Below are 115,343 nucleotides of genomic sequence, written 5' to 3'. Positions count from 1 at the left end.
TATTGCACCAGAATTGGCAGAGATGTTAGCAATGTCTTGAGAGTCTGTACTTACAAGAACCAGATCAAAAAGTTGGCTTTCAAGAGCGGCCTCTATAGTCCAGGTTATTAACGGTTTTCCTGCTAATGGTAATTTATTTTTATTCGGAAGGCGTTTACTCCCTCCCCGCGCAGGTATAATCGCAATATTTAGATTCATTATTAAAGGTCCTTGATATCTATTTGTGCTTTATTAAAATCATCAATTCTGCCGATGTCAAGCCAATATTCATTGATTGGAAACATTAATACATCTGCTTGCTTTGCTATTTGTTGCTCAAGTAGCGTTGGCATATCAATACGCTCATTTTTAGGCATGTTCATAAACAAATCAGGGCTTACTACATAGATTCCAGCATTTACTAGGTATCGTAGAATTGGTTTTTCTTGCATATTTATAATATGATGTCCATCACCATTGATAACACCATATGGGATTTGATAGTCATATTCACGGACACACATTGTAGCAGTTGGTTGATATTTATTATGAAAGTCGAGTAGTCGATTAAAATCTACAGTTGTCAGCACATCACCATTAATCATGATAAGTGGTAAGGGGGGGGTGTCTGCCGGAAGTAGACCCAATGCTCCGCCTGTTCCTAGTGGCGTATCTTCATGTATATATTGGATATTAGCTCCCCAAGATGATCCATCGCCAAAATAACTAGTGATCTGCTCAGGCATGTAATGGGTAGATATATAAATATTTATGAAGCCAGCTTTGAGAAACTGATTAATCAATATTTCTAGAAGTGGTTTTCCTCCCACTTTCAACATCGGCTTTGGGCAGAGATTGGTGAGAGGCCTCAATCTAGTTCCAAGTCCTCCTGCCATAATAAAAATCGGATTATCGTATGTTGGTTTGCTTAATAAGCCTTGGATTGTTTCCAAACCGACAACTAGACCATTGTCAATCAATGGAATGGATAAAATACATTTTGATTCCATGAGCGAGATGAGCTCTTCACGCTGGAGACCGACCTCTGCTGTTGTTGGACTTGTATTCATAATTTTAATGACAGTATCATGTAGCGATAGGCCATTTAGCAAACCACGACGAACGTCACCGTCGGTTACAACACCAACAAGATGGCCGTTTGTATCAACAACTAATGCAACCTTTAGGGCTTCTTTATTAATAACACCTAGAGCTTCTAAGATCGTTGAAGTCGGTGTGATTAATACATTTTTCCAGTTATGGCTCATGGTTGTCACCATCAGATGTTACATATGTTGAAAATGAAATACTTTGAATAAAGAATATATTAACAAGAGCGTTGACATACGCAAGTCAATTATATGTTTTTTTTTAAAAGTATACTTAATATTTGCGTAAGTAGATCCAAAGTATTTATGTAAAACCTAGTGCAAACTTTCCAGCGTTAGGTTTGGCATTGTTGAACTGTTATATTTTGCTGCACAGGATTAGAAATTCAGAGACTGTGTATTTCATGTTGTTTTCAGTTCTAGTTATTTTTTCAATGGAGTCGACATTATAGTTTTTTACTAATTCAAATACATCCTCTAATGAGGTAAATCTACTTTGACCTTTACCTGTTAGTGGTCCTTCTGTACAAACCCAGCGATTATAACCAGTATGTTCACCACAACCATCCCCCCAAGAACCTGATGAAAATGTTCTTGAGTATAGTCTCCCACTGTATTTTGTTACCCGCCATGCTTCATTATAAATATGTTTCGCAGTTTCATAATCAGCACAATAAATACATTCATTATCAATAACAGCATCAAATGACTCACTAGCATATGGTAGGTCATCTGCATTTCCAACAATTAATTCACCGTGTTGTCGCCAGTTTGGAAATTCTTTATCAAGGCGCAAGCTTGCCTGTTCAATGGCAATGCTTGAACGATCAATGCCACAAAAAGAAAATCCCTCCCTAGCAAGAAACCATATATTAGCGCCAGGGCCACATCCAATCTCGAGAACTTTAACATCTAGCCTGTTTTTAATCGAGTAAAAATTTCTTGCAATAAATCTGATTAAGTCCTCACTGGGATACTTTCCCCATTCTTGGTTTTTGAATACAGAATTCCAAATGTTATCATTTGACATAAACCCCTCTCCTTTTACTAGATGTTTTTCTTTTATTGATACTCTAACTTTACATCAAGGTCACCTAAGTGGCGTTTATGTAAAGTAAATTCTTCATGGATCTTTAAATTAACAAAAAGCAATTAAATTTTAATGTGACTGCTGGTTTTATATCTTTTCAAATGATCATGGTTCATAAGTTGCATTCCTTTATGGTGAAAATATTTACTTTAATATTAAAATTATTTTTGTGGCGCTATGTTCATCTCTACGTGGATGATTGTTACTAGAAATGAACATTAAAAATTTTAATAATAAATGTTACATGGTATCACTGAAATATCAGCATTTCAGAACTAAAACAAAGAAACCCTTCAAAGTACAAGATTTTTTAGCTGAGAAATTAGTGCATTGCTCTTCATCTTTCAACTCTATTTATTATATTACATATACGCTCAATGTCTTCTTTAGTATATCTGGAATCTAAAGGTAGTGACAATAGTTTGTCAGATAGATTATTTTCTGATTGTTCAATTGCGGGCCAATGAATAGCTAGATAAATAGAGTCTCTCATCAGCTCATGCCTTACTTCATCTCGTTTATTTAAAAGCAAAGGCAAAAAACTAGGAAAGGTAGGGGTGATATTAATGAAATTAATGTCACTCAATATAGTTTTAGAGAAAGTTAAGTTTTGCAGACGAACTTTTAAGTCCTCTTTTAAACAAGAATAAAAACACCCCATCAAATAAATACTTCTATCCTCTGGTTCAAAAATGTTTTTATTTTCATCGATTATAGACTCTGCATTTGAAAAATATTTCAAGTACGTTACTTCATGACCTTGTGATAAGTGTAAGAATTTGTATTTAGTTTCTTTTGCTTGATATTTTTTTTTCGAAAAAGAAGATATTCTTAATTTATTTACTATCAACAAAGGCTTATTAGAAATAATCTGACTAAAATCAGCTATTACAGTTATTTTTCGCAAGCTATTAAAATAGCACCAATGAGCCTTTGTATTGATCTCAGGCAGCTGAACATCGAATACACAATCTATAATTAAAGGTAATGAAGAATTATTTACTACGCTTTTAAATGTTGCTGATTCATGTCCAAAATACTTCACTACATATAGTGCATCGTAATCGTCCAAACAATCCGGTAGAGAAAACTCAAAGCTTTCTTTTACACTGTAAAAATCTACATGAATATCATATTCATGTAGGACATCAACAACGACTTGGCAAACAAAGTCAGGTACCAGAACTCGCTTGCCTTGCAACTCCATAGAGAGTAATACCCATCTTAAAGATGAGCGACCACTGTTTGTTGTCCCGTAAAACAGACCATCTTGAGCAATTTCTTGTTCGCCACCTATCGGTTTGCGGTTAGAATTTAACATCATAGAAACACTTTATCTTTAAGCTGTCCAAATCCACCAGCCTCAATGTATTTAATACCTTTTGAGAGCTATTACCCTGCCCATATGGGTTAGTGGTGTTTTCCAGAATATTTTTAAATTCTGATGTGTAAATATGTTGTATCGAGTCAAATATTTTTTTTGTATCCACATCAACATCTAAAACACTAGTAGCTTTAACACGTCCTTTTTGACGGTTACCTATATTAATAGTAGCAAGTTTGAATGAGGGGGCTTCTACAATTCCGCTAGAAGAGTTACCCACAATGGCATCTACATATTGTAACGCAGATAAATATCTTAGCTGTCCTAATGAAGTAAATGCGATCGCCTTGTATTTATTTTGAGCAGCGTAATCATCAATCATTTTATTTATCAATCGGCCGCCTACATCAGCATTGGCTTTAGTGAATATTAATAATGTATCCTCTAGTTTATCTAAGCTTCGTAAAATATTAGAGAAATCAATTGCTATCTCAGAAATATCTTTAGTTGTTTCTGGGTGATAAGTAAAGAGGATATTTCGTGCTTTAAGATTACACCCAATTGACTTTTCAAACTCTGAGCGAGACATCAGTTTCATTCGCATTAAGTTGTCCAAGCCAACTTCACCAACTGTAAACACTCTGCTTGGCTGTTCACCCATCTGTATCACTCGGTGGGTGTACTCATCCATAGCTGTAAAGTGAAGTTGTGACAACTTAGTAATAGCATGGCGAATCGTTTCATCTATGGTCCCTTCAGTTAGCTCACCCCCACTCAAGTGTGCAACAGGAATACGAGCAATATTGGCAGCCGAGACTATAGGGATAAGCTCATAGCGATCCCCTAATACTACAACAATATCTGGCTTTAACTCATCAAATGCTTCAGCAAAACTAATTTGAGCTAGTCCCATACTTTTACTGACACCTATAGGTGTGTCTGACGATAAGAGTATTTCAATTTTTTTGTTAACAGCAAAACCATCTTCTTCAATTTGCTGATTTGTCAAACCAAACTCTGGAGAAAGGTGGGCGCCGGTAGATATGATTTGTAATTCAAGGTTACTATCAGCTTGGATATCCTCTAGTAGGCACTTAAGTAACCCGTATTCCGCCCGAGTGGCAGTTACTACACAGATCTTACGCACTAGATCAGCTCCCCCTCACGATAATTTTTTTGCGCTACCGACCCTACAACTTCATCCCAACGAGTTGGTGAGATACCATTACCTGGGCGTTTTATTTTCAATATATCTGGTGAAAGCAGTGTGCCAACTGGAATATCTCGTCCTGCGACAATGCTTTTTCTAACAATATCACGGTTTAATTTCTCCGCATCAGTTGGCATTTTCCAACCATGACCCAAGGCCTGATCAATATTTCGAATTGCTTCTACCATTTTTTTCAGCTCCTCTGGTGTCAAACTTGCTTTATGGTCAGGGCCCGCCATCGTTTTATCTAAAGTAAAATGTTTTTCAATAATTCTTGCACCAAGGGCGACTGCTGCAATAGATACCTCGATACCTAATGTATGATCAGAATAACCTATCGCAACTCCAGGGAATGCATGCGATATTGTAGTCATTGCCCGCAGATTCACATCACAAGGCGCAGTAGGGTAATCTGTTGTTGCATGAAGTACTGTAATATCGGATAGGTTCATACCTGCTTTAGTCAGAGTAAATAATGCATGCTCTATTTCAGATAGATTCCCCATACCAGTAGAGAGAATTATGGGTTTGCCAAAACTAGCAATATGTCGAAGATATGGAGTATTAGTGAGCTCACCTGAGCCAATTTTAAAAATACTTTGTAAGTTATTTAGAAATGTTGCACTTTGCTCTTCATCTGGTGTAGACATAAAAATAATATTTTTTTCATCACAATATGCTTTTAGCAAAATGAAGTCGGAGTAACTCAACTCCAACCGTTTCAGCATTTGAAACTGAGTTTCCTCTCTCTGGGTATTATCAATCTGATAGTTCGCCATTCTTGCGTCTTTAGTTACCAGTAGTTCAGTTTTCCATGTTTGAAATTTTACAGCATTAACGCCGGCATCAAAGGCTACATCGATCAATTTTTTTGCTAAGTTGATGTCACCATTATGGTTCACTCCAGCCTCTGCAATAATAAAAGTATTGCTCATCATGTGTTCCTCTCAGCTCTGTATAGCTGGAATAATTTTGGAGGTTGCACTCCTTGATTTTGTTCACACCAAATTTGGTTCAACATCTGGCGTTTTTTTGGCATAAAATCCAAACCTGCAATATAAAAAGGGGAGATTAATGGCGAGAACTTAGACTTAAATAGAAATAAGCTATCATCTGGAGACGATGTCCGTCCTCCTCCTAACATCATATATTTGCATCCCTGCTTTTTCGCAAACTCGAATGCAGCATCAAGCAGCAGATAATTACCATTCTCTTTAACAAAATCAGGGTTATTGGCTGAAAGATGATAATGAGCAAGTTCTTTACTACACATAAAAAAACCAATAGATGCGTAAATATTTTCCTTTTTAATAGCGAGGAGGGATACTCCCGTTAAATTCATCAACTCTTTGAAGTAATCTTCTTTAAAGTAGAAAAAATTGCTTGCGGCATTTTTTTTCATAGTCAGATAATACATACCAATGAAGTCATTAAGGTTTACACCTTCAGTTTCGACTAACAAGTTTTTTTCTGCTTTTCTAACAATGTTTCTCGTCGTTTTTGAATAAAGATTGCGACGTTCTGTTATCGTTTTTTTTAAATCAACAATAACTACTTGTCGCTCAGGAAAGTGCATGTCAAACAACATGCTTTTATCAGCCATACTGTTAAAGGGATGAAATCGGATAAATTCACATATAATGTGATGCTGTTTACAGTATTCTCTGTATGCAGTGAAGGCATTTTGTAAAAATTGCTCATCCATACAGTTAGAGATAGGACCACCATACCCATAAGGCGTTTCTAAATCATATAGCTCCTCATCTATTTTTATTCCCGCAACATTCATTATTCGGCGTTTCAAAGCACTAAATTTTACGTAGTGACATCCTTCTTCATAGAAAAAGTGAAAGTAAGTACTGGCGCTCTCATACAAGGCCGAATAAGCTCGCTGGTAGTAGATATCTGACGATAGATCTGCAACCATTGTCTTATCCTCGGAGTACAGGTGTACTTGGTAAGTTTATCAGATGAGCTTCAATGAATTCTGATTGAGTTAGGTCTCCCCGCAGGGCATGGGAGAACATCGGCAAGCGATGCATCAGCTTCCATACTGGCCGGGTCATGACGCCGGCCTTGTTCAGCTCGGTCAGCAATGTATCCCGCTGGGTTTGATCTTCACAGACGATCGCATTGAGCCAGTAGTTGGAGCGTCCATAGGAAGGCTCGGTCACAAACAGGCATGCCTGATCCTTGAAGAACTCGGCATAGTGCATAGCCAGAGCCCGCTTTTGCGCCAGGAAGTGCGGTAGGGATTCCATCTGGGCACATCCAAGGGCCGCATTCAGATTGGGCATGCGGTAGTTAAAGCCGGGTTCATCATGATAGAACTCGAACGGATGGGGCACCTTGGCCGTGGTGGTGATGTGTTTGGTACGCGCCCCCTGTTCGGCATTCTGGCAAAGCACCATGCCACCGCCACCCGTGGTGATGATCTTGTTGCCATTGAAGCTCAGGGCGGAAAATGCACTCAGCGTCCCCGTATGTTTACCTTTGTAATAAGAGCCGAGGCTTTCGGCTGCATCTTCAACCAGCGCTATGCCCCAGGCCTGACACACGGCCTGCAACTCGTCTAGTTCGACCGGATGACCAAAGGTATGCATGGGCACGACGGCTTTCAGGCGGCGCCCGCTTGCCTTGTGGATAGCGCCGGTCTCGGTGCGAGAGGCGTGCTCTTCCAGCCAGTTGGCCAGGGCAATAGGGCACAGACCCAGGCTCTGGCGTGACACATCCACGAACACGGGCTCTGCGCCCATGTGATGCAAGGCGTTGCAGGTCGCCACGAAGGTCAGGGGTTGGGTGATCACCAGATCGCCGGCCTGAACCCCTGCCATGTAGAGCGCGATGTGCAGCGCTGCCGTGCCGTTCATGGTGGCAACGGCACGGGCAGAACCGGTAAAAGCCGCTATTTGCTGCTCGAACTGTTCAACATAGGCGCCCACGCTGGAAACGAAGGTACTTTCCAGGGTATCGAGCACATATTGGCGCTCATTGCCGGCAAAGGTCGGGGCGTGAAGAGGGATGAAGTCATCGGTTTTGTAGGTATCACGAATAAAACGTATCAATTGGGTATGCATACCGACTCCTCACATCTTTCCGTCTAGATATTTGCCAGTTTCTTTATGGCCAAAGTCCGGGATCATGGTGAAGAACAGCTCGACGAGCTCTTTCTTGTCCCAGGCGCGTTTGGTTTTCATGGCTGCGATGGTCTGTTCGAAATGGTTGAGCAGATCATTCTGATATGAGGGCTCATTCTTGATGATGCCCAGGTTCTCGAACCGGGCCATATCCAGGACTTCCTTGTCGGTGAAAAACTCTTCGAAGTCTTTTTCACCCGTGGTGTCGCTCTCGGTGAAGAGGCAAGGCCACATCCCCTGCTCAGGCAGGCTCGCCATCAGGGTTCTGGCCTCATCCTCGTCCTTGCACAGATACGGCTTGTAACCGTGCTGATCCAGATACTTCACGGCGATCTCGGCGAAGGTAATGAGGTGCAGGGATTCGCTGAGCTTGGGGAAGAAGATATCCCTGTTCTCACCGAAGATGCAGGACATCAGGCAAAGTTCCCCGGACTCCTGAGGTGTCACGAAGTAACGTTTGATGTCGTTGGGGGCGACGATGGGCTGACGCTTTTGCAAGCGCTGGTTAAATCCGTGCAGCAGGGAACCATCGGAGAAGGCCACGTTGGCAAAGCGCGCGGTTGAAATGGCAATCTGCTCGCTGCGACGCATCAGGAACATCTCCATGATGCGCTTGGAAGCCCCCATCATGTTGACCGGATTGGCCGCCTTGTCCGTCGAGACGCAGAAATACTTTTTCACCCCCATGTCGATGGAGTGCTGGATGGTTTTGTCCGTGTTGAACACATTGACGTCGATCATGCGCATCAGAGTGAAGGGGTCCTTCTCACTGCGCACATGCTTGAGGGCAGAGAGATTGAGCACATAATCATAGGCGCCATCGGCCTTGATAAAGGCGTCATATTCAATGGAACCGATATCCAGGGCGAACGTCTGAAAATCACCATCGATATAACCAAACGAGCTGCGGATATCGCGCACCAGCTCGACCATATTGTTCTCGCTGATATCGACAACATGCAACTTGCGTGGATTTCTCTTGAAGATCTCTTTGGTCACCGCTTGACCAATGGAACCGGCACCCCCCAATACCAAAAATCGGGAGTTGGTCACGGTTTGCCAGAGATGTGCATCTGCTTGTTGGACATCCCGAGCAAATAAATAAATGTTGCGACCAATAAGTGCAAGTATTTCGTCATTCATTTTGTATCACCAGAGTAAGGCAAGAGAATGAAGGTCATTAGTATGTAATATCATTAAATTGATTACTGCATAATAGACTAAGGGTCATAATTCACTCACCTTGGATTAATGCAATTTTGGGGCCAAAATTGTATTGCGATAAAAAGTATTATCTCGGTTCAAGGGGTTCTGGTGTGATCGCACGGCATATCTGCTCCACGGCGTTGAGCGCTCTTGGGGTGAAACGGTGCAGTTCATCCGAGTTGATGAGGCGCAGGCGCTGATGGCGGACGGCGTCCAGATTGGACCATTGTTGCCAGTGGCGTAGGGCGTCGGGATCTTGACTCCCTGCCAGGATCAGCGCCGGATTGGCCTTGATCACCTGCTCCAGGCTGACCTGAGGGTAGGGCGTGCGGGCAGCTGCCATCACGTTTTCCCCGCCGCACAACTCGATGGCCTGAGCGGGCCAAGCATTGCCGCTAACGCTGGTGAGCGGTGGATACCAGAGCTGATAAAACACCTTGATATGTTTTGGCTTGCCGTAGCGCTGCCCAAGTGCGGCCAGGCGGGCGAGATAGGCATCGGCCTCGGCATTGGCGGTTTGTTCCACCCCCAATGTTTTTCCCAGCGCCCGCATCTCGGTGGCGAGGGAGGCAAAGTCGGTCGGTTCTGAATAGAACACCGGGATCCCCAACTGCTCGACAGGGGCCAACATGCGGGATTGGGCGGATCGCCAGGCGACGATCAAGTCGGGCTTTTGGGCCAGCAGGGCTTCCAGATTGATGCTGCGGTAATTGGCCACCTGGGGCAGGCGTTTGATCTCGGGTGGATAATCGGAGGCATCGTCGGTGGCGACGATGCGATCGCCAGCACCGATGGCAAACAGCAGTTCGGTCAGATGAGGAGTGAGGCTGACGATGCGTGCAGGCGTCCCGGCCAGCAGGGCGGGCGACATGCACAACAGGCAGAGCAGAGTGAGCCATCTAGCCATGCAGCTGCTCCAGCACAGTGAGCAGCAATGCCAGCGCCAGCCAGCCCCAACCAGCTTGCTGCAGACGGTTGAGCAGGCGCAGGGCTGTACTGGCCTCCGGCTCGGCGGCGGCGTCAAACACGGGGAAACGGATCAAGCTGCCCTGATAGTAACGGGGGCCACCGAGCTTGCAGCCCAGCGAGCCGGACAGCAGTGCCAGCAGTATTCCCATGGCGGGGTAGGGCCAGCGTATCGCCATGCGCAGCCGGTTTGCCAGCTGGCGCAGCTGGGTCAGGCACAAGGGCAGGGCCAGCAACAAGATGGCAGGGGTACACAGGGCCTGATAGAGCACGGCGGCGGCCCGGCCAAAGTGGGCAAAGGCTGGCAGTTTCGGACTCCAGCCCTGATTCATCAACTGGGCGAGGCGCCACAGCAGGGCGCCTTGCACACCTGCTAGGGCAAATCCCAGCAGAGGGCCGGCCCACTGTCCTATCAGGCGCAGGGCGCAGCTTTCGCTGACCGCCTTGGCAAGCCCCATCAGGGATAGCTTGCCGGTATCGCGCCTGAGCCAGGGGGCGGCCTGCAACCTGGCCACCACCAGCGTATCCTGGTCTGTCAGCGAGCGAGTGGCACGGGCCAGCTCCCGCAGCGGACGCGATTCCAGCATCAGCAGCAGAAACAGCAGATCGAACAGCGGCTCCGAGAGCGAGAGATTGCGCACCGCCCAGAGTCCGGCGGCGCAAGGCAGCCAGACAATCAGCATGGCCAACAGACCTGCCTGCAATTGCTGCCCGGGGGCGCCATCGGGGCGACACACCTTGTGACCCAGCCGGGTCAGCAGCGGCACGACGGCGGAGAGCCGATAGTGGGCCGGCCAAGGCACGATGGCCTCCAGCAGGGCGGCACCGAGCAAGATGGCCGCCGGAGTGGCGGCCATCTGTTCCAGCGTGGTGAGTGGGATCACAGCTTGCCGAGCATCTTGATGATCACCTCGGCGGAGTGCTTGCCGGCCACCTCGATGAAGGCATCGAAGGATTCAACCTGTTCCTTGCCGGCGATGTCGGACATGGCACGCACCACCAGATAGGGCACCTTGAACATGTGGCACACCTGACCGATGGCGGCACCTTCCATCTCGACCGCCAGCATCTGCGGGAAGTCGGCACGGGCTTTGGCGATGGCGTCCGGCTTGCACATGAACTGATCGCCGGTGCAGATGAGGCCGACTTTGGTCTGATGCTTGCCCTGCTCGGCGATGCAATCCTGAGCGACAGCGATGAGCGTCTCGTCGCAGGGGAAGGCGGCAGGTTGCTGCGCCATCTGGCCCATCTCGTAGCCAAAAGCGGTGACATCCACATCGTGGAAGCGCATCTCGTTGGCGATCACCACGTCACCGATGTGCAGGTCCTGGGCAAAGCCGCCGGCAGAGCCGGTATTGATGACATAGTCGGGAGCGAATTTTTCCAGCAGCAGGCTGGTGGCGACGCTGGCGGCGACTTTACCGATGCCGGAGCGGGTCAGGATCACTTCTTTGCCTGCCAGGGTGCCCTGATAGAACTCGCAGCCGCCCAGTTGCAGGGTGGTCGGGTTGCTCATCTGGCTGCGCAGCAGGGCCACTTCCTGTTCCATGGCGCCGATAATACCTACTTTCATCACTCACCTCGTCTTGATGGCCATGCGGCCGAATAAGTTGTTGTGGATCATAACAAAAGTTGGCGATGGCGCCGAGCATTCCGATACTGCGTGATGTGAAGGGGCGCTTAAGGGTAGTGCTTGGCCAGGTCAGCCAGCTCGCCACTGTCCGCCAGCCGTTGCAGGGCATTGGCGAACAGGGCCAGCCGGGCAGGGGAGGTGCGCTGGTAAAACATGATGTAGAAGGGAATGGTCTCCATGGCGGTGGGGAGGATGCGGATCTGGCCGCTCAGATGGTGGCGCAGCAGGTCGGCCTCGAAGCCGGGTGAACGGTAGTAGACGAAGCGCCCTCGTTTCATCAGCAGCTTGTCGTAATTGGCGGCACTGCTGATCCCGCCGCTGTCGATGATGAGCCCCTGCAGGGCCTGCAGCCGTTCGATGGCGCCGCTGCCGTGATTGATGAGGATGATGCCCTCTTCGCCAAGGGCCCTGACGTCATCCCACTGGCGGATCTCGACCGGATCATCGCTGCGAACCGCCAGGTGGTAACGCACGGTGAAGATGGGGGGCTGCAGATAGAGAAAGTGGTTGCGACGGTCCGGGTTGTCGCCCACGCCGCAGATGAAGTCGAGCTGGCCGAAACGCACCTGTTTCTCCAGTCGCTTGAGGGGCACAAAGCGCTGATCGCCCTGGATGCGCAGGGCGGGCTCCTGGCGCTCCAGCAGTCGAAACAGCTCGACGCAGAATCCTCCGATGCCGCCATCCGCCATCTGGGTGTATTTGGGGGCGGACTCGGGCTGCGCCGCCGTGCGATAGATTTCGGTGGCAGAGACGGCCCGGTGAGCGACTGCCAGCAGACAACCCAGCATCATCACTCGGAATATCATGTCATGCTGGCCCTCGATGCGTGGGGAAATGCGACGTTAGCCGCCGATGTCACGGCGCTAGTGCTGAAACATTACGCCATATATCAGAATCTTATCAACCAAGCGCCGTATCGAGGGTCATCATCAAGGCAAACCCGGCCATCAGACCCAGGGTGGCGTGGGTCTGGTGGCCGTTGTGGTGAGTCTCGGGGATCACCTCGTGGGAAACCACGAACAGCATGGCTCCGGCGGCCAGCCCGAGGCCGATGGGATAGGCGATGGCCAGCCCGCTGGAGAGGCCGACGCCGAGTAGCGCTCCAAGCGGCTCAAGCAGGCCGCTGCCGATGGCGACCAGCACGGCTTTGCCGGGGCGAAAACCGGCGGCGCACATGGCAAGCGCCACCGCCAGCCCTTCCGGTATGTCCTGCAACGCGATGGCGGTGGTGAGCGGCAGACCCACCGACATGTCGCCCTGCGAGAAGCTCACCCCGATGGCCATCCCTTCCGGCAGGTTGTGCAGGGCGATGGCAAACACGAACAGCCAGACCCGGGAGCAGCTCTCGTGACCGGGACCACAGGGGCCGGTCTTGTCATGCTCATGGGGGGTGAATTGATCGAGCCCCAGCATCAGCAGCACCCCGAGGGTCATGCCTGCCACCACCACGGCGGCGGCGATAAAGCCGTTGCCGGTGAGCCCCTCTGCCGCCTCGAGCCCCGGCAGCAGCAGGGAGAAGGCGCTGGCCGCCAGCATCATGCCGGCGGCAAAGCCCAGCATGCTGTCCTCCACCCGCTGGGGGACCGAACGCAGAAAGAGGGCAGGCAAGGCCCCGAGCGCGGTGGCGGCAAAGCCGGCCAGGCCGCCGAGCAGGCCGTAGCGAACGCCGGGGCTGATGTCGCCGGCGGCCAGCATCACCAGGCTCTGCAGCAGCAACAGCACGACGGCCGCCAGTGCAACGAGCAGGCCGATGGCGATCACCGGGCGTGCCCGCAGTTGCTCGCGCAGCTGGGCAGACCAGGAGGAAAGGGGCAGGGCCGACGCGTTATCCATGAAGATCACCTCTCTTGCTTGATGGCGGGGACGGCGAGGCGCCATCCGGGGACTCTTGCATTACAGCGAGCCGGGCCTGACTTGTCCATGCCGGCGCATCGATTGTATTCATCGGCTAACTATTTGAAATGATTTGGTCGCCTTGAATAGTTTGTGATGAAGATCGGGTTGTACGGAAAAACAACTTGCTTTGTTGCGGCGAAAGCTGGTGAAGGAGTAGGCAGGTTTGTGGTAAAGTGCCGCCCTCGCGAAACCCACCCTTCCCTTGGTATTTCGCTACGTCCCATCTCCCGCCAGGAAAGCCCGGGTTACCAGTTCATACGGATGTGATCGCCACTGTGCACCTGCTTGTCAGCAGTCGAGGATCACCAGCCACCATGTTTTACAAAAATCTGTCTATCGGCAAAAAGATTGCCGTGGTCTTTGCGGTCATTGCCGCCGTCAACGTGATATTCGGTATTTTTCTCTCCAGCGAGCTGCGCGGCGTGCGCGATCGCGTGCTGAATTTTACCGACTCCACCCTGCCGAGCGTGCTCTCGGTCGAGAACCTGCTCTACGACGTATCCTACGTGCGCCGTGCCCAGTTTGCCCTGCTGATGGTGGATGACGCCACCGATCTGCAGGCCCGTCGCGGCCGGATCCAGGCCAGCGTCCAGAAAGTCGAGCAGGCCTTTCGTGCCTATGAGGCCACGGTCGGTGCCGACCATGAGCGCCAGGTGTTCAACCGCGCCAAGCAGGAGTGGCAACGCTATCTGAACTCGGTCAATGTGGTGGATCAACTGCTGGTGCAGGGTCAGCTGGCCCAGGCCAAGGATCAGCTGTTCCAGTCCAACCCCATTTATGGCGAGCTGGAGCAGGCGGTCAACGGTCTGGTGGAAGTGAACCTCGGCTTTGTGAAAGAGAACCGTGGCAGCCTGCTTGGCAGCGTCAACATGGTGACCAGTTTTGCCATGGTGAGCATCGGCAGCCTGCTGCTGTTCATGGTGGCCATGACCTGGTTCCTGACCCGCCAGATCTGCCTGCCGCTGCAGGCCGTGGTGGCGCAGGCCAACGCCATCGCTGCCGGCGATCTGACCCATCAGCTGGACCGCCAGCACATCGGTCGCGACGAGCTGGGCATGCTGGCCAAGGCTTCCCTCAAGATGCAGGACAACCTACGTGGCCTGATTGAAGAAGTGGTGGCGGCTGTGACTCAGCTGGGTGCCGCCATTGAAGAGGTGAGCGCCGTCTCCGAGCAGTCGGCACAGGGGATCCAGAGCCAGCAGCAGGAAATCTCGCTGGTCGCCACCGCCATGGCCCAGATGAAGGCCACTGTGGCCGATGTGGCAGGCAACACCGAGACCGCGTCCGAGTCGGCCAGCTCCGCCAATGCCTTGGCACGCCGTGGCAATCAGGATGTGCAGAGCTCGCTGATGTCCATTACCCGGGTTGCCGAAGAGATTGAACAGGCGGGCACCCTGGTCACCGAACTGGAACGCGAATCCGCCCAGATCAACGTGGTAGTGGATGTGATCCGCGGCATTGCCGATCAGACCAACCTGCTGGCACTCAACGCCGCCATCGAGGCTGCCCGTGCCGGCGAGCAGGGCCGCGGCTTTGCGGTTGTGGCCGATGAGGTGCGCACCCTGGCGGGTCGTACCCAGGCTTCTACCGGCGAGATCGTTGCCATCATCGAAACCCTGCAGGCCCGTGCCAACCAGGCCAAAGAGGTGACTGGCCAGAGCTGCGAGATGATCCGCCAGTGCGTGGAGCAGAGCGAGCAGACCAGCAACGGCATCCAGCAGATTGAAGAGGCGGTGGCCCAGATCGCCGACATGGCCATTCAGATCGCCAGCGCTTGCGGCGAACAGGATGCGGTCTCCGATGAGCTGGGTCGCAACGTGGAGCGGATCAACGAATCCTCCAACGAGGTCGCCGTTGGGGCCGATCATACCGCCCGCGCCTGCCTGGAGCTGAGCCAGCTGGCCGCCGGTCTGCGTCAGACCATCGGCCGTTTCCGTCTGGCATAATGCTGCTGCGTGCCAGGGAGGGCGATGCAACCGCTGCCTGCATTGGCAGGCGCCCAAACAACCCGGCTCAGGCCGGGTTGTTTGTTATTGGCTGGTGGCTACTGGACTAGTCATGTGGTTTGCAAGGAAGGGAGAGCAAAGCGAGTTAGGTGAACGGCGTGGCAAGTCTGCGATGGCAGAAGCCAGCAGCCGGGGTGGTCTGAGAGCTGCCTGAGGGGGGAGGCAGGGTGGTAGTGCTGCGCCGGTTCGAAGGGGGGCGCATCCTCTTGCCGCGTTGACGAGACATCTACAAAGGCCGCCTTGGCTGGGCAACGAATGCAGTCACCCCGATGGGATAGGTAGGGCAATTACGTGTGGGGATATGACGCAGGCTTGCACGCTTTCCTTGCTGGCGGCCATAAAAAAACCCGGCCTAGGCCGGGTTTGTGGTACGTGTGCTGCGCGAGGCTGGCTTATTTGGCCAGGGACTCCGGCAGGTTCTCACGGATCTTGCCGAGCATCTCTTTCAGAACGCGCGGGTTGGCAACCACGATGTTGCCGGAGTTTTCATAGTTGTGACCCCCGACGAAGTCGGTGACGATGGCGCCGGCCTCTTTGGCCAGCAGCTCACCGGCTGCGGTATCCCAGGGCTTCAAGCCGATTTCCCAGAAGCCGTCGACACGACCGGCAGCCACGTAGGCCAGATCCAGTGCGGCAGAGCCGGCACGACGGATGTCGGCACACTCGATGAACATGTTCTGGAACATCTTCAGGTACGGCTCGATGTGGTGCTTCTGCTTGAACGGGAAACCGGTGGCCAGGATGGTGCCGGCCAGTTCTTTGGCCTTGCCGACACGGATGCGATAACCGTTCAGCTGGGCGCCGCTACCACGGGTAGCAGTAAACAGCTCGTCACGGATCGGATCGTAAACAACGGCTTGTTCAGTCTTGCCCTTCACGCGCAGGGCGATGGAGACAGCAAAGTGCGGAATGCCTTTGACCAGGTTGGTCGTGCCATCCAGTGGGTCAATGATCCATTGGTAGTCCGGATTGGTACCGGTAATCTCACCAGACTCTTCAGCCACGATGCTGTGTTCCGGGTAAGATTTTTTGATGGTGTGAATGATGGCCGCTTCGGCTTCACGGTCAACGTTGGTCACGAAGTCATTGCTGCCTTTCTGGATAACCTCGATGTTCTCGGGTTGAGAGAAGGCTTTTACTACTACTTGACCGGCGTTGCGCGCAGCGCGCACGGCGATATTCAGCATCGGATGCATAGGTTCACCACTGGATGTTAAAGAACGGGGAATAAAAGGACGCGGTATCATACCAGTCTTCGCGAGAATGGCAACCGTTATACGCCATCCCCCCAGCCTTGGCGACTGCCAGATCTGACGGCTCCAATATAGGCTCCTTTTGGTCTAGTCTTATGGGCAGCAGCCGAATAACAGGCTGCATTGAGCATAGGGACGTGGATCATGAATTTGTCATTAGTCAGTCAAAAACCGTCGGCAATCACTACCCAGGGGCTGCTGGCTGCCTTGCGCGCATCGACCGGATATGGCGACTACTTCAACGAGGTGAGCATTGCCCAGCCTTGCCAATGGCAGCCAGGCAAGGAAGAGGCGGCGATCTTGCTGCTCGATGGCGACGCGGCTTGGCCGGAATTTGCCTGGCAGCGTAACAGCGATACATTCGGCTTACCGGTGTTGCCGCTGCTGATGCGCAAAGGCGATGCCACTCTCACCATTCAGGGGCCGGACGTGCGGGACCCGCGCTTCTACTTCGTCTCAAACGGCATCGTGCTGGAAGAGTCGGAACTCGCCGATCCCGCCTGCAGCCGGGTGCTGCTGAGCAAACTGGAGTCCTACTTCCCGCTCTTGTCCCGCCTGATCCTGCTGCGCCAGCGCCAACCCATGGGGCTGTGCAACTAGTCACGCTCCTCCCTGCGTCCGGGCTGTTCAAGCGGCACAATATTTGTCATAAGGAGCAGGGAAGCGTTTTAAGACACTGGCTGACATCCTGAATCCCCTGTTAGGGCTCAACTCACAGGGGATTTTTCATTCATATGGATGCAGGTTAGGTCTGTATTTGTGTGGTTCTATGACAATAACCGCCGCTTGAAAATCGGTCATAGATTGACGTTGGTCAGCCTCTGTTCATGGTCTCGATTGGTGCATTGATGATAAAGTGCCTGTTTTAGTCAGGCTAACATCAAGCACGAGGAGGCGTAGTTTTGAGCAAAAAAGCCGCGAAAGTAGGAGACATTGGGACAGATCATGACGGGTTTCATCCCACGGCAATCATCTCTGGTTCTCCTGATGTTTTCATAGATGGAATCCCAGCCGCCCGTGTTGGTGATCCCCTTGCCCCTCATGACAAGCCAAACAATCCCCCTCATCCAAGATCAATAGCCTCTGGTTCATCTACTGTTTTCGTCAATGGTAAGCCTTTGGCTATCACTGGTGGTGCTGTTGATTGCGGCGGGGTGATCATCGGGTCTGGAACTGTAATTGTCGGCGACCAAGCACCAGCGGCCCGATCTGCCGCAATACCTCAACCATCTACACCTGTAGAAGTTCCGGCTAAGAGTGCCTATTGGCCTCCGTATGATTTTGCTCAAGGAAAACACTTAGAAGTCGTATATGTGACTCCACCGAATGACTTTGCTGTGTTGACTCTAGAGGAAGCAAACGAGCTACTACACAATCTATACAATGAGACTGGTGGTAAAGACACTATAGGTAAGATCAACTCTTATCATGGTTTATATGATGGCCTAAAAACCTCGGTTGAGACTGCAAGGGGTCTTGGTGGTATGGGTGTCATGGCCTATACGAAGAATATTAAAGGCATTGATTATGTGATAATCAGAAATTATCGCCGTCATGCTCAAACACTGATGAAAGGTAATAAATGGAAGGCCAGTAATCCTAAAGTTGTCCAAGCGGGCATCGGTATCAATGATGTGAAAGGGGCCGTTCGATATGCAAGAGTTAATGTTGGTGTCGAGATTGTGTTTGCAACTGCGGTAAATGCTGTCGATTTCATAATGCGTGATGATGCTACTTTAGCGGAATTTGTAGGGAATACATCAGGAGATATTACAAAAGGTTTGATTAGCCTTGGGGTTGCTGGTCTCGCTGTTGTAATGGTTCCTGCTACGGCAGGTGTTATAGCTACTGGCTTTGTATTTGCATTCTCTTCATTCCTAACAGGCCAGCTTTTAGACTATCTTGATGACCAGTATGGATATACAAAGACCCTGAATGGAAAAATCAAAGAGGTTTTAGAGTGAATTATATAAGGATACTTTTCTTCGGTATCATGGCTTCTGTCTGTGTGTTCTTTGGCTGGAATATGCTAGAGCAAGCTTTGGGCGAGCAACGAGAGGTCTATGTTATAGATGGAATTCTAAATTACTGGGCTGTTTTTGCTGGATTTCTATCAAGTTTAGTTATTGTCGGTTATTGCGTTACTGAGATAGTAAAGAAAAAATCAGCAATATCATTTTTGCGTAAAGGTATAATCATAAGTTGTATGATAATTTCACCGGTAATATCAATTGCTTTGAGAGAGGCAGTCTTTCATAGAGCAAATGATTATGTGAAGTGTGAGCGACTAAGTAAACTTAGCACCCGTTATTCAAGTCAAACATATGCTGTTAATAATTCGAAATGTGTAGAGTTGGAAGAAAAATAAAGGTTGGTTGAATGATCCATATCATAAGATTAATTATTTCTTTTTCTTTCATTTGGTTTGGTGTCGGTCAGGTATCAGATACTCTATCTGTTGCATTAGCAAGTGATTTAGATTCATTCCGAGTTAGCGGGATTGTAAACATCTGGGCATCATTTTGTGCCCCTCTGTTTGGCCTTGCTCTAATAATCCATGTAGTAATGTCAGTATGTAAGATCGGAAAACCTGATAAGTTCTTCAATCGCGGATTTATTGCTTTTATTCTGGTAGCAGCTACAATTCTAACTGTAGTTACTAAGATTCAGTTAAATTCCAAGGTTGATGGTTATGTTGAGTGCCAAGACTTGAAACGAATCTCTCGATGGAATTCATATCAAGTTTTTGCACTATCAGATGAAACATGTAAGTTTCTAAAGGAAGTCAAAGATAAATGATTTCGTAGATACTTATCTGACAAACGAAAAAAGGGATATCATCAACGCTATCCATTTTTTTAGTTCTTTTTGTTGCCTAGTGAATCGCCCATGGTTTTCTAGACACTCTGTTGCTGAAAAATAAACTGCCTTTCAAACTCTACCGGCGACAGCCCATCATTGGAACCATGGCGCCTGATTGGGTTGTAAAACATCTCGATATAATCAAACACATCGCTGCGGGCTTCGTCTCTTGTCGCGTAAATCCGAAGCTTGATCCGCTCCCGTTTGAGCAACTGAAAGAAGCTCTCGGCGACCGCGTTGTCGTGACAATTGCCACGTCGGCTCATGCTGCAACTCAGGTTGTGGGTCTTCAGAAAATCCTGCCATTCACCACCGGTAAACTGGCTGCCCTGATCCGAATGCACCAGTACCGGCTGCTTGGGCTTGCGTCGCCAGACGGCCATCAATAACGCATCAACCGCCAAGTCTGCCGTCATGCGTGACTTCATCGCCCAGCCGACGATCTGGCGCGAGAACAGGTTGAGCACCACCGCCAGGTACAGCCACCCTTCTTGAGTGCGGATGTAGGTAATGTCAGTTATCCAAGAGATGTTGGGGGCTGGCACCTTAAACTGACGTGCCAGCGTGTTTGGGGCAGCCTGCGGGCTCTTGCCTCCATAATGCCCCTTGCGGCGTTGATAGCCCGTTTGCGAACCCAGCCCCTCCCGCTTCATTAATCTGGCCACACGGTGCTTGCCGCAGGCTTCCCCCCGTCACGAAGGTCGCGATGGCTCTTGCGATAACCGTAGACAGCACCACTTTCCAGCCAGGATTGCTTGACCAATCCGCTCAGTCGTTCGTCCTCCTGCTGGCGTGGCGATGTAGGCTGTTTCAGCCACGCGTAGAAGCCACTTCGGTGAACCCCCAGGGTCTGGCACAGGGTAACGACACGGTACCGGTCGAGTCGGGAGGTTATGAACGCGTACCTTTCCTTGACTCGCTGGCAAAGTACGCTGCGGCCTCCTTTAAAATGTTGCGCTCCTCGGTGACCTGGCGCAGTTCGGCTTTCAGGCGGCGGATCTCGGCTTGCAAGGCAGACTCTTCGAGCTGCTGGTCAGCAGGCTTACCGTACTGCTTGAGCCAGGCATACAGACTGTGGCTGGATACCCCAAGGGCTCGTGCAACATCAGCCACCGGCCGCCCGCGCTCGGTGATTTGTTTAACCGCTTCGATTTTGAATGTTTCTGGATAACGCGGACGGGTCATAACACCTCCAATAGTTGCCTCATTTTAAGGCTGTGAGGTGTCTAGGAAACTGGGGGGCGATTCAGTTTCAACAATGGGCTATCGCCAGTAGAGTGTGAAAAGCAATATTTCGAACGGCTCAAAAGTGTCTAGAGAAGCAGGGGCGATTCAGTTACAACTGACCAGTATTGTGCCGCTTTGCCATGCAGGCGCCGGAGCAAATGCCGGTGCGGCATCCGCTCTGTGTCCGTTGTCATCTCGCATGAGCGAGGCTGTGGCCGTCTCTGCACCAATGTGTGAATCACAAGGAGTTCATGATGATCGACTTTTATACCGCCGCTACGCCCAACGGCTTCAAGGTGGCGATTGCCCTGGAAGAGCTGGGTTTGCCCTATCGGGTGATCCCGCTCGAGCTGTCGGCGCTGGATCAGAAGAAGCCCGAGTTTCTGGCCATCAACCCCAACGGCCGTATTCCGGCCATCGTCGATCGGGATAATGGTGACTTCGCCGTGTTCGAGTCCGGTGCCATCCTGCTTTATCTGGCGGAGAAGGCGGGCAAGCTGCTGCCGGCAGATCCCAAACGCCGCTCCCAGGCCATCCAGTGGCTGATGTTCCAGATGGGCGGGGTCGGGCCCATGATGGGGCAGGCCAACGTCTTCTATCGCTACTTCCCGGAGAAGATCCCGGCCGCCATCGAGCGCTACCAGAAGGAGGGACGCCGTCTGTTCGAGGTGCTCGACAGCCACCTGGCCCATCACGAATATCTGGCCGATGAATACAGCATCGCCGACATCGCCACCTGGCCCTGGGTGCGCATTTATGACTGGAGTGGCATCTCCATCGAGGGGTTGCCACACCTGCAAGCCTGGATGGACCGGATGGCAGAGAAGCCAGCCTGTCAGAAGGGGATCACCATACCGCCGCGCAACGAGAAGCCGGAGGATCTGGTCAAACAGGCCCAGCAGATGGTAACGCGTTGATTTTTATTGCTGACGGGGCTAAAAACCCCGTCACATTAGAAAAACTAGGGAAAGCTGATTATAAAGATTCGTTCGTTTTTCGTGATCTGAATCACTAAGATCACCGCAAGCCTAGGGAGTGTCCTGCTCCCGGCCGGTGCGGGTTCTCCGCCTTGTATTTTCACCTTTGATTGACTCTGTGTTTTTGGATCCCCTCTGCAGGTTTCTGCCAGGGGTGCGGCAGCTTTTTGATGATTTTCGGGACTGAGATATGTATCGGCACAGTTTTTATCCGCTGTTTTTTCTGACCATTCTGATGGTCGCTGTGGGCCAGATGACCCAGACCCTGTATGTGCCCTCCATTCCCATGATGGCGGGGGACTTCAACGTGGCCTCCGGCCAGTTGCAGGCGGTGATGGCCTGTTACCTGATCCCGTACGGGCTCTCCCAGTTTGTTTACGGCCCGCTGTCGGATCGTATCGGCCGTCGCCCCATCCTGCTTATCGGCATGATGGTGTTTCTGGTGGGCACCCTGACCATTCAGTTGATCCCAAGCTTCATGGCACTGCTGGTGGGCAGCTTCATTCAGGGGCTGGGCACCGGGGCGGGCGGGGCCATGAGCCGGACCGTGATGCGGGATCGCTACAGCGGCGCCGAGCTCAACCGGGCCAACAGCCTGGTGAGCATGGGGGTGATCTTCTCCCCGCTGCTGGCGCCGGTGCTGGGTGGCTGGTTGACCGAGCTGTTCAACTGGCGTGCCGGGTACTGGTTCCTGTTTGGCTTCGGTGCGGTGACGACTCTGGCGCTGCTGGCCTGGTTTGCTGAAACGCTGCCGGCGACCGCACGCCAACAGCCGCTGCGAGTCGGTGCCGCCTATCGCCATGTGCTCGGCAATCCGCGCTTTCAGGGCAACCTGCTCTGCCTGATGGCGACTTTTGCCGGTCTGGCGGTGTTCGAGGCGGCGGCTGGCGTGCTGCTCGGCGATGTGCTCAAGTTGAGTGCCCGCACCGTCAGCGTGCTGTTCGTGCTGCCGCTGCCCGGTTATCTGTTTGGTGCCTGGCTCTCTGCCAAGCTCAGTTTTCGCCTGAGTCAGGGTAAGCTGATGCGCCTTGGCATCGTCTTCCTGGCGCTGGGGTCGCTGATCATCCTGCTGCCGGGTCTGTTCGGGGTTGTGAGTGCGGCCTCCTTGGTCGGTGGCGCCGCCGTCTACTTCATCGGCAGCGGCATCCTCTATCCGACCGCTACCTCCTGCGCCATCGAACCCTTCCCGGGTCAGGCGGGCACCGCCGGTGCCATCCTCGGCGGTATGCAGAACCTGGGGGCCGGTATCGTGACGCTGCTGGCAGCCTGCTTCCCGATGGAAGGGCAGGTGACCCTGGGAGCCATCATGACACTGATGGTGCTGATCGTGGCGCTGAGCTTCCTCTGGCTGCGCCACCATGGCTCACCCCATCAACAGATGGCTGTCTGAGCCGAGTGCATAGAAAAGACCCGCCCAAGCCGGCGGGTTTTTTATGGGCCGCTTCTGGTGTGACTGGTGCCGCGGGCAGTGTCGAAGGGGGGCAGAGGCAGGGGAGAGGGATGGTGCAGGAGATAAAGAAAAAGCCCGTCACGTTGGTGACGGGCTTTTTGCTGTTGGTACCCCGGAGATGCCGTTGCCGGTTTGGGCCCTTGAACCGTCGGTTCAAGGCGGGGATCGGATCTGACCGCAGGCTTCTCGGTCGTGCCGAGCATGCGCAATAGCCAGAAGGCAGATCCCCTGTTTGGTATGAATATCGGCTCGGGGACTTGAACCGGCTGACAAACACCCCAGGGAATTTTAAAACGGTGGACGATTAGGGCTGCAGGCCTTCGTCGCTGGATTCGCCATATTGTCCGTGCTCGATCAAGGCCGCTTCGATGGTGCGTTGCAGCATCTTGATCCGCTTGTCCATGGTCTCAGAGTATTGGTGATTTTTCTCTTTTTCAAGGCAGAGCTCATGGCAAAAATTGAGCGCTGCCATCACCGCCAGCTGTTCGTTGCTGGAGACCTTGGAGCGTTGACGCAGCTCGATGAGTTTATCAGTCAGCTGGTCGGCGGCCTGGCGCAGGGCATCCTGCTGTCCCAGGGGACAGGATACCTTGTAGGGACGTCCCAAAATGACGATTTCTACGGCCTCTGTGCTCATGCCTTCCTCAATACGGCGGAGCTGATTTCCGCCTTTATCCACGTGGACAACTGGGCGGGACTATATAGCGCAGATGCAGAAGTTTCAAGGCCTTGCTGGCTCTGGAAGGGGGAGAATGCTAGGATCCTGACCATTAATTCTGCATATTTGCCTGAACTTTGAGCGGATCTTCGATGAGCAAAACGAACCCCCTGAAATACGCGGCCGTGGCCGACCTGATGGAGCAGCATGAGCTGATGGCGACGGCTGTAGAGGCCCATGGCGTGATCTGCGGTCTGGTGTGCGGTGGTGTGGCACTGGACGACAAGAGCTGGCTCCCCCATTTCAATGATCTGGTCAACGACGGTTTCGGTCTGCCGGCCCCGGTGCGCCAGGTGATGACCGATCTCTATCACCAGGTGATCGAGAGCCTGATGGCCCAGAAAGGGGTCGAGCTGCTGCTGCCAAGCGACGAAGCGCCGCTTGACGAGCGTATCGACTCGCTGGTGGATTGGTCCCAGGCCTTCCTGGCCGGTTTCGGCGTGGTGCAGCAGGAGCTCTCCAAGGCTTCCGAAGAGCTGCAGGAGATGATCCAGGATATCGCCAGCATCACCCAGGTCTCCGCCGAGTTCGATCAGGAAGATGAAGAGAACGAAGCCTCCTTCCTGGTGCTCTACGAGCACGTGCGCCTCGGGGTGATGATGAGCTTCGAGGAGTTTGGCAAGCGGCCGGATGCCCCGAGCACGCCGCCGACCCTGCACTGAGTCGGCCGAACTTGATAAAGAGCGCCTGGTGGCGCTCTTTTTACATCTGGATGTTGCCCGCACCAGACCGCCGTGATGAGGCAAGTGATGACAGAGACTGCGCTTTTTTGCCCGTGGCTTCGCATCCCGACCCCATGCTTTGTGTTAGCATGACCCCACGTTTTCAGTCTTTCCCCTCATCTCATGTCTCAATCTGATCTGAACCACGTCGATGTGGCCATCGTCGGTGGTGGAATGAGCGGCGCCGTGCTGGCGCTCTCCCTCGCGGCCCTGCCAGGGCCCAAGCCCCTGCAGATCCTGCTGCTGGAGGCGAGCGCCCCCGAGCTCAATGCGCATCCCGGCTTCGATGCCCGCGCCATCGCGCTCTCCGCCGGCACCTGCGAAGCGCTGGCCCGGCACGGGCTCTGGTCCCGTTTTGCTCCCCATTGCAGCCCCATCACCCAGATTCATGTGTCGGATCGGGGCCACTTCGGCCAGGCCGGCTTGACGGCGGCGGAGTATGGCCTGGCAGCCCTTGGTCAGGTGATCGAGCTGTCGGCGGCGGGCATTGCGTTGCAGCAGGCGATTGCCGCCTGCCCGCAGATCCGCATGCTGTGTCCGGCCCAGCTCGAGCGCGTTGAGCCATTGACGGAAGGGGTGAACCTGACCCTGGCCAGCGGCGAGCGTTATCAGACCCGCCTGCTGGTGGCGGCCGATGGCGGCAACTCCTTCGTGCGCCAGCAGTGCAAGCTGGCGGTGAGCCGTCACGACTATGGTCAGAGCGCCATCATCGCCACCGTCAAGACGGCCGAAGATCCGGCCGGACGGGCTTTCGAGCGTTTCACCCAAGGAGGGCCGCTGGCCCTGCTGCCGATGCAGGACGGGCTATCTTCCCTGGTCTGGAGCGTGGCGAGGGATGAGGCGCCGGCCTTGATGGCGCTCGATGACGCCGCGTTTCTGGCCCGCCTGCAGCAGGCCTTTGGCTGGCGCCTCGGCCGCTTCTTGCAAACCGGCCAGCGCCACGTTTATCCGCTGGTGCTGACGGTGGCCGACTACCCGCTGGCCCAGCGCACCGTGCTGGTGGGCAATGCCGCCCATCTGCTGCATCCCATCGCCGGTCAGGGCTTCAACCTCGGCATGCGCGATCTGGACCTGCTAACCCGGGCGGTGGGCCGGGCGCTGACGGCGGGGGAGGATATCGGCAGCTTTGAGGTGCTCAGCGGCTACTGGCAGCAGCGCAAGGGGGATCAGGCCCAGACGGTCTGGCTCACCTCTTCGCTGGCCCAGCTCTTCTCCAATGATCATGACCCGCTGGTGGCAGGCCGCAACCTGGCGCTCTCCCTGATGGGGCGGCTGAGCTGCCTCAAGGCGCCGCTGGCCTCCCGCACCCTGGGCTTTGTCGCCGATGTGTGCCGCCTCTGAGGCGAGGTGATGTCATGGGTATTGAACGGGTGCGCTTTGGGGTGTGCCCTCGCTGATCCCGGCGATCAGCCCTGAAAGGATATAGAACGATGCAGATGCAAAACGTGGATGTGGTGATTGTGGGGGGCGGCATGGTGGGCCTGGGGCTCGCCGCCGCGCTCAAGGGAAGTGCGCTCAAGGTCGCAGTGATCGAGGGCCAGCTGCCGGAGCCCGCGCTTGACGAGGCGCCGGACAACCGGGTCAGTGCCTTGAGTCTGGCCAGTCAGCGCATCCTGCAGCAGGTGGGCGCCTGGCGCGGGATCGAGGCGCGCCGCCTGCAGCCCTATGGGCAGATGGAGGTGTGGGAGCAGGACAGCTTTGGCCGGATCGCCTTTGATGCCGCCAGCCTGCGCCAGCCCGAGCTCGGCCACATCGTCGAGAACCGGGTCATCCAGCTGGCGCTGCTGGAGGCGATCCTCGATGGCGACAACATCCAGCTGCTGAGCCCGGCCCGGGCGAGCAGCCTGCAAAGCGGCGAGGCGGGCTCCCTGCTGCTGCTGGAAGATGGCCGCGCGCTGTCGGCCAAGCTGGTGGTGGCGGCCGATGGCGCTCACTCCTGGGTGCGCCGGCAGGCTGACATCCCGCTCACCAGCTGGGATTACGGCCACCACGCGCTGGTGGCGACGGTGCGCTGTGCCGAGCCCCACGAGGCGGTGGCGCGTCAGATCTTCACCCCCGAGGGGCCGCTCGCCTTCCTGCCCCTGTGGCAACCGGATCTCTGCTCCATCGTCTGGTCGGTGCCAGCGACCCGGGCCGAGGCGCTCTGTCAGTGCGATGAAGAGCAGTTCAACCGCCAGCTCACCACCGCGTTCGACGGCCGGCTGGGTCTGTGCAAGGTGGAAGGCGTGCGCAGCGCCATCCCGCTCACCGCCCGCTATGCCCGCGACTTTGCCCGCGAGCGGCTGGTGCTGGTGGGGGATGCCGCTCACACCATCCACCCGCTGGCGGGGCAGGGGGTCAACCTGGGGCTGCTGGATGCCGCCGCCCTGGCCGAGCAGATCCTGCGCAATCAGGCGGCGGGCAAGGACATCGGCCGGCTCGCCAACCTGCGCGGCTATGAGCGCTGGCGCAAGAGCGAGGCGGCCAGCATGCTGGCGGCGATGGAGGGGCTCAAGCGGCTGTTCGCCGGTGCCAATCCGCTCAAGAAGCTGGTGCGTGGGGCCGGGCTGTGCGCCTTCGATCTGCTGACGCCGCTCAAGCAAAGCGTGATCCGGGCCGCCATGGGGCTGGAAGGCGAGCTGCCTGCCCTGGCCAAGGGTGAAAAAATCTAATAATACCCGGCTGTTTTCACAACAAAACTAATGTGATGAGGCTGATGACCCTGTTTGGGCATCAGCCTTTAATCTGGGCGGTCGGCGAAACGTTTTTCTCCAAATTGTGACGAAACGGTAAAAATCGAAATTTAATATCGCCATTACCGGGTTTGGTCTGTTTTTATCACTGTTTTTACCTTAGTGTCTGGGGTCTGTTTACTGGCGGTGGATTAGTTTTTTTTGAGCGGCATGCGCGTCCGCTTGGCTTATAATCCGCTGCGTTCAAGGAATCACTCTTGCCCTGCGGGGCCGGAACGAGCACAGACTCAGGCACGTCGCTTGCTGCCACCCAAGTAGATAGCTGGATGGTGGCTGCCGGGCGAGCGATGCGTGAGTGTTGTCGCGAACGCTTAAGGAAACACAGCGATGATCCAGACTACAGTACTGCATCCCAAGCACCTGGAAGCCGGCGCCAAGATGGTGGACTTCCACGGTTGGGAAATGCCCATCAACTACGGCTCACAGCTGGAAGAGCACCATCAGGTGCGCACCGATGCCGGCATGTTCGACGTCTCCCATATGACCATCGTCGATTTGACCGGCGAGCGGGTCAAAGCCTTCCTGCAACACCTGCTGGCCAACGACGTGGCCAAGCTCACAGTCCCGGGTAAGGCCCTCTACAGCGGCATGCTGACCCCGGAAGGCGGTGTCATCGATGACCTCATCACCTATTACCTTGGCGAGACCTTCTACCGCCTGGTGGTCAACTCCGCCACCCGCGAGAAGGATCTGGCCTGGATCCGCCACCACGCCCAGGATTTCGGGGTGACCGTGACCGAGCGCCCCGAGCTCGCCATGATCGCGGTGCAGGGCCCCAACGCCAAGGCCAAGGCGGCCAAGGTGTTCAGCGCCGAGCAAAATGCCGCAGTGGAAGGCATGAAGCCCTTCTTCGGCGTACAGGCCGGCGAGCTCTTCATCGCCACCACCGGCTACACCGGTGAAGACGGCTACGAGATCGTGGTGCCGCAAGCGCAGGCGTGCGATCTGTGGCAGGCGCTGCTGGACAACGGCGTGGCCCCCTGCGGCCTGGGTGCCCGTGACACCCTGCGCCTCGAGGCCGGCATGAACCTCTACGGCCAGGACATGGACGAAACCGTCTCTCCCCTTGCCGCCAACATGGCCTGGACCATCGCCTGGGAACCGAGCGATCGCCAGTTCATCGGCCGCGCCGCGCTGGAAGCCCAGAAAGCCGCCGCCAGCCAGCCCAAGCTGGTGGGTCTGGTGATGGAAGAGAAGGGCGTGCTGCGTAGCGGCATGCCGGTCACCTTCACCACCGCCGCTGGAGAAGAGCGGGAAGGTGTGATCACCTCCGGCTCTTTCTCGCCCACCCTGGGGTACAGTATTGCCCTGGCGCGGGTGCCCCGTGATATCGGCGAACAGGCCTCGGTGGAGATCCGCAAGAAGCTGGTCACTGTCAAAGTGACCAAGCCGGCTTTCGTGCGCAACGGCCAGAAGCTGGTGTAACGACCCTATTGCGGCGAAGGGGCTGCCCTTCGCCAGACCCCCTTGCCCCGGCAACGCCTGTCGAACGCGCCGGGACAAGTGATCCAAGTGAATAAAGGAAGCACAAATGAGCCATATCCCGAGCGAACTGAAATATGCCACCTCCCACGAGTGGATCCGTGTCGAAGCCAACGGCGAGGCCGTGGTCGGCATCACCGAGCACGCCCAGGAGCTGCTGGGTGACATGGTGTTCGTCGATCTGCCGGAAGTGGGCAAACAGGTCGGTGCCGGTGATGACTGCGCCGTGGCCGAGTCGGTCAAGGCCGCCTCTGACATCTACAGCCCGGTGAGCGGCGAGATCCTGGCCGTCAACGAAGAGCTGGAAGGCAGCCCCGAGCTGGTCAACTCCGATCCCTACGGTGCCGGCTGGCTGTTCCGCATCAAGCTGGACGACGCGGGCGAGCTCGCCAACCTGCTGGATGCCGAAGGCTACCAGAACGTGGTGGACGAAGAGTAATGCCCCCGGGCCCTGCCAATGCGCAGGGCCCGCTTGTATAGGTGCCCGTCGGCCAGGAGGCCGACCGGCGAGGGTGAAGTCGTCCGCACCGGTTTGCCCGCGGCAAACCGGTCAGCCGCAAGACGACCCCCTGTCGCTATGAGCGACATCCGGTGCCGGCAGGGGCCACCCTGCCAGCCGAACATGAGTGAAGCCGGCCGAGGCTGGCTGTCAGGCACTTAGTTATCAGGACTTTTTATCAGGAATAGGGAAATGACCCAGTCACTGTTTGAACTCGAGCAAAAAACCGATTTCATCCGCCGTCACATCGGGCCGGGTGAGGAAGATCTGCGCGCCCTGCTGGCCGTGGTGGGCGCTGAGAGCCTGGATGATCTGATTGAGCAGACCGTCCCCGCCGCCATTCGCCGGCCGGGCCCGCTCGGCATCGGCGCCTCCATGACCGAGGTGGAAGCGCTGGCCAAGCTCAAGAGCTATGCCGCCCAGAACAAGGTCGCCAAGAGCTACATCGGCATGGGCTATCACGATACCCATGTACCCCACGTCATCTTGCGCAACGTGCTGGAAAACCCGGGCTGGTATACCGCCTACACCCCGTACCAGCCCGAGCTGGCGCAGGGCCGTCTCGAAGCCCTGCTCAACTTCCAGCAGCTGACCCTGGACTTGACCGGCATGGATCTGGCCAGTGCCTCCCTGCTGGATGAAGCGACCGCCGCCGCCGAGGCGATGGCGCTGGCCAAGCGGATGGCCAAGTCCAAAGCCAACCTCTTCTTCGTGGCCGACGACGTGCACCCGCAGGTGATCGACGTGGTCAAGGAGCGGGCGGTCCACTTCGGTTTTGACGTGGCCGTCGGCCCGGCCGCACAGGCCTGCGCCGAAGAGGTGTTCGGCGCCCTGTTCCAGTACCCCACCACCACGGGTGAAGTGAAAGACTTGCGGGCCCTGATTGCTGCCGTACAAGCCCAGAAAGGGCTGGCCTGTGTCAGCGCCGACCTGCTCTCCCTGCTGCTGCTCAAATCCCCGGGCGAGCTGGGTGCCGACGTGGTGCTGGGCTCGGCCCAGCGCTTCGGCGTACCCATGGGCTACGGTGGCCCGCACGCCGCCTTCTTCGCCACTCGCGATGCCTACAAGCGCTCCATGCCGGGCCGCATCATCGGTGTCTCCAAGGATGCCCGCGGCAAGGCCGCCCTGCGCATGGCGATGCAGACCCGCGAGCAGCACATCCGCCGCGAGAAGGCCAACTCCAACATCTGTACCGCTCAGGTGCTGCTGGCCAATATGGCGAGCTTCTACGCCGTCTACCACGGCCCGGTGGGACTGAAAACCATCGCCTCCCGCGTGCACCGTCTGACCACCATTCTGGCGCTCGGCCTCAAGGCCAAGGGTGTGGCCCTCAAGCATGCCAGCTGGTTCGATACCCTGACCGTGCTGACCACGGGCAAATCAGAGCTGATCGCCAAGGCCGAGGGGCTCGGCATCAACCTGCGTGCGGATCTGGACGGCGCGGTGGGCGTGTCTCTGTCTGAAACCACCACCCGTGGCGATGTGGCCGAGCTGTTTGAACTGTTCCTGGGCGCAGGTCACGGCCTGGACATCGAGGCTCTCGACCAGGCGGCGCAGGCCCATCACGCCATCCCGCAGGATCTGCTGCGCACCGACGCCGTGCTGACCCACGAGGTGTTCAACAAGTACCACTCCGAGACCGAGATGCTGCGCTACATCCACCGTCTCGAAGCCAAGGATCTGGCCCTCAACTACGCCATGATCTCCCTGGGCTCCTGCACCATGAAGCTCAATGCCACCGCCGAGATGATCCCGGTGACCTGGCCCGAGTTTGGCAAGCTGCACCCGTTCGCCCCGCTGGCCCAGGCCAAGGGTTATCAGCTGCTGCTGGCCGACCTTGAAAACTGGCTGGTGAAGGTGACCGGTTACGATGCGGTCTGCATGCAGCCCAACTCCGGTGCCCAGGGCGAATACGCTGGCCTGCTCGCCATCAAGAAATACCACGAGTCCCGCGGCGAGGGGCATCGCGACATCTGCCTCATTCCTGCGTCCGCTCACGGTACCAACCCGGCTTCCGCCCAGATGGCGGGCCTGCGGGTCATCGTCACCGCCTGTGACAAATCGGGCAACGTGGATCTGGACGATCTGCGCGCCAAGGCCGCCGAGGTGGGGGATCAGCTCTCCTGTCTGATGGTGACCTACCCCTCCACCCACGGGGTGTACGAGGAGACCATCAAGGAGGTGTGCGACATTGTTCACCAGCACGGTGGTCAGGTCTATCTGGACGGCGCCAACATGAACGCCCAGGTGGGCCTCACGGCGCCGGGCTTTATCGGGGCGGACGTGTCCCACCTCAACCTGCACAAGACCTTCGCCATTCCTCACGGCGGTGGCGGCCCGGGCATGGGCCCCATCGGCGTGAAGAAACACCTGGCGCCGTTCGTGGCCGGTCACGCCGTGGTCAAGACCGACAAGGAGAGCCGCAACAACGGCGCCGTGTCGGCGGCACCGTTTGGCTCGGCCAGCATCCTGCCCATCAGCTGGATGTACATCGCCATGCTGGGGGACGAGGGGCTGAAGAAATCCACTCAGGTGGCCATCCTCAACGCCAACTACCTGGCCAAGAAGCTGGGTGAATCCTTCCCGGTGCTCTATTCCGGCCGCAACGGTCGGGTGGCCCACGAGTGCATCCTGGATATCCGCCCGCTCAAAGAGGCGTCCGGCATCAGCGAGATGGACGTGGCCAAGCGGCTGATGGACTACGGCTTCCACGCGCCGACCATGAGCTTCCCGGTAGCGGGTACCCTGATGGTCGAGCCGACCGAGTCGGAATCCAAGCGCGAGCTGGACCGCTTCGTTGAGGCGATGACCGCCATTCGCGCCGAGATTGCCAAGGTGCAGGATGGGCAGTGGAGCCTGACCGACAACCCGCTGGTGCATGCGCCGCACACCCAGGATGACGTGATGGACGCTGAGTGGTCCCGTGGCTACAGCCGCGCCGAGGCGGTGTTCCCGTCGGAGGCCGTGCGCGCCGCCAAGCTGTGGCCGTCGGTCAACCGCATCGACGACGTCTACGGCGATCGCAACCTGTTCTGCTCCTGCATCCCGACCGAGGATTACGCCAAGTAAGGGCAGAGTTGATCACGACCATTTAAGTTGGATACCGTGACATTGAAGTTGGAAACCGACCATTTAAGTTGGAAACTAAAAGGCCCTGCAATAGCAGGGCCTTTTTTATGCTTGGTTTGATAAAACGTAATTAAATTACAAATTAAGAATTTATTAGACCGTCGTTAGTAGATCAGTAGCATTCATATATCAAGGGCGCGGTATACTTTATACAAAAGTTTGCGTTATTACTCAAATTTCCCTATCGGGCTAAGCACCGGCATGGTGCCAAAGGATAATCTGGGTACCGAAGGAGGGCCAACGATAGGCACATGAAGGGGTAAAGCAACTCACCAACACATAATGGTAACAACATCAGCCATTCACAACACTAAGTATGCGATGTTCCGTCGTGGGCATTGCACCTAAACATTGAGCTAACGCAAGCATAGCTTAGATAATCTAAAAAATCCTAACTTGAAAATTCACTTCGATACCTCATTTTTGGTATAGTTGAAGAGTTCTTTGTTTTCCTCATATGTATTTCCTGAGTGTAATCATGATCGTAATTATCGACCCTTTTTTCAGTAAAGATGCCATATTGCGAACTTGTTACGGGTTTGCAGGTAATTTTAATTTCGAAATTCAAATGAAAAGTGGAATGTATTTCATTACTGTTGCGGCATTGGATACCACTCCGATAGCCAGCGACTTTGAGGCTGAATTTAAAAATGCGCTGATTGACCACGAGTTGCGGGTAGTGATTGAGGAAAAAACGAAGGTAGTGAAAGAGGCGTTGGTGTGTGCTGCGCTGCGTGAAGCATGGAGCGAACCGGTTGATGCGAAATAAATTTAAGAATAAAGCCTATTTTGCTGACAAAGATAAAGACTATACACTGTTTCCTTTTAACTTTGAACGCTTGAGTCAAGATGAAGTACTCATCGTCAATGCAGTTGGTGAATTTTCATTTATTCAGGATCGAGAATTGCAAGAATTGGTGGCTGGCGAACTGCCAACTGACACTGAGTTATATCAAGAGTTAAAACGAAAGAGTTTCTTGGCAGGTTCTGAGGATTCGTATGCACTGCGCTGTTTATCAGCCAAATACAGGCAGCGCAAATCTTTCCTCAGTGGCGGGCCGGGACTGCATATCTTTGTGATCACATTGCGTTGTGGAAATTCTTGCGAGTATTGTCAGGCGAGCCGCAAATCAGTGACATCGTCACAGCACGACATGTCACAAGAGACGGCCAGAAATGCGGTAGATCGGGTGTTCGAATCACCCAACCAGCGCATCACCATTGAGTTTCAGGGAGGTGAGCCTTTGCTCGCCTTCGATTTAATTAAATTTATCGTGGACTACGCTCACGAAAAAAACAGTGTGCATGGCAAGAGCCTCGTGTTTGTCATTGCCACTAGCCTGCAATACATTACCGATGAGATGCTGGATTTTATCAAGCTCCACAGTATTCAGATCTCAACGTCGCTGGATGGCCCAGAAGCGCTACACAACAAAAATCGGCCATCCTCATGTGGTAATAGCTATCAAAGTACCCTTGCGGGTATTCGAAAGGTGAGAGAGGCCATTGGCGATGAGGCCATCGCCGCCATGACCACCATCACCAAAGACAGTCTACCTTTTCACCAGGAGATCGTAGATGAGTATGTGAAGCATGGCTTCCATTCGATATTCTTGCGGCCGCTCAACATGTATGGCTTTGCCGTCAAAAGGGAAAGCAAGGTCAGCTATACCTCTGCCGAGTATTTCGCGTTTTATCAAAAGAGCCTGCAATACATCATCGATATCAATAAAGCAGGCTACTACCTAGATGAAGTCACGGCGTCCTTGGCACTGAACAACATGCTGACCGGACGTGCGGTGGGCTATGTGGATCTGCGCTCGCCCTGTGGCGATGGCACCGGGGTGCTGGTCTATCACTACAACAGCTATGTATACCCGTCCGATGAAGCCCGAATGCTCTATGACATGGGCGATAACAAATTCTGTTTGGGCTCAGTAGAGGCGCCCTATGTGGAGCTGATTTCGTCGGATGTGATGGGTGAGATATTGATGAGCGGGGTGGCCGAATCCCTTCCGGCTTGCGCCTATTGCGCCTATTTACCCTACTGTGGTGCCAACCCCATCCAGAACTATTCCCGTACTGGCGACTTGGGTGGACACAGGGCTAAGAATGACTTCTGCAATAAGCAGAAACCGTTGTATCGCCACTTGTTCAGCCTCCTTGAAGAGAACAAGGATGTATTCACTTCATGGGTCACAAGGGGTAAGTGAGCGATGAGCTTCAAACTGAAATTAAGAGCGGTCATTCATTATCCCTCTACAACTCGCCGCCCGTTGCGGGTAACGACAGTTGATAGCTACATCGCCACAGGAAGATCACCGGACGAGTTATGCCTGATCTACCCCGACGGGCAATATAGAGGCGAAGCCCTGCTTTCCATCAAGTGGGGGGCTATTGTCATTTATGACCATGCAACCCCGCTTTTTGACGGTCAAATCATTCACGTCACCGAGGAAGGTGAGCGCCTTGACGATGGCGACATCATTGTGACGTTAACGGATGCCGTGTATATCGCCTACAAGCAGCGCAGTGACTCCAACTCACTGTTCTTGACAGAGCGGTGCGATAACTTCTGCATCATGTGCTCGCAGCCGCCGAAAAATGTGGATGACGCGTGGCGGGTGAATGATGCACTGGACATCATTGATTTGTTGGACGATGAGCCGCGCACTTTGGGGATCAGCGGCGGTGAACCGACGACGTTAGGGGCGGATTTTTTGAAAATTCTGACCCATTGCCACCAGAAATTGCCGCAAACCCAGCTTCATATTTTGACCAATGGAAAAAACCTGAGTAATAGGGAGCTGATCGATGAGATTCAGCAGATTGGGCATGAGCGGGTGCTATGGGGTGTCCCATTGTATGGGGCAATGGCCCGCGATCACGATTACCATGTGCAGTCTCGCGGGGCATTCAATCAGACCATCAACGGCCTCTATCACCTAAAAACGATTGAACAGTCCATCGAACTGCGGATCGTCTTGACGAAAGATGTACTCAGAAATATCGAAGCGCTGTGTGAGTTTATTGTCAGAAATTTATCGTTTGTCTCTTTTGTTGCCCTTATGGGGATCGAATTTACGGGCTTTGCCAAGCAAAATTACGCTACGGTGTACTCTCCCATTGCTGAGCATTTGCCCGCGTTAAGCTCTGCCATGAATACCCTGAAAATGAATAATGTGCAGTACTGCCTTTACAATATTCCGCATTGTCACTTGCCGCTGAGTTTGCGCGATTTTGCCGCGCAAAGTATTTCCGACTGGAAAAATGGATTCCCGCAAGGTTGTGACGATTGTGCTTCGAAGGCAGTCTGCTGTGGCTTCTTTGCGTCGAACCTTGATCACAAGTCGGGTGTTTTAACTAAATCATTATGTAGTGTTGATGATGACTCTTATATTGGAGTAATAAATTTGTTATGAAAAAACTAATGTCCACGTTGCAGCGTTGGGGTGTACTGGGTCTGGGTGTGCTAAGTGGGCATGGGGTCACGGCTAGCGAAGCGCATCTCTCCGATGACGCCTTCAATCAGTTGAACTTAGACAACTTGCCCAACATGGAAGCCTCGTTGAACATGGATGTGAACAACCTCTATGCAGGCCACCGTTCACATCGCTCGCACAGTTCACATCGCTCGCACTCCAGTCATCGTTCTCACTACTCAGGCTACGGCACCTCGACCTATTCGGCCCCTGTCGCTGTGCCTTCGCGAGCATATGGCAGCAGTGTAAACAGCCTTAACCAAAGCTTGCAGGCCCCTCTCGAAGTCACTTCACCAGCCAGACGGCTGACAGCCAATGATAGCGCCATGATGGATCTGGTCATGCGGGTGCAATTAGCACTGTTCACCAAAGGCTATGATGTAGGTATTATCGATGGCAAGATTGGCCCGAAAACCCGCGCCCAGATAAAACGCTATCAGAGTGATAACAGGTTAAGTAGTACGGGAACACTGACGACCTCCTTACTCACAAGTTTGGGTATTCAAATTCAGTGAGTCATCCGGGCATTCTTAACTTAATTTAAAAAGGATTACAGATGAAAAAAATAACAATCACTCTAGCTTTCTTTGCTGCAATAATGTCTTCTAATATTTATGCATGGGAAGGTGTTGACAATGATTCTGGGAGTGACATTGAGATTGAAAGCGGTAATTTAGTAAGAGCTGGGGAGGAAATTGAATATTATGACCATGATTATGGAGAGTATCGTTCAGCGGATGTTGAGAGCGTAGAGTCTAGTGGTAGTGGTGCAGAGGTAGAAGTATATGATCATGAATCAGGTGAATATCGGACATTTGAAATGGAATGACTTCGCAGTTTCACTTGGGTAATACCTCTAATCGGTTGAGCACCGTGCCCTGACCAGCTAAGGAGGGTGCGAATAAGTGTCCTCTACAATAAAATTGAAATTTTTAGTCCTTAAAATTCAACTTGTTATAAAGGCATGGCATTGTGTTTGGTGGCTTATTCGCATCATCCCCCTGTGGGGGCGCTGTTCCCCCCATGGCCGGATCACGCTTAACCCACACCTCGTCAAAGCGTCTCGCGAGTGTATCGATTACGTCATCCTGCACGAGCTCTGCTACATTGCCGAGCACAACCACAGCGAGTCGTTTCGGCTGATGAGCCAAGTGATGCCAGGCTGGGAAAAGACAAAAGAGCGATTGGATGGGATGGCGGCTCGATTGTTGGCGTGAGTTATCTGATCGTCAGTCACTCCCACAGCCCGGCAGGTTACCCTTGCCGGGCTGTTTCTTTGGTACTGATGCCTTCTACTGATCCTCAAAGGATCCCTCTCATGGCCGAAAAGGCCATTTTTTCTGTGCAGAACAATCGATAGCCTCAGAATCATGCTCTATATCAGTTGTCCTCTTATATCTAAATTGGAATAAAAAACTTGTACTTATTATTTATAAAAATAAATATGCACTGTTGTGTGTATTTATGCGCATATAGGTAAGTTTTTGTTTTTAAAGGGGAAATATAAAAATTCAATACGTGTGGAGTTTTCACCACAGCAGCATCATCAGTTAATATTTATAAAAATAAATAAGATAAAACAACATCTTACGTTCATTCTTGTTGTTGACGATCCCCTGCCTGCTGACTAGGTTGTATGCAAGTCAGATAGGAGCGGTCATGAAACAAAAGATGGTTAAGCAGCCAATTATCACAGATGCGGAAATCGCCAAAACGGAGCGATACAACCGAGACATCCAGGCTTGGGGGTATCGGCCCTGGGTCACAGTGCGACAGTCCCATACCCATGGGCAGGGTCAGATTGTGTATAGTCACAAGACCAAACGTGAGCATCATCTGCTCAGCCGTGGTGAGCGACGCCCATTTTTTTACTTCGAACATGACCCAACGGTTATCGATATTCTGGAGCAGTACCCGCTGCCCCTGCATAAAACTCTAGAAATTGCTGCCTCTCTGAACATTGTCCATCCAGGTAATTACAAAGAGAGGGGCAATCATGGTGGTCGTATTCCAGCCAAAACCATGACTCAGGATTTTTTAGTGTTGAGGCAATCCGATAGTGGCAACGCGCGATTGACAGCGTACAGCTATAAATATTCCGATGCTCTGGATCCTGCCATCACCAATCCTCGAGTCGTTAATCGAACACGAGCAAAAGAGAAAATTGCCCTTGAATATTGGCGTGCTGAAAATATCGATTTTGTGATGGTAACTGAGAAAGATTTTGATGCTACATTTATCTACAATGTAGAGTTCTTGCGGGAGTGTTTTGATTCAAAAAATCTTCTCCAAGTTTCAGCAGATCTTTATGATCATGTAGTTTTAAAATTTAAAAATCACATGATTATGGCACCCTTATCCACACTTAGGATGTTAGCCTTGCTGGTCGCTCAAGAGATGAACATTGATGAGAGGCATGCTGTTTGCTTATTCCAACATGCAGTATATACCGGTCGTATTGATATGGATTTGACACAGCGTATTGAGTTATACCACCCTCTTCCCGCATTGCGAGGGTCTCATGAGAATTAACCAAAAAATTGTATCTAACACAAAAAATAAATCCGAGTTGCTTATTGTTGATATCTGTCTGGATAACAGGTTAATAGCTGTATCAGATTTGTTGACTGACTCACCTAAGCGCCCATTTTTTATTTCTTTGGAACATGTCGAGTCTGATATAAATTCTGCTAGGGTTTCTATTGCAGATCATGATTTTCCAGAGATATTCTATCAACCAGATTCAGCTTTTGATCCTAGATGGATTGATAAAAGAGATCAATGTCTTGCTACTATCAAACCACTGATAGTAGATCCAGATCTTAAACATCGTTATCTATATGGTGAATCAAACGGCATATTGAAACAACTCATAATTCAGTCAGGTCGTAGTAAAAAATATGTAAGCAGTTGTTTGAATCGCTATTTCAAATGTGGAGGGATGAAAAATTCACTATTGCCACGATATTACGAGTGTGGTTTGAATCATCAACTACCAACTAAAACTATTAAGTTGGACGATGGGAAAATCTGTCTGGCCTCAAAAAGAGGACGTGAAACTAATTACGGCAATCCTTATCGAGGTATTACCCAGCAGGACATTAAAAACATTGATTTATTCTCAAAGTCGATTCGCTCTGGAGAGGAAGTCGTTCTCTCTAAATTATATTTAGACTATTGTATGACCTATGCATCTGTCGAATTGAGTCCAAAAAGTGTTGGAGATGGTGAAGTATCAGAATCAGTGAAAGTATTACTTCCAAAAGATCACTTGATTTCTCCCCGTTCATTCAAACGACAATTAATGAAATGTATCGATAAACTAACATTTATCAAAAAGCGAGTTGGTAGCATTAATTATGCGCGAGATCATGCGGCTAAACCTGGTGTGGCTAAAAAAGGGCTGCGCGGACCAACTTATCGGTATGAAATAGATAGTACCATTGCCGACATTTATATTCGTGATGAATATTCACAAGATGAATTAGTGAGTATTGGACGACCTACAATATATTTGGTTGTTGATACGTATAGTACCATGATTGTTGGAATTCATGTGGGATTTGGCAATCCCTGCTGGCATGGTGCCAGTCAGGCTCTTTTTAATGCCATGAGTAATAAAATTGATTTCTGTCGGGAGTATGGCGTTGATATAAAGGAGTCTGAATGGCCCTGCCAAGAAGTATGTCGTGAGTTAACGATGGATCGGGGATCTGAAAATTCGGATAACAATATTACTGCAATATTGCAAGGCCAAATCGGCATCAAGGCCGCAAATTTAAATGCACTCCACCGTGGCGATATGAAAGGCACGGTCGAAAAAAGCTTCCATTTACTGCAAGAAATGGCAATACCACCTCATGCAGGAAAAGTGATGAAAGTGCCGAAAAAAGAGGACCAACATCCGTCTCGTAAACCATTGTATAGTTACAGCGACTTTATGAACCGCTTGATAAATACTATTCTCTTTTTGAATAATAATCGCGCTAGTATTAATTCTCAAAACTTTGAAATGTCACGAGATGGTGTTGGTTTTACTCCTCGTGATGTCTGGAATTGGGGGCTAAAGCAAGCTGTCATAGGTTCCAGAGTGTCCGCAGATAAGCTGCGTTTTGCATTATTGCCCGAGGCTGAGGCAACGGTTATGTCACAGGGCATTTATTTTAGAGGCTTGTACTATAGTTGCAATGAAATTGTTCGTAGGAACTATCTGGATAAAGCCAGGAATCTTGGTAGGTTTAAGATTAAAATTCGCTACTCAGATGTCACCACCAATTATATATGGCTTAAAGATGCGGTATTGGGCGATGTTATCCAGTTGGATATTAATGACCGGAGTGAGGCCTATAAAAATCATAATTGGGAGAATGTCATGCGACAGCAGGAAATCACTAAGGAACGTCTCGCAAATATGAAGGAGCGCGAGTTCAGTGAGCGAGTCGCACTTGTACAAAAGTTCGATAAACAGGATAAACAAATACAGGCCAGTATCAGGCGGCATATAAAAAGCAATGCCAAAAGCATTCAAGGCGGCATGAAAGATCGCAAAATGATAGATGCTGCCATGCAACGACATCGGGAGGGGCAGTCCATTGTTGCCGAATTGGTTCCTGTCGCTCAGCTAGATACAAATCCTCGACCATTATCGGCGATAGGCCAGCAAGATCTCACTGATCCAACAATATTCACAGTTCAGGAAAAGTAACCATGGCGGAACCGAAATATTTTGCACACCCCAATGTGAGTTATCGTGGTAATCCCTATATTGAGGGGTTAGGTATGCCACTCTCTTCGGCACAGTTTTATGCGAACTGTGAGATTCCTTTTCACTATGAATTAGATCTTAGCGGGGTAGATGAATCGCTACATTCATATTTTATCCGTACTGCCATTGACCAACTGGCGGCGGTTTATACATCTCCAGATGAGGCGTACCGTTTATACGACCAGATGCGACGGATGATCGAGGCCGGGTATGTTCGACGCAACCCAGTTGGGGCTGATGTACGTCGGATATTAGCTGCGATTGATCGTGATAAGGCTGAACCGTGGAAGGCTGCACATGTATTGGAACTGGAGTTGTCGGTTCAATACAGCCTGTTACTGCTGGGACTGAGTGGACGTGGAAAGTCCACGATGGTAAAGCAGATTTGCAGGCAGATCCCACAGACGATAGAGCATGGTGATTATACGGATCACCATGGCAACGAGTTTGTTATTAACAGAATACAGGTGACCTATCTGTATATCGAGGTACATGATCGCCGTGGCCAAAAGGCATTACTACTGAACTTGTTGGAATCGCTGGATGCAGTCACTGGCGAGGATTACAGTCATGCGCATCGAGGTAGATCTGTCAATGAATTGATTTCGGTGGTGCAAAAGGCGTTTATCAGCCATGGGGTTGGTTTGTTGATCCTCGACGAAGCACAGAATCTGGCCAAGTCGGCCAAGAGTGAGGTGATCAGCAACAACGAAAAAACCACCATGAAATTTCTGGAGGAATTATTCAATCGAGTTGGTATACCACTGATGTTTGTCGGGACGCTGGCCACGATGAAATTATTTGAAAGCGAGATGACGCTCACTCGCCGAGCGACCAAAAATGGTTCTATGCAATTGGTGAGTTGTGACCTCGAAAGCTCATTTTGGCACCGCTTTATTCGCCTGATCTGCCAGACTAGATTGCTGAAAAACCAGACAACCTCGGAAGACGTGTTGCGCCAGCACATTCATTATTTAAGCGCAGGTATTCCAGCTATTGCGACTAGCCTAGTGCGGGTCACGCTTTCGTATCTGACCCATTTGAAACCTCAAGATCAAGATCTCTCGATAGCTGCATTGGATCGCTGCTTTAATCGCGATTTTAGAATACTCAATCCTGCGCTGACCGCATTGCGTAATGGTGCCTATTACCAATTTGAGGATCTCTCACCGATGCTCATACTGGAATCGGTGGCGAGTGGTCATGAGGTCGCTCAGCAGGTGCAACCACAGTCTGGAACTCATCTGCTGCAAGGTGATGTTAAGCTCAGCAATAAGTCGCAGAAAATAGATGTAAAACAACAGAAAACATTGGAACAGTTATCGCCGGAATTATTGTTAGGCCAGCTTGGGTATCACCTGGATACAGGTAAGCCGAAATGATCCTGCATCGATTGGAGTTGCTACCGGGCGAACATCTGGGGGCGGTGGTAGGCCGGATGCATGTGTTGAGCACGCACGGAACGTTTACAGCAACGGCCCGGGCGTTGGGGCTGAGCAGCCCACAAATCCGCCCTCACCGTTTATGTCACCCCGACGATCCTACCCTCGATACCCAGTTTCGGGCACGAGACGTTCAACGTGCGTGGCAGGATCACTCTGTCGGCAATTATTTAGCCCCCTTCCTGACTCCGCACGAGCAAGGGAGCGTGGTGGCAGCGTTGGCGGGTCATACGCCGCTCCGGCTGAGGGTGACCGGCCAACATAATATACAGCACCGACACTGGCGCTGGTGCGCAGGCTGTATCGCAGAAGATCACGAGATCCATGGCATGCCGTATTACCACCGGGATCATCAGTTGCCAGGGGTGTTTCATTGTCATCGACATCAACTCGGCTTGTCCGGGTGCTGCGCAGGCTGTGGTTTTACCGCCACGCTGTTGTCGGAACAACCCATCCCTCCCTACGATAACCTCTGCTCACAGTGCGGCCACTGGGTGGGGGGATATGATGGTCATTTTACCGAGCCGATGCGCGAGATCGAGTTAGCGTCGCTGGTATTGGCCCATTCCGCCAGCGCACTTACCCTACGCTCGCTGACCCAGTTGGTGAGTGATTCGATGGGGATATCGGGCGAGGCGATGCGCACGGTCAAGAGTATTAAAGCGATCAATATGTGGTTCAAGCAGATGGATGCGCAGAGCGATCCCCAGACATTGGCTGCGTATTTCATCAACTCTGGACGGATCGGTCAGGGCTGGCAGTTACCCCCCCAACTGCGTAATGCACGGGGCTATCATGAGCAGTCAGCCCGAGATCCGTTGCATCCTCTGGCCCACCTTCTGCTATTGCAGCATGCAGGTATCGATCTGGTAGGGCTCCTGGGATCTGAGGGGTGAGCGGTGTTGACCTCAGTGAGCCCAACCTATATTCCTGGCGAATCAGCCTACAGCTGGGTTAGCCAGTGTTTCGTACATTCTGCCTACAGTGACCGAAACCGCTTCTGTGAACGATTGTTCCATCGTCCTGCCATTCGGTTGCATCCGGTATTGCCAGGCCATATTGAGGTTACTGCCCAGGCTGCTGGAGTGGATCCGCAATACCTGCTGCACTATGGCACGGGCTTCCCGCTCTATGCCTTCGCGCTGGACGAGCAATCCCAAGTCCACGCCCTAGCGGCCGCCATGCTGGGTGAGGGGAGGGGGATCATCGCCCTGTCAGGGCAGGCCGCCAGCAAACTACATTTTGGCGGTGTCTGCCTTAAATGGTGTCCCGCCTGCCTGCGGGGGGATGAACAGGTCGTGGGTTGCGGCTACTGGCATACGGCGCACCAACTGTACGGGGTCACCGCCTGTGAAACGCACCAGCTGCGTCTGCATACCCTGGTGGCCGGTGCAGGCGGCATCGACCGCCGATTGTTCCTGCCGGATCCCGCGATACCCTGTGAACCATCACGACCATCCGCACATGAAATCTATCTCTCTGCATATATCACCGCTCTGCATCGGCATCTGTGCGTCCAGTCACCAACGGAGTCGCTAGCGGAGCTGTACCAGCGATGGCTCGGGCAACAGGGCTATCTGACGGCCCGAGGCCATCTGCGCAGCCAGGCCCTGTTGCAGGCCATGACGGAGTTCTGGCAGGGGTTGTTTGCCGATATAACGCCGATAGTGCCGCCGGGACTGGCCAACTATCGATACGTCTCGGGGCTGGTGCACGGTGACCGCAGTCACCACTACCTGAAACATGTGATGCTGATGGCGTTTGTGAGTCGCAGCCCAGCGGAGTTCTTCTCCATCGAGGCGCAGCAGGTGTTGCCTGTGCCGCCAGCGCGTGACGCGCAAGCCGCCGAGCGAGCAGTGCTAAGGTGGTTGGCAGAGCCGCTCTCCATGCGCCAGATCGCCCGCCACACCGGTTACAGTGTCGGTTATATCAAGCAACTCGCGTTGCGACACAACCACCCCGTCGAACACCGAATCCAGCGCATCACTGCGGCAGTGGCGCAGGGGATATGGCGGCAGGCGTTCATGGGGGTAAGCCGACAGCAGATCGCCCATTGCCATGGCGTCTCAGTCGGTGCGGTCGAAGCCATCATTCAGAGCCATCAGGGGTTGTCTGATTGGCGGCGGCATTTGGGCAGAGTGCGCAAGCTGCGTGAGCACCGCGATACATTGACGACATATCTGGCACAGCATGTCCATGCCAGTCGCGGTGTCATCGAGCAGGCGTGCCGAACGGCATTCAGCTGGCTCTATCAGCATGATCGCGTCTGGCTGTATCAGCAGTTGCCCGCTCCCAAACGGGCTGTTCACCATCCCAGCGTGGATTGGGCACAACGGGATCTGGAACTGGCTGCACGACTTGGGCAGCTGGCCGCACAGGCAAGATCATTGTCAGCCCTGGAGCGTGCGCTTGGCAAACCGGATTGGCTCAGGAAATACAAAGCTAGATTACCGCTCAGCTATGCGCTGGCTGTGCGACTTGTCGCTGCTTACGCAGCCCAGCATGCCAAACCCTGATGGTTGCCGTCGATATAGGCACGGCTGTCAGGGGTCAACACGAGGAGTATTGCCATGAAAGTCGAAGCCATCGTCCCCACCACGCAGGTCGTCGATATTCTCTGCGATGTCTGTGGCAGTAGCACGACAACCACCATTGGTACGCAGGAGTTCGGCACGCTGGCAGCGCGCTGGGGGTATGGTTCGCAGCACGATGGTGCGCAATATCAGGTGCATCTTTGCGAAACCTGTTTTTTCGAAGCGTTGGCAAACCTGAGGCAGGCTCATCGGTTGCAAAACCTGTTCGCGGAAGACTATCAACCCGCCGATCCGGACCACTTTGGGCGAGTTGAAGGAAATCAGGAGCTTATCTAACGATGAAGCGATTGAGACCCGTCGGCTCACGCAGGAGCGTGCCAGCCTGCGCCCAACGGCAATCAGACAACAGATACTCTCGTGTTGCATGGGAATAATTGCATTCTGCCCGTCACAGCAGGTTGTCCAAGAACCTAATTTATCCTGCGCTATGAAAGGAGCCGTGGTATGAAAGTTACACCAGAGGGGTGGGTGGTATTGCGTATCCCACCAGATGAAAAGGAGGAGCGAGTTGGCGTATTCAAAATATTTGCATCTTGGCGACAAGATGACAGATGGCGACTTTCCAGCGGAACTGGAACCCTATCAACGATAGCAAGACAGGGTGACTTTCTAGTATGGAAACAGTCATCTGGTAATGATTACTGGCTGCCATTTGATGGGGAAAATGGCATGACTTTTTATACCTGCGGGGTCCTTGAGAACATGTTAAATGCGCTTGAACTAGATCAAGGCGAGGTCATCATTCATCTCCTCAGGGATGGGCAGTTTGACTACGAAGAGCTTCGTCACCTTGAGTTTTGATTGCGTCAAAATAGCTTCGGAAATACTGGCCATTCATGTTAATGGATTCGTTTGGGCTTAAGCGGGCGATTCGACACGCTGCAAGCGGTTGAAAGGGGTCGTTCTGGTATAAACGATGACATGTACGGGTGAATCAATAAGGGACGCCGTGTTCAATTCCTCCTGCAAGGTCGATAACCGCCTGAGCGCCCATCGGTGAGGTGAGCACCTCAGCGGGCCTTTCACCCCCAAATCCCCAGGCTGGTCGAGTGAGCCATCGTAATGACTTGGTAATATCGCCGTTGTACAGGGATATGACAGCCTCCAGCGCTAGTACAACCCAGTAGAGGCGATCTCCCTGAGCGGGAGATAGGTGAACTCCCCGCCTGATTTGGCGACTCAACTCATCACGGTGAATGCCGATCATCGCACAAACAGTACGAGTGTCCGACCCTAGCAGGGCAACCAACTTGATGACGACCTCAGGGGAGACTCCGGCAACAATGTGCTGATGAGCCGCCAGCCTATTGCGAGGCATATCGAGGGATGCAAGAACATCGGTCACAGATGAACTGCTAGCGGTGAGAGCGTGGTTAGCACGATTCATGTAGCCAGTTGTCTCCATATGGGCTCTGTTGATGATGGTCGTGAACGTTGTCGGGCCCAATGTAATCCATCACTCAAGAGTTCATTGGGATCTCACCTAGTTTGGCGCACTTCGTTGGCCGTCGACGAAAGCGTTGGCGCTTTTGTGACGAATCAGGACCTGATTTGGCGATGAGCCGATTAGTGACGTTAATCGGCTCATTATCTAGGCCTTTTTGAGCCGATTAGGTTCTGGCATCGGCAACGCAGGCGTGTGTCAACCGGTGAGAGGTGTCATCTGATGACGAAAGCTTTCGCTCAGTCTCCGCTTTGCCGTCTGGCATCTCGCCCGAGCAGGGCTATCAACTGGCGTTCGCGTCTGCCGGTAGCGGGTGGGTCATTGAGTTAAACCGATCAAAATACCCGCTTGATGGCTTTTCTTGGAGTAAATCAGAGTGGCCTCCTCGCTGAGTCAAACTCACCAGCGATTTGTCATAAACTTTCACGCTAATCAGGCCCAGACTAGCTTCGGCTGAGGGTGTAAAACTGGCGCTAATTTACTATTTGGCTGCGAAGTGACCATTTTGCTAAGCAAACACTGCAATTAAACATAATGGGCATTATGCGCTGACAGATTGGCATGGTGGCTTGCAATTGTGGAGGACAGTTCTTTATTCTGTTTACCATACTTTCAGTATGGCGACAGTCGTTATGGAGTAGCGTTAATACTACTCAAATAATATGGCTTGCATTGTAGGTTCTCGTAGTAGTCCAATGTGTTACATTCACAATTTCTGATGCTGTGCAACGGTCGGTTTCACGTCTAGGAATTGGGGGCATTCAGTTACCATTACCATTTAAAGAAATGGCTGTGAATTGCTCTGATTTTTCGGGTGGACTGCCCTGCCGGGATAGAAAAACCTCAGTATAGTCAGTGCAACTACATACAATCCGCATCCAACTATCCACACCCAACCATTCCAAGATTCGTGGGTTGCACTATACAAAAATGCAAAAATAAGTGGACCGATTACACCCGTGAGGTGTGTCAAACTGGTCAGCAACCCTTGCAATTGTCCCTGTGCTACCTGACCGACACGAACAGATATAATTCCCTGCAAAGCGGGAAGAGTTATGCCACCACAAGCGAGTAACAGCACAACTGGCCAAACCATCCAGCTTTGCGTAATGACTGCCAATAAAAGTAGGCCACAGCCATCAGCCAAGATGCCAACCACGATAGCTCTCTGTTCTCCCAAATGTTTAGCGATAAAACCAGCAGCAAGTCCTTGAAACAGAGCGTGTGTAAGCCCAAACACAGCCAATGAAACACCGACCATTACGCCATCCCATGCGAAGCGCTCTTCTCCGAATAAAACCCATAATGTTGCAGGGATTTGGCCAATCAATTGAATGATGAAAAAGACAACTAGCAATCCCGATAATGGGGAGATCATCTCGCGTATGGAGGATGTGGTTTCATTGATTGTTTCATTCTTTATCTCGTCACTAACCTGATTAGCATTATGGGTCTCATGTAAAATGAATAGGGAGACCAGAAATGCCAGCCCGTTAATGGCAGCAGCGAACATAAACGGTGCCTGTACCGAAAGTTGACCTGCAAAACCACCAATGACTGGTCCAGCAATCATACCGCCACCAAAACAGGCACCCATCATACCAAACCAATGTGTCCTGGATTCCTCAGGTGTGACATCGGCAATTGTTGAGGCTGCAACAGCTCCAGTCGCACCGGTAATACCAGCAATTAAGCGTCCCAGATACAACACCCACACTACGCTGGCTGTTGCCATTAATGCGTAGTCCAGTGTTGCACCTAAAAGTGAAAGTAATAATACAGGGCGACGACCTATGCGATCTGACCAGCGGCCGAGAAGAGGGGCAAAAATCACTTGCATCATTGCATACAGCGCCAATAAAACACCGTAGTTCTCCGCAACATTAGCCTTTCCAACAAACTCCCGTAATAACGCCGGTAAGACAGGCATAATTATGCCAATCCCTATGGCATCTAAAAAAATGATGACCAGTGCCATCATCACAGTGCGGTTCATAGTTAACGCTCTCTATCGGTGATAGGGTTTGAAAAGTAACTCTATCAGTGATAGATTGTCAACAGCGAAAGGAGATAGTGATGGCACGACTAAGCTTGGACGACGTAATTTCAATGGCGCTCACCCTGCTGGACAGAGAAGGGCTAGAGGGCCTGACTACGCGTAAGCTGGCGCAGTCCCTCAAAATTGAGCAACCGACTCTGTATTGGCACGTGCGCAACAAGCAGACCCTTATGAACATGCTTTCAGAGGCAATACTGGCGAAGCATCACACCCGTTCAGTACCGTTACCGACTGAGAGTTGGCAGCAGTTTCTCCAGGAAAATGCTCTGAGTTTCCGTAAAGCATTATTGGTCCATCGTGATGGAGCCCGATTGCACATAGGGACCTCTCCTACGCCCCCCCAGTTTGAACAAGCAGAGGCGCAACTACGCTGTCTATGCGATGCAGGGTTTTCGGTCGAGGAGGCTCTTTTCATTCTGCAATCTATCAGCCATTTTACGCTGGGTGCAGTATTGGAAGAGCAAGCCACAAACCCGACAGAATACAATACAGTGATGGACGCTGTGCCACCATTATTACAGGAGGCATTTAATGTTCAGACGAGAACCACTGCTGAAACGGCCTTCCATTTCGGGCTGAAATCATTAATAGTTGGATTCTCTGCACAATTAGATGAAAAATATATGTCCATCCAGGGTAATAATAAATGATGCTGTCTATGGGGCAGTGCTAACGGTAGTAATTTTAAATCTATCGCCAGTGATTTTTATTTTTCACGCGACAAGTATTCTTGAAAATGTGTATGTGCATAGCCTTTGATAAATTAGGGAGATCCGAACAAAAGGGGGATTTCTTTGCGGGTCTGGCGGTGTTTGCCATTGAACTCGTAGTCAGCGAAGGTCAGTTGATGGCTCACGTTGGTTCTCATCCATGGTACTAAGAAAATCTGATGATCTCGTGTCAAGGATTTGTTCGCACCCTCCCCATCACGTCAAATAGAGCCTGTTTTCCAACTTAAATGTCCTGTTTGCTCACGGAGCAGATGTAGTATTACTTTTGAGTTTCCAACTTAAATGTCACATTTGGTATCGTTAACTCATTGAATACTTTGATCTGCCAGTTTCCAACTTAAATGGTTGTGATCAAGAGTCATCTTGACTCGAACAGAGAGACCAAGGGCCTTGCATGCGCAAGGCCCTTTTTATTGGCGGGGACGATGGCGCTGAAATGGCGGGGGGAGTTTGAATGATTCAATCTTTCTTGTATAGTTGAATTAATGTAGAGATAGACGGAGGTTTGCATGAACAAAGCGATCGCTACCAAGGTGTTTGAGTCCCTCGCGTCCGGCATTCGTCTCGATGTGTGGCGCCTGCTGGTCAAGTCGGGTCTGGAAGGCATGGTGGCCGGACAGCTTGCCAGCGAGCTCGACATCGCCCCGAATACCCTCTCGTTTCACCTCAAGGCCATGTTGCACGCGGGCCTGCTCTCGGTGGAGCAGGAGGGGCGTTTCTTGCGCTATCGCGCCAATATCCCTCTGATGCTGGATCTTATCGGTTACCTCACCGAGGAGTGCTGCGCCGGTCATCCAGAGGCCTGCGGGGTGGGAGGTGTCGAGTCCCTCTGTGCACCTGCCTGTTGTGATAAAGAGTAAGGGCACTGTCTGCCCGCCATTCGTTACCCTTCTGGGAGTCTTTTCATGAGTACCAATGCCTGCTGCGATCTGCCCGTCAGCAAAAAAATGCGCTTTCTCGATCGCAACCTCACCCTCTGGATCTTTGTCGCCATGGCCATCGGGATTGGGATTGGCTATTTGTTTCCCCAGGTCTCCGAGTGGAATGAGGCGATGTCGGTCGGGACTACCAATATACCTTTGGCCATTGGCCTTATCCTGATGATGTACCCGCCGCTGGCCAAGGTGAATTACGCCACCATGGGGGCCATGACCCGGGATCGCCGAGCCATCACCCTCTCGCTGGTGATGAACTGGCTGGTTGGCCCCATCTTGATGTTCGTCATCGCGCTGGTGTTTTTGCACGATCAGCCGGGCTATATGGTGGGGCTCATCCTGATAGGTCTGGCGCGCTGCATCGCCATGGTGCTGGTGTGGAACGATCTCGGCGGCGGCAGCAAGGAGTACGGCGCCGGCCTGGTGGCGCTCAACAGCGCGTTCCAGATCCTCACCTACAGCCTGATGGCCTGGTTGTTCATTACCGTGCTGCCGCCGCTGTTTGGCCTGCAGGGCTTTGCGGTGGACATCACCATGCTGGATATCGCGCAAAGCGTGCTGATCTATCTGGGCATTCCCTTCCTGGCAGGCTTCCTGAGCCGTCACTATCTGGTCAAGGCGAAAGGGGAGAAGTGGTACACCGAGCGTTTTATTCCGGCAATTTCCCCCATCACGCTTATCGCGCTGCTGCTCACGATCGTGCTGATGTTCAGCCTCAAGGGGGAGATGATCGTCGAACTGCCCATGGATGTGCTGCGGGTCGCGGTGCCCCTGATGGTCTACTTCGTGCTGATGTTCTTCACCAGCTTCCTGGTTGGCAAGAAACTGGGCATCCCCTATGACAAGAATGCCTCCATCGCCTTTACCGCCACCGGCAACAACTTCGAGCTGGCCATCGCCGTCGCCATCGCGGTGTTCGGGCTGAGCTCGGATCAGGCCTTTGCCGGGGTGATCGGCCCGCTGGTGGAGGTGCCCGTACTGATCGCCCTGGTCAATGTCGCCCTGCGCATGAAGCGCTCTTATACCAACCCAGAGAACCCATCATGAATGATGCCCAAATCACCATCTACCACAACCCGGCCTGCGGCACCTCCCGCAATACGCTGGCGCTTATCCGCAACTCAGGCGTTGAGCCGACCGTCATCCACTATCTGGAGACACCGCCCAGTCGCGAGACGCTGCTGGCCTTGATTGCCGCCATGGGCATGCCGGTTCGCAACCTGCTGCGCCAGAACGTGCCCCCCTATGAGGCGCTGGGACTGGCCGAGAACCAGTTCAGCGACGATGAACTGGTCGATGCCATGCTGGCGCACCCCATCCTGATCAACCGGCCCATCGTGGTGACCCCGCTTGGCACCAAGCTGTGCCGCCCGTCAGAAGTGGTACTGGATATTCTGCCGTCCCCTCAGCAAGGAGCCTTCAGCAAGGAAGATGGAGAGCAGGTGGTGGATGCACAAGGCAGGCGCATCGGCTGACCCCGGCACTCAGGTGCGTGGCGATGATGCCGGGCCGCCATGACGGGGTGGTTGCCTTGCCGGTTGCGTTCGGGGCAGGATGAGGGGCGGGGCGATTGACTCAGCCCTGATCCCGTACAGATCCAGCACAAGGAGTGGCAATGGACAGTACCCAGCGATTCTCGACCCGGGTCGAGGCCTATGTGAAATATCGGCCAAGTTATCCTGCCGCCATGCTCGATTTTCTGGCCAGCGAGTTGGCCATGGGGCCTGCTGCCCGGGTGGCCGATATCGGGGCCGGCACCGGTATCCTGACCGCGCTGCTGGCTCTCCGGGTGGCGCGGGTCTGGGCGGTCGAGCCAAATGCGGAGATGCGCGGGGCGGCCCGGCAGCAGCTGCAGGCAGTGACCAATATCGAGTGGCAGGATGGCAGTGCCGAAGCCACCGGTCTGGCGGACGGGTCGGTGGATCTGGTGACGGTGGCGCAGGCGTTTCACTGGTTTGATCGCGCCGCCTTCAAGCAGGAGTGCCGGCGGCTGCTCAGACCCGGTGGCCGGGTTGCCCTCATCTGGAACGACCGGCTGACCGACACCCCATTTCTCAAGGCTTATGAGGCGGGCCTGCGTACCTATTCGGGAGATTATGAGGAGGTCAATCACCGCAATCTGGGCGAAGGGGACTTTCAGGCCTTCTTCGAGGGGGAGTACCGGCTCGATCGTTTCGCCAACCGCCAGCTATTCGATCTTGACGGAGTATTGGGGCGGCTCAACTCCTCTTCTTATGCCCCGGTGGCCGGCTCGCAAGCCCATGCCGAGCTGACGGCACTGATCGCCCGGGAATTTGCCCGCCATGCAGTCGATGGCGTAATTGCCTTCAACTACGACACTCTGGTCTACAGCGGCCGGGTGTAGCAGTCGGGGGTAGCAAGGAGCCCAGATAAACAGCGGGCCCTTGCCACCGGTGGCGAGGGCCCGCAAGGGCATGGCTGATCCTGTTCGCAGCCGTGGGCTGTGGTGCCTGCGCTAACTCTTGTTCAACCCCAGCATGGCCATTGCCTTGGCCAGGGTATCGACGGACTCCTGATGCTTGCCTGCCTTGTGCAGGACTTCCCCCTCGGCGCGCAGCTTCTTCACCTCGGCCAGTTTGTCGGCGCTGAGGGCGGGTTTGGCGGCGAGGGCATCATCGATCTTCTTCATGTCGGCGGGGCAGTGAAAGGCGAGGGCGCTGCCGGTAAAGAGCAGGCTGGCCAAAAGCAGGGCTGGTTTCATGTCGGCTGTCTCCACTGTGATGACCATGATGGGACGCTCCATCATGGGATACCCAGCAAGCATAGCCCGCGGTCCACGCCCTGGCGGGGCGCTCGGGTTGAAGTGGGCGGGAAGCAGACGGTACCATGGTTGTTTTGCTCACGATTGAGCCAATCAGGGAGACCCCATGACACTCGCAAGGTTCCTCTCACCCCTGACCAGTCTGGTGATCTTCATTCTGGGCCACGGCATGTTCAACACCCTGCTGACGGTGCGCCTGTCTGCCGAGCAGGTATCGGCCCAGGCCATCGGCCTGGTATCGGCCGCCTACTTCGGCGGGCTGGTGCTGGGGGCCTTCGTCAATGCCCGCCTCATCATCCGGGTCGGTCACATTCGGGCTTATGCGGCCTATGCCTCCCTGCTCTGCTTTCTGTTTCTGCTGCACGGCATGGTGGTGGAGCCGCTGAGCTGGGCGGCGCTGCGGCTGGTGGGGGGCTTTGCCACCGGCGGCCTGTTCGTAGTGCTGGAGTCCTGGATGCTGGTCTCCAGCACGCCGGCCAACCGGGGCCGGCTGATGTCCCTCTACATGATCCTGCTCTACGGCTCCCTGGCCATGGGGCAACTGCTGCTCAAGTGGGTGGATCCCATGGTGCTGACCCCGTTCGTCCTGTGCGCCATGGCGGCGACCCTGTCGGTGATCCCGCTGGCGGTTTCCCGGGTAGCGACCCCGGCCATGGTGGCGCCCCAGCCGGTCGGCGTGCTGGAGCTGGTGCGGCTCACCCCGGCGGGGATGGGCAGCAGCTTTACCTCCGGCCTCATTCTCGGGGCCATCTACGGCCTGCTGCCGCTCTATTTTACCGACAGCGGTTCGTCGCTCTCCAAGGTGGCGGACATGATGGCATTGGTGATCCTGGGGGGCATGTGCCTGCAGTACCCCATCGGTCGTCTCTCCGATCGCTACGACAGGCGGCTGGTGATCCTGCTGCTTGGCGCCGTGCTGGCGCTGCTGGCCCTGTTGATGGTGCTGCTGCCCGCCGGCTGGCGCGAGCCGCTGATGGGGGGCCTGGTGTTCCTGCTGGGCGGCATGGCGTTCTCCATCTACCCCTTGAGCCTCAGCCACGCCTGTGACGAGCTGCGCCCGGACCAGGTGCTGGGGGCCAATCAGGGGTTGCTGCTCGCCTACAGCCTAGGCGCCATGACCGGGCCGCTGCTGGCGCCTTTTGTCATGGCGCAGTTCGGGCCAGAGGGGTTGTTCGTCTACTTCGCCCTCTGTGGCCTGCTGCTGGTGGGATATCTAGGCTGGCGCAAGCGGCAGCGAGCGCCCATTCCGCTGGCCGATCACCAGGTGTTCATCCCGGTGCCGCCCAATACCCCCATGACGGCGGAGCTGGAGCCGAGAACGGATCTGGCGGGGGAGGCGGTACCCGCCAGCTATGCCACCCCCGGATCGGATGAGGGCCAGCAGTCAAAGGCCGGCTGAGTCACGGGTGCGTAGCAACAAAAAAAGCCGACTCAGTGAGTCGGCTTTTTGTTCATCTGGTCGCTATCAGGCGGTGACGGCGTCAGCTTTGGTCGCTTCCGGCGCCGGATTGCGAATAAGGTAATCAAACGCTCCCAGTGCGGCGGTAGCCCCGGCACCCATGGAGATGATGATCTGCTTGAACGGCACCGTGGTGGCGTCCCCTGCGGCGTAGACGCCGGGCAGGGAGGTGGCGCCCTTGGTGTCGATCTCGATCTCGCCAAAGCGGGTCAGGGCCACGTCGCTCCCCTTCAGGAACTCGGTGTTCGGCACCAGACCGATCTGGACGAAGATGCCGGCCACCGCCAGATGCTTGATTTCACCGGTGGTGCGATCTTCGTAATCCATGCCCACCACCTTGCTGCCGTCACCGATCACTTCGGTGGTGCGGGCGCTCATGATGATGTCGATGTTGCCCATGGAGCGGGCCTTCTTCTGCAATACCTCGTCGGCACGCAGGGTGTCGGCGAACTCCACCACGGTGACGTGTTCGACGATGCCAGCCAGATCGATGGCTGCCTCGATGCCGGAGTTACCGCCCCCGATCACCGCGACCCGCTTGCCTTTGAAGAAGGGGCCGTCACAGTGCGGGCAGTAGGCCACGCCCTTGGTGCGGTACTCGAGCTCGCCCGGTACGTTCAGGTCGCGCCAGCGGGCACCGGTCGCCAGGATCACGGCGCGGCTCTTCAAGGTGGCGCCAGAGGCGAGATCCACGTTGACGTAGCCATCCTTGCTGATGGCGGCGGCGCGCTGCTCGGTGATCACTTCCACGCCGTACTGCTTGACGTGCTGCTCCAGGCTCGCGGCCAGCTTGGGGCCTTCGGTGTAGGGCACGGAGATGAAGTTCTCGATGCCGACAGTGTCCATCACCTGGCCACCGAAACGCTCGGCGACGATGGCGGTGCGAATGCCTTTGCGAGCGGCATAGATGGCGGCGGCTGCGCCAGCCGGGCCACCACCGACGACCAGTACGTCGTAAGGGGCTTTTGCGCTCAGCTCTTCAGCTTTGCGTTCTGCTGCGCCGGTGTCGAGCTTGGCGACGATCTCTTCCAGCGAGATACGGCCCTGGCTGAACGGCTGACCGTTCAGGTAGACGTTCGGTACTGCCATGATCTGACGCTCGTTGACCTCGTCCTGGAACAGGGCACCGTCGATCATGGTGTGGGTGATGCCGGGGTTCAGGGTCGCCATCAGGTTCAGCGCCTGCACCACGTCCGGGCAGTTGTGGCAGGAGAGCGAAATGTAAGTCTCGAAGTGGAACTCGCCCTTGAGGTTGCGGATCTGCTCCTGCACGGCCGCATCGGCCTTGGAGGGGTGACCGCCGCTTTGCAGCAGGGCAAGCACCAGGGAGGTGAATTCATGACCCATGGGGATGCCGGCAAAATGAACGCGCGGGGCCTGGCCCTTCGGTGCGACGCTCATGGAAGGCTTGCGGGCGGCAGTGCCATCTGTCATGGCAATCTTGGGGGACATCTCGCTGATCTCTGTGGCCAATGCCAGCAGTTCGGCGGATTTGTCGCTGTCATTGCCGGACACGCTGATCTCGATGGGATTGACGATGTACTGCAAGTAACCGTTGAGTTGTTGTTTGAGGTTGGTATCCAACATCTTCGAATTCCTTCTTTTGATTGCGGGTCGGCGTTTTGTCAGGCCAGAAAGCAGACCGGCCCTTGAGTGGGCCGGTCTTCAGAGCGGGGAGGCTTAGATTTTGCCTACCAGATCCAGGGACGGGGCCAGGGTGGCGTCGCCTTCTTTCCACTTGGCCGGGCACACTTCACCCGGGTGAGCAGCAACGTACTGGGCAGCCTTGACCTTGCGCAGCAGTTCCAGGGCGTCACGGCCGATGCCGCCGGCGTTGATTTCAACGATCTGGATGATGCCTTGCGGGTCGATGACGAAGGTGCCGCGGTCAGCCAGACCAGCTTCTTCGATCATCACGCCGAAGTTGCGGGTGATGGTGCCGGTCGGGTCGCCGATCATCGGGTACTGGATCTTCTGGATGGTGTCAGAAGTGTCGTGCCAGGCCTTGTGGGTGAAGTGGGTGTCGGTGGAGACGGAGTAGATCTCGACGCCCAGCTTCTGGAATTCGGCGTAGTTGTCAGCCAGGTCACCCAGCTCGGTCGGGCAGACGAAGGTGAAGTCAGCCGGGTAGAAGAACACCACGGACCACTTGCCTTTCAGGTCAGCGTCAGACACCTGAACGAATTTGCCATTGTGGTAGGCGGTGGCGTTGAACGGCTTGATTTCAGTGTTGATGTAGGTAGACATGTATTTGCTCCTTGGTGATGTACATATGCCTGTCTGGGTTTGAAGAGTCGTGCCGGACGAGGCGTTTAACTTTCGATGGATTCATCATAGGGACTTTTTCTAATCGATCAAAGCCGCAATTTTGAATCACTTAAATCTACTTATTAGATAAACCATGGCTGCTGTACCTAACATGAATATCGCCGGCATGCCGGGATAACTCCTTGTCGAGATTCAACATCTGTGCGCGGCTTCGGCTTTTCAAGGGGGCGGGTGGCAGTCTGCCAACCGCAGAGAGGGCTGGGGTCTGCTGCCTTGCGACGCACAGGCGCCGGCACGCACGGGGACGAGGGGGAGGGGAAACGCGCAGATAAAAAAATCCCGGCGTCGTCGCAAGGACAAGGCCGGGTCATCAAACAAGGAATGGCTATATAAACAAAAGCTTTACAGCAAAGACTAACTACGGGGTGTGCAAACTTGCAGACATATGAGAGGAAGAGGACGGGTGCACAATCCCTCGTCTTCCGCTCGGCAACTATTGCATGACGGCCATGATAGTGTGATGTAGATCACAAAGCAAGGTTATGGTGTAATTTTTCAATCAAAATGAAAGGGTTTCAGCTTTATTGCCGATCAAGTACGCTGAAAACGCTTTTATTGTAATTTTATTACATTAAATTGAGATCAAAAGTCGCCAGGCGGTTCCTGCTCCTCCATCAGTTCCAGCAGGTTGATGGCGACGGCAATGAAGTCCGACTCGGTGACGATGCCGATCAACTTGCGTCCTTTGAGTACCGGCAGGCAGCCGTATCTGTGTCGTTGCAGGTAGAGCGCCGCCTCCTTGATGCCGGCGTGGGGATCCACGCTCGCCACCTGACGGGTCATGATCTCGTCGAGCTGCACGCTGTCGGTGAACTCCGCCTCCCGCTCCGGATTGATCAGCAGCAGTTTGGACTCGCGGGTGGCCAGGATGTCGGAGAGGGTAACCAGGCCCAGCAGATGATGCTGTTCGTCAACGATGGGGATGTGGCGGATCCGCTCCTGCTGCATCAGATCCATCGCCTGTTTGACGCTGTTTTCCGGACCCAGGGTGAAGGGGTGTTCAGTCATGATCTCGGATAGGGTCATCATGGTGGGCCTCCTTGTGTATCTGCTTTCACCCTAGCCCAGCCCCCCTCGGCAAAACATGATCAGGGTCAATACAAAACCTTAAAGGTTTTTTAACTGGCCCTGCTTCACATAATTGCTCGCTATCCCTTGTCTCCCTTGGGTTTTTGGTCTTTTGGGTTGCCTTGGAAGAAGGGGATAACTAGACTAGCCGCCGATTCCCCCCGAGGTGAAAGATGCAAGTATCCGATTTTCATTTTGATCTGCCAGACGAGCTGATTGCCCGCTATCCCATGACGGAACGTACCGCCAGTCGTCTGTTGCAGCTCGATGGTCAAACTGGCGCACTGCGCCACGGTCAATTTGTGGATGTGCTGGACCAGCTCAACCCCGGCGATCTGCTGGTATTCAACAACACCCGTGTCATTCCGGCGCGCATGTTTGGCCAGAAGGCCAGCGGCGGCAAGCTGGAGGTGCTGGTGGAGCGGATGCTGGACGAGCACAGCGTGCTGGCCCATGTGCGCTCTTCCAAATCCCCCAAGCCCGGTACCCGGCTCATTCTGGATGGCGGGGCCGACGGCGAGAAAGTCGAAGCCGAGATGCGTGCCCGTCACGATGCCCTGTTCGAGATCCACTTCTTGGATCCGCGCCCTGTGCTGGAGATCCTGGAAGCCATCGGCCACATGCCGCTGCCCCCTTACATCGATCGTCCCGACGAGGATGCCGACAAGGAGCGCTACCAGACCGTCTACAACCAGAAGCCGGGTGCCGTGGCGGCGCCGACTGCCGGGTTGCACTTCGACGAGCCGCTGCTCGAGAAGATCCGTGCCAAGGGGGTGGAAACGGCGTTCGTCACCCTGCACGTCGGGGCGGGCACCTTCCAGCCGGTGCGGGTGGACAAGATTGAAGATCACCACATGCACTCGGAGTATGCCGAGGTGCCGCAGGAGGTGGTGGACGCCATCGCCGCGACGCGCGCCCGCGGTGGCCGGGTGATTGCAGTGGGGACCACTTCGGTGCGATCGCTCGAGAGTGCGGCCAAGGTGACCCTGGCCCAGGGCAAGCCGCTGGCGCCGTTCTTCAGCGACACCGACATCTTCATCTTCCCTGGTTACCAGTTCCAGGTGGTCGATGCCATGGTCACCAACTTCCATCTGCCGGAGTCGACCCTGATCATGCTGGTCAGCGCCTTTGCCGGCTACGACAACGTGATGGCGGCCTACCAGGCGGCCGTGGCCGAGCAGTACCGTTTCTTCAGCTACGGGGACGCCATGTTCGTCACCCGTCGCCGGGCGCAGGCATAAGCCGCGCCTTTTATACCGGGCCCTCGGGCCCCCTACTGTCAGACTGTTTCTCTGACGCAACGAGGTAGCAATGAAATTTGAACTGAAAACCACTGACGGCCGTGCCCGTCGCGGCCAGCTGGTATTCGAGCGCGGCACAGTGCAGACCCCGGCCTTTATGCCGGTCGGCACCTACGGCACCGTCAAGGGGATGACCCCGGAAGAGGTGCGTGAGACCGGTGCCCAGATCCTGCTTGGCAACACCTTCCACCTCTGGCTGCGGCCGGGGCAGGAGGTGATGCGCGCCCACGGCGATCTGCATGACTTCATGAACTGGCAGGGCCCGATCCTGACCGACTCCGGCGGTTTCCAGGTGTTCAGCCTGGGGCACATCCGCAAGATCACCGAGGCGGGGGTGCACTTCCGTCACCCCATCAATGGCGAGAAGATCTTCCTCGACCCCGAGAAATCCATGGAGATCCAGTACGATCTGGGTTCCGACATCGTGATGATCTTCGATGAGTGCACGCCGTACCCGGCCACTTACGAAGAGGCGCGCAAGTCCATGGAGATGTCCCTGCGCTGGGGCAAGCGTTCGCGCGACAAGTTCGATGCGCTCGGCAACAAGAACGCCCTGTTCGGCATCATCCAGGGTTCCGTGTACGAAGATCTGCGGGATGTGTCGCTGGACGGTCTCTTGGAGATCGGCTTCGACGGTTACGCGGTCGGTGGTTTGGCGGTGGGTGAGCCGAAAGAGGACATGCATCGCATCCTCGAGCACGTCTGCCCGAAAATCCCGGCCGACAAGCCGCGCTACCTGATGGGCGTGGGCAAGCCGGAAGATCTGGTGGAAGGGGTGCGCCGCGGCATCGACATGTTCGATTGCGTGATGCCGACCCGCAACGCTCGCAACGGCCACCTGTTCACCACCGATGGGGTGGTCAAGATCCGCAACGCCAAGTATCGCGAGGACACCAGCACCCTGGATGCCGACTGCGATTGCTACACCTGCAAGAACTACACCCGCAGTTATTTGTACCATCTGGACAAGTGCAACGAGATCCTCGGTGCCCGTCTGAACACCATTCACAACCTGCGTTATTACCAGCGTGTGATGCAGGGTTTGCGGGACGCGATCGAGCAGGGTAAATTAGACGACTTTGTAACTGAGTTTTACCGTCGGCAAGGGAAGCCCGTGCCTCCGTTAGCTGAAAATGACGTGAAATAACAACGATATATAAGCTAGTTTTCAAATCTACATCAATAAGAGGTTGTTAAATGAGCATTATCTCCAAGGCGTATGCAGAAGGCGCAGTTCCGGGTGCACAGGGTGGTGGCATGGAAATGATCATCATGCTGGCCGTATTCGGCCTCATCTTCTACTTCATGATCTATCGCCCCCAGGCCAAGCGCGCCAAAGATCACCGCAACCTGATGAGCTCCCTCTCCAAGGGTGACGAAGTACTCACTTCCGGTGGCCTGGTTGGCAAGATCGCCAAAGTATCCGCCGACAGCGAATACCTCGTGCTGGCCCTGAACGATCAGACCCAGGTCACCATCAAACGTGACTTCGTCTCTGCCGTTCTGCCCAAGGGTTCTATCCAGTCCCTCTAATCTCCCGAGGAGCACAGCGTGTTAAATCGCTATCCGCTGTGGAAATACCTGATGGTGGTCGTGGTGATCGCCATCGGTTTTCTATATGCAGCCCCCAATCTTTACGGCGAAGACCCGGCCTTGCAGATCTCTGCCAGCCGGGGGGCCGAAGTCAAGCTGGACACCCTTGACCTGGTGAAGGAGACGCTCGATGCGGCTCAGATCCCGGTCAAGCATGCGGCGTTCGAGCACGGCTTCATCCTGGTTCGTTTCAAAAATACCGAAGAGCAGCTCAAGGCGCGCGACATCGTCGCCAACAAGCTGGGCGACAACTTCATTACCGCTCTCAACCTGGCCCCTTCCACGCCTGCCTGGCTCGAAGCCATCGGTGCCAACCCGCTCAAGCTGGGTCTGGACCTGCGCGGCGGTGTGCACTTCCTGATGGAAGTGGACATGGCCGAGGCGCTGACCAAGCAGCAAGAGCAGATGGTGCAGGATTTCCGTTCCGAGCTGCGTACCCAGAAGATCCGTTATTCCGGCGTGCGCCGGGCCGGTGATCAGGTACAGGTGCTGTTCCGTGACGAGGCCGATCAGGCCAAGGCCATCTCTCACCTGCGTCGTCAGAACCCGGATCTCACCTTCACCACCGAGCAGAAGGGGGACGAGTTCGTCCTGCTGGCCGGTCTGAGTGAAGCCAAGATCAAGGAAGTGAAGAAGTACGCCCTCGAGCAGAACATCACCATCATCCGCAACCGGGTGAACGAGCTGGGCGTGGCCGAGCCGCTGGTACAACAGCAGGGTGCCGAGCGCATCGTGGTGGAACTGCCCGGTATTCAGGACACCGCCCGTGCCAAGGAGATCCTGGGCGCGACCGCGACCCTGGAGTTCCACATGGTCGATGAGACCGCCGACATCCAGGCCGCGGCCGATGGTCGGGTGCCGCCGAGCTCCAAGGTCTACAACGATCGCAACGGACGTCCGGTGGTGCTGCAAAAGCGCATCATCCTGACCGGTGACCACATCGTGGGTGCCCAGTCCGGTTTCGACGAATACAGCCGTCCCCAGGTCAACATCAAGCTTGATGGCCAGGGTGGCAACAAGATGGCCAACTTTACCAAGGACAACGTTGGTAAGGGCATGGCTACCGTGTTCATCGAATACAAGCCGGTCGGTCAGCCGGGTCCGGACGGCAAGCGCAAGTTCCGCAAGCAGGAGGAGGTGATCAACGTCGCTACCATCCAGTCGCGTCTTGGCAGCCAGTTCCGCATCACCGGCATCGACAACGCCAACGAAGCCCACAACCTGGCGCTGTTGCTGCGTGCCGGTGCACTGATCGCCCCGATCCAGATCGTCGAAGAGCGCACCATAGGCCCGAGCCTGGGTCAGCAGAACATCGACAGCGGTATGGAAGCCATCGGCTGGGCCATGCTGGTGATCGTGCTGTTCATGGGGATCTACTACCGTGCGTTCGGCTGGGTGGCCAACATCGCCCTCACCATGAACCTGGTGCTGATCGTCGGTATCATGTCGATGATCCCGGGGGCCACCATGACCCTGCCGGGCATTGCCGGTATCGTCTTGACGCTGGGTATGGCGGTGGATGCCAACGTGCTGATCTACGAGCGTATTCGTGAAGAGATCCGCAACGGTCGTGGGGTGCAGCAGGCCATCCATCTGGGCTTTGATCGGGCGTTCTCGACCATCGCCGACTCCAACGTCACCTCGCTCATCACCTGTGTGATCCTGTTCGGTATCGGTACCGGCGCCATCAAGGGCTTCGCCCTGACGCTGGGGATTGGTCTGAGTGCTTCCATGTTTACCGCCATCACGGTCTCCCGCGCCATCATCAACCTGGCCTGGGGTGGACGGCGCCTCGACAAGCTGCCGATCTAAGGAAGAAACATGTTTCAGATTCTACATTTTGAAAAGCCCATTCCCTTCATGCGCTATGCCAGGCCGGGTGTGGTCTTCTCTACCCTGCTGATGGTGATCTCCCTGTTCTTCCTGTTCGATCGGGGCCTGAACTGGGGTCTGGACTTCACCGGTGGTACCACCATCGAGGTGGGGTTCCAGCAGTCGGTGAGCCTGGACAAGGTGCACCAGGTGCTGGATGAGCAGAAGATTGAAGGGGCGACCCTGCAACACTTCGGCTCCAGCCGTGACGTCCTGTTCCGCCTGACCCCGAAAGAGGGGGTCAAGGTAGAGCAGCAGGGTAACGAGGTACTGGCGGCGGCCAAGCTGATCGATCCTGCGGCCGTGCTCAAACGCGTCGAGTTCGTCGGCCCCTCCGTGGGCGACGAGCTGGCGACCGACGGTGCGCTGGCCATGCTGGCCTCCATCCTCTGTATCCTGATCTACGTGGCGGTGCGCTTCGAATGGCGTCTGGCCATGGGGGGCATTCTCTCCCTGGTGCACGACGTGATGATCACCCTCGGCGTCTTTGCCTACTTCCAGTACGAGTTCGACCTGACCGTGCTGGCGGCATTGATGACCCTGGTGGGTTACTCCCTGAACGACACCATAGTGGTGTTCGACCGGTTGCGGGAGAACTTTCGCAAGGTGCGCAAGGGGGATACCGAGTACATCCTGGATCTCTCCATGACCGAGACCCTGAGCCGGACCATCATCACCTCGGGGTTGACCTTCGTGGTGGTACTGGCGCTGCTGCTCAAGGGCGGTCCGCTGATCCACGGTTTCTCGGTGGCCATGGTGATCGGTGTTGCCTTCGGTACCTACTCCTCCATCTATGTGGCGAGCTCGTTCGCCATGTTCTTCGGGGTCAAGCGGGAGCACATGCTGCCGACCCAGGTGGAAAAAGAGGGCGCGGATCAGCAAGAGATCCTGCCGTAAATGACAAGGGCGCCGCGAGGCGCCCTTTCTCTTATCGTCCGGGTGAGTCATTATGACGGTTTCACCCACGGCTGTTGGCCAACAGGCAAGGAGCAAGCCATGCAACACAATCCCCGTTTTCTGGCACTGGTAGAGGCCATTCGTCCCCATGTGCAGGAGACCGACGTGCACCAGATCAAACGCTGGCAGGATGAGGGGCGCACCTTCCACCTGGTCGACGTGCGGGAAGAGAGCGAGTGGGCCAGGGGCCATCTGCCGGGGGCGACCTACCTCGGCCGTGGCGTGATCGAGCGGGACATCGAGACCCGTTACCCGGATCCCGACACCGAGCTCTACCTCTATTGTGGTGGGGGATTTCGCTCCATTCTGGTGGCGGAGAACCTGCAGAAGATGGGCTACGGTCGGGTGGTCAGCGTCGATGGTGGCTTTCGGGGCTGGTGTGATGCCGGATACCCTGTCGAATCCTGATTTATTTGAGGGAGAGAGGCTCAGCCACATGACAAAGTGTCGGCTGACCTTTACCATATGCCGGGTCAAGCGTAAGCGTCGGAGTGTTCATTGAACGTCAGGAAAGGGATTGGATACCTCCTTGGTATCCTGTTGCTGCTCCCCATGTGGGGTTGCAGCAGTAGCAGTCAGGTTGAAGCGCCTCAAGTTCCCAAGCCGCAACCCGCTTCACTGGTATTGGCGACCCCCCTGCAGGTCTCTTACCAGAGCGAGTTGGCGTTGGCGCGACTCGGGCAGATGCTCAGTGAGATGGAATTGACCACGGAGCAACGGGCTGAACTGTTTTATGAGCGTGCTGTCGTGTTTGACCGGGTAGGCTTGCGCTCCCTGGCGCGGCTGGATTTCAACCGCGCCTTGCGGGAGAAGCCGGATTTTGCCGAAGCCTACAACTTCATCGGCGTCTATCTGGTGCAGCAGCAGAATTATGACGAGGCCTACGAGGCATTTGATTCCGCCCTCGAGCTGGCTCCCGATTATGACTATGCCTACTTGAACCGTGGCATTGCGCTCTATTACGGCAATCGTCCCGAGCTGGCCGCGGCCGATATGAAGCGCTTCTACGAGGCGCAGCCGGAAGATCCTTACCGGGTGATCTGGCTCTATCTGGCCGAACAGAAGCTCAATGCACCGGCCGCCATGAGCCGGATGCGCGAGCGGCTCAACAAGTACGATGACGATGCCTGGAACTGGGATCTGGTGCGCCTCTATACCGGCGAACTCAATGCTACCCAGTTGATGGGCAACGTGGTGAAAGGGGTGAAGGACAACCGGGAGCTTGCCGAGCGCCTGTGCGAAACCTACTTCTACCTCGGCAAGTTTGAACTGGCCAAGGGCAACCGCAAGGAAGCCATCAGTTACTTCAAGCTGGCGCTCGCCAACAACGTGTATGACTTCATCGAGCACAGATATGCCCTGCTGGAGCTGGAGCTGATGGCGCGCAAACCCCTGCCGCCCGGTGCTCAGAGTGCCCAGGGCAAGAGCAGCAAGCAGGCATCCTGAGCTTGCCCTGTTGCCGGTTTGAATGATGTAGAAAAGGCCTCATTGCGAGGCCTTTTTGCTGTCCGGGTGTCAGACGCGACGGTGTGAGTCACCCCGTCAGATGGTATGCCGCCGGCTCACTGCGCCAGCATCATGCCGGGGATCTGGCGCCAGTAACCGTTGCAGTCGCGCTCCTGCTGCAGGGGCAGGGGGGCCAGGCCTTGTTCATTGGCCTTGAAGCGCTCCAGCATCGTCAGGGTGTCCAGTCCCTCTGGGGAGAGGCGCACCACATCCACCAGCCCCTCCATCCCGGCCAGATCGTTGCCCAGGTTGTAGCAGTAACCGGATTGGGTCTGGATGCCGTTGAGGTTGAACACCTTCTGCCCCTCGCGGCTGCTGGCGAGCCGGCCGGTGGGGTAGTCGATGCAGGCCAGTTCGCAGTTGTCCTTGGGCCGGTTGAGGGAGCGGGCGGTGAAGCAGCGCGCCGAGTAGGCGAGCGGCAGGTGGCCGTAGGCGAACACCTCCACCTCAAACTGCTGGCGGGCACTGCCCAGATCCTGATTGAGCTGCACCAGCCAGTCGCGAGACAGCTCCACCGGCATCACCCAGCGCTGCATCCCCTGTTTGAGCAGCATGCGCAGCACGTCGGCGTTGTAGGCGTTGATGGCGGGGCCGCAGACGAACGGCAGCCCGGCTTCGCTGGCGAGCTGGACCGCCCCCAGATCGTTGGCCTCGATCATCAGCTCGCCGTTGTCGACCAGCCGCTTGACCTCCTTGAGCTCGGAGGGGGCGGAGATGAGCGCCAGCGTGGAGAGCACCGCCTGCTTGCCCGAGCCGGCTACCTGACGGGCGAGGGCAATCCAGTCGTCCACTTTCAGTTCGCGGCGCTTGCTGCAGACAGTTTCCCCCAGATAGACGATGTCGGCCTGGCTGGCGGCGGCCGCCTGATAGAAGCCCTGGGTGTCGGCTTTGGGCCAGTAGAAGAGCAGGGGGCCGAGAGAGAATTTCATGAACAGGGCTCCTTATTGCCACTGGCGATGGTAGGCACCGAGGGTGGTCTGGCTCCCCTCGGAGACGCGGGCGAGCTGGGCATCCCACTCGGCCTTGACCTGATAGGCTTCCGGGTTGGCCTGATAGGCGTCGATGGCGGCGCGCCAGACCCGGGTGACCTGCTCCACATAGGCGGGGCTGCGTTGGCGTCCTTCAATCTTGACCGACTGGATACCGGTCTGGAACAGCTCGGGCAACAGGCCGAGGGTGTTGAGACTGGTGGGCTCCTCCAGCGCGTGGTAGGTCTGGCCATCCACCTCGAAGCGGCCCTTGCACAGGGTCGGGTAGCCGGCGTTTTCCCCCGGGCCGTAACGGTCGATCAGCACCTCGTTGAGGCGAGACTCGAGGCCGCTCGGGGTCTCCTCCCAGCGCACGAACTTGGCCGGTGAGCAGGCGCCGACGGTATTGGGGCTCTCACCGGTCATGTAGGAGGAGAGGTAGCAGCGTCCCTCCGCCATGATGCAGAGGCTGCCGAAGGCGAACACCTCGAGGCCGACGTCGGTCTCGCGGGCCAGCTGCCTCACCTGATGCATGGAGAGGACGCGGGGCAACACCACCCGACCAACGTTGAAGTGCTGCTGGTAGAAGCGGATGGCGGCGGCGTTGGTGGCACTGGCCTGTACCGAGACGTGCAGTTCCAGATCCGGGTAGCGGCGGCTGGCATAGTCGAGCACGGCGAGGTCGGCGATGATCAGGGCATCGGCACCCAGCGCGGCGCCCTTGTCCACTGCTTGCTGCCAGCGGGCATCGGAGCCCGGGTGGGCGAAGGTGTTGATGGCGATGTGCAGTTTGCGGCCATGCTGGTGCACATAGTCGACCGCTTTCTCCAGCTTGCTGTCGGTGAAGTTGAGCCCGGCGAAATGGCGGGCGTTGGTGTCATCCTTGAAGCCGATATAGACCGCATCGGCCCCGTTATCCACGGCTATTTTCAGTGCCGGCAAACTGCCTGCCGGACAGAGTAATTCCATCGGGTACGCTCCGAGAGGGCAAAAAATGCAAAAGTGGCCCGATTGTATTCACCGGCGTCCTTCCACTTTTTGACCTGAGGCAGCTTTGTGTGGCTTTACCCTTCTTGAGGTAAGTGGGCACAAGTTTGATTTCCAACAGGATCATGGCTGCGGCCCTGTGCTTGAATGCGCAAAAAACTGGGAGTTTATCGTGTTTCAACAACTGCAACGTCGCCTGGTCGAACAGGCTCCCCGCATTCTGCGCCACCCTCTCAAACTGGTGCCATTTTCCTTGCAGCAGAACCTGATGGAGCGCCTGCTGGCCAGCGTGTTCAAAGAGGCCATCGCAGATGGCGACTTTGAATTTCTGGCGGGCAAGTGGCTCAAGGTCGAAGTCTCGGATCTGGAGCTCTGCTGGTTCATCAGCGAGCAGGATGGCAAGCTGGTGGTGGCGCGTCATTGCGAGCAGGCCGATGTCTGTTTCAGCGGCACCACCAACGACCTCATTTTGATCGCCGGGCGCAAGGAAGATCCCGACTCTCTCTTCTTCCAGCGCAAGCTGAAGATTGAAGGGAACACCGAGCTGGGTCTGGAGGTGAAAAACCTGATGGACAGCCTGGATCTGGACGGTTTGCCAAGCCTGGTGCGTTATCCCTTGCTGGATCTTGCCGCCTTCATCGAGCGGGCGAAGGCGGGCTCAGCGCAAGAGGCGCACTCTGCGCCGGCGGGTGGGGTTGCGCCTCAGTTGTGAGACCAGCCCATCGGCATGGTGGCGGTAGTGATTGCGAGCCCACAGGCAGCGACAGGCCCACAGACAGGGCAGCAGTGCCAGCAGGGCGCCGGCGTTGGGAAGGCGCGAGAGCAGCAGACCCAGCGCCAGCCAGATGAACGGCTGGGCCTCGTAGAGCCACTCCGGCTGGAACCAGCGTTTGGTCGGGAAGATGACCAGATCGGTACGCCGATAGCTGGATCGCATCATCCAGACGGTGGCACCGGCGACAAACAGCAAGGTACCCGCCAGCCAGAGCAGCGGGGAGTGGCTGAGCAGGATGATGCCGACCGCCATCAGCAGATAGCAGACCGGCAACCTCTCATAAAGCCAGCGTGGGCACATCTTGCCTCCACTTTTCACCTTCCCATCCTTCAAGTCTAGCCAGTCAGCGCACCCGTCTCATACCGCTTTGTTCTGCAAAACGGCGTCATTGTTGTGAATTGGCGCGCCATTTACGGTGCCAAAATAGCGATTGGCTATGTTACAATTGCGCGCCATTTTTGACTGAAGATTGACTGGGCATGTTGGATCAGATTCGTATCGTGTTGGTAAACACTTCTCACACCGGCAACATGGGCTCTGCGGCGCGCGCCATGAAGACCATGGGCTTGAGCCAGATGGTGCTGGTTGATCCGCAAGCACAGCCCGATGACAACGCCTATGCGCTGGCCGCCGGCGCCAGCGATCTGCTGGCCAATGCCCGTATCGTGTCGACCCTGGATGAAGCCATTGCGGATTGTGGTCTGGTCATCGGTACCAGTGCCCGCTCCCGTACCTTGAGCTGGCCCATGCTCGACCCTCGCGAAGCGGGCGAGAAGCTGGTAACCGAGGGGATGCAGCATCCGGTGGCGCTGGTATTTGGCCGTGAACGCACCGGCCTGACCAACGACGAGCTGCAAAAGTGCCATTACCACGTGGCCATTCCGGCCAACCCGGAGTACAGCTCCCTCAACTTGGCCATGGCGGTGCAGACCCTCTGCTATGAGGTGCGAATGCACTGGTTGCAGCAAGAACAGGTCGGCGAGACCGACATGGCGGTGGATTATCCCAGCGCCGAGCAGCTGGAAGGCTTCTATCAGCATCTGGAGCAGACGCTGCTCAAGACCGGCTTCATCGCCGACGATCATCCGGGACAGGTCATGAGCAAGCTGCGCCGCCTGTTCAATCGGGCGCGTCCGGAAGCGGTGGAACTCAACATCCTGCGCGGTATTCTGACCTCGGTGCAAAAACCGAGACCGCAGGATTAAACCCGACTGGATTACTCAACCATATACTTGACTGATTTAGTCGGGTATGTGACCATATGCCCATATTGATTGGTTCGCAAAACGGTAAGGCATATGAGACTGACCTCAAAAGGACGTTACGCTGTGACTGCCATGCTCGACGTGGCGTTGCATGCAGAGCAGGGGCCCGTGCCCCTGGCTGATATTTCGGAGCGCCAGGGCATCTCCTTGTCCTATCTGGAGCAGCTGTTTGCCCGCCTGCGCAAGCATGGCCTGGTGAGCAGCGTGCGTGGCCCGGGCGGCGGTTATCGCCTCGGTCTGGCGCCGAATGCCATCTCGGTCGGTCAGGTGATCACCGCGGTCGACGAATCGGTGGATGCCACCAAGTGCCTCGGCAAAGGCGGCTGCCACGGCGGCACCCAGTGCCTCACTCACTCCCTGTGGCGTGACCTGAGCGAGCGGATCTCCAGCTTCCTGGGGGACATCACCCTGGCCGAGCTGGTTGATCAGGCCGATGTGCGCCGGATTGCCGGCAAGCAAGATGAACAAATGAAAACCGTGTTGTCCCTGGTAGACCGGGCAGAACGCGGCGATGTGAGCTTGAAAGTCCAACTATAAACAAACGTGCTTTCCACAGCTGGTCGATGTATGACCCTGGCTGTAACGGAGAAAAACATGAAACTGCCTATTTACCTTGATTATTCGGCAACCTGTCCGGTGGACCCGCGTGTCGCAGAAAAAATGATGCAGTGTCTCACCATGGATGGCCTGTTCGGCAATCCAGCTTCCCGTTCCCACCGCTTTGGCTGGCAAGCCGAAGAGGCGGTCGATCTGGCCCGTAATCAAGTGGCAGAGCTGATCGGTGCCGACCCGCGCGAGATCGTCTTCACCTCCGGTGCGACTGAATCCAACAACCTCGCCATCAAGGGCGTCGCCCATTTCTACGCCGGCAAGGGCAAGCACATCGTTACCTCCAAGACCGAACACAAGGCGGTACTGGATACCTGTCGCCAGCTGGAGCGCGAAGGCTATGAGGTAACCTACCTCGAGCCGATGCCCAATGGCCTGTTCACCCTGGAACAGATCGAAGGCGCCCTGCGTGATGACACCATCCTGGTCAGCATCATGCACGTCAACAACGAGATCGGCGTGGTGCAAAACATTGCTGCCATCGGCGAGCTGTGCCGCTCCCGCAAGATCCTGCTGCATGTGGATGCGGTACAGAGCGTGGGCAAGATCCCGGTCGACGTGGAAGCGCTCAAGGTTGACCTGCTCTCCATGTCCGCCCACAAGGTATACGGCCCGAAAGGCATTGGTGCCCTCTACGTGCGTCGCAAGCCGCGTGTGCGCCTGGAAGCCCAGATGCACGGTGGTGGCCACGAGCGCGGCATGCGTTCCGGCACCCTGCCGACTCACCAGATCGTCGGCATGGGCGAAGCCTTCCGCATCGCCAAGGAAGAGATGGTGAGCGAAGGTCAGCGCATCATGGCCCTGCGTCAGCGTCTGTGGGACGGCATCAAGGATATCGAAGAGGTTTACATCAACGGTGACCTGGAGCAGCGGGTGCCGGGCAACCTCAACGTCAGCTTCGCCTATGTGGAAGGGGAATCCCTCATCATGGCGCTGAAGGATCTGGCGGTCTCTTCCGGTTCTGCCTGTACCTCGGCCAGCCTGGAGCCCTCCTACGTGCTGCGCGCACTGGGCCTGAACGACGAGTTGGCGCACAGCTCCATCCGTTTCAGCATGGGTCGCTTCACCACCGAGGAAGAGATTGATTACGCAATCAAGCTTATCCGTGACTCCATCGGTCGTCTGCGCGAGATGTCTCCCCTGTGGGAGATGTACAAGGACGGCGTCGATCTGAACACGGTCGAATGGGCTCATCACTGATCCGCGGGATCGGTGTTCAACGGAATTAGCAGGAGTTAGATATGGCTTACAGTGAAAAAGTAATCGACCACTACGAGAACCCCCGTAACGTAGGCGGCTTCGACAAGAACGATCCCAGCATCGCTACCGGTATGGTCGGTGCACCGGCCTGTGGTGACGTGATGAAGCTGCAGCTGAAGATCAGCGACGACGGCATCATCGAAGATGCCAAGTTCAAGACCTACGGTTGTGGTTCCGCCATCGCCTCCAGCTCCCTGGTGACTGAGTGGGTCAAGGGCAAGACCCTGGATGAAGCGGCCGGTATCAAGAACACCGATATCGCCGAAGAGCTGGCGCTGCCACCGGTGAAGATCCACTGCTCCATTCTGGCCGAGGATGCCATCAAGGCCGCCATCGCCGATTACAAGCAGAAGAAAGGTCTCTAAGGTCAGGAGCGCAGTATGGCCATTACCATGACAGATGCCGCAGCGGCACGGGTTTCCTCGTTTCTGACCAACCGGGGCAAGGGCATCGGCCTGCGCCTCGGCGTCAAGACCACCGGCTGCTCGGGTCTTGCCTATGTGCTCGAGTTCGTCGATGAGCTGGCAGATGAAGATCAGGTATTCGAGCAGGACGGGGTCAAGATCATCGTCGATGCCAAGAGTCTGATCCACCTGGATGGCACCGAACTGGATTTCGTCAAGGAAGGCCTCAACGAGGGCTTCCAGTTCAACAACCCCAACGCCAAGGGCGAGTGTGGTTGCGGCGAAAGCTTCAGTGTCTGAGATGTGTGCAACACATGATCGCTTGTCCGTTGAACTGGTCGGCCACGGCCGGTTCAATCATGCCGCTTCGCCCACCTGAGCGCGAGCAGCATGGGGGCAGCATCAGTGTCTAAGAGGTCTGCATGAATTATTTCGAGCTGTTTGGGCTGGTTGAAGGCTTCGAGCTCGATACCCGTCAGCTGGCAGAGACTTACCGCCAGTTGCAAACCCAATTTCATCCCGATCGTTTTGCCACCGCCCCCGAGCGGGAGCAGCTGGCTGCGGTGCAACGTGCCGCCCAGATCAACGATGCCTTCACTACCCTCAAGGCGCCCCTGCGCCGAGCCGAGTACCTGCTCTCCCTGCGTGGCACCGAACTTCGTGGCGAGCAACAGACGTTGCAAGATACCGCGTTTCTGATGCAGCAACTGGAGTGGCGCGAGCGGCTGGCCGACCTGAAAGGGGAGACGGACCCTGAGCGTGCCATCAAGGATTTTCGCCAGGAGATCAGGCATGATCACCAGTTGTTGATGCAGCAGCTGACCCAGGCCCTCGCCACAGGCGAGGATCCGCGAGCGGCTGATTGTGTTCGCAAACTCAAGTTTGTCGACAAGCTCCTCGAGGAGCTGGAACGATTCGAAGACTCGCTGTTCGAGTCTTGATCCTTTAACGCTGGAAGTTTGATTACCCATGGCATTACTGCAAATCGCCGAGCCCGGCCAGAGCGCCGCACCTCATCAGCACAAACGTGCCGTTGGCATCGATCTTGGCACCACCAACTCGTTGGTCGCCGCCGTGCGCAGCGGTCAGGCCGATACCCTCTGCGACGAGCAGGGGCGTGATCTGCTGCCCTCCGTCGTGCATTACCAGGCTGATACCATCCGGGTCGGCGTCGATGCCAAGCGCGAGGCCGCCCTCGACCCGCACAACACCATCGTTTCCGCCAAGCGGATGATGGGCAAGGCGCTGGCCGACATCGATACCCGCCAGCAACCCTATCAATTCGTGGCGGCCGACAACGGCATGCCGCAACTGCAGACCCGTCAAGGGCTGGTCAACCCGGTGCAGGTCTCGGCCGAGATCCTCAAGAAACTGGCCGAGCGGGGCGCTGCCGCCCTCGGTGGCGATCTCGACGGCGTGGTCATCACAGTGCCTGCCTATTTCGATGACGCCCAGCGCCAGGGCACCAAGGATGCGGCCCGCCTGGCCGGTCTGCACGTGCTGCGCCTGCTCAACGAACCGACCGCCGCCGCCATCGCCTATGGCCTCGACTCCGGTCAGGAAGGGGTGATCGCCGTCTATGACTTGGGCGGCGGTACCTTTGATATCTCCATCCTGCGTCTGCATCGCGGGGTGTTTGAAGTGATGGCCACCGGCGGCGATTCGGCCCTCGGCGGTGATGACTTCGATCACCTGCTGGCAGACTGGTTGAAAGAACAAGCCGGTTTGACTGGTGAGCTGGGTGCCCGTCTGCAGCGCGAGCTGCTGGATGTGGCCGCCGCGGTCAAGCATGGTCTGACCGACGCCGACGCCGTTCCCTGCACCTTTGCCGGCTGGCAGGGCTCTGTCACCCGCAACCAGTTTGACCAGCTGATCCAGCCGCTGGTCAAGCGTACCCTGCTGGCCTGCCGCCGCGCCCTGCGCGATGCGGGGCTCGAGCAGGAGGAGGTGCTGGAAGTGGTGATGGTCGGCGGTTCGACCCGGGTTCCGCTGGTGCGCGAGCTGGTGGGCGAGTTCTTCCAGCGTCCGCCCTTGACCAGCATCGACCCCGACAAGGTGGTGGCCATCGGTGCCGCCATCCAGGCCGACATCCTGGTGGGCAACAAGCCTGACGCCGAGATGCTGCTGCTGGACGTCATTCCGCTCTCCCTGGGTCTTGAGACCATGGGCGGCCTCGCCGAGAAGGTGATCCCGCGCAATACCACCATTCCGGTGGCCCGCGCCCAGGAGTTCACCACCTTCAAGGATGGCCAGACCGCGATGGCGATCCACGTGGTGCAGGGCGAGCGCGAGCTGGTGGCCGATTGCCGATCCTTGGCCCGCTTCACCCTGACCGGCATTCCGCCCATGGCGGCCGGTGCCGCCCACATTCGCGTCACCTTCCAGGTGGATGCGGACGGTCTGCTGTCGGTCAGCGCCATGGAGAAATCCTCCGGCGTGCAGGCCGAGATCCAGGTCAAGCCCTCCTACGGACTGGGTGAGGATGACATCCTCAACATGCTGAGTGCCTCCATCGCCAATGCCCAGCAGGACATGGATGCCCGCATGCTGGCGGAGCAGCAGGTCGAGGCCGACCGGGTGGTCGAGAGCCTCAACGCCGCCCTGGCCGCCGATGGCGAGGCTTTATTGAGCCCCGCCGAGCGGGCCGAGCTGGATGCCGCCATCGCCCATCTGCTGACCATGCGCAGCACGGGCACCACCAACCAGATCAAAGAGGCCATCGAGGCGGCGGACGCTGCCAGTGGCGAATTTGCAGCCCGCCGGATGGATGCCTCCATCCGCAAGGTGCTGACCGGACAAAACGTCAACAAGGTGTAATATGCCAAAACTGATTATTCTGCCCCATCCCGAGCTCTGTCCGGACGGCGCGGCCCTCGAAGGCGCGACCGGTGAAACCATTCTGGACATCGCGCTGCGCAACGGTATCGAGATCGAGCACGCCTGCGAGAAGTCCTGTGCCTGCACCACCTGCCACTGCGTGGTGCGGGAAGGCTTCGACTCCCTTGAGCCGAGCGACGAGCTGGAAGACGACATGCTGGACAAGGCGTGGGGGCTGGAGCCGGAATCCCGTCTCAGCTGCCAGGCCAGACTGGCGGACGAGGATCTGGTGGTGGAACTGCCCAAGTACACCCTGAATCTGGCGTCTGAGCGCCACTGATGACCCCTTAATTACACATGAGTGAATTGCGCGTGCAGCATCTCGTGGTGCAGTAATGATATGGTGAAGGCCGTGACCCTTGAGGGAGCGGCCTTTTTTGTGCCCGTGATTTCCCTATTCGTTGATGAAAGTGCCAATAAAAAGGAAGCAAGAGAACATGGCTGACATGATGAACGTACGGTTGTCTTCCCAGGCCGCCGCCGCCCACTGGGGGGAGGGTGCCCTGCTCAGTTTCAACGGCGGCGAAGCCCATCTCCATCTGGGCAGCGGCCAGGAGAAGGAGGCGCTGCGCGCCATCCAGCGCGCTGCCAGACGACTCGAGTCGAGCGGCATCAAGCGCGTCAAGCTGGTGGGTGAGGGCTGGAATGGGGAGCGTCGCTACGCCTTTGCCCAGGGCTTCTATGCCGCCAAGGGGGTTCGTGAGCTCGATTTCGGCGAGCAGAGCGACCAGGAGGCTGCCGAGCTGGCTGCCTTGCTCAAAGCGACCCGCTGGGTGCGCGAAGTGACCAACGGCTGCCCGCAGGAGATCTACCCCATGAGCCTGGCGGAATCCGCCCTGCTGCTCATCCGCAGTCTCGCCGGTGACAAGGTGACCGCCCGCATTACCGCCGGGGATGCGCTGCAGGAGGCCGGTCACATCGGGATCTGGTCGGTGGGCCGCGGCAGCGAGCGCGAGCCGGTGCTGCTGGAGCTCGACTACAACCCGACCGGGGATGCCAATGCTCCCGTGCTGGCGGCGCTGGTGGGCAAGGGGATCACCTTCGATTCTGGCGGTTACTCCATGAAGTCTTCCGACAACATGCTGCCGATGAAGTCCGATATGGGCGGCGCCGCCATGGTGACCGGCGCGCTGGCGCTGGCCATCAGCCGCGGCCTGAACAAGCGGGTGAAACTCATCCTTTGCTGCGCCGAAAACCTGGTCTCCGGCCATGCCTTCAAGCTCGGCGACATCCTCACCTATCGCAACGGCATCTCGGTCGAGATCCAGAACACCGACGCGGAAGGTCGCCTGGTGCTGGCTGACGGCCTGCTGGCCGCCAGCGAAAGCGGGGCTGCCTACATCCTCGACGCCGCTACCCTGACCGGCGCCGCCAAGACCGCGCTGGGCCGCGACTACAACGCCGTGTTTGCCCTCGATGAGGCCGAGCAGGCCCGTACGCTGGCAGCCGCCAAAGCCGAAAACGAGCAGGCCTGGGCGCTGCCGCTGGAGCCCTGGCACGCGGGTCAGCTCACCTCTGCGTTTGCCGAGCTGGGTAATGTGGCGTCCGCCGAAGGCACTGCCGGTGCGACTACGGCGGCGGCCTTCCTGTCGCGCTTCGTGTGTGACGAAGGCAAGGGCTGGGTGCACCTGGACCTGGCCGCCTCCTATCAAAAATCGGGCAACGATCTGTGGGCGACCGGTGCCAAGGGCCACGGTCTGCGCACGATTGCTCGCTGGCTGCAGGAGGTGAGTGAATGAGAGTCTGGCTGAATCAAGCATTTGGTGAAGGCTTTGGACAATCGGCGAAAAGCGCCACGGCCTGCGTATTATCTGTCACCCGCTGGTTGCAGGAGGTGAGTGCATGAACATCTGGTTGAGCCGAGAATTTGCCGCTCCCGAGTGGGGTGAGGGGGCGCTGCTCTCCCACCGCGCCGACGGCATGGTGATCCATCTGGTGACCGCCAGCCCCTTGCTGGATATCCAGCAGGCGGCACGGCGTCTGTGCAGTCAGGGGATCCAGCAGGTGGTGCTGGCCGGTCACTGGGAGCGTGAGCAGCAGTGGGCCTTTGCCCAAGGGCTGCAGACCCCCAAGGTCGAGGTCGAGCTGCAGTGGGCCACTTCATCCGAGGAAGACCGGGAGGAGCTGGAGGCGCGCTGGCTGTGCGGGCGCTGGGTGCGGGAGATGACCAATGCCACGCCGGAACAGCTGGGGCCGCTGGAGCTGGCGGTTGAAGCCGCCGCCTTCATCACCGAACTGGCGCCGGACCGGATCAGTCATCGCATCCTCAAGGGAGAAGCCTTGCAGCAGGCAGGCTGGGTCGGTCTCTACCAGGTCGGCCGTGGCAGCGAGCGCGAGCCCGTGCTGCTGGAGCTGGACTTCAACCCTAGCCGGGATCCCAAAGCCCCGGTGGCGGCGGCGCTGGTGGGCAAGGGCATCACCTTCGATTCCGGCGGCTACTCCATGAAGACCTCCCAGGGCATGCTGACCATGAAGCACGACATGGGCGGGGCGGCCATCGTCACCGGCGCCTTGGCGCTGGCCATTCTGCGCGGCCTCGACAAGCGGGTGAAGCTCATCCTCTGCTGCGCTGAGAACCTGGTCTCCGGTCACGCCTATAAGCTGGGTGACATCCTCACCTACAAGAACGGCACCACGGTGGAGATCGTCAACACCGACGCCGAGGGGCGGCTGGTGCTGGCCGACGGCCTGCAGCTGGCCGGGGATTCCGGCGCGCCGCTGGTCATCGACGCCGCGACCCTCACCGGGGCGGCGGTGATGGCGCTGGGGGGGCGTTACAACGCCCTGTTCGGGCTGGACAAGGGGCTGGTGAGCCGCGCCATGGGTTATGCGGATGTCGAACAGGAACCCGCCTGGCCGCTGCCGCTGGAACCCTGGCATCGCCAGCAGTGCCCGTCCCACTATGCCGACACCGCCAACAGCCGGCCCGTGCCGGGCGGCGGTCCGGGTGGTGCCTCCAACGCTGCGGGTTTCCTCTCCCGCTTCGTTGCCAATGAGGGGCAGGGTTGGCTGCACGTCGATCTCGCCGCCTGTTTCAGCGAGAACGGCGACAACCTGTGGGCGCCGGGGGCCAACACCCTGGGGATGCGCACCATCGCTCACACCCTGCTGGCGGAGGTCCGCTGACCGGCAACGACAAGGGCACCTGCGGGTGCCCTTTCGACAGGGGGAGGGTGAGCAATAGCCTGGGTTTCAGGGGGTTAACATGACTATCGTGCACAAGCGCACATTTTTTCCTGCCAACCTGGGCCAAGATGAGTGGTGATGTTGTTTTAGGGAAGAATTTGTTTAATAAAAAGTTGCTTTTCTGTGTGTTATTTCGCTTTTTGTTTACGTATAATCGCCGCCGAACATGGATTCTAACAATAAATCTCTGTAGTTAAGGAAAGATCTCAATGGCCATCGAACGTACCTTCTCCATCATCAAGCCGGATGCCGTCAGCAAGAACCTGATCGGTGCCATCTACAACCGTTTCGAGAGCGCTGGCCTGAAAGTCATCGCCGCCAAGATGCTGCACATGAGCAGCGAGCAAGCCGCCGGTTTCTATGCCGAGCACCAGGGCAAGCCTTTTTATGACGGCCTGGTCAGCTTCATGACCTCCGGCCCCGTCATGATCCAGGTGCTGGAAGGCGAAGAGGCCATCCGTCGCCACCGTGAAATCATGGGCGCCACCAACCCGAAAGAGGCCCTGGCCGGGACTCTGCGCGCCTGCTTCGCCGAGAGCATCGACCGCAACGCCGTGCACGGATCCGATGCTCCGGCCTCCGCTGCCCGTGAAATCGCCTACTTCTTCTCCGACGCCGAGATCTGCCCGCGCGGCTGATTTCTGTCGAAAGAACCCCAAGGGAGCCTCGGCTCCCTTTTGTTTTTTGGTCATTCGGTCAATATCCACTTATTCTCCAGGTGGAAAGCCGGACCCATAATTTGTACAATGCCGCCCCCTGACGTAGGTCAGCCGATAATTTATGAAGTGTGTGAGCTGAGGCCCTTGATGAGCGAAACAAAAACCAACCTGCTGGATCTTGATCGGGATGCCATGCGCGCCTTCTTCGTCGAACTGGGCGAGAAGCCGTTTCGGGCAGATCAGGTGATGAAGTGGATCTATCACTTTGGTTGTGATGATTTCGATCAGATGAACAACGTCAACAAGGTGCTGCGCGAGCGCCTCAAGGCGATCGCCGAGATCCGGGCGCCGGAAGTGAGCCGTGAACAGCGCTCCTCCGACGGCACCATCAAGTGGGCGCTGCAGGTCGGCGGCCAGGAGGTGGAGACCGTCTACATTCCGGAAGAGGATCGGGCGACCCTGTGCGTCTCCTCCCAGGTAGGCTGCGCCCTGGAGTGCAAGTTCTGCTCTACCGCCCAGCAAGGCTTCAACCGCAACCTGAAAGTCTCCGAGATCATCGGCCAGGTATGGCGCGCCGCCAAGATCGTCGGCGGCAAGCGCCCCATCACCAACGTGGTGATGATGGGGATGGGCGAGCCGCTGCTCAACCTCGCCAACGTGGTGCCGGCCATGCGGCTGATGATGGACGACTTCGGCTACGGCATCTCCAAGCGCCGGGTGACCATCTCCACCTCCGGCGTGGTGCCGGCGCTGGACATGCTGGGCGACCAGATTGACGTCGCCCTGGCCATCTCCCTGCACGCGCCCAACGACAAGCTGCGCTCCGAGATCATGCCGATCAACGACAAGTACAACATCGAGGAGTTCCTCGCCGGTGTCCGTCGCTACCTCGGCAAGTCCAACGCCAACGGCGGCCGGGTGACCGTGGAATATGTGCTGCTCGATCATATCAATGACGACATGCAGCATGCCCACGAGCTGGCCAAGGTGCTCAAGGATACCCCGAGCAAGATCAACCTGATCCCGTTCAACCCCTTCCCGGGCAACCCCTACGGCAAGCCGAGCAACAGCCGTATCGACCGTTTTTCCAAGGTATTGATGGAGTACGGCTTCACCGTCATCGTCCGCAAGACCCGTGGCGACGACATCGATGCGGCCTGCGGACAGCTGGTGGGGGAGGTGATCGATCGCACCAAGCGCACCATGAAAAATCGGATGCAACAGGATGGGATTTCCGTCAAAATGGTTTAACTTGCTAAGCCATTGTATAGTCAGGGAATGGATACACGTACATTGATCGTAGTGGCAGCGCTCTGCGCGCTGCCAGGCTGTGTTACCGAGACCACTTACGCTGGCCAGAATTCCACCCAGCGTGAAGTGGGTCCCGATCTCAAGGCGGCAGCCCAGACCCGTCTGGATTTGGGTATTCAATATCTGCAACAGGGCAACGCCGAGCAGGCCAAGTTCAACCTTGACCGCGCGCTGCAGTATGACCCTGCCAACCCTCAGGTTTACGTCGGTTTTGCCTACTTCTACCAGCAGGTGGAAGATTTCAAGGCGGCCGAAGAGAGCTACAAGAAAGCCCTTGCCATGGATCCGTCCAATGCTGACGCGATGAACAACTATGGCGCCTTCCTTTGCAATCGTGGTCGCTTCGACGAGGCGGAAAAGGCCTTCCTGCAGGCCGTCAGCCAGCCCAACTACATCAAGATTGCCGATACCTATGAAAACGCGGCACTTTGCGCCGCGCAAAATCGCAGAAATGATAAAGCAAGCGAGTATTATCGCTTGGCCTTGGGGTATAATCCCCGCAATCCAAGGTTATTGCTGGACATGGCGGAGCTTTCCATGAAAGATGGCAAGCTGCCTGATGTGCAGGCCTATCTCGCCCGTTTTGCCGATGTGTCAGACGAGAACGAGAACAGTCTCTGGTTGAGATTGCGGCTGGCGCAGGCCATGGACAAACCGGCACTACTTCACCAATTCGGGACTGAGCTGGTAAGGCAATATCCCACTTCGCAACAAGCCAAGCGTTACTTAGCCAATGACTACTGAACAGCCACACGATTTTCAAGACGACTCCCAGGCAGTTGGCCCAGGCCAGCTGCTGCGCAACGCCCGTGAACAGCTCGGCTGGACGCGAGAACAGGTTGCGTCTCGCATTCACCTTCGTCTGACCCTGATTGCCGCGATCGAATCGGATACGTATGACAAGCATACGTCCCATACCTTCATTCGGGGCTATCTGCGTACTTATGCCAAGCTGGTCGGTATCCCGGAAGAGACCATCCTCGCGGCTTATGACAAGCTGGGGCTGACTCCCCCCGACAATATCGACATGCAGAGCTTCTCTCGTCGCTCCCGTCAGCAGGCCAACGACAGCCGCCTCAAGGTCGTCACCTGGCTGGTGATCCTGGTGCTGATCGCGCTCTCCGTCGCCTGGTGGTGGCAGAGCACGGCGCGTCGCTCCGCCGGTGACGAGGCCCTGGCCGCGACTGAAATGGGCGCAACCAGCAACACCCCGAGCGCCACCGTGCCGCCGGCGGTGGACGTGGCTGACCCTGTGGTTGCTCCGGAAACTTCCGCTGCGGCCGCGACCTCGGCTGACCCCGTGGCGAGCGCCGCCGCGACCACCCTGCCGGTCGATGCCAGCAGCGCCGTGGCGACCACGGCTGTTGCGACCTCTGCCGCCACTGCTACGCAACCGGCTGCCGACACCGCCGCGAGCGAGCCGGCCAAGGTGCCCCAGCTGAAGATGAGCTTCACCGCCGACTGCTGGCTGGATGTCAAGGATGCCAAGGGCAAGACCCTGTTCAGCGGCCTCAAGAAGGCCAATGACGAACTGGTACTGGAAGGACCCGAGCCGCTCAAATTCATCATTGGTGCGCCCATGGCCGTCAATATCGAATATCAGGGCAAGTCCATCGACATGAGCCGTTACAACAACGGCCGGACTGCTCGCCTCTCACTGCCGCAGGAGTAATCTGTCCGCCATGTCCGCTCACGAATCTCCCATCATTCGTCGTAAATCCAGGCAGATCATGGTCGGTAATGTACCGGTTGGGGGCGATGCCCCCATCACGGTGCAGACCATGACCAACACCAAGACCACGGACGTGGCCGCCACCGTCGAGCAGATCCAGCGGATCGAGCGGGTTGGCGCCGACATCGTGCGGGTCTCGGTTCCCACCATGGAAGCGGCGGAAGCCTTCAAGCTCATCAAGCAGCAGACCCGCATTCCCATCGTCGCCGATATCCACTTCGACTACCGCATCGCCCTGAAAGTGGCCGAGTATGGTGCCGATTGCCTGCGCATCAACCCGGGCAACATCGGCAACGAGGAGCGGGTCCGCGCCGTGGTCGACTGCGCCCGTCACTACAACATCCCGATCCGCATCGGCGTCAACGGCGGCTCGCTGGAGAAAGACATTCAGGAGAAGTACGGTGAACCGACCCCGGAGGCGCTGCTCGAGTCAGCCATGCGCCACGTGGACTATCTGGATCGCCTGAACTTCGACAACTTCAAGGTAAGCGTCAAGGCGTCCGACGTCTTCCTGGCGGTCGGCGCCTATCGCCTGCTGGCCAAGCAGATTGAACAGCCGCTGCACCTTGGCATCACCGAAGCGGGCGGTTTTCGCGCCGGCGCGGTGAAGTCCGCCATCGGTCTTGGCATGCTGCTGAGCGAAGGCATCGGCGATACCCTGCGCATCTCGCTGGCGGCCGATCCGGTGGAAGAGATCAAGGTGGGTTTCGACATTTTGAAATCCCTGCGCATCCGCTCTCGCGGCATCAACTTCATCGCCTGTCCCTCCTGCTCTCGCCAGGAGTTCGACGTCATCGGCACGGTCAACGCACTGGAAGAGCGGCTGGAAGACATCATCACCCCGATGGATGTCTCCATCATCGGTTGCGTGGTGAACGGCCCTGGCGAGGCGCTGGTCTCGGATCTGGGTCTGGCGGGGGCGGCCAACAAGAGCGCCTTCTACGAGGGTGGTCAGCGGGTGGACCGGCTCGACAACAAGGATCTCATCCCGACCCTGGAGCGCCGCATTCGCGCCCGGGCCGCCATGCTGGATCCGGCCAACCAGATCCAGGTGGACGAGGGTTGAGCAACCAAGGGCCACTCAGGGTGGCCCTGTCTTTAGGTTGCTGATTTTACATCCCGCATTGGAATACCCTGATTTTACCTCGGGGTCGAAAATCCCTATAATGCGGCCAAATTTTACCTCTTTTTCTCGAGTATCAACGTGGCAAAACAGATCCAAGCTATTCGCGGTATGAATGATTGCCTGCCGGAGCAGAGCCCGGTATGGCAGAAAGTAGAACAGATCCTGCGCCAGGTCGTGGCCAGCTATGGCTACAGCGAAGTGCGCATGCCGATTGTCGAGCAGACCCATCTGTTCAAGCGCGCCATCGGTGAAGTGACCGACGTGGTCGAAAAAGAGATGTACACCTTTGAAGACCGCAACGGCGACAGCCTGAGTCTGCGCCCGGAAGGCACCGCCAGCTGCGTGCGTGCCGGCATCGAGCACGGTCTGCTTTACAACCAGGAACGCCGGATGTGGTACATGGGCCCCATGTTCCGTCACGAGCGTCCCCAGAAGGGCCGCTATCGCCAGTTCCACCAGTTCGGGGTCGAGCTGTTCGGCATCAACGGGCCGGACATCGATGCCGAGCTCATCATGCTGACTCACCGCCTGTGGCGTCTGTTCGGCATCAGCGAACACGTGACCCTGCAGCTCAACACCCTCGGTCAGAGCAGCGAACGCGCCGCCTACCGCGATGCGCTGGTGGCCTACTTGGAGCAGTACAAGGATCAGCTGGACGAAGAGAGCCAGCGCCGCATGTACAGCAACCCGCTGCGGGTGCTCGACTCCAAGGACGAGAAGGTACAAGCCATTCTGGTGGGTGCCCCGCGTCTGTTCGATCACCTGGGCGAAGAGAGCCTGGCCCACTTCGAGGGGCTCAAGCGCCTGCTCGAATCCGCCGGCATCCAGTATGAAGTGAACGAGCGGCTTGTGCGCGGCCTCGACTACTACAACCTCACCGTGTTCGAGTGGGTCACCAACAGCCTGGGCGCTCAGGGCACCGTCTGTGCCGGTGGTCGTTACGACGGTCTGGTGGAGCAGCTGGGTGGTCAGCCGACGCCGGCGGTGGGTTTCGCCATGGGCATGGAGCGACTGGTGCTGATGCTCGAGACCCTCGAACTCAACGGCGATATCCGCCCGGCGGTGGATGTCTACCTGGCCATGGTGGGTGAGGGCACTGAACAGGCCGGTTTCCAGCTGGCCGAGCGGCTGCGCGACGCCCTGCCGGACTTGCGCCTGATGAGCCACTGCGGCGGCGGCAACTTCAAGAAACAACTCAAGCGTGCCGACAAGAGCGGCGCGGCCATTGCCCTGATCCTTGGCGAGACCGAGGTGCAAAACGGGGAGATCACCATCAAATATCTGCGTGGCCAGGCCGAGCAACAGACCGTCACGGTCGACGCCGCCATTGCCCTGCTGGCAGCCAAAGGAGAGTAAGCTGTGGAAGTTTATACCACCGAAGAACAACAGGTTGAGGTCATCAAGAGCTGGTGGAAAGAGAACGGAACCTCGGTGATCGCAGGAACTGTTATCGGTCTGGTTGGACTCTTTGGCTGGCGCTACTACAACGAGCATCAGCAGACCAGCCAGGAGACCGCCTCCCAGGCTTACAACGAGATGGCCGCCCAGCTGGCCAAGGGCGATGCCGCCGGCTTCGAGCAGGCGCAAAGCTTCATCAGCGCCCACAAGGGTGACTCCTATGCCGAACTGGCTGCCCTGCAGCTGGCCGCCGCCGCCGTCAAGGCCGGCAAGCTGGATCTGGCCGTCGAGCAGCTGACCCAGGTGGCCACCAGCGGTGATGAGAGCATCCGTCCCATCGCCGCCCTGCGTCTGGCCCGGGTTCTGAACGATCAGGGCAAGGCTGACGAGGCGCTGGCCCAGCTTGGCAAGATCAACAACGATGCCTTCAAGGCCCAGGTCGCGGAAGTGCGCGGCGACGTGCTGCTCAAGCAGGGCAAGGCCGAAGAGGCGCGCGATGCCTATCAGGCGGCGGCCGATGCCGGTGGCCTGCAGGGCAGCGCCGAGCTCAAGCTGAAAATGGACGATCTGGCGTTGCCAGCGGTGACCACGGGTGAGGCTCCGGATGCGTAATCTGTTCAAGATGGTGGTGTTGGGGGCTGCGGTCTCCTTCGCCCTGCAGGGGTGCTCCCTGTTCAGTTCGGAAGAGGATCTCAACCCGATGGCGCCGCTGCCCAAGGTCGAGTCCGCCTTCACGGCCGATACCAGCTGGTCCTCCTCGGTGGGTGACGGCATCGGCGACTTCTACTCCCAGCTCAAGCCGGTGGTGGAAGAGGAGCGCATCTATGCCGCCGCTCGCGATGGCGACGTGACCGCCTTTGACCGCGAAAGCGGCAAGGAGCTGTGGAGCGTGGATCTGGCTGACCTGCCGATCAACGCCGACAAGCGCAGCGCCCGCCTCTCCGGTGGCCTGGTATCCCGTTACGGCAAGCTGTTCCTGGGTTCCGAAAACGGGGTGGTCTACGCCCTGAACCAGGAGAACGGCGAAGTGCTGTGGCAGACTTCGGTGCCGGGGGAAGTGGTGGCGAGCCCTGCCGTCGAGGATGGCCGGGTGGTGGTGCTGACTACCTCGGGCCGCCTGGTGGCGCTCGATACCGATGAAGGCAAGTTGCAGTGGACGCTGGCGGAAGAACAGCCGCCGTTGACCCTGCGCAGCGCCGGCGCCCCCATCATCACCAACGGCGCCGTGCTGTACGGCCGCGCCGATGGCAAGGTGGGCATCGCCCTGCTCAGCAACGGTCAGCCGGTACGCCAGTCCAAGGTCGCCGATCCGCGCGGTGCTACCGAGCTGGATCGGATGGTCGACGTGGACGCCACCCCGCTGATCGCCGGCGATGAGCTCTATGCCATCGCCTATAATGGCCAGCTGATGGCGCGCAAGCTGATGACCGGTGACGAGGTATGGAAGCGCAAGTATTCCGGCTACCGCGACATGGCGGTGACCGGCAATGCCATCGTGCTGACCGACAGCCGCAGCCACCTGTTTGCGGTTGACCGTCGCAATGGTCTCGAGCTGTGGTCCAATACCCAGCTGGAAAACCGCACCGTGACCGCCCCCGTCATCCTGGGTGACTATGTGGCGGTCGGCGATGTGGAAGGTTACCTGTATTGGCTGGATCGTACCGACGGTACCATCAAGGCCATGCAGCAGCTCGACAGCAGTGGTCTGTACGCCGCCCCCCTGGTGGATGGTGACACCCTGTATGTGCAGAGCCGTGGCGGCAAGTTGTACGCTATCAAGCGTCCCTGATCGCCCGTCAATCTGAATATCCGGCTCCTGGTCTTCGGACCCGGAGCCTTTGTCGTCTTGAGAATGAGGCTTTTATGACTCCTGTAGTAGCCCTGGTGGGCCGCCCCAACGTGGGGAAATCCACCCTGTTTAACCGCCTGACCCGTACCCGGGATGCCCTGGTGGCTGACTTCCCCGGTCTGACCCGGGACCGCAAGTACGGCCAGGCGAAGTTGGGCGAGCTGGAATTTATCGTGGTGGATACCGGCGGTATCGATGGCACCGAAGAGGGGATTGAGCTGAAGATGGCCGAACAGTCCCTACTGGCCATCGAAGAGGCCGACGTGGTGCTGTTCATGGTGGATGCCCGTGCCGGTTTGACCGCAGCGGATCAGGCCATCGCCGAGCACCTGCGCAAGACCCACAAGAAGGTGTTTCTGGTGGCCAACAAGACCGACGGCATCGACGGTGACTCCGCCGTGTCCGAGTTCTACGGTCTGGCCCTGGGCGAGGTCTACCAGATGGCGGCCGCCCACGGTCGTGGCGTGCTGAGCCTGCTGGAGCTGGCGTTGGCCCCCCATCTGGAGACCCTGGTCGACGCCGCTGCACAAGAAACCGCGCAGGATGAGGAAGAAGAAGAGGACTTCGACGAAGAAGCCCTGCTGCGCATGGTGGCTGCCGGTGAACTCGACACCAAGGAAGACACCAAGGAGGCGCCGTTCGCCGATCTGCCCATCAAATTTGCCATCGTCGGTCGCCCCAACGTCGGCAAATCCACCCTGACCAACCGCATGCTGGGTGAAGATCGGGTCATCGTCTATGACATGCCGGGTACCACCCGCGACTCCGTCTACATCCCGATGGAGCGTGACGAGCAGAAGTACGTCATCATCGACACCGCCGGCGTGCGTCGTCGCGGCAAGGTGCACGAGACGGTGGAGAAGTTCTCCGTCATCAAGACCCTCAAGGCGATTGAAGATGCCAACGTCTGCCTGCTGGTGATCGACGCCCAGGAGACCATCACCGATCAGGACTTGAGCATCCTCGGTTTCGTGCTCAACACCGGCCGCTCCGTGGTACTGGTGGTGAACAAGTGGGATGGTCTGGATCAGAAGGTGAAAGAGGACGTCAAGAACGAGCTGGATCGTCGTCTGGGCTTCATCGACTTCGCCCGCGTGCACTTCATCTCCGCCCTGCACGGCAGCGGGGTGGGCCACCTGTTCGAATCCATTCAGGAGGCCTACCAGTCCGCTACCCGCCGTACCAGCACCGCCATGCTGACCCGCATCATGCAGATGGCGCAGGAAGACCACCAGCCGCCGATGGTGAACGGTCGCCGGGTCAAGCTCAAATATGCCCACGCCGGTGGCTACAACCCGCCGCGCATCGTGATCCACGGCAACCAGCTCAACGACTTGCCGGATTCCTACAAGCGCTACCTCATCAACTACTTCCGCAAGTCGCTGAAGATCATGGGGACGCCGGTCCGGGTCGAGTTCCAGGAGTCGGCCAACCCGTTCGAGGGCAAGAAAAATACCCTGACCCTGAGCCAGGAGCGTCAACGCAAGCGCCTGCTCAAGGCCAAAGCCAAGAAATAAGGCCCAGCGGCTGCCCTCACCGGCAGCCGTTTTTTTCTAGGGCAAGGGGAGGGGAATGTGCAGTGGGTGGGCCCACTGCACATTCACTTTGCGAGGAGCCAACCATGAGTCACCTTCACTGCCCTGCCTGTCAGGGCGAGCTGGACAGTCGCAGCCGCGAGACCACCTGCAGCCAGTGCCAGGCCCGCTTCCAGATCCGGGCTCTCTGCCCGACCTGCCGGCAGGAGCTGGAGCGGCTCAAGGCCTGCGGCGCGGTGGATTACTTCTGCAACCACTGCAACAGCCTGGTATCGAAGCGGGCAGTGGTCTTTGAGGTGAGCCCGCTGGCGGGGAATTGAGGCGATAAAAAACCCGGCGATTGCCGGGTTTATGCTGTGTGTTCTGCTATCAGCAAGGTGAAGGAGCGGTTTCGGCGCCATATCTTGCGTTTGATGTCATTGAGCTTGAGTTTGCGTCTGGGGCTCCAGCCGCACTTTGCTTTTCTGACCAGTGTCGTTCTTCTGCGAGCTCGCATCTTGGTCTCCTCCCATTGGGTGGCCATCCCGGCCTTGGGTGATGATGGGAGCCTATCTGAAAGTGCTGTCATCCCGAGTGCAAGTGGATGAAATAGCGCGATAAAAACAATTTCGGATAGGCTCCGGTATGGTCGGATGGTAACAGAGAAACCACCCGAAAAACAAACCTGTCAACAAGGGGTCAGCGCAGGGTGATCTGCTTGACCACTTCGGCGATGACGGTGGGGCGCTCGGCACTGGGCGGCTCGCTGCTGTCGTCATCGTCCAGCTCTTCACGGCGGTGGGCTTTCTGCTGCTCGTTGTCGAGCCAGAGCAGGCTCTGGTAGTACTGGCGCACGTTGTTGACGTAGTTGCGCGCCTCGCCGCCACGGGCATAGCCGTAGCGTACCTTGCGATGCCAGCGCGACTGCTGCAGCAGCGGTAGCACCTCTTTCACGTCGCTCCAGGCATCGGGATTCTTGCCGAGCTCCTTGGTCAGGCGGCGGGCATCCATCATGTGACCGTAACCGATGTTGTAGGCGGTGAGGGCAAACCACACCTTCTCGTCATCGGGCACCGAAGCGGGCACCTTCTCCATCATCTGCTCAAGATAACGGGCGCCGCCCTTGATGCTCTCCTCCGGGTGCAGCCGGTTGTTGACCCCCATCGCCTTGGCGGTGGGTTCGGTCAGCATCATCATGCCGCGCACCCCTGTGTAGGAGCGTGCCTCCGGATCCCAGTGGGATTCCTGATAGCTGATGGCAGCCAGCAGGCGCCAATCCACCACGTTGGCGTGGGTCTTGAACAGATCCTGATACTTGGGCAGCAGGCTCTTGGCCCGCTGCAGGAAGGTGCGGGTGTCGACGAAGTCGAAATTCTGCACGTGGCCGAAGTACTTCTCGTCGAGCTTGGCGATGGCGCCGTCCATGAAGCGCTGGCCGAAGAAGTCGATGATGCTGGCGTAGAGGCTGTCATCCGGCAGCTTGGTCATGGCCCAGGCCACGGTCTGGTTCTTGGCCAGGGTCATCCCTTCGGTGAGCTCGGGGTAGTAGCGCTGGGTGCGGGCCAGCACGGTATCCTGCACCACCGTGTAGTCAATCTTGCCGTCGGCCACCTGCTTGAGCAGCTCCTCCACGTCGGCATCCCGATTGGTGCTCCACTTCAGGTTGGGGTACTGCTTGGCGAGCTCCTTGAGCAGGTCTTCGCCGGTGGAACCGGCCGGCACCACTATGTTGCCCTTGAGATCGCCGATGTCCTTGGGCTTGGGAGAACCGTTGCGATAGACCAGCTTGGGAGAGACCTGGTAGAAGCCGGGGCCGAAGCGAAACAGCTGGCGCCGCTCCGGGGTGACCACGATGGCGGCGGCAGCCAGATCCAGCTTGCCCTTTCTCAGCAGTTCCACCAGTTCGGCGGTGGAGTAGACCGGCACTATGGTCAGCTTGACCCCCAGCCAGTCGGCATAACTCTGCGCCAGCTCGTAATCGAACCCCTGGGCGGTGTCGTCACGCTGGTAATAAGAGGTGGGGCCGTAGATGGTGCCAACCCGGATCTCGCCTCGCTGGCGGATCTGCTCCAGCTGGCTGGAGGGGGTGTAGAAGTCGCAACCGACCAGGGTCAGGAGCAACGTCAGCCCGATAAACAGTCGAAAAATGCAGCGCAAGTAGGTGAGTACCCTTGTTGAAAAAATCGGCATTTGTCAAAAAAGAGGCACCTTTATACCAGAGAGTGTGCACCGAGTCACACTGGGCAAAACAAGAAAAACGTTTGTCCGGCATGGGCCTGATCCCTATAATACGCGCGTCTCAATTCCCCCCCACTTCAACACTTGGTGAGAAAGGTCATATGGATATCTTGCGTGGTGCCCCCGCACTGTCTGAGTTTCGTGTCCAAAAACTGCTGCAACGCTTCGCGCAGATGAAACAGGAGAGAGGAGTAGAGATAGAGGATGTCTATGCCGAATACGTGCACTTTGCCGAGCTCTCGAGCCCGCTGTCGCCCCCGGAGCGAGCGACCTTGGGCCAGCTCCTGCGCTACGGCCCGACCATCCCCGAACACACCCCCAGCGGTCAGCTGTTTCTCGTTACCCCCCGCCCCGGCACTATCTCCCCCTGGTCTTCCAAAGCAACCGACATCGCCCACAACTGCGGCCTGAATCAGGTCAAGCGGCTCGAACGCGGCATCGCCTATTACGTGCAGGCCAAGGGTGAGCTGAGCGCCGCCCAGCGTGCCGACGTGGCCGCCGTGCTGCACGATCGTATGATGGAGACGGTGTTTGGCGAGATGAACGAGGCCGCCGCCCTGTTTGCCCATCACGAGCCGCGCCCCTTCACCCAGGTGGATGTGCTGGGCGGTGGTCGCGTCGCGTTGGCCGAGGCCAACGTGGCGCTCGGTCTGGCGCTGGCCGACGACGAAATTGACTATCTGGTGGAGAATTTCACCAGGCTGGGTCGCAACCCCAACGACATCGAGCTCTACATGTTTGCCCAGGCGAACTCCGAGCACTGCCGCCACAAGATCTTCAACGCCGACTGGACCATCGACGGTGAGCAGCAGCCCAAGTCGCTGTTCAAAATGATCAAGAACACCTTCGAGCAGACACCGGATCATGTCCTGTCTGCCTATAAAGACAACGCCGCCGTGATGGAAGGGAGCCAGGGTGGCCGCTTCTTCCCAAGCCCCGCCAGCGGCGAGTATCACTATCATCAGGAACGCGTCGACATCCTGATGAAGGTGGAGACCCACAACCACCCGACCGCCATCTCCCCCTTCCCGGGCGCCGCCACCGGCTCCGGCGGCGAAATTCGCGATGAGGGTGCCACCGGTCGCGGTGCCAAGCCCAAGGCGGGTCTGGTGGGCTTCTCGGTCTCCAACCTGCGCATCCCCGGCTTCGAGCAGCCCTGGGAGCAGGATTTCGGCAAGCCGAGCCGCATCGTCAGCGCGTTTGACATCATGCAGGAGGGGCCGCTCGGCGGCGCCGCCTTCAACAACGAGTTCGGCCGTCCGGCCATTCTCGGCTACTTCCGTACCTTCGAAGAGCAGGTGCCGAGCCACAACGGCGTCGAGGTGCGCGGTTACCACAAGCCCATCATGCTGGCAGGCGGTATCGGCAACATCCGCAGCGAGCACGTCCAGAAAGGGGAGATCCCGGTGGGGGCTGCCCTCATCGTGCTGGGCGGCCCGGCCATGAACATCGGTCTGGGTGGCGGCGCCGCATCAAGCATGGCCTCCGGCCAGTCGGCAGAAGATCTCGACTTTGCCTCGGTGCAGCGCGATAACCCCGAGATGGAGCGCCGTTGCCAAGAGGTGATCGACCGCTGCTGGCAGCTGGGTGACGACAACCCCATCGTCTTCATCCATGACGTGGGCGCCGGGGGCCTCTCCAACGCCATGCCGGAGCTGGTGAGCGACGGCGATCGCGGCGGTCGTTTCGACTTGCGCGCCATTCCAAACGACGAGCCGGGCATGAGCCCGCTCGAGATCTGGTGCAACGAATCCCAGGAGCGCTACGTGCTGGCGGTGGCCAAGGAGAAGCTGCCGCTGTTCAAGGCGCTGTGCGAGCGCGAGCGCGCCCCCTATGCCGTGATCGGCAGCGCCACCGAAGAGAAGCATCTCACTCTCTCGGATGAGCACTTTGACAACCATCCCATCGACCTGCCGCTGGATGTGCTGCTGGGCAAGACCCCCAAGATGCACCGCGAGGTTGCAAGCCTGCCGGCCCAGGGCAAGCCGCTGGCGCTCGATGGCATCACCCTGGGCGAGGCTGCCGAGCGGGTGCTGCGTCTGCCCACCGTGGCGGAGAAGTCTTTTCTCATCACCATCGGCGATCGCAGCGTGACCGGTCTGGTCAACCGCGACCAGATGGTCGGCCCCTGGCAGATCCCGGTGGCCGACTGCGCCGTTACCGCCGCCACCTACGACAGCTACCATGGCGAAGCCATGTCGATGGGCGAGCGCACCCCGGTGGCGCTGCTCTCCCACGCCGCGTCCGCTCGCATGGCGGTGGCGGAAGCGCTCACCAACCTTGCGCCGGCCCACATCGGCTCGCTCAAGCGGGTCAAGCTCTCCGCCAACTGGATGGCCGCTGCCGGTCACCCGGGCGAAGATGCCGGCCTCTACGAGGCGGTCAAAGCGGTGGGCGAGGAGCTCTGCCCGGCCCTTGGCATCACCATCCCGGTGGGCAAGGACTCCATGTCCATGAAGACCCGCTGGCAGCAAGATGGCAAGGAGCACAGCGTCACCTCGCCACTCTCCCTGCTCATCTCGGCCTTTGCCCGGGTCGAGGACGTGCGCAACACCGTCACGCCGCAACTGCGTACCGATCTCGGTGAGACCGACCTTATCCTCATCGACCTTGGCAACGGCAAGCAGCGCCTCGGTGCCTCCGCCCTGGCCCAGGTCTATCGCCAGCTGGGTGACAAGGCGCCGGATCTGGACAACCCGGTCCAGCTCAAGGGCTTCTTCAATGCCATCCAGGCGCTGGTGAGCGATCGCAAACTCGTCGCCTACCACGACCGCTCCGACGGCGGCCTGTTTGTCACCCTGCTGGAGATGGCCTTCGCCGGTCACTGCGGCCTCGACCTGCAGCTGGATCGCATCGGCGGCGAGCTGCTGCCGGCCCTGTTCAACGAGGAGCTGGGCGCCGTCATCCAGGTGCGTCGTGAAGACAAGGAAGCGGTGATGACCCTGCTGGCCGGTCACGGTCTGGCGGCTTGCTCCCACGTGCTCGGCACGGTGCGCGAGGGGGATCTCATCACCCTGCAGCGGGCCGGTCAGGAGGTTTACCGCGCCAGCCGTACCGCTTTGCGTACCATCTGGGGCGAGACCAGCTGGCAGATGCAGCGCCTGCGCGACAACCCGGAGTGCGCGGATCAGGAGCATGCCGCCCGTCAGGACGCAGCCGATCCTGGCCTGCAGGCCAAGCTCAGCTACAACCCGGCCGAAGACGTGGCGGCACCCTACATTGCCCGCGGGGTCTCTCCCCGTCTGGCGGTGCTGCGCGAGCAGGGGGTCAACTCCCACGTGGAGATGGCGGCGGCGTTTGACCGCGCCGGCTTTGCGGCGGTGGACGTGCACATGAGCGACATCCTCGAAGGCCGTATCAAGCTGGATGCGTTCCAGAGCCTGGTGGCCTGTGGCGGCTTCTCCTACGGCGACGTGCTGGGGGCGGGCGAAGGCTGGGCCAAGTCCATTCTGTTCAACGACGGCGCTCGCGAGCAGTTCCAGCGCTTCTTCGAGCGCGGTGATACCCTCTCCCTGGGTGTGTGCAACGGTTGCCAGATGATGTCCAACCTGCGCGAACTGATCCCGGGTGCCGATCTGTGGCCGCGCTTCGTGCGCAACCGCTCCGAGCGCTTTGAGGCCCGCTTCAGCCTGGTGGAAGTGCAGGACTCCCCGTCGGCCTTCTTCGCCGGCATGGCGGGCTCGGTGATGCCGATTGCCGTCTCCCACGGGGAAGGGCGAGTGGAGGTGCGCGATGCCGCTCACCTGGCCGCGCTGCAACAGAGCGGGCTGGTGGGGCTGCGTTTCGTCGACAACCGCGGTCAGGTGACCGAGCAGTACCCGGCCAACCCGAACGGCGCACCGGCGGGTATCACAGCGGTGACCACCACGGACGGGCGCGCCACCATCATGATGCCGCACCCGGAGCGGGTGTTCCGCACCGTGGCCAACTCCTGGCACCCGGACAACTGGGGCGAGGATGGCGCCTGGATGCGGATGTTCCGCAACGCCCGGGTACGTCTGGGTTAAGCGCGCATCGCAAACAAAAAAACCGGCCCCTGTGGCCGGTTTTTTTATGACGGCTTGCCCGCTAGAACTGGCCGTGGCCCAGCTCATGGGGGGTAAAATCCCCGCGATCGAGGATGCGCAGGCAGGCATCTACCACCGCTGCATCCAGCTTGCTGCCCCGCAGTTCGATGATGTGGGCCCTGGCCTGGGGAATGCCGAGGGCGGCGCGGTAGGGACGATCGGAAGACATGGACTCCACGATGTCGGCCACAGTGAGGATGCGGGCCTCCAGCAGGATCTGCTCGCCCTTGAGCCCCGCCGGGTAGCCGGAGCCGTCGATAAACTCGTGGTGCTGGTGGATCATCTGGGCGACAGGCCAGGGCAGGGCGATGTCCTTGAGCACCTGATAGCCGGCGCCCGGGTGCTCCTTGACCAGGTTGAACTCCTGCGGTGTCAGCCGGCCCGGTTTGGTGAGGATGTCGAGCGGCACCTGGATCTTGCCGATGTCGTGCACCATGGCCCCCAGATAGAGTCCCCGCAGCCGCTTGTCGTCCAGCTTCAGCTCGCGGCCGATGGCCAGCGCCAGGGTGGCGACGTGCTTCTGGTGGCCGGCGGTGTAGGGATCGCGCTGCTCCAGCACGGCGGCAATGGCACCGAGGGCATCTTCCAGCGCAAGCTCCAGCTGGCGGGCGTGCAGCACCTTGTCGCGCTGGGCGGTGAGATAGGCCTGCTGGGTCGCGCGCGCCTGCAGGCCGTAGGCAAGGTAGTCCGCCAGCTGGCTGAAGAGGTGCACCTCTTCGTCGGTGAAGGGGCGGGCCTGTTCACTGTGAATGAGCAGGCCGCCATGCCCGCCGGCGTGCCACTGCAGCGGCAGCAGCAGACGGGCGCGCAGGGTGGCCGAGTGGTGCACCAGCGCGCTGGCCAGGGCTTCGTTGCACAGCGCCCCGGTGCCGATGGCCTGATGCAGGGCGGGATCCCGGGTCAGCCAGTCGTCGCTGGCAAACCAGACCGCGTTGCCCGCCTGCGCCAGCACCTGCAGGGTGTGCTGGTCACTGTTTTCCTGCAGCACGGTGACGAGGGGGAAGCGGCCGTCGAAGGTGATGGCGTCGCAGATCTCCTGCAGAAGGGTCTGCTCATCATCCTGCTTGAGCATGGCGTGGTGGGCGCGGCCGATGGCCTCCAGGGTCCAGGTGTACTGCTGCAACCGCTCCTGCTGCAGTTTCTTCTCGGTGATGTCGTCGAAGAAGACGCCGACCCCGACCACCTGGCCCAGCTCGTCGTACAGGGGAAACTTGGTGGTGCTGAGCCAGCGGGCCTCGCCCCCCTTCAGATAGGGCTCTTCATGGCGCTGGGTGGTGCCGCTGGCCATGACCTTCAGATCGTCATCCCGGTAGCGCTTGGCCAGTTCGGCCGGAAAGAAGTCGGCATCGCACTTGCCGACCAGCTCGGCCGGGGTGAGGGCGAGATCGCCAGCCAGCAGCCGATTACAGGCGATGAAGACGGAGCGGGTGTCTTTGAGCAGCACCCGATAGGGCAGCTGATCCATCACCTGGCCAAGCAGGGCGGCCGTGGGCTGCGGGGGGAAGGGCGGTGCGGGTCTTGAACTCATTTCATCCAGCCTCGGTTAAAGGGGGGCAAAGCGATAGCCCGCCTGCCACACGGCGAAGCAGGCGCTGACCACCTGCTCGTCGTAATGGATACCGGCATAGCGGGTCAGTTCGGCAAAGGCATCGGTGAGGGACATGGCTCGCCGGAACGGGCGGTGGGCGGTCATGGCGGCAAGCGAATCGGCCACCCGGATGATGCGCGCCTCCAGCGAGATGGCATCCCCCTGCAGCCCTTGCGGATAGCCGCTGCCGTCCAGATTCTCATGGTGCTGCTGCACGATGGCTGTGATAGGCCAGGGGAAGTCTATCTGCTGCAGGATTTCACAGCCCGCCTGCGGGTGTTGCTTGATGAGCTCGAACTCCACCTCCCTCAGTGCGCGGGGGCGGGTGAGGATCTCCGCCGGGATCTGCAACAGGCCGATGTTGTGCACCATGGCGGCGAGGCCCAGCCCGTCGAGGCGCTCCTGAGAGAGCTGCAGATGCTGGCCGATGGCCAGCGCGAGATCGTGCACGCGCCGCTCGTGGCCCGCGGTGCCGGGATCCTTGTGGGCGATGGCGGAGGAGAGTGCCGCTATGGTCTGGAACAGCAGGGTGCGTTGCTGTTGCTCGCTCTCCTTGATGTGGGTGATGTCGACCAGGGCACCGATGATGCCGGCCACCTCGCCCTGATGGTCGTAGAAGAGATCCTTGAAGTTGAGCACCTGATAGCGGTGGCCGCTGCGATCAAACAGGGTGTGCTCGAAATATTGCGGCTGCCTGCTGCGCAGCACCTCCAGATCGCGCTGGGTATATTCGTCGGCCATCTCGGGGGGCAGGATCTCGTCCACCCGCTTGCCCTGCAGCTCGGCCTTGCTGATGCCGGTGATCTGGGTGAAGGTCGGGTTGCAGCTGATGAAGCGCCCCTCGACATCCTTGTAGAACACCGGGATGGGGATGGCCTTGAGCAGGGATTCGTTGAAGCGCTGCATGTCGACCAGCTCCGCCTGCTGGCGCAGGGCCAGCTGCTCGCTGTCCCGGCACAGCTGGATGGCGCGGGCCAGGTTGCCGAGGATGGGGCTGAACAGGTGGCAGAGCTGCTCCCCCTGCTGCTCCGCATTGGGGGAGAGCAGCAGCATCAGATAGCCCCCCTCGATCCGCAGCCGATAGGCAAACGGGTAGGGGCGCGAACCTGGCAGCGGCAGCGCTGCCCGCAGGATGCACTGCTCGCCGTCGCTGACCCAGTGGGGCAGTGCGAGCGGCTCTCCCTGATGGCGAAGCAGCTGCTCATCGCCGATCGCCTTGATGATCTTGTACTCCCCCTGCGGCAACTGCTGCAGCACCAGCCCGACCGGGCAGGCGCAGTGAAACAGAAAGCGCTGCAGCACCTTGGTCAGCAGGGCATCCAGCGTGACCTCGCGGCCGATGCAGAGAGCGAGATCGCAGACGATGGCCATGGCGTGGTCGTTGTTCATCGGGATCCCTCCCCGTTGCAGAGAATGGCGCCGTTGTGAAACAGCGGATAGTCCCCCGGCCGCAGGCTGCCGATCTCGCCAAGGGAGAGGGCGCCGACCAGCTGGTGGGCGCCGCTGTGAGTGAAGAGGGTCTCCAGCTCAAGCGCACTCTGCTCGCCGAAGTGCTGCTGACGGCCAGCGCAGTAGTAGATCTCGAGGCGCTCCGGTGCCCCGTGCCGGCTCAGCTTTTCGGCCAGCTCGATGGCGTGGGCGGTCGGGCTGTGCGGCGCCTTGAGCAGGGTGAGGATGCTGTGATCCGGCACTTCCCCGACGCAGAGCAGCGCCCCCTCGTCGGTGACGGCGACCGGGATGCGCACGATGACGTCGCCGTTGGCCCGCAGCAACCCAAGCGGCAGGTGGACGCCGTACTGGTAGAACTGCTCCGGAGTCAGGCGCTGCTGGAACTGTTGCTGGACCAGGGACTGGTAGCGGCTGAAGGCGGGCTGCCAGTCGATGAAGGAGATCTTGTTGCCCTCGCTGCTGGTGGCCAGCATGGGCTGGGCAGTGAGCTGATAGCCGTGCTCGAGCAGGGGGTAGCTGCGATGGGGCAGCAGGGTGCAGCAGACCGCCTGTTCCAGCAGCCTGTGGTTGTCGAACAGGCAGGGCATGGGGCGAAACTTGCCGCTGCCGGCATTGACGCCGGCATAGTGGACCCTGTCCGCGAGATGCAGATAGATCCCCTCGAGGAGGGAGGCGATGTTGGGGATCATGGCATCGAAGGTCAGAAAGAGGGTCGGTATGCCTTCGGCTGGCGGCCACTGTGCAAGACGAGGAGCCAGCGCGTCGCAGAGGATACGGGCCTGCTCATCGGCACTGGCGACGGGATCGAGCGGAATGAGCAGCGGGACGTGGGAGGCCGGGCGCGGCAGCAGCCAGGCACCGCGCTCATGAAAGCCGTGACGGCTGAGGAGACGGGGAAAGAGGGCGCCGCTGAGTTGAATGTCGAGGTGGCTACATTGCTGCTGCAGATCGGCCACGTGCTCTGCATCCTGCTCGGCCAGCAAGACGTCGAGCCGCTGGCCACGATAGGGGCGCAGTACCTCGGCCAGTGGCTGCGCATCGAATGAATGAAACGCGGGCTGGATCATCGCTCGGAACTCCTTTCCTGCCAATCATCAATATATCAGCAAGGGGGGCGCGGTGGATACCCGGTCGTGTCCGGCAAGCGGCCATAAGCCGTTATAAAGGCAGATAAATTTGAGACGGCTGGTCAGGCATCCCGCTTTGGGCTGATAAAAAAACCGGCCACTTGGGCCGGTTTTTTTGGTGGTGTGAAATCAGTGCAGCACCACGTTCTGGAAGCCCTGCACCAGGCTGATGACCGGCTGGGGATAGAGACCCAGTGCCACCACCAGCGCGGCGGAGAGCAGTACCACCAGACCACCGGAGGTGATGGCCCAGTCTCCCTTGGCGTCGCGCAACTGCATGCCGGGCTCGCGCAGGTAGAGGGTGACCATGACCCGCAGGTAGTAATAGAGACCCAGTGCACTGCCGAGCACGATGGCGCCGGAGAGCCACCACAGCTTCGCATCGACGGTCACCCCGATCAGGTAGAACTTGCCGATGAAGCCGAGCGTCATGGGGATACCGGCCAGCGAGAGCATCATCACGGTCAGCACGGCGGTCAGGTAGGGACGACGCCAGAACAGGCCGCGGTAGCTGTGCAGGGAGTCCGCATCCTTGCCGCGATAGGGGCTGGACATCATGCTGATGACGCCGAAGGCCCCCAGGCTGGTGAACAGATACATCAGCAGATAGACGCCGGCCGCTTCCACCGGCATCTGGCCGAGACGGCTCGCCACGATCACCGCCAGCAGGTAACCGAAGTGGGAGATGGAGGAGTAACCCATCATCCGCTTGATGTTGGTCTGCAGCAGAGCCAGCAGGTTGCCGATGACGATGGAGATCACCGCCATGGCGGCCAGCAGCCAGTGGATCATGGGATCCGCGGCGGCGGGCACCGCCAGGTAGAAGCGCAGCAGCACGCAGAACACCGCGATCTTGCTGACGGTGGCGAGGAAGGTGGCCACCGGGGCCGGCGCCCCTTCGTACACGTCCGGGGTCCAGAGGTGGAACGGCGCCAGGGAGAGCTTGAAGGCAAAGCCGACCAGCATCAGACCCAGACCGCCCATCAGCAGCGGATGGTGGGCCGGGGTGGTGGCCAGGGTCAGCCCCAGATCGCTGAAGCTCAGGCTGCCGGCCTGGGCATAGAGCAGCGCCATGCCGAACAGCAGGAAGGCGGTGGCGGCGGCGGAGAGCACCATGTACTTGATGCTGGCCTCCAGCGAGTGGCGCTCGCGATAGGCGTAGCCCACCAGACCGAACATCGGCAGGGTCAACATCTCGATCCCGATGAACAGGGAGGCGAGGTGACGTGAGCCGGCCAGCACCAGGCCACCGGCGGTGGCGATCAGCAGCAGCAGGTAGAACTCTTCCCGGTTGTCCGGATAGCCCTTGAGCCAGGAGCGGCCGAAGGTACAGGTCGCCAGGGCACCGATGAGCACCAGCCCCATGTAGAAGACGGCGTAGCCATCGATCTGCAGCAGCGGGGTGACCCCCTGATCTCCTTGCGCCATCACGATGGGCAGGGAGAAGAGCGCCAGGTTGAGGCCGGCGATGGTGACCACGAAGGCGGTGTCATCGCACCGTTTCCAGGCGATGGCCAGCATCAGGGCCACCATGGCCCCGGTTGTCAGCAACAGGGGCAGCAGGGCCAGCAGTTGCGAAGCGGTGAAGGTCATTGCAGTGCTCCTGTAATGGACAAGGAAGGCAACAGGGCCAGCGGTTTAACAGCGGTCACTCTCATTGCAATGCTCCTGCGAAGGGCAGGGCGTACCAGTGCAGCACGCTCAGCAGGCTGTTGCCCGCGGTGTCGAGCACAGGTTGGGGATAGACACCGAGCAACACCAAAAGACCGGCAATGGTCATCATCATCACCAGCTCGCGACTGTCGAGCCCCTTGAGGACGCTCTCGTCCTTGGGGGTACCGAAGCAGGCGCGCTGCAGCATGATGAGGGAGTAGACCGAGGCCAGCACCAGGCCGAAGGTGGCGATGATGGTGAGCACGGGAGCAACCTGGAAGCTGCCGATGAGGATCAGGAATTCGCCGACGAAGTTGCCGGTGCCCGGCATCCCCAGAGAGGCGACCGAGAAGAACAGCATCACGCCGGGCAGGTAGCGCAGACGACCCCACAGCCCGCCCATCAGGCGCAGGTCCCGGGTGTGCAGCCGCTCGTAGAGCTGACCGCACAGGATGAAGAGGCCGGCGGCGGAGAGACCGTGGGCGATCATCTGCACCACGGCGCCCTGCAGGGCCAGTTCGCTGCCGGAGTAGATGGCGATCATCACGAAGCCCATGTGGGAGATGCTGGTGTAGGCCACCAGCCGCTTGATGTCGGTCTGGGCGAACGCCACGATGGCGCCGTAGACGATGCCGATAAGACCCAGCACCATGGCGTAGGGGGCAAATTCGGCGGACGCCTCGGGGAACAGCGGCAGAGCGAAGCGCAGCAGGCCGTAGGCGGCGGTCTTCAGCAGGATCCCCGCCAAGTCCACGGAACCCGCGGTCGGTGCCTGGCTGTGGGCATCCGGCAGCCAGCCGTGCAGCGGTACCAGCGGCATCTTGACCGCGAAGGCGATGAAGAAGCCCAGCATCAGCAGCCACTGCACGCCCTTGCTCATCGGGGTGTTCAGCAAGTCCTGATAGTTAAAGGTGAACACGCCGGTGGCGGCATGGTGAGTCAGCACCAGGCCCAGGATGGCGACCAGCATGATGAGGCCGCTGACCTGGGTGTAGATGAAGAACTTGGTGGCGGCGTTGATCCGGGATTTGCCGTCGGTGACCGAGTGGCCCCACAGCGCAATCAGGAAGTACATCGGTACCAGCATCATCTCCCAGAAGAAGAAGAACAGGAACAGATCCAGCGCCATGAAGACGCCGAGCACGCCACCCAGGATCCACAGCAGGTTGAGGTGGAAGAAGCCGATGCGCTGCACGATTTCCTTCCAGGAACAGAGGATGGCCAGCACGCCGATGAAGCAGGTGAGGATCACCATCAACAGCGACAAGCCATCCACCGCCAGGTGCAATGAGATGCCGAAGCGGGGGATCCAGGGCAGTTGCAGTTCGGCGGCCCAGACGGGCACGCCGCCCTGAGCTGCCAGGGTGAAGTCACCGCTCCACCAGATGGCGCAGGAGAGCAGCAGGCAGGCGCTCATCGACAACAGGGCGACCCAGCGTACGAAGTACTCGCCGAATCGCTCGGTCTGCCAACAGAGCAGACCGCCGATGAAGGGTATTAACAAGATCCAGAGTAAGGTCACGATATCAGCTCTCGTCTATGTTCTAGTCACTGTGCAGGCCCGTGGGCTTGCTGCGAGTTCAGGGGCTGCATCACGGGATCAGCCGAGCAGCAGCAGGGCCAGGATCAGGGCGGCGCCCATCCCCATGGAGGCTGCATACCAGCGCAACTTGCCGGAAACGGTCCAGGCCAACAGCTGGTGGCCACTCTGTGCCAGCCAGGCCGGCAGGTTCATCATCCAGTCCAGCGGATCCTTGCCGAGCAGCCGGGTCGCCAGCAGATACGGCTTGACCCACAGCTGATCGTAAAGCCAGTCAAAGCCCCAGGCGTTGAACCAGAGAGTGCTGAGCAACTTGCCCGGCGCGCTGTTGGCCACGCTGCTGGCCAGACGGCGCTCGCCCAGGAACAGGAAGGCAGCCAGGGCAATGCCGGCGATGGCGATGATGGCGGAGGTGATCTCCAGCCCATGGCGCCCCTCTTCGATGTGATCCCCCGGACCTGCCGGCAGCACGCCTGCCAGCGGCGGCACGATCAGGGCACCGATGCCGGTGGAGAGCACCAGCAGGACCAGCAGCGGCAGCTGATGGGCCAGACCGTGACCGGCGTGAGCCTGGGTCTGCTCCTTGCCGTGGAAGGCGATGAAGATCAGGCGGAAGGTGTAGAGGGAGGTGAGGAAGGCACCGCCCAGACCGGCCCACAGCAGGGCGCTCTGGCCGCTGGCCTGCACCTGCCACAAGATGGCGTCTTTACTGTAGAAACCGGCGGTCACCAGCGGCAGCGCGGCCAGGGCCGAGCCCCCTACTAGGAAGCAGGCATAGACCAGCGGCAGGCTCTTGCGCAGGCCTCCCATCTTGAAGATGTTCTGCTCGTGGTGGGTCGCGACGATCACGGCACCGGCGGAGAGGAACAAGAGCGCCTTGAAGAAGGCGTGGGTCATCAGATGGAAGATGGCCCCTTCCCAGGCGCCAACACCGAGGGCCAGGAACATGTAGCCGATCTGGCTCATGGTGGAGTAAGCCAGGATCCGCTTGATGTCGGTTTGCACCAGGGCGGCAAAGCCTGCCAGCACCAGGGTGATGGCACCGACCAGCGCCACCAGATGCAGGATCTCGGGGGCCAGCAGGAACAGACCGTGGGTACGAGCGATGAGATAGACACCGGCGGTCACCATGGTGGCCGCGTGGATCAGCGCCGAGACCGGGGTCGGGCCCGCCATCGCGTCCGCCAGCCAGGTTTGCAGCGGCAGCTGGGCCGATTTGCCGACGGCGCCGCCAAGCAGCATCAGACAGGCAAACGACAGGGCAGGGGAGCCCTCGGCAAACATCAGCGGTGCGCGTACCAGCAACTCGTGAATGTTGAGGGTGCCCAGCTCCCGGTAGAGGACAAACAGACCGATGGCGAGGAACACGTCGCCGACCCGGGTCACCACGAACGCCTTGAGGGCGGCGGCGCCGTTGGCCGGGTTGCGGTAGTAGAAGCCGATCAGCAGGTAGCTGCACAGCCCCACCCCTTCCCAGCCGAGGTAGACGAACAGCAGGTCATCGGCCAGCACCAGGAACACCATGCTGGCGATGAACAGGTTGGTGTAGGTGAAGAAGCGTGAATAGCCCTCTTCCCCGCGCATGTACCAGGAGGCGAACAGGTGGATAAAGAAACCCACCCCGGTGACCACGCCGAGCATGGTCAGCGACAGACCGTCCAGCGCCAGGCGGAAGGTCGGGGTGAATTTACCCACCGTTATCCACTGCCACAGGGTCTGGGTATAGACGCCGCCCGTTGGCATGGTGTTGAGGAAATCGATGCCGACCCACAGGGTAGTGAGGGCCGACAGCCCTATGCTGCCGACGCCGATGAGCGCAGCAGTGCGCTCGCCGAAACGACCGATGGAGAAGGCCAGCACCAGCCATCCCAGCAGCGGAAACAGAAAAGTCAGGTATAGGAGGCTCATCCGCGCATCTCGCTCACAGTGTCCACGTTGAGGGTGTGGTAACGACGATAGAGCAGCAGTAACAGGGCGAGGCCGATACTGGCCTCCGCTGCCGCCAGAGAAATCACCAGTATGTACATGATCTGGCCATCAGCCTGGGCCCAGCGGCTGCCAGCCACCACGAATGCCAGGGCCGACGCGTTCATCATGATCTCGATACTCATGAGGATAAACAGCAAGTTGCGACGTATCAGCAGGCCGCACAGGCCGATACAGAACAGCACGGCAGCCAGCAGCAGGCCGTGTTCCATCGGGATTCCGTTCATCATTGACCTCCTTCTTGAGACGGATGTGCCGAGGCTTTTGGCACGGAGAGCACTTCCCCGCTCTTGTCTTCACGGCCCAGGTGATAGGCGGTGACCAGACCCGCCAGCAGCAGGATGGAGGCAAGCTCCACCGCCAGCACGTAAGGACCGAACAGGGCGATGCCGACCTTTTTGGCACTGACATCGGTCAGACCGAGCTCACCGCCGGTGACCCCGAGAATGCCGTAGGCCAGAAAACCCAGCAGAATGAGCGAAAGCAGGCCGGGGCCCACCCAGGTGGTGGGGGTGAGCCAGTTCTTTTCCTGATCCTGGGCCGAGCCCAGGTTCAGCATCATCACCACGAACACGAACAGCACCATGATGGCGCCCGCATAGACGATCACTTGCAGGGCACCCGCGAAGGAGGCGCCCAGGCAGAAGAAGATCATGGCCACGGCGATGAGGGAGATAATGAGATTGAGCAGCGCGTGCATCGGATTGCTGGTGCTGATCACCCGCAGCGTGCTGTAAATGGCGACCAGGGCCGCGGCATAGAATGCCAGTTCCATGATTGACTCCTCAGGGCAGCAGGCTCTTGACATCGATGGGCTTGGCTTCGTTCTCGGCATCCCCTTTCGGCTTGCCGTCGATGGCCATCCCGCTCATGCGGTAGAAGTTGTAATCCGGATACTTGCCGGGGCCGCTTATCAGCAGATCTTCCTTCTCGTACACCAGATCCTGGCGGCGGTACTCGCCCATCTCGAAATCCGGCGTCAGCTGGATGGCGGTGGTGGGGCAGGCCTCTTCGCACAGGCCGCAGAAGATGCAGCGAGAGAAGTTGATGCGAAAGAACTCCGGGTACCAGCGACCATCTTCCCGCTCGGATTTCTGCAGCGAGATGCAGCCGACCGGGCAGGCCACCGCACACAGGTTGCAGGCCACGCAGCGTTCGTCGCCATCCGGATCGCGAGTCAGCACGATGCGGCCGCGATAGCGGGGCGCCGCATAGACTGCCTGTTCCGGATAGTTGAGGGTCTCGCGGGGGCTCCAGGCATGGGAGAACACCATCCCCAGGCTGCGCAATTGGGTGCCGACACCCTTGATGATGTTAATAATTTTCATAGTCGTGCCTCACTGCACATTCATCAGCACCACAGCCCGTACCGGCTGCATCCCGAGCGGGATGCAGGGCGGCGGGCAAGCAGACGTTCCAGCCAAACGGCATCACAATTTTTCTGTCCATTGCGGCCTCACTGCGCATTCATCAGCACCACTGCGCCGGTGACCAGCATGTTGAGCAGGGTCAGCGGCAGGCAGACTTTCCAGCCAAACGACATCACCTGGTCAAAGCGCGGGCGGGGCAAGGAGGCCCGCAGCAGGATGAAGAACACCATGAAACAGGCGGTCTTCAGGGCAAACCAGATGAAAGGCGGCAGCCAGGGGCCGTGCCAGCCACCGAAGAACAGGGTCACGATGAGCGAAGAGATCAGCACGATGCCGATGTACTCGCCCACGAAGAACAGACCCCATTTCATGCCCGCATACTCGATGTGATAACCGTCGGCGAGCTCCTGCTCGGCCTCCGGCTGGTCAAACGGATGGCGGTGTGTAACGGCGACGCCGGCAAACAGGAAGGTGATGAAGCCCAGGATCTGGGGGATCACGTTCCACAGTCCTGCCTGGGCTTCCACGATATCCCGCAGGTTGAAGCTGCCGGTCTGGATGACGATGCCCATCAAGGAGAGGCCCAGGAACACCTCGTAGGAGAGGGTCTGAGCTGAAGCGCGCAGGCTACCGAGCAATGAGTACTTGTTATTGCTCGACCAGCCGGCGAACAGCACGGCGTAGACCGCCAGCCCTGCGATGGCCAGGATGTAGAGCAGCCCCACGTTGAGGTCCGCCACGCCCCAGGTGGGGGTGATCGGCACCACCGCAAACGCCAGAATGAAGGCGGTGAAGGCGATGATGGGGGCCAGCACGAAGATCCGGCGATCGGCGAACGGCGGGATCCAGTCCTCTTTGAAGAACATCTTGATCATGTCGGCCGCCAGCTGCAGCAGGCCGAAGGGGCCTACCCGGTTGGGGCCGTAACGATCCTGCCACAGCGCCAGCAGACGGCGCTCGATGAAGCTCATGAAGGCGCCGGCCCCCACGATCCCCACCAGCACGATCAATGCCTTGCCGATTTCCAGCAACAGATCGATCAGAGAGTCACTCATGCGATGGCCTCCTGCAGGTTAGCGAGATATTGCTGGTGCAGGGCGGTCGGCAGACCGTTGACACCAAGCGGCAGACCCACCAGACCCGCGGTCAGATGCTCGCTCAGACGCAGGGTCAGCCGCCAGTGGTGGCCACCCCAGGAGAAGGCGACCTGGCTGCCGGCATTGAGGGCGAGACGGTTGGCGTCGGCCGGGTTCAGTACCAGCACGGGTTCGCTCATGCGGGCCTGGATGACCGGGCTTCTGGCAGACAGCTCTTCGCCGCCAAACAGCTGGTCATAGCTCACCACCTGCAGCGCCTCTTTGGCACTGAACGGGGCGGGGACGGTGTCGAACCAGCCGAGACTGTCCTCGCCCGCTTCCAGCAGACGGCGACCGGGATCCCCGGCGCGCAGGTTGCCACCCACTTCATCCTGGAACTTGTTCCAGGCGGACGGGGAGTTCCAGCCCGGTGCCCAGGCGAACGGCACCTGTTGCAGCGGCTGGCGGGCACCGGCGTAGCCTTCCATGGAGAAGTTGAAGGGCGAGTCGGGATCCTGGGCGACTCTGGGCTCACTCACGTTCTGATCCGCCAGCATGGAGGTGCGGCCACTGTAGCGGTGCGGCTCGCGGGCGAGCTTCATGCCACGGATGCGCAGACCCGCGTTGGGTGCGGCCTCGCGCATGCTGGTCAGCAGCGGAGCGCTGGCGGCGCAGGCACTGCTTACCTCGTCGAAGGTGTTCCAGCGCAACGGTTTGCGATCCAGCACGCCTTGCAGGGCGGCCAGCCAGCGCCAGCCCTCGCGCACCTGAATGTCGGCGTCGTAGAAGGCGGGGGCATAAACCTGGAAGAAGCGCTGGGCGCGGCCTTCCATGTTGATGAGGGTACCATCGGCCTCGGCGAAGCTGGCGGCAGGTAGCACCAGGTTCGCCTTCTGGGCGGTGCCGGTGTCCTGATGGTCGACCACCAGCAGGTGCTGCAGACGGTCGATGGCGGCATCGACACGGCTGCGCGGTGCGCGGCGGTAGAGATCGTTTTCGAGCATCACCAGCGCGAGCTTATCTTCTCTTTCGATACGCTCGAGGGCGGCTTCCAGCGGGGCGGCATTGCCGGCCAGCATGGCCAGCCCCAGGCTGTTGGTCTCCTGGGCTACCAGGGCGAGCTCCACGGCTTGGCCACGGCCCTTGAGGGCGCGGGCAATGTTGCTGGCCGCCTCAAGCAGCGCCTGGCTGCGGGCACCGGTGCCGGCGATGATGAGCGGCTTCTTGGCGTTGCCGAGCAGCGTGGCCCAGCTGGCGGCCAGGGCCTGTTGTTCGGGGGCGAGATCGGTCAGGGCAGGGGCGCTGCCATCGAGCAGATGGGCGATGGCGAAGCCGAGGCGCGCCTGATCCGCGTGGGGAGCGTGCAGGGTGCCGCTCGCCACGTCGTCCAGTCGGGTGCTGTCCAGGCTGGTGATCAGCAGCGGGTAGCGCTCGTTCTGGGCCAGGGTCTGCACCGCGGCGACCTGCCACAGATCCACCTTCAGCTTGCGGGCGATTTCGCGGCCCTTGCCCTTGACGGCCTGACGCAGGGCCAGGGCAATGCGGGCTGCGGTCTGGGTGACATCCTCGCCGAGCACCAGCACGGCGTCGGCCTCTTCCATGTCGCGCAGGCTGGGGGTGCGCACGCCGCCGTGCTGCAGGATCTGCAGCATCTTCTGCAGGCATTCCCATTCGCTTTGCTCGACGCCGCTGTAGAAGTTGGCGGTACCCACCAGTTCGCGCAGGGCGAAGTTGCTCTCAAGCGATGCGCGGGGCGAGCCGATGCCGATGACACCGGCGGCGGTGCGCAGGGCATCGGCGGCCCGGTTCAGGGCGCCGTCCACCGTGATGGCCAGCTTGTCACTGCCATCCTGCAGCAGGGGCTGGCGTGGGCGGTCGGTCAGATTGACGTGGCCGTAGCCGAAGCGGCCGCGGTCGCACAGGAAGTAGTGGTTCAGGGCGCCGTGGTAGCGGTTCTCGATGCGGCGCAGCTCGCCATAACGCTCACCCGGGCTGATGTTGCAGCCGACCGAGCACCCTTGGCAGATGCTGGGGGCGAACTGCATGTCCCATTTGCGGTTGTAGCGCTCGGAGTGGGTCTTGTCGGTGAATACGCCGGTGGGGCAGACCTCCACCAGGTTGCCGGAGAACTCGCTCTCCAGGGTGCCGTCCTCGACCCGGCCGAAATAGACGTTGTCGTGGGCGCCGTAGACCCCGAGATCCTCGCCGCCGGCGTAGTCCTTGTAGTAACGGACGCAGCGATAGCAGGCGATGCAGCGGTTCATCTCGTGGTTGATGAAGGGGCCCAGATCCTGATTCTGGTGGGTGCGTTTGGTGAAACGGTAGCGGCGGCTGTTGTGGCCGGTCATCACCGTCATGTCCTGCAGGTGGCAGGAGCCACCCTCTTCGCACACCGGGCAGTCGTGGGGGTGGTTGGTCATCTGCCACTCCACCACCGTCTTGCGGAACTCCTTCGCCTCTTCATCCTCGATGGAGATATAGGTGCCATCGGTGGAGGGGGTCATGCAGGACATGACCAGGCGGCCGCGCTTGTCGTCGGCATTCTGATACTGCTTCACCGCACACTGGCGGCAGGCGCCGACGCTACCGAGCGCCGGGTGCCAGCAAAAATAGGGGACGTCCAGACCAAGGGACAGACAGGCTTGCAGCAGGTTATCTGCTCCGTCTACCTCGTACTCTTTACCGTCTACATGAATGGTGGCCATACAACTTCCCTGACTTCAATGAGATAAATTCTTTGGCTCGCGCCGGTTCAGCGGGCCCGCGGCGGGCGCCCTGCGTGCCTTACCAGCGCTCGCCCAGCAGGTTGGGCTGGATACCCTTGAGCTGCTTGCGATTATCCTGCGGCGCCTTGACGCCGGCTTCGAATTCCGACCGGAAATACTTCATCGCACTGCCCAGCGGCTCGATGGCGCCAGGGGCATGGGCGCAGAAGGTCTTGCCTGGGCCGAGGAAGCTGACCAGCTGCTCCAGAGTGGCGAGATCCCCAGGCTGACCTTCGCCCCGCTCCAACGCGCGCAGCAGCTTGACGCTCCAGGGCAGGCCGTCGCGGCAGGGAGTGCACCAGCCGCAGGACTCGCGAGCGAAGAACTCTTCCATGTTGCGCAGCAGGGAGACCATGTTGATGCTGTCGTCCACCGCCATGGCGAGGCCCGTGCCCATCCGGGTGCCGACCTTGCCGATGCCGCCGGCGTACATCTGGGCATCCAGGTGCTCGGGCAGCAGGAAGCCGGTACCGGCGCCGCCCGGTTGCCAGGCTTTCAGGCGATAGCCGGGCTTCATGCCACCGGCATAGTTTTCGAACAGCTCGCGGGCGGTGATGCCAAACGGCAGCTCCCACAAGCCGGGGTTGTTGACCTTGCCGGAGAAGCCCATCAGCTTGGTGCCGTGATCTTCCGAACCCGGCAGCGCCAGCCCCTGATACCAGGCCACACCGTTGCCGATGATGGCGGGCACGTTGCACAGGGTCTCGACGTTGTTGACGCAGGTCGGCTTGCCCCAGACGCCGGAAACGGCGGGGAAGGGGGGTTTGGCGCGCGGGTTGGCGCGGCGCCCTTCCAGGGAGTTGATGAGTGCCGTCTCTTCGCCGCAGATGTAACGACCCGCGCCGGTGTGGACGAACAGCTCGAAGTCAAAGCCCGAGCCCAGGATGTTCTTGCCGAGCAGACCGGCAGCCTTGGCCTCCTCCACCGCGCGGCGCAGGTTGGTGGCGGCATCGACGTACTCGCCGCGCAAGAAGATGTAGCCACGGTAGGCCTTGAGGGCCTTGGCAGAGATGATCATCCCCTCGATCAGCAGGTGGGGCAGCTGCTCCATCAACAGCCGATCCTTGTAGGTGTTCGGCTCCATCTCGTCGGCGTTGCAGAGCAGGTAACGGATGTTCATGCTCTCGTCTTTGGGCATCAGGCCCCACTTCACTCCGGTGGAGAAACCGGCGCCGCCGCGACCCTTGAGGCCGGCATCCTTGACGGTGCCGACGATCTCGTCCGGGCTCATCTGGCCCAGTGCCTTGCGGGCCGCATCGTAACCCTGCTTGCTCTGGTACTCGTCCAGCCAGACCGGCGCGCCGTCGTCGCGCAGCCGCCAGGTGAGGGGATGGGTCTCGGCCGCACGGGCGATGCGATTGGCGGTACCAAGGGATGCCAGACTCATGGGTAAGCCTCCAGGGTCTTGAGCAGGCTGACGGCGTCGAGCCCACCGTAGGTGTCATCGTCGATCATCAGCGCTGGCCCCTTGTCGCAGTTGCCGAGGCAGCAGACCGGCAGCAGGGTGAAGCGGCCGTCGGCGGAGGTCTGGCCGGGGGCCAGGTCCATCACCTCTTTCAGGCCGGCCAGCAGTTGTTCGTGGCCGTTGATGTAGCAGACCATGCTGTCGCAGACGCGGATGATGTGGCGACCGACCGGCTGGCGGAAGATCTGGCTGTAGAAGGTGGCGACCCCCTCCACGTCGCTGGCGGGGATGCCGAGCTCGGCGGCGATGGCGTGAATGGCACCGTCAGGTACCCAGCCGCGGGCCTGCTGCACTATCTTGAGCGCTTCAATGCTGGCAGCACGGGGATCTTCGTAGTGGTGTTTCTCATGCTCGATGGCATCGCGTTCTGCCTGACTCAGGACGAAATCGTTCCCCTTGCCCTGGCATGAACTCTGTCCCTGCGGGGACTGATTATGTTGGCACTGACATTGCTGGCTCATGGCTTAACCTTTTGTGGCTTGTCCTTTTTGTCGTGTAACGGGTCTTGGTAACAGCCGTTACTCAACGGTCCACATCCGACATAACGAAATCGATACTGCCCAGATAGACGATGAGGTCCGACACCATCTGGCCACGGATCACCGAGGGGATCTGTTGCAGGTGAGCAAAGCTCGGGGTGCGGATCCGGGTCCGGTAGCTCATGGTGGAGCCATCGCTGGTCAGGTAATAACTGTTGATCCCCTTGGTCGCCTCGATCATCTGGAAGGACTCGGCGGCCGGCATAACCGGGCCCCACGACACTTGCAGGAAGTGGGTGATCAGGGTCTCGATGTCCTGCAGGGTGCGCTCTTTGGGCGGCGGCGTGGTGAGCGGGTGATCCGCCTTGAACGGTCCCTCCGGCATGTTCTTCATGCACTGCTCGATGATGCGCATGCTCTGGCGCACCTCCTCGATGCGCACCAGGGCGCGATCGTAGGCATCGCCGTTGGCGCCGACCGGCACTTCGAATTCGAACTGATCGTAGCCGGAGTAGGGGCGCCACTTGCGCACGTCGAAGTTGAGGCCGGTGGCGCGCAGACCACCGCCCGTGGTGCCCCAGGCCAGCGCCTGCTCTGTGTTGTAGGCGGCGACGCCTATGGTGCGACCACGCAGTATGCTGTTGCGCATGGCGGCCTTCTCATAGTCCATCAGCCGTTTGGGCAGCCAGCTCAGCAGGTTGTCCTGCACCAGTCGCTGCCAGCCGACGGGCAGATCGTGAGCCACGCCGCCGATGCGGAACCAGGCCGGATGCATACGGGCGCCGGTGATGGCTTCGATGATGGTGTAAATCCGCTGCCGGTCGGTGAAGGTGAAGAAGACCGGGGTCATGGCACCCACGTCCTGGATATAGGTACCGATGAACAGCAGGTGACTCTGGATGCGGAACAGTTCCGCCAGCATCACCCGGATCATGTCGACCCGCTGTGGCACCTTGATGCCGGCCAGCTTCTCGACCGCCAGCACGTAGGGCAGGTTGTTCATCACCCCGCCCAGGTATTCGACCCGGTCAGTGTAGGGGATGTAGCTGTGCCAGGACTGACGCTCGCCCATCTTTTCGGCACCGCGGTGGTGATAGCCGATGTCGGGCACGCAGTCGCGGATCTCCTCGCCATCGAGCTGCAGTACCAGGCGGAAAGCACCGTGCGCGGAGGGGTGGTTGGGGCCGAGGTTCAAGAACATGTAGTCCTCGTTCTCGTTGCCACGGGCCATGCCCCACTCTTCCGGTTTGAACAGCAGGTTGTCCTGCTCCTGATCCTGTTTGACCGCATCGAGCATGAAGGGATCGAATTCGGTGGCGCGCGCCGGATAATCCTTGCGCAGCGGGTGACCCTGCCAGCTCTTGGGCATCATGATGCGGGTCAGGTGGGGGTGACCATCGAAATTGATGCCCATCAGATCCCACACTTCCCGTTCATACCAGTTGGCGTTGGGGAAGTGGCGGCTGACGGTGGGCAGCGTCAGATCACCCTCCTTGAGCGGCACCTTCAGCATCAGGTCGGCGTTGCGATCGATGGAAATGAGGTGATAGAAGACGGTGAAGTCGCTGTCGGGCAGGTCGTGGCGATGGCTGCGCATCCGCTCGTCGGTGGCGCTGAGATCGAACAGCATCACGAACGGGGAGGGGAGCTTGCGCAGGAAGCCCATGACATCCAGCAGCAGCTCGCGGGAGAGCCAGACCACCGGCACGCCGGTGCGGGTATTCTGGATGGTGAAACGTTCGGCACCGAAATGGGCGAACAGTTCGCCGATCACCTGAGCGTCTTTGTGATCACTCGGTTGCCACTGGGCCATGGCGTAGTTGCTGGGAAATTCTCGAGTCAGTTTCATGGTCAGATCTCATCCGGCGTGCGCAGGTTGGTGACGTTGATCCGCTCGCCACGCTTGCGGTCCTTCTCGGCAGGCATTTGGGGGCGATAGATGCCCTGATCGCCAACCACCCAGGAGAGCGGACGGCGCTCCTTGCCGATGGAGTCCTGCAGCAACATCAGCGCCTGCAGGAATGCCTCGGGACGGGGCGGACAACCCGGAATATAGACGTCGACCGGCAGGAACTTGTCGACGCCCTGAACGACAGAATAGATGTCGTACATGCCGCCGGAGTTGGCACAGGCACCCATGGAGATGACCCACTTGGGTTCGAGCAGCTGTTCATACAGACGCTGGATGACGGGGGCCATCTTGATGAAGGGGGTGCCGGCGATCACCATGAAATCGGCCTGGCGCGGTGAGGCTCGAATAACTTCGGCGCCGAAGCGGGCCACATCATGGGGGGAGGTGAAGGCGGTACACATCTCTACGTAGCAGCAGGAGATACCGAAGTTGTAAGGCCAGAGGGAGTTCTTGCGGCCCCAGTTGACCGTGTCTTGCAGCACCTCTTCGAGGCGCCCGATCATGATGCCGCGTGAGGCTTCTTGAGCCAGGGGATCCTCGACGGTCTGGCGCTGTTCCTGGGGGTAGCGCTCAACGGGCGCATCTGGGTCGATCCGGGTCAGGGTGTACTTCATGGTGCAACCTCAAAGGGATAATCAGTAATTCAGTCTGGCTTCTTGTCGGTCAGGACGCGCTTTTTCGGTGCCCAGTCGAGGGCGCCAATGCGCCACAGGTAGACGAGTCCTACCAGCAGCAGGGAGATAAAGATGGTGGCTTCGATGAAACCGACCCAGCCGCTTTCCCGAACGGAGACGGACCAGGCGAAGAGGTAGAGTGCCTCGACGTCGAAGATGACGAAGAACATGGCAACCAGATAGAACTTGGCGGAGAAGCGTAGACGGGCATTGCCCACCGAATCGACGCCAGATTCGAAGGGTTTGTTCTTGGCACGACCATAGGCTCGACCACCCAGCAGGGCGGCAAGGCCGATCATGGTCAGGCAGATGCAGATGGCCCCAACTACATAGACAGCAAAAGCCCAATGCTGGACAGCAATATCAGCAAACATAGGAGTTTTCCCTAACCGAATTAATCACGCGACTTAACAAGGATGTTACGTATTATGCCACTTTCGTACTGATTTACATGTCATTTCAAAGGATTAATTATTAATCATCGGGAGGAAAATCGTATTTTGCTAGCGGAGTCAATGTTCCTATTTGAGAATCATTTTCAATCGCTTTTAGGATGTGACGGAAATGGCGGGATCGTTTGAAAAATAAACTAATCGTGAAATGAGAGACCCCGCCAGGCGGGGTCTGCTCGATCAGGGTTTGAGGATGGGTAGCGCCTCTTCGGCTGCCTTGCCCTGGGAGAGGGTGATCTCGACCCGGCGGTTGGCCTGACGATGCTCGGGTGTGTCATTGGGATAGCGTGGCTGGGCATCTGCTACCCCCTGGGCGATGACCCGAGTGGCATCGAGTTTGGGGTTGGTCAACAATGTGTGCACGATAGAGGCGGAGCGCAATACCGACAGTTCCCAGTTGCTGCGATAGAGCTCTACCGGGGCCTGGGAGTTGTCGGTGTGGCCGGTGACCACCACCTTGCCCGGAATGTCAGCCAGAATGCCGGAGATCTTGTTGACCAGCGGAATGAACTGGGGCTGCAGGAAAGCGGAGTCGGCCGGGAACAGCGCCTTCTCGCCGATGCGGATCACCAGCTGGCTGCCCAGTTGTTCCACCTCCAGATCCTTGGATTCAATCTGTGCCTTGAGCTGCTGTTCGAGCTTCTTCTTGGTGACCTGCACCCACTCCTGCTCCTTGGTCTTGTGAGGCCATGACTCCGTTGCGCTCGGCTTTTCCGAGGCACCTATGGTCTCGTTGAAGGGGTCCGAGGCGGCCATGGGGGCATCCTTCTCCAATACCGTCTCTTTCTTCGGGCTGCTGGGAGTGGTCTTGGACTCGGGTTCCAGGATGCCGGTACCGCCCTGCATCACGGGGGATCCCGCGGCAGGGGAGATGAGGCCAATTTTGCCCAGCGATTCGATGAAGCCCTGGATCAGCACCCGGGTTTCAGACTGCTTGGCCATGGCAAAGGAGTAGAGCACTACGAACAGGGCGAACAGCAATGTCATGAAGTCGGCATAGGAGACCAGCCAGCGTTCGTGGTTCTCCGGCGCTTCAGCCTTTTTCTTTTTTGCCACCGTGGCCTCCGAGGTAGGGTTCGAGGGTGACTTGCAGGCGTTGCTGGGATTCGCCATCCACGATGCAGAGGATACCGGTCAGGGTCATCTCCTTGTAGTGGCGGATCTGATGGGCAAACCCTTTGTAGCGGTTGCCAAAGGGCAGGAAGATCAGGTTGGCGGCCGATACCCCGTAGATGGTGGCGATAAAGGCCACCGCGATGGCGCCCCCCAGCTTGTCAGGGGCATCCAGCAGGCCCATGGCGTGGATCAGGCCAAACACCGCCCCCACGATCCCCATGGTTGGGCAGTAGCCGCCCATGGCTTCATAGAATTTGACGGTCTGCTCGAGATCTTCTTGCTCGAACTCGATCTCGTTCTCCAGCACCTCGTGGATCTTGGTCTTCTCGTAGCCGTCGACCATCATCTGCACCCCTTTTTGCAGGAAGGGATCCTTGATCTCGTCGATCATGCCTTCGAGGGCCAGCATGCCGCTGCGCCTGGCATTGCCGGCCAGGTTTTCCAGCAGTTCGGCCTGCTGCTGCATGTCCAGTTTGAGGGGGGCCAGCAGCCACTTGAAACGCTTGAGAGTGCTGCCGACAACGGAGAAGGGGAACTGGGTCAAGGCGGCACCTATGGTACCTCCGATCACGATGAGGAAGGCGGGCAGATCGAGCAGGGCGCTGGGATGTCCACCCTCGATCATGTTGCCGCCCAGGATGGCGATCAATGCCAGGACCAGACCGATTAAGCTCATTTTTTATACATCCCTGAATATTGATAATGGCTAGTGTAGCTATTTAAGTATCAGTTTTTCAAAATGATATCCAATCGATGAGCAATAAAGTGAGTGCCTTGACCTCGATGGACAGATTTCTTTCCCGGGTGGCAAGCAGCCGGGCCACGCAGGGCGTTTTACCGAAAAGGGGAGGGTCTGTCGCGGGACTTTGACGGGAAGGGAGACCCGGCAGATCAGATTGCAAACACGGGAAGGCAAAAAACCGGCCATTGAGCCGGTTTTTTAGATTGGGTGGGACGCTTTACCCATGTGTTTTTTCCTTGTGGGCTGCGGTCAGTCGTTGATCACCGCAGGCAACATTGCTTGCACCCGGCGAGGCTGCTGCTTTCTCTCACGGGAGTCGCGCTTCTGAAAACCCCAAAAGTAAAAAACCGACCATCAGGTCGGTTCTTTAAAATTTGGCGGTGAGGGAGGGATTCGAACCCTCATTCTCGTACATCACAGCACAAATATAACCTTCAATTTCAATAGCTTACGCATTTTTTACCGAAATAAAAGCTACATAATTGTCTCAGGTAATTGCTATGAGACTTATCGTACTTTTATATAGGAAATTAATTAAATGTCAACCACATAGGTTGTGGCAATTGACTGCGTTGTAGCTCCTATCTGACCGATGCAAAGGCACTTGGAGAAACTGCTTAACACAAAAATCTGTCTTGTATGGGGTCAGATAAGCTCTAAATAGCTGTTCCGAATAGTAGATCACCGGAGGAAGGGAACTCAGTCCAGTTTGTGCGATCTGATTAGTCGCTAAACAAAACAAGCCACACCCAAAGGACTGAGTTGATGCCTATCCTACCACCTCTGCCACGACCACAAC

Annotated in this window: 104 protein-coding genes, 1 other RNA gene and 3 pseudogenes (1 of these 108 running past the window's edge); 61 read left to right on the top strand and 47 right to left on the bottom strand. The window is 57.8% G+C overall.

The genetic code is table 11. The features are described from left to right. From OKC44_RS00535 to OKC44_RS00470, 14 genes are all read right to left on the bottom strand, one after another. Nucleotides 1-198, bottom strand: the 5' end (the start) of a protein-coding gene (locus tag OKC44_RS00535) for an acylneuraminate cytidylyltransferase family protein (protein ID WP_224480283.1). 495 nt of this gene lie to the left of the window's left edge; the window shows 198 of its 693 coding nt (coding positions 1-198); the start codon lies at nt 196-198; its stop codon lies beyond the left edge, outside the window. Between the two features lie 2 nt (nt 199-200). Continuing rightward, nucleotides 201-1,247, bottom strand: a complete 1,047-nt coding sequence (locus OKC44_RS00530) for a nucleotidyltransferase family protein (RefSeq protein WP_073349739.1) — start codon at nt 1,245-1,247, stop codon at nt 201-203. Between the two features lie 199 nt (nt 1,248-1,446). Then, nucleotides 1,447-2,118, bottom strand: a complete 672-nt coding sequence (locus tag OKC44_RS00525; RefSeq protein ID WP_073349741.1) for a class I SAM-dependent methyltransferase — start codon at nt 2,116-2,118, stop codon at nt 1,447-1,449. Between the two features lie 397 nt (nt 2,119-2,515). Next, on the bottom strand, nt 2,516-3,502 hold the full coding sequence (locus tag OKC44_RS00520; protein ID WP_073349743.1) for a pyridoxal phosphate-dependent transferase: 987 nt from the start codon (nt 3,500-3,502) through the stop codon (nt 2,516-2,518). Beyond that, nucleotides 3,486-4,649, bottom strand: coding sequence for a UDP-N-acetylglucosamine 2-epimerase (gene neuC, locus OKC44_RS00515; protein ID WP_073349745.1), 1,164 nt, complete (start codon nt 4,647-4,649; stop codon nt 3,486-3,488). The genes OKC44_RS00520 and neuC overlap by 17 nt, the downstream gene beginning before the upstream one ends. Then, the gene (neuB, locus tag OKC44_RS00510; RefSeq protein ID WP_073349747.1) at nt 4,649-5,650 is read right to left on the bottom strand and encodes an N-acetylneuraminate synthase; all 1,002 of its coding nucleotides are present in this window, start codon (nt 5,648-5,650) and stop codon (nt 4,649-4,651) included. Before neuB ends, neuC begins: the two co-directional genes overlap by 1 nt. After that, on the bottom strand, nt 5,647-6,639 hold the full coding sequence (locus OKC44_RS00505) for a hypothetical protein (protein WP_270810426.1): 993 nt from the start codon (nt 6,637-6,639) through the stop codon (nt 5,647-5,649). Before OKC44_RS00505 ends, neuB begins: the two co-directional genes overlap by 4 nt. A 4-nt stretch (nt 6,640-6,643) precedes the next feature. Next, nucleotides 6,644-7,789, bottom strand: coding sequence for a LegC family aminotransferase (locus tag OKC44_RS00500; RefSeq protein ID WP_101615787.1), 1,146 nt, complete (start codon nt 7,787-7,789; stop codon nt 6,644-6,646). Nucleotides 7,790-7,798: 9 nt separating this feature from the next. Beyond that, nucleotides 7,799-8,992 carry a UDP-N-acetylglucosamine 4,6-dehydratase gene (locus OKC44_RS00495; RefSeq protein ID WP_073349752.1) on the bottom strand — a complete coding sequence of 398 codons (1,194 nt, stop codon included), beginning with the start codon at nt 8,990-8,992 and terminating at the stop codon, nt 7,799-7,801. A 148-nt stretch (nt 8,993-9,140) separates the two neighbouring features. Then, on the bottom strand, nt 9,141-9,962 hold the full coding sequence (locus tag OKC44_RS00490) for an ABC transporter substrate-binding protein (RefSeq protein ID WP_270810425.1): 822 nt from the start codon (nt 9,960-9,962) through the stop codon (nt 9,141-9,143). After that, the gene (locus OKC44_RS00485; RefSeq protein ID WP_168756282.1) at nt 9,955-10,905 is read right to left on the bottom strand and encodes a cobalamin biosynthesis protein; all 951 of its coding nucleotides are present in this window, start codon (nt 10,903-10,905) and stop codon (nt 9,955-9,957) included. The genes OKC44_RS00490 and OKC44_RS00485 overlap by 8 nt, the downstream gene beginning before the upstream one ends. Beyond that, complete coding sequence (gene mtnN / locus OKC44_RS00480) at nt 10,902-11,594, bottom strand: 5'-methylthioadenosine/S-adenosylhomocysteine nucleosidase (protein ID WP_270810418.1); 693 nt, start codon at nt 11,592-11,594, stop codon at nt 10,902-10,904. The genes OKC44_RS00485 and mtnN overlap by 4 nt, the downstream gene beginning before the upstream one ends. A 107-nt stretch (nt 11,595-11,701) precedes the next feature. Next, nucleotides 11,702-12,460, bottom strand: coding sequence for a substrate-binding periplasmic protein (locus OKC44_RS00475; RefSeq protein WP_270810416.1), 759 nt, complete (start codon nt 12,458-12,460; stop codon nt 11,702-11,704). 94 nt (nt 12,461-12,554) lie between these two features. Beyond that, a complete protein-coding gene (locus OKC44_RS00470; protein ID WP_270810413.1) occupies nt 12,555-13,487 on the bottom strand; it encodes a ZIP family metal transporter in 933 nt (310 codons plus the stop codon). Between the two features lie 377 nt (nt 13,488-13,864). On the opposite strand from OKC44_RS00470, the gene OKC44_RS00465 reads away from it, so the two are divergent. Next, the gene (locus OKC44_RS00465; RefSeq protein WP_043122141.1) at nt 13,865-15,496 is read left to right on the top strand and encodes a methyl-accepting chemotaxis protein; all 1,632 of its coding nucleotides are present in this window, start codon (nt 13,865-13,867) and stop codon (nt 15,494-15,496) included. Between the two features lie 452 nt (nt 15,497-15,948). On the opposite strand, the gene suhB is transcribed toward OKC44_RS00465, so the two are convergent. Further along, complete coding sequence (gene suhB / locus OKC44_RS00460; RefSeq protein ID WP_162518445.1) at nt 15,949-16,752, bottom strand: inositol-1-monophosphatase; 804 nt, start codon at nt 16,750-16,752, stop codon at nt 15,949-15,951. Nucleotides 16,753-16,953: 201 nt separating this feature from the next. On the opposite strand from suhB, the gene OKC44_RS00455 reads away from it, so the two are divergent. The 4 genes and pseudogenes from OKC44_RS00455 to OKC44_RS00440 all read left to right on the top strand — a co-directional run bounded on the left by OKC44_RS00455 (nt 16,954) and on the right by OKC44_RS00440 (nt 19,608). Continuing rightward, a complete protein-coding gene (locus OKC44_RS00455) occupies nt 16,954-17,409 on the top strand; it encodes a hypothetical protein (RefSeq protein WP_011705601.1) in 456 nt (151 codons plus the stop codon). Nucleotides 17,410-17,711: 302 nt separating this feature from the next. After that, nucleotides 17,712-17,984 (top strand): annotated as a pseudogene (locus tag OKC44_RS22125) (type VI secretion system PAAR protein); the annotation flags it as partial. A gap of 785 nt (nt 17,985-18,769) precedes the next feature. Then, nucleotides 18,770-19,177, top strand: coding sequence for a hypothetical protein (locus OKC44_RS00445; RefSeq protein WP_270810409.1), 408 nt, complete (start codon nt 18,770-18,772; stop codon nt 19,175-19,177). Nucleotides 19,178-19,188: 11 nt separating this feature from the next. Next, on the top strand, nt 19,189-19,608 hold the full coding sequence (locus tag OKC44_RS00440) for a hypothetical protein (RefSeq protein ID WP_270810408.1): 420 nt from the start codon (nt 19,189-19,191) through the stop codon (nt 19,606-19,608). 98 nt (nt 19,609-19,706) lie between these two features. Here the strand turns inward: OKC44_RS00440 and OKC44_RS00435 are convergent. Beyond that, nucleotides 19,707-20,856: pseudogene (locus OKC44_RS00435) on the bottom strand (IS3 family transposase). 296 nt (nt 20,857-21,152) lie between these two features. Between OKC44_RS00435 and OKC44_RS00430 the strand changes: the two are divergent. Then, a complete protein-coding gene (locus OKC44_RS00430) occupies nt 21,153-21,815 on the top strand; it encodes a glutathione S-transferase family protein (protein ID WP_270811289.1) in 663 nt (220 codons plus the stop codon). Between the two features lie 250 nt (nt 21,816-22,065). Continuing rightward, the gene (gene emrD / locus OKC44_RS00425) at nt 22,066-23,265 is read left to right on the top strand and encodes a multidrug efflux MFS transporter EmrD (RefSeq protein WP_016350375.1); all 1,200 of its coding nucleotides are present in this window, start codon (nt 22,066-22,068) and stop codon (nt 23,263-23,265) included. A 165-nt stretch (nt 23,266-23,430) separates the two neighbouring features. On the opposite strand, the gene ssrS is transcribed toward emrD, so the two are convergent. Both ssrS and zapA read right to left on the bottom strand, forming a co-directional pair. Beyond that, a non-coding RNA gene (ssrS, locus tag OKC44_RS00420) (6S RNA) lies at nt 23,431-23,613 on the bottom strand. Nucleotides 23,614-23,629: 16 nt separating this feature from the next. Next, nucleotides 23,630-23,962 carry a cell division protein ZapA gene (zapA, locus tag OKC44_RS00415; RefSeq protein WP_016350376.1) on the bottom strand — a complete coding sequence of 111 codons (333 nt, stop codon included), beginning with the start codon at nt 23,960-23,962 and terminating at the stop codon, nt 23,630-23,632. Nucleotides 23,963-24,135: 173 nt separating this feature from the next. Here zapA and OKC44_RS00410 point away from each other — a divergent pair, with 173 nt between their 5' ends. The 19 genes from OKC44_RS00410 (at nt 24,136) to OKC44_RS00320 (ending at nt 45,691) form a co-directional block, all read left to right on the top strand. Further along, on the top strand, nt 24,136-24,705 hold the full coding sequence (locus OKC44_RS00410) for a UPF0149 family protein (RefSeq protein WP_011705605.1): 570 nt from the start codon (nt 24,136-24,138) through the stop codon (nt 24,703-24,705). A gap of 183 nt (nt 24,706-24,888) precedes the next feature. Continuing rightward, nucleotides 24,889-26,106 (top strand): 2-octaprenyl-6-methoxyphenyl hydroxylase, encoded by a 1,218-nt coding sequence (gene ubiH / locus OKC44_RS00405; protein ID WP_270810406.1) that lies wholly within the window; start codon nt 24,889-24,891, stop codon nt 26,104-26,106. A gap of 89 nt (nt 26,107-26,195) precedes the next feature. Continuing rightward, the gene (locus OKC44_RS00400; RefSeq protein ID WP_270810405.1) at nt 26,196-27,416 is read left to right on the top strand and encodes an FAD-dependent 2-octaprenylphenol hydroxylase; all 1,221 of its coding nucleotides are present in this window, start codon (nt 26,196-26,198) and stop codon (nt 27,414-27,416) included. Nucleotides 27,417-27,824: 408 nt separating this feature from the next. After that, nucleotides 27,825-28,922: a glycine cleavage system aminomethyltransferase GcvT gene (gcvT, locus tag OKC44_RS00395; protein ID WP_270810403.1), complete on the top strand. Its 1,098-nt coding sequence runs from the start codon at nt 27,825-27,827 to the stop codon at nt 28,920-28,922. Nucleotides 28,923-29,028: 106 nt separating this feature from the next. Beyond that, on the top strand, nt 29,029-29,418 hold the full coding sequence (gene gcvH / locus OKC44_RS00390; RefSeq protein ID WP_010634317.1) for a glycine cleavage system protein GcvH: 390 nt from the start codon (nt 29,029-29,031) through the stop codon (nt 29,416-29,418). Nucleotides 29,419-29,670: 252 nt separating this feature from the next. Then, nucleotides 29,671-32,547: an aminomethyl-transferring glycine dehydrogenase gene (gcvP, locus tag OKC44_RS00385; protein WP_270810400.1), complete on the top strand. Its 2,877-nt coding sequence runs from the start codon at nt 29,671-29,673 to the stop codon at nt 32,545-32,547. A gap of 538 nt (nt 32,548-33,085) precedes the next feature. Further along, nucleotides 33,086-33,376 (top strand): His-Xaa-Ser system protein HxsD, encoded by a 291-nt coding sequence (gene hxsD, locus OKC44_RS00380; protein ID WP_157868080.1) that lies wholly within the window; start codon nt 33,086-33,088, stop codon nt 33,374-33,376. Further along, nucleotides 33,366-34,820 (top strand): His-Xaa-Ser system radical SAM maturase HxsB, encoded by a 1,455-nt coding sequence (gene hxsB, locus OKC44_RS00375; protein ID WP_011899284.1) that lies wholly within the window; start codon nt 33,366-33,368, stop codon nt 34,818-34,820. The genes hxsD and hxsB overlap by 11 nt, the downstream gene beginning before the upstream one ends. Nucleotides 34,821-34,823: 3 nt before the next feature. Then, a complete protein-coding gene (gene hxsC, locus OKC44_RS00370; RefSeq protein ID WP_011899283.1) occupies nt 34,824-36,029 on the top strand; it encodes a His-Xaa-Ser system radical SAM maturase HxsC in 1,206 nt (401 codons plus the stop codon). A gap of 8 nt (nt 36,030-36,037) precedes the next feature. Then, nucleotides 36,038-36,604: a His-Xaa-Ser repeat protein HxsA gene (hxsA, locus tag OKC44_RS00365; RefSeq protein WP_158513278.1), complete on the top strand. Its 567-nt coding sequence runs from the start codon at nt 36,038-36,040 to the stop codon at nt 36,602-36,604. Nucleotides 36,605-36,645: 41 nt separating this feature from the next. Beyond that, on the top strand, nt 36,646-36,918 hold the full coding sequence (locus OKC44_RS00360) for a DUF5334 family protein (RefSeq protein ID WP_042657574.1): 273 nt from the start codon (nt 36,646-36,648) through the stop codon (nt 36,916-36,918). A 76-nt stretch (nt 36,919-36,994) separates the two neighbouring features. Further along, on the top strand, nt 36,995-37,306 hold the full coding sequence (locus tag OKC44_RS00355) for a M48 metallopeptidase family protein (RefSeq protein WP_011899280.1): 312 nt from the start codon (nt 36,995-36,997) through the stop codon (nt 37,304-37,306). A gap of 442 nt (nt 37,307-37,748) precedes the next feature. Next, complete coding sequence (locus tag OKC44_RS00350) at nt 37,749-38,621, top strand: TnsA endonuclease N-terminal domain-containing protein (protein ID WP_011899279.1); 873 nt, start codon at nt 37,749-37,751, stop codon at nt 38,619-38,621. Continuing rightward, on the top strand, nt 38,611-40,794 hold the full coding sequence (locus OKC44_RS00345) for a hypothetical protein (RefSeq protein ID WP_011899278.1): 2,184 nt from the start codon (nt 38,611-38,613) through the stop codon (nt 40,792-40,794). Before OKC44_RS00350 ends, OKC44_RS00345 begins: the two co-directional genes overlap by 11 nt. Before the next feature lie 2 nt (nt 40,795-40,796). After that, entirely contained in the window at nt 40,797-42,236 is a 1,440-nt protein-coding gene (locus OKC44_RS00340) for an AAA family ATPase (RefSeq protein WP_011899277.1), read from the top strand. Next, complete coding sequence (locus OKC44_RS00335; RefSeq protein ID WP_042657575.1) at nt 42,233-43,192, top strand: TniQ family protein; 960 nt, start codon at nt 42,233-42,235, stop codon at nt 43,190-43,192. Before OKC44_RS00340 ends, OKC44_RS00335 begins: the two co-directional genes overlap by 4 nt. 3 nt (nt 43,193-43,195) lie before the next feature. After that, nucleotides 43,196-44,812 (top strand): TnsD family Tn7-like transposition protein, encoded by a 1,617-nt coding sequence (locus OKC44_RS00330; RefSeq protein ID WP_011899274.1) that lies wholly within the window; start codon nt 43,196-43,198, stop codon nt 44,810-44,812. 54 nt (nt 44,813-44,866) lie between these two features. After that, on the top strand, nt 44,867-45,166 hold the full coding sequence (locus tag OKC44_RS00325) for a hypothetical protein (RefSeq protein ID WP_011899273.1): 300 nt from the start codon (nt 44,867-44,869) through the stop codon (nt 45,164-45,166). 168 nt (nt 45,167-45,334) lie between these two features. Beyond that, nucleotides 45,335-45,691 (top strand): hypothetical protein, encoded by a 357-nt coding sequence (locus tag OKC44_RS00320; protein ID WP_011899272.1) that lies wholly within the window; start codon nt 45,335-45,337, stop codon nt 45,689-45,691. A gap of 133 nt (nt 45,692-45,824) precedes the next feature. Here the strand turns inward: OKC44_RS00320 and OKC44_RS22170 are convergent, their stop codons facing one another. Together OKC44_RS22170 and tet(E) are read right to left on the bottom strand one after the other, a co-directional pair. After that, a complete protein-coding gene (locus OKC44_RS22170) occupies nt 45,825-46,208 on the bottom strand; it encodes an antitoxin Xre/MbcA/ParS toxin-binding domain-containing protein (protein WP_223945911.1) in 384 nt (127 codons plus the stop codon). A gap of 904 nt (nt 46,209-47,112) precedes the next feature. Beyond that, nucleotides 47,113-48,330, bottom strand: coding sequence for a tetracycline efflux MFS transporter Tet(E) (gene tet(E) / locus OKC44_RS00315; protein ID WP_011899270.1), 1,218 nt, complete (start codon nt 48,328-48,330; stop codon nt 47,113-47,115). An 80-nt stretch (nt 48,331-48,410) separates the two neighbouring features. Between tet(E) and OKC44_RS00310 the strand changes: the two genes are divergently transcribed. From OKC44_RS00310 to OKC44_RS00290, 5 genes are all read left to right on the top strand, one after another. After that, nucleotides 48,411-49,043 (top strand): tetracycline resistance transcriptional repressor TetR(E), encoded by a 633-nt coding sequence (locus OKC44_RS00310; protein WP_011899269.1) that lies wholly within the window; start codon nt 48,411-48,413, stop codon nt 49,041-49,043. A 590-nt stretch (nt 49,044-49,633) separates the two neighbouring features. After that, a complete protein-coding gene (locus tag OKC44_RS00305; RefSeq protein ID WP_041216337.1) occupies nt 49,634-49,984 on the top strand; it encodes an ArsR/SmtB family transcription factor in 351 nt (116 codons plus the stop codon). Between the two features lie 45 nt (nt 49,985-50,029). Then, the gene (gene arsB / locus OKC44_RS00300; RefSeq protein WP_270810394.1) at nt 50,030-51,106 is read left to right on the top strand and encodes an ACR3 family arsenite efflux transporter; all 1,077 of its coding nucleotides are present in this window, start codon (nt 50,030-50,032) and stop codon (nt 51,104-51,106) included. Next, complete coding sequence (arsC, locus tag OKC44_RS00295) at nt 51,103-51,534, top strand: glutaredoxin-dependent arsenate reductase (protein ID WP_270810392.1); 432 nt, start codon at nt 51,103-51,105, stop codon at nt 51,532-51,534. Before arsB ends, arsC begins: the two co-directional genes overlap by 4 nt. Before the next feature lie 140 nt (nt 51,535-51,674). Further along, a complete protein-coding gene (locus tag OKC44_RS00290) occupies nt 51,675-52,424 on the top strand; it encodes a class I SAM-dependent methyltransferase (RefSeq protein ID WP_257688944.1) in 750 nt (249 codons plus the stop codon). Between the two features lie 111 nt (nt 52,425-52,535). On the opposite strand, the gene OKC44_RS00285 is transcribed toward OKC44_RS00290, so the two are convergent. Beyond that, the gene (locus tag OKC44_RS00285; protein WP_029301252.1) at nt 52,536-52,781 is read right to left on the bottom strand and encodes a hypothetical protein; all 246 of its coding nucleotides are present in this window, start codon (nt 52,779-52,781) and stop codon (nt 52,536-52,538) included. Between the two features lie 166 nt (nt 52,782-52,947). Between OKC44_RS00285 and OKC44_RS00280 the strand changes: the two genes are divergently transcribed. Then, a complete protein-coding gene (locus OKC44_RS00280; RefSeq protein ID WP_270810389.1) occupies nt 52,948-54,240 on the top strand; it encodes an MFS transporter in 1,293 nt (430 codons plus the stop codon). Between the two features lie 66 nt (nt 54,241-54,306). On the opposite strand, the gene ahpF is transcribed toward OKC44_RS00280, so the two are convergent. From ahpF to OKC44_RS00265, 3 genes are all read right to left on the bottom strand, one after another. Next, nucleotides 54,307-55,887: an alkyl hydroperoxide reductase subunit F gene (ahpF, locus tag OKC44_RS00275; protein ID WP_060389051.1), complete on the bottom strand. Its 1,581-nt coding sequence runs from the start codon at nt 55,885-55,887 to the stop codon at nt 54,307-54,309. A gap of 93 nt (nt 55,888-55,980) precedes the next feature. Continuing rightward, nucleotides 55,981-56,547 carry an alkyl hydroperoxide reductase subunit C gene (ahpC, locus tag OKC44_RS00270; protein ID WP_011705621.1) on the bottom strand — a complete coding sequence of 189 codons (567 nt, stop codon included), beginning with the start codon at nt 56,545-56,547 and terminating at the stop codon, nt 55,981-55,983. 663 nt (nt 56,548-57,210) lie between these two features. After that, nucleotides 57,211-57,657 carry a CBS domain-containing protein gene (locus OKC44_RS00265; protein WP_011705622.1) on the bottom strand — a complete coding sequence of 149 codons (447 nt, stop codon included), beginning with the start codon at nt 57,655-57,657 and terminating at the stop codon, nt 57,211-57,213. A gap of 212 nt (nt 57,658-57,869) precedes the next feature. Between OKC44_RS00265 and queA the strand changes: the two genes are divergently transcribed. From queA to nlpI, 7 genes are all read left to right on the top strand, one after another. Beyond that, the gene (gene queA / locus OKC44_RS00260) at nt 57,870-58,937 is read left to right on the top strand and encodes a tRNA preQ1(34) S-adenosylmethionine ribosyltransferase-isomerase QueA (protein ID WP_016350388.1); all 1,068 of its coding nucleotides are present in this window, start codon (nt 57,870-57,872) and stop codon (nt 58,935-58,937) included. A 70-nt stretch (nt 58,938-59,007) separates the two neighbouring features. Then, nucleotides 59,008-60,144 carry a tRNA guanosine(34) transglycosylase Tgt gene (tgt, locus tag OKC44_RS00255; protein ID WP_010634306.1) on the top strand — a complete coding sequence of 379 codons (1,137 nt, stop codon included), beginning with the start codon at nt 59,008-59,010 and terminating at the stop codon, nt 60,142-60,144. 50 nt (nt 60,145-60,194) lie between these two features. Further along, a complete protein-coding gene (gene yajC / locus OKC44_RS00250) occupies nt 60,195-60,530 on the top strand; it encodes a preprotein translocase subunit YajC (RefSeq protein ID WP_011705624.1) in 336 nt (111 codons plus the stop codon). 18 nt (nt 60,531-60,548) lie between these two features. Next, on the top strand, nt 60,549-62,402 hold the full coding sequence (secD, locus tag OKC44_RS00245) for a protein translocase subunit SecD (protein WP_011705625.1): 1,854 nt from the start codon (nt 60,549-60,551) through the stop codon (nt 62,400-62,402). A gap of 9 nt (nt 62,403-62,411) precedes the next feature. Continuing rightward, nucleotides 62,412-63,359, top strand: coding sequence for a protein translocase subunit SecF (gene secF / locus OKC44_RS00240; RefSeq protein WP_270810387.1), 948 nt, complete (start codon nt 62,412-62,414; stop codon nt 63,357-63,359). 99 nt (nt 63,360-63,458) lie between these two features. Further along, on the top strand, nt 63,459-63,827 hold the full coding sequence (locus OKC44_RS00235; protein WP_017410225.1) for a rhodanese-like domain-containing protein: 369 nt from the start codon (nt 63,459-63,461) through the stop codon (nt 63,825-63,827). Nucleotides 63,828-63,917: 90 nt separating this feature from the next. Next, a complete protein-coding gene (nlpI, locus tag OKC44_RS00230) occupies nt 63,918-64,865 on the top strand; it encodes a lipoprotein NlpI (RefSeq protein ID WP_280940144.1) in 948 nt (315 codons plus the stop codon). 116 nt (nt 64,866-64,981) lie between these two features. On the opposite strand, the gene OKC44_RS00225 is transcribed toward nlpI, so the two are convergent. Together OKC44_RS00225 and ubiU are read right to left on the bottom strand one after the other, a co-directional pair. Further along, entirely contained in the window at nt 64,982-65,854 is an 873-nt protein-coding gene (locus tag OKC44_RS00225) for a U32 family peptidase (protein WP_270810386.1), read from the bottom strand. Between the two features lie 12 nt (nt 65,855-65,866). Continuing rightward, nucleotides 65,867-66,862, bottom strand: a complete 996-nt coding sequence (ubiU, locus tag OKC44_RS00220; RefSeq protein ID WP_270810384.1) for a ubiquinone anaerobic biosynthesis protein UbiU — start codon at nt 66,860-66,862, stop codon at nt 65,867-65,869. 190 nt (nt 66,863-67,052) lie between these two features. Here ubiU and ubiT point away from each other — a divergent pair, with 190 nt between their 5' ends. Further along, on the top strand, nt 67,053-67,592 hold the full coding sequence (gene ubiT / locus OKC44_RS00215) for a ubiquinone anaerobic biosynthesis accessory factor UbiT (protein WP_201354232.1): 540 nt from the start codon (nt 67,053-67,055) through the stop codon (nt 67,590-67,592). Here the strand turns inward: ubiT and OKC44_RS00210 are convergent. After that, nucleotides 67,539-67,955, bottom strand: coding sequence for a hypothetical protein (locus tag OKC44_RS00210; protein WP_039214895.1), 417 nt, complete (start codon nt 67,953-67,955; stop codon nt 67,539-67,541). The two genes, ubiT and OKC44_RS00210, sit on opposite strands and share 54 nt — an antisense overlap. A gap of 179 nt (nt 67,956-68,134) precedes the next feature. Here OKC44_RS00210 and trmJ point away from each other — a divergent pair, with 179 nt between their 5' ends. The 20 genes from trmJ (at nt 68,135) to OKC44_RS00110 (ending at nt 87,186) form a co-directional block, all read left to right on the top strand. Continuing rightward, nucleotides 68,135-68,860 carry a tRNA (cytosine(32)/uridine(32)-2'-O)-methyltransferase TrmJ gene (gene trmJ, locus OKC44_RS00205; protein ID WP_011705633.1) on the top strand — a complete coding sequence of 242 codons (726 nt, stop codon included), beginning with the start codon at nt 68,135-68,137 and terminating at the stop codon, nt 68,858-68,860. Between the two features lie 93 nt (nt 68,861-68,953). After that, nucleotides 68,954-69,457 (top strand): Fe-S cluster assembly transcriptional regulator IscR, encoded by a 504-nt coding sequence (gene iscR, locus OKC44_RS00200; protein WP_011705634.1) that lies wholly within the window; start codon nt 68,954-68,956, stop codon nt 69,455-69,457. A 57-nt stretch (nt 69,458-69,514) separates the two neighbouring features. Then, the gene (locus OKC44_RS00195) at nt 69,515-70,729 is read left to right on the top strand and encodes an IscS subfamily cysteine desulfurase (RefSeq protein ID WP_005299763.1); all 1,215 of its coding nucleotides are present in this window, start codon (nt 69,515-69,517) and stop codon (nt 70,727-70,729) included. Between the two features lie 41 nt (nt 70,730-70,770). Beyond that, a complete protein-coding gene (gene iscU, locus OKC44_RS00190; RefSeq protein ID WP_005299770.1) occupies nt 70,771-71,154 on the top strand; it encodes a Fe-S cluster assembly scaffold IscU in 384 nt (127 codons plus the stop codon). Between the two features lie 15 nt (nt 71,155-71,169). Beyond that, the gene (gene iscA / locus OKC44_RS00185) at nt 71,170-71,493 is read left to right on the top strand and encodes an iron-sulfur cluster assembly protein IscA (RefSeq protein WP_011705636.1); all 324 of its coding nucleotides are present in this window, start codon (nt 71,170-71,172) and stop codon (nt 71,491-71,493) included. Nucleotides 71,494-71,615: 122 nt separating this feature from the next. Beyond that, nucleotides 71,616-72,134 carry a co-chaperone HscB gene (gene hscB, locus OKC44_RS00180; RefSeq protein WP_016350399.1) on the top strand — a complete coding sequence of 173 codons (519 nt, stop codon included), beginning with the start codon at nt 71,616-71,618 and terminating at the stop codon, nt 72,132-72,134. A gap of 28 nt (nt 72,135-72,162) precedes the next feature. Then, nucleotides 72,163-74,010: a Fe-S protein assembly chaperone HscA gene (hscA, locus tag OKC44_RS00175; protein ID WP_270810381.1), complete on the top strand. Its 1,848-nt coding sequence runs from the start codon at nt 72,163-72,165 to the stop codon at nt 74,008-74,010. Between the two features lies 1 nt (nt 74,011). Next, a complete protein-coding gene (fdx, locus tag OKC44_RS00170) occupies nt 74,012-74,350 on the top strand; it encodes an ISC system 2Fe-2S type ferredoxin (protein ID WP_005299781.1) in 339 nt (112 codons plus the stop codon). Nucleotides 74,351-74,507: 157 nt separating this feature from the next. After that, nucleotides 74,508-75,809 (top strand): aminopeptidase PepB, encoded by a 1,302-nt coding sequence (pepB, locus tag OKC44_RS00165; protein WP_270810378.1) that lies wholly within the window; start codon nt 74,508-74,510, stop codon nt 75,807-75,809. 103 nt (nt 75,810-75,912) lie between these two features. Next, nucleotides 75,913-77,196 (top strand): aminopeptidase PepB, encoded by a 1,284-nt coding sequence (gene pepB, locus OKC44_RS00160; RefSeq protein WP_270810376.1) that lies wholly within the window; start codon nt 75,913-75,915, stop codon nt 77,194-77,196. A 269-nt stretch (nt 77,197-77,465) separates the two neighbouring features. Then, on the top strand, nt 77,466-77,894 hold the full coding sequence (ndk, locus tag OKC44_RS00155; protein WP_011705641.1) for a nucleoside-diphosphate kinase: 429 nt from the start codon (nt 77,466-77,468) through the stop codon (nt 77,892-77,894). Nucleotides 77,895-78,062: 168 nt separating this feature from the next. Next, nucleotides 78,063-79,166, top strand: coding sequence for a bifunctional tRNA (adenosine(37)-C2)-methyltransferase TrmG/ribosomal RNA large subunit methyltransferase RlmN (locus tag OKC44_RS00150; protein ID WP_011705642.1), 1,104 nt, complete (start codon nt 78,063-78,065; stop codon nt 79,164-79,166). 12 nt (nt 79,167-79,178) lie between these two features. After that, nucleotides 79,179-79,970, top strand: coding sequence for a PilW family type IVa pilus biogenesis/stability lipoprotein TapF (gene tapF / locus OKC44_RS00145; protein WP_011705643.1), 792 nt, complete (start codon nt 79,179-79,181; stop codon nt 79,968-79,970). Continuing rightward, the gene (rodZ, locus tag OKC44_RS00140) at nt 79,960-80,898 is read left to right on the top strand and encodes a cytoskeleton protein RodZ (protein ID WP_065477974.1); all 939 of its coding nucleotides are present in this window, start codon (nt 79,960-79,962) and stop codon (nt 80,896-80,898) included. The genes tapF and rodZ overlap by 11 nt, the downstream gene beginning before the upstream one ends. Nucleotides 80,899-80,908: 10 nt before the next feature. Next, nucleotides 80,909-82,024 carry a flavodoxin-dependent (E)-4-hydroxy-3-methylbut-2-enyl-diphosphate synthase gene (gene ispG, locus OKC44_RS00135; protein WP_016350405.1) on the top strand — a complete coding sequence of 372 codons (1,116 nt, stop codon included), beginning with the start codon at nt 80,909-80,911 and terminating at the stop codon, nt 82,022-82,024. 138 nt (nt 82,025-82,162) lie between these two features. Next, the gene (gene hisS, locus OKC44_RS00130) at nt 82,163-83,440 is read left to right on the top strand and encodes a histidine--tRNA ligase (RefSeq protein ID WP_011705646.1); all 1,278 of its coding nucleotides are present in this window, start codon (nt 82,163-82,165) and stop codon (nt 83,438-83,440) included. Nucleotides 83,441-83,443: 3 nt separating this feature from the next. Further along, a complete protein-coding gene (locus OKC44_RS00125) occupies nt 83,444-84,094 on the top strand; it encodes a YfgM family protein (protein ID WP_011705647.1) in 651 nt (216 codons plus the stop codon). Further along, a complete protein-coding gene (gene bamB, locus OKC44_RS00120; RefSeq protein WP_270810371.1) occupies nt 84,087-85,271 on the top strand; it encodes an outer membrane protein assembly factor BamB in 1,185 nt (394 codons plus the stop codon). Before OKC44_RS00125 ends, bamB begins: the two co-directional genes overlap by 8 nt. A gap of 74 nt (nt 85,272-85,345) precedes the next feature. Next, entirely contained in the window at nt 85,346-86,848 is a 1,503-nt protein-coding gene (gene der / locus OKC44_RS00115; protein ID WP_270810368.1) for a ribosome biogenesis GTPase Der, read from the top strand. Nucleotides 86,849-86,952: 104 nt separating this feature from the next. Next, a complete protein-coding gene (locus OKC44_RS00110) occupies nt 86,953-87,186 on the top strand; it encodes a zinc ribbon domain-containing protein (RefSeq protein ID WP_011705650.1) in 234 nt (77 codons plus the stop codon). 358 nt (nt 87,187-87,544) lie between these two features. Here the strand turns inward: OKC44_RS00110 and mltF are convergent, their stop codons facing one another. Then, nucleotides 87,545-89,035: a membrane-bound lytic murein transglycosylase MltF gene (gene mltF / locus OKC44_RS00105; protein WP_011705651.1), complete on the bottom strand. Its 1,491-nt coding sequence runs from the start codon at nt 89,033-89,035 to the stop codon at nt 87,545-87,547. A 149-nt stretch (nt 89,036-89,184) separates the two neighbouring features. Here mltF and purL point away from each other — a divergent pair, with 149 nt between their 5' ends. Beyond that, nucleotides 89,185-93,090, top strand: a complete 3,906-nt coding sequence (gene purL, locus OKC44_RS00100; RefSeq protein WP_270810366.1) for a phosphoribosylformylglycinamidine synthase — start codon at nt 89,185-89,187, stop codon at nt 93,088-93,090. Between the two features lie 61 nt (nt 93,091-93,151). Here purL and OKC44_RS00095 read toward each other — a convergent pair whose 3' ends face one another. From OKC44_RS00095 to OKC44_RS00005, 19 genes and pseudogenes are all read right to left on the bottom strand, one after another. Then, nucleotides 93,152-94,678: an HD domain-containing phosphohydrolase gene (locus tag OKC44_RS00095; protein ID WP_270810365.1), complete on the bottom strand. Its 1,527-nt coding sequence runs from the start codon at nt 94,676-94,678 to the stop codon at nt 93,152-93,154. Nucleotides 94,679-94,693: 15 nt separating this feature from the next. Continuing rightward, nucleotides 94,694-96,127, bottom strand: coding sequence for an HD domain-containing phosphohydrolase (locus OKC44_RS00090; RefSeq protein WP_270810361.1), 1,434 nt, complete (start codon nt 96,125-96,127; stop codon nt 94,694-94,696). Then, a complete protein-coding gene (locus OKC44_RS00085) occupies nt 96,124-97,254 on the bottom strand; it encodes an FIST signal transduction protein (protein ID WP_270810359.1) in 1,131 nt (376 codons plus the stop codon). The genes OKC44_RS00090 and OKC44_RS00085 overlap by 4 nt, the downstream gene beginning before the upstream one ends. A gap of 189 nt (nt 97,255-97,443) precedes the next feature. Beyond that, nucleotides 97,444-98,907, bottom strand: coding sequence for an NADH-quinone oxidoreductase subunit NuoN (gene nuoN / locus OKC44_RS00080; RefSeq protein WP_011705656.1), 1,464 nt, complete (start codon nt 98,905-98,907; stop codon nt 97,444-97,446). A gap of 61 nt (nt 98,908-98,968) precedes the next feature. Next, nucleotides 98,969-100,489: an NADH-quinone oxidoreductase subunit M gene (gene nuoM, locus OKC44_RS00075; protein ID WP_045790109.1), complete on the bottom strand. Its 1,521-nt coding sequence runs from the start codon at nt 100,487-100,489 to the stop codon at nt 98,969-98,971. Between the two features lie 78 nt (nt 100,490-100,567). Continuing rightward, entirely contained in the window at nt 100,568-102,415 is a 1,848-nt protein-coding gene (gene nuoL / locus OKC44_RS00070; protein ID WP_124251686.1) for an NADH-quinone oxidoreductase subunit L, read from the bottom strand. Continuing rightward, nucleotides 102,412-102,720, bottom strand: a complete 309-nt coding sequence (gene nuoK / locus OKC44_RS00065) for an NADH-quinone oxidoreductase subunit NuoK (RefSeq protein WP_005299823.1) — start codon at nt 102,718-102,720, stop codon at nt 102,412-102,414. The genes nuoL and nuoK overlap by 4 nt, the downstream gene beginning before the upstream one ends. Then, nucleotides 102,720-103,268 (bottom strand): NADH-quinone oxidoreductase subunit J, encoded by a 549-nt coding sequence (gene nuoJ, locus OKC44_RS00060; RefSeq protein ID WP_270810354.1) that lies wholly within the window; start codon nt 103,266-103,268, stop codon nt 102,720-102,722. The genes nuoK and nuoJ overlap by 1 nt, the downstream gene beginning before the upstream one ends. Nucleotides 103,269-103,278: 10 nt before the next feature. Beyond that, a complete protein-coding gene (gene nuoI, locus OKC44_RS00055; RefSeq protein WP_011705660.1) occupies nt 103,279-103,821 on the bottom strand; it encodes an NADH-quinone oxidoreductase subunit NuoI in 543 nt (180 codons plus the stop codon). A gap of 128 nt (nt 103,822-103,949) precedes the next feature. Further along, nucleotides 103,950-104,918 carry an NADH-quinone oxidoreductase subunit NuoH gene (gene nuoH / locus OKC44_RS00050; RefSeq protein ID WP_011705661.1) on the bottom strand — a complete coding sequence of 323 codons (969 nt, stop codon included), beginning with the start codon at nt 104,916-104,918 and terminating at the stop codon, nt 103,950-103,952. Then, entirely contained in the window at nt 104,915-107,644 is a 2,730-nt protein-coding gene (nuoG, locus tag OKC44_RS00045; RefSeq protein ID WP_270810352.1) for an NADH-quinone oxidoreductase subunit NuoG, read from the bottom strand. Before nuoG ends, nuoH begins: the two co-directional genes overlap by 4 nt. Nucleotides 107,645-107,723: 79 nt before the next feature. Further along, entirely contained in the window at nt 107,724-109,091 is a 1,368-nt protein-coding gene (gene nuoF, locus OKC44_RS00040) for an NADH-quinone oxidoreductase subunit NuoF (protein WP_270810350.1), read from the bottom strand. Beyond that, nucleotides 109,088-109,630, bottom strand: coding sequence for an NADH-quinone oxidoreductase subunit NuoE (nuoE, locus tag OKC44_RS00035; protein WP_029303307.1), 543 nt, complete (start codon nt 109,628-109,630; stop codon nt 109,088-109,090). Before nuoE ends, nuoF begins: the two co-directional genes overlap by 4 nt. A 61-nt stretch (nt 109,631-109,691) precedes the next feature. After that, the gene (nuoC, locus tag OKC44_RS00030) at nt 109,692-111,497 is read right to left on the bottom strand and encodes an NADH-quinone oxidoreductase subunit C/D (protein ID WP_011705665.1); all 1,806 of its coding nucleotides are present in this window, start codon (nt 111,495-111,497) and stop codon (nt 109,692-109,694) included. Nucleotides 111,498-111,499: 2 nt separating this feature from the next. Continuing rightward, the gene (locus tag OKC44_RS00025; RefSeq protein WP_005299840.1) at nt 111,500-112,174 is read right to left on the bottom strand and encodes a NuoB/complex I 20 kDa subunit family protein; all 675 of its coding nucleotides are present in this window, start codon (nt 112,172-112,174) and stop codon (nt 111,500-111,502) included. Between the two features lie 29 nt (nt 112,175-112,203). Then, entirely contained in the window at nt 112,204-112,608 is a 405-nt protein-coding gene (locus tag OKC44_RS00020; RefSeq protein WP_016350419.1) for an NADH-quinone oxidoreductase subunit A, read from the bottom strand. A gap of 258 nt (nt 112,609-112,866) precedes the next feature. Continuing rightward, entirely contained in the window at nt 112,867-113,742 is an 876-nt protein-coding gene (locus OKC44_RS00015) for a flagellar motor protein MotB (RefSeq protein WP_011705667.1), read from the bottom strand. Next, complete coding sequence (locus OKC44_RS00010; RefSeq protein WP_011705668.1) at nt 113,720-114,478, bottom strand: flagellar motor protein; 759 nt, start codon at nt 114,476-114,478, stop codon at nt 113,720-113,722. The genes OKC44_RS00015 and OKC44_RS00010 overlap by 23 nt, the downstream gene beginning before the upstream one ends. Before the next feature lie 441 nt (nt 114,479-114,919). After that, nucleotides 114,920-115,022: pseudogene (locus tag OKC44_RS00005) on the bottom strand. Nucleotides 115,023-115,343 lie beyond the last annotated feature (321 nt).

The organism is Aeromonas sp. S41-2, from assembly GCF_027705845.1.
GTDB classification, from domain to species: domain Bacteria; phylum Pseudomonadota; class Gammaproteobacteria; order Enterobacterales; family Aeromonadaceae; genus Aeromonas; species Aeromonas hydrophila.
Note: the sequence above shows the minus strand (reverse complement) of the source record. Positions and strands in the feature narration are given on the sequence as shown.

Bases quoted from the DNA above. Each gene is read 5' to 3' on its own strand.
- OKC44_RS00530 (WP_073349739.1), bottom strand. From the start codon at position 1,247: ATGAGCCATAACTGGAAAAATGTATTAATCACACCGACTTCAACGATC.
- OKC44_RS00525 (WP_073349741.1), bottom strand. From the start codon at position 2,118: ATGTCAAATGATAACATTTGGAATTCTGTATTCAAAAACCAAGAATGG.
- OKC44_RS00520 (WP_073349743.1), bottom strand. From the start codon at position 3,502: ATGATGTTAAATTCTAACCGCAAACCGATAGGTGGCGAACAAGAAATT.
- neuB (WP_073349747.1), bottom strand. From the start codon at position 5,650: ATGATGAGCAATACTTTTATTATTGCAGAGGCTGGAGTGAACCATAAT.
- OKC44_RS00505 (WP_270810426.1), bottom strand. From the start codon at position 6,639: ATGGTTGCAGATCTATCGTCAGATATCTACTACCAGCGAGCTTATTCG.
- OKC44_RS00500 (WP_101615787.1), bottom strand. From the start codon at position 7,789: ATGCATACCCAATTGATACGTTTTATTCGTGATACCTACAAAACCGAT.
- OKC44_RS00495 (WP_073349752.1), bottom strand. From the start codon at position 8,992: ATGAATGACGAAATACTTGCACTTATTGGTCGCAACATTTATTTATTT.
- OKC44_RS00490 (WP_270810425.1), bottom strand. From the start codon at position 9,962: ATGGCTAGATGGCTCACTCTGCTCTGCCTGTTGTGCATGTCGCCCGCC.
- mtnN (WP_270810418.1), bottom strand. From the start codon at position 11,594: ATGAAAGTAGGTATTATCGGCGCCATGGAACAGGAAGTGGCCCTGCTG.
- OKC44_RS00475 (WP_270810416.1), bottom strand. From the start codon at position 12,460: ATGATATTCCGAGTGATGATGCTGGGTTGTCTGCTGGCAGTCGCTCAC.
- OKC44_RS00470 (WP_270810413.1), bottom strand. From the start codon at position 13,487: ATGGATAACGCGTCGGCCCTGCCCCTTTCCTCCTGGTCTGCCCAGCTG.
- OKC44_RS00465 (WP_043122141.1), top strand. From the start codon at position 13,865: ATGTTTTACAAAAATCTGTCTATCGGCAAAAAGATTGCCGTGGTCTTT.
- suhB (WP_162518445.1), bottom strand. From the start codon at position 16,752: ATGCATCCGATGCTGAATATCGCCGTGCGCGCTGCGCGCAACGCCGGT.
- OKC44_RS00455 (WP_011705601.1), top strand. From the start codon at position 16,954: ATGAATTTGTCATTAGTCAGTCAAAAACCGTCGGCAATCACTACCCAG.
- OKC44_RS00440 (WP_270810408.1), top strand. From the start codon at position 19,189: ATGATCCATATCATAAGATTAATTATTTCTTTTTCTTTCATTTGGTTT.
- OKC44_RS00430 (WP_270811289.1), top strand. From the start codon at position 21,153: ATGATCGACTTTTATACCGCCGCTACGCCCAACGGCTTCAAGGTGGCG.
- emrD (WP_016350375.1), top strand. From the start codon at position 22,066: ATGTATCGGCACAGTTTTTATCCGCTGTTTTTTCTGACCATTCTGATG.
- zapA (WP_016350376.1), bottom strand. From the start codon at position 23,962: ATGAGCACAGAGGCCGTAGAAATCGTCATTTTGGGACGTCCCTACAAG.
- OKC44_RS00410 (WP_011705605.1), top strand. From the start codon at position 24,136: ATGAGCAAAACGAACCCCCTGAAATACGCGGCCGTGGCCGACCTGATG.
- ubiH (WP_270810406.1), top strand. From the start codon at position 24,889: ATGTCTCAATCTGATCTGAACCACGTCGATGTGGCCATCGTCGGTGGT.
- OKC44_RS00400 (WP_270810405.1), top strand. From the start codon at position 26,196: ATGCAGATGCAAAACGTGGATGTGGTGATTGTGGGGGGCGGCATGGTG.
- gcvT (WP_270810403.1), top strand. From the start codon at position 27,825: ATGATCCAGACTACAGTACTGCATCCCAAGCACCTGGAAGCCGGCGCC.
- gcvH (WP_010634317.1), top strand. From the start codon at position 29,029: ATGAGCCATATCCCGAGCGAACTGAAATATGCCACCTCCCACGAGTGG.
- gcvP (WP_270810400.1), top strand. From the start codon at position 29,671: ATGACCCAGTCACTGTTTGAACTCGAGCAAAAAACCGATTTCATCCGC.
- hxsD (WP_157868080.1), top strand. From the start codon at position 33,086: ATGATCGTAATTATCGACCCTTTTTTCAGTAAAGATGCCATATTGCGA.
- hxsB (WP_011899284.1), top strand. From the start codon at position 33,366: ATGCGAAATAAATTTAAGAATAAAGCCTATTTTGCTGACAAAGATAAA.
- hxsC (WP_011899283.1), top strand. From the start codon at position 34,824: ATGAGCTTCAAACTGAAATTAAGAGCGGTCATTCATTATCCCTCTACA.
- hxsA (WP_158513278.1), top strand. From the start codon at position 36,038: ATGTCCACGTTGCAGCGTTGGGGTGTACTGGGTCTGGGTGTGCTAAGT.
- OKC44_RS00360 (WP_042657574.1), top strand. From the start codon at position 36,646: ATGAAAAAAATAACAATCACTCTAGCTTTCTTTGCTGCAATAATGTCT.
- OKC44_RS00350 (WP_011899279.1), top strand. From the start codon at position 37,749: ATGAAACAAAAGATGGTTAAGCAGCCAATTATCACAGATGCGGAAATC.
- OKC44_RS00345 (WP_011899278.1), top strand. From the start codon at position 38,611: ATGAGAATTAACCAAAAAATTGTATCTAACACAAAAAATAAATCCGAG.
- OKC44_RS00340 (WP_011899277.1), top strand. From the start codon at position 40,797: ATGGCGGAACCGAAATATTTTGCACACCCCAATGTGAGTTATCGTGGT.
- OKC44_RS00335 (WP_042657575.1), top strand. From the start codon at position 42,233: ATGATCCTGCATCGATTGGAGTTGCTACCGGGCGAACATCTGGGGGCG.
- OKC44_RS00325 (WP_011899273.1), top strand. From the start codon at position 44,867: ATGAAAGTCGAAGCCATCGTCCCCACCACGCAGGTCGTCGATATTCTC.
- OKC44_RS00320 (WP_011899272.1), top strand. From the start codon at position 45,335: ATGAAAGTTACACCAGAGGGGTGGGTGGTATTGCGTATCCCACCAGAT.
- OKC44_RS22170 (WP_223945911.1), bottom strand. From the start codon at position 46,208: ATGCCTCGCAATAGGCTGGCGGCTCATCAGCACATTGTTGCCGGAGTC.
- OKC44_RS00310 (WP_011899269.1), top strand. From the start codon at position 48,411: ATGGCACGACTAAGCTTGGACGACGTAATTTCAATGGCGCTCACCCTG.
- OKC44_RS00305 (WP_041216337.1), top strand. From the start codon at position 49,634: ATGAACAAAGCGATCGCTACCAAGGTGTTTGAGTCCCTCGCGTCCGGC.
- arsB (WP_270810394.1), top strand. From the start codon at position 50,030: ATGAGTACCAATGCCTGCTGCGATCTGCCCGTCAGCAAAAAAATGCGC.
- arsC (WP_270810392.1), top strand. From the start codon at position 51,103: ATGAATGATGCCCAAATCACCATCTACCACAACCCGGCCTGCGGCACC.
- OKC44_RS00290 (WP_257688944.1), top strand. From the start codon at position 51,675: ATGGACAGTACCCAGCGATTCTCGACCCGGGTCGAGGCCTATGTGAAA.
- OKC44_RS00285 (WP_029301252.1), bottom strand. From the start codon at position 52,781: ATGAAACCAGCCCTGCTTTTGGCCAGCCTGCTCTTTACCGGCAGCGCC.
- OKC44_RS00280 (WP_270810389.1), top strand. From the start codon at position 52,948: ATGACACTCGCAAGGTTCCTCTCACCCCTGACCAGTCTGGTGATCTTC.
- ahpF (WP_060389051.1), bottom strand. From the start codon at position 55,887: ATGTTGGATACCAACCTCAAACAACAACTCAACGGTTACTTGCAGTAC.
- ahpC (WP_011705621.1), bottom strand. From the start codon at position 56,547: ATGTCTACCTACATCAACACTGAAATCAAGCCGTTCAACGCCACCGCC.
- OKC44_RS00265 (WP_011705622.1), bottom strand. From the start codon at position 57,657: ATGATGACCCTATCCGAGATCATGACTGAACACCCCTTCACCCTGGGT.
- queA (WP_016350388.1), top strand. From the start codon at position 57,870: ATGCAAGTATCCGATTTTCATTTTGATCTGCCAGACGAGCTGATTGCC.
- tgt (WP_010634306.1), top strand. From the start codon at position 59,008: ATGAAATTTGAACTGAAAACCACTGACGGCCGTGCCCGTCGCGGCCAG.
- yajC (WP_011705624.1), top strand. From the start codon at position 60,195: ATGAGCATTATCTCCAAGGCGTATGCAGAAGGCGCAGTTCCGGGTGCA.
- secF (WP_270810387.1), top strand. From the start codon at position 62,412: ATGTTTCAGATTCTACATTTTGAAAAGCCCATTCCCTTCATGCGCTAT.
- OKC44_RS00235 (WP_017410225.1), top strand. From the start codon at position 63,459: ATGCAACACAATCCCCGTTTTCTGGCACTGGTAGAGGCCATTCGTCCC.
- OKC44_RS00225 (WP_270810386.1), bottom strand. From the start codon at position 65,854: ATGAAATTCTCTCTCGGCCCCCTGCTCTTCTACTGGCCCAAAGCCGAC.
- ubiU (WP_270810384.1), bottom strand. From the start codon at position 66,862: ATGGAATTACTCTGTCCGGCAGGCAGTTTGCCGGCACTGAAAATAGCC.
- OKC44_RS00210 (WP_039214895.1), bottom strand. From the start codon at position 67,955: ATGTGCCCACGCTGGCTTTATGAGAGGTTGCCGGTCTGCTATCTGCTG.
- trmJ (WP_011705633.1), top strand. From the start codon at position 68,135: ATGTTGGATCAGATTCGTATCGTGTTGGTAAACACTTCTCACACCGGC.
- iscR (WP_011705634.1), top strand. From the start codon at position 68,954: ATGAGACTGACCTCAAAAGGACGTTACGCTGTGACTGCCATGCTCGAC.
- OKC44_RS00195 (WP_005299763.1), top strand. From the start codon at position 69,515: ATGAAACTGCCTATTTACCTTGATTATTCGGCAACCTGTCCGGTGGAC.
- iscU (WP_005299770.1), top strand. From the start codon at position 70,771: ATGGCTTACAGTGAAAAAGTAATCGACCACTACGAGAACCCCCGTAAC.
- iscA (WP_011705636.1), top strand. From the start codon at position 71,170: ATGGCCATTACCATGACAGATGCCGCAGCGGCACGGGTTTCCTCGTTT.
- hscB (WP_016350399.1), top strand. From the start codon at position 71,616: ATGAATTATTTCGAGCTGTTTGGGCTGGTTGAAGGCTTCGAGCTCGAT.
- hscA (WP_270810381.1), top strand. From the start codon at position 72,163: ATGGCATTACTGCAAATCGCCGAGCCCGGCCAGAGCGCCGCACCTCAT.
- fdx (WP_005299781.1), top strand. From the start codon at position 74,012: ATGCCAAAACTGATTATTCTGCCCCATCCCGAGCTCTGTCCGGACGGC.
- pepB (WP_270810378.1), top strand. From the start codon at position 74,508: ATGGCTGACATGATGAACGTACGGTTGTCTTCCCAGGCCGCCGCCGCC.
- pepB (WP_270810376.1), top strand. From the start codon at position 75,913: ATGAACATCTGGTTGAGCCGAGAATTTGCCGCTCCCGAGTGGGGTGAG.
- ndk (WP_011705641.1), top strand. From the start codon at position 77,466: ATGGCCATCGAACGTACCTTCTCCATCATCAAGCCGGATGCCGTCAGC.
- OKC44_RS00150 (WP_011705642.1), top strand. From the start codon at position 78,063: ATGAGCGAAACAAAAACCAACCTGCTGGATCTTGATCGGGATGCCATG.
- rodZ (WP_065477974.1), top strand. From the start codon at position 79,960: ATGACTACTGAACAGCCACACGATTTTCAAGACGACTCCCAGGCAGTT.
- ispG (WP_016350405.1), top strand. From the start codon at position 80,909: ATGTCCGCTCACGAATCTCCCATCATTCGTCGTAAATCCAGGCAGATC.
- bamB (WP_270810371.1), top strand. From the start codon at position 84,087: ATGCGTAATCTGTTCAAGATGGTGGTGTTGGGGGCTGCGGTCTCCTTC.
- der (WP_270810368.1), top strand. From the start codon at position 85,346: ATGACTCCTGTAGTAGCCCTGGTGGGCCGCCCCAACGTGGGGAAATCC.
- OKC44_RS00110 (WP_011705650.1), top strand. From the start codon at position 86,953: ATGAGTCACCTTCACTGCCCTGCCTGTCAGGGCGAGCTGGACAGTCGC.
- mltF (WP_011705651.1), bottom strand. From the start codon at position 89,035: ATGCCGATTTTTTCAACAAGGGTACTCACCTACTTGCGCTGCATTTTT.
- purL (WP_270810366.1), top strand. From the start codon at position 89,185: ATGGATATCTTGCGTGGTGCCCCCGCACTGTCTGAGTTTCGTGTCCAA.
- OKC44_RS00095 (WP_270810365.1), bottom strand. From the start codon at position 94,678: ATGAGTTCAAGACCCGCACCGCCCTTCCCCCCGCAGCCCACGGCCGCC.
- OKC44_RS00090 (WP_270810361.1), bottom strand. From the start codon at position 96,127: ATGAACAACGACCACGCCATGGCCATCGTCTGCGATCTCGCTCTCTGC.
- OKC44_RS00085 (WP_270810359.1), bottom strand. From the start codon at position 97,254: ATGATCCAGCCCGCGTTTCATTCATTCGATGCGCAGCCACTGGCCGAG.
- nuoN (WP_011705656.1), bottom strand. From the start codon at position 98,907: ATGACCTTCACCGCTTCGCAACTGCTGGCCCTGCTGCCCCTGTTGCTG.
- nuoL (WP_124251686.1), bottom strand. From the start codon at position 102,415: ATGAGCCTCCTATACCTGACTTTTCTGTTTCCGCTGCTGGGATGGCTG.
- nuoK (WP_005299823.1), bottom strand. From the start codon at position 102,720: ATGAACGGAATCCCGATGGAACACGGCCTGCTGCTGGCTGCCGTGCTG.
- nuoJ (WP_270810354.1), bottom strand. From the start codon at position 103,268: ATGGAACTGGCATTCTATGCCGCGGCCCTGGTCGCCATTTACAGCACG.
- nuoI (WP_011705660.1), bottom strand. From the start codon at position 103,821: ATGAAAATTATTAACATCATCAAGGGTGTCGGCACCCAATTGCGCAGC.
- nuoH (WP_011705661.1), bottom strand. From the start codon at position 104,918: ATGAGTGACTCTCTGATCGATCTGTTGCTGGAAATCGGCAAGGCATTG.
- nuoG (WP_270810352.1), bottom strand. From the start codon at position 107,644: ATGGCCACCATTCATGTAGACGGTAAAGAGTACGAGGTAGACGGAGCA.
- nuoF (WP_270810350.1), bottom strand. From the start codon at position 109,091: ATGAGTCTGGCATCCCTTGGTACCGCCAATCGCATCGCCCGTGCGGCC.
- nuoE (WP_029303307.1), bottom strand. From the start codon at position 109,630: ATGAGCCAGCAATGTCAGTGCCAACATAATCAGTCCCCGCAGGGACAG.
- nuoC (WP_011705665.1), bottom strand. From the start codon at position 111,497: ATGAAACTGACTCGAGAATTTCCCAGCAACTACGCCATGGCCCAGTGG.
- OKC44_RS00025 (WP_005299840.1), bottom strand. From the start codon at position 112,174: ATGAAGTACACCCTGACCCGGATCGACCCAGATGCGCCCGTTGAGCGC.
- OKC44_RS00020 (WP_016350419.1), bottom strand. From the start codon at position 112,608: ATGTTTGCTGATATTGCTGTCCAGCATTGGGCTTTTGCTGTCTATGTA.
- OKC44_RS00010 (WP_011705668.1), bottom strand. From the start codon at position 114,478: ATGAGCTTAATCGGTCTGGTCCTGGCATTGATCGCCATCCTGGGCGGC.